Here is a 113,359-nt window from a genome sequence, read left to right on the forward strand (position 1 = left end):
TTGCCTGTCTTCTCGGGCAAGCGGCGGCCTTCAGGAGACAGGCGGCACGAGAGTGACCGCCAAAGCGGCAAGCGAGGCAAGGATCGACGCACCCCAGACATGCAGGCTGAAAGCCCGGCCGGTAAGGGCCGAGGCATAGACCGCCTTGGCGGCAATGTTGGCGAACACTGCGATGCCAATCGCCTCCACGGCCGTCTCCCGGGTAAGCGTCGGAAGCATGCCGGCGACCGCAACGGTCGCGGCATCGATATCCGCAAGCCCCGACAACCCTGCCGCAAGGATGAGGCCGGTCGCGCCGAAATAGGTTGCCGCGGCGCGCGCCAGAAAGGCGACGATCACGAGAAGCAGCGCCATCTTGGCGACCGCCGAAAGCTCGAACGGGTTCTGCGGCATGCGCGCACCGTCGCTCGGCGACGCGCGAGCGGCAAGCAGGAGTGCGTAAGCGGTCATCACGGAACCGCCCGCGGCGAGCGGCGGCAAGAGCGATGGCAGCAGCGAGGCGGCAAGCGTTCCGACGAGAAAGGCGGTACGGACAAGCGAAACCGCGCCGGCGGCAATGGCGCCGGCAGCGAGCGTGCGGCTGGATTCTTCGTCACGAGCCTGCCTGGCAAACGCGATCGTGGTGCCCGTCGACGAGACGAGACCACCGATGGCGCCGGCCAGCAGATCGCCGCGCGAGGGACCGAGAATGCGCACCGCCACGTAGCCGACGAAGGAAATCGAGGCGAGCATGATGGCGACCAGGACGAGACTTGCCGGAGAGACGCCGCCGAACGGCCCGATCGGCTCTTCCGGAATGACCGGCAGGAGAACGAAGGTCATCGCAAGCAGGATCACCGCGGAACGCAATTCGACCCATTGCAGGCGCTGGATCGCCTGGTGGAGAAACTGCTTGGCGGCGAGGATCGCAAGCAGCGCGACTCCGCCGGCCGAGGCGAGCGTCATGTCGCCGAGGACGGCGACGACGCCGAGGCCGAAGGTGAGCATGGCCGCGACAACCGAGGTGACGCTGAAGGACTTCGAGGCGATCGCCTCGCGCAGTTCGAAGACGGCAACCACGAGCGTCATCGCAACCAGGAAGCCCGTGACGGCGATTCCCGATCCGGCAACACCCGGGGAAAGGTACTTCTCGACGAGGCCGGCGACGCCGCCGGTCATGCCGATCATCGTGAAGGTGCGGATGCCGGCTGCCCGGGCACCTTCCGGCTCGTCCTTGGCGCGCCAGTGGCGCTCGACGCCGACCGCCGCCCCGATCGCGATCGCCAGTCCAAGCCGCTGATAGAGTTCGATCTCGTCCATCCACTCCCCCCGGCAGCGATGACGCGCCCGTCCGATTCGGAATGTTCGCATTCCGCCGCGGAGACCGCCAGAGAAAATGTCCGAATCCGCGCCCGCAGAGTGGGCTCGACCGGACGCTCAGCCGCGCCGGAACTTGTTCGCCGCCTCGATCGCCTTCTTCTGCTGCTCGTCGGTGAGGCCGAGATAGAAGTCCTCGAGCGCAGGGTCCTTGAGCCCGGCGCGGCGCGACAGCACGTACCACTTCGCCGCCTCGACCGGGTCGGGACGTGTGCCGAGCGCGTTGACGTAAAGATGGGCGAGACGGTTCTGTGCGACCACGTTGCCGCGCTTCGCGGCGAGACTCAGCCAGCGGAAGCCCTCGTCGTAGTTGCGCTCGCCGCCGATGCCGTTCACCAGCCAGATCCCCATGTCGAGCTGGGCGGTGTCGAAGCCGGCGCGCGCCGCCCTCAGCAGCCAGTAACGGGCCTTCGACTTCTTTTCCTCTGGAACATCCCTGAGGGCGTTGTACACCTGCGCGACAGCGTATTGCGCGTCGGCGATCCCCTGTTCGGCGGATTTTTCGTAGAAGGGCAGCGCAAGCTTGAGCCCCTTCTCTCCGGGATTGTCTGAGACGAGCGTCTGCGCCCAGTTGAACTGTGCGGAGGCGTTGCCGGCCTCGGCGGCCTTGCGCATGTATTCGTCGGCCTTGGCCTTGTCGCGCGGGACATCGCGGCCCTCCATGAGGAGCAGCGCATACTTGAACATCGCCGCAGGATCACCGCCTGCCGCCGCCTGCCCGTACCAGAAGGCAGCGGCCTTCTCGTCGCGCTTCACCCCGAAACCGCGCGAGGTCATCTCGGCGATCAGTGTCTGCGCCGCCGGATCGCCGAGCTGCGCCCGCGGCAGTGCCTTGTCGATCGCTGTGAGATAGAGCCCGCGCTGGAAAGCGCCGTAGGCGTCGTCGACCGGTCCCTTGTATTCCGGTTCGGGCGGCAGGTCGGGAAGCGGCGCTCCCATGCGCTCGAAAAGGGTAAGCCCCCTGGCGGAGGAGCCCGCCCCGTCCTTGCCCGCACCGTTGCCGGAGGTCGGGCGGTCGCCGCGCTCCAGCGTGCCTGCGTCCGCGGGCAGCGGGCGGGTGAGCGCCTCATCCTTGCCCTGCGCCCGCACGGGCGCGGCATGGCCGCTCCAGAGCGCAATGGAGACGGACGAAAACAGGATGCCGAGAGAATATCGAATGAACCGCATGACGAGGTTCAATCTTCAAACCGTGGCGCTTTTTCGTCAAGGACCGCATTGACCGACGCGACCACGCTCGCAGCCTGGGCGGGATCGGCAAACACCGCCCTGCCGAGAGCGACGAATTCCACGCCGGTTTCGGCGACGGCGAGCGCCGAGGCGGGATCGTTGCCACCCATGACCAGCACGGGAATTTCCACCATGGCCGCCCACCATTCGCCGAGGGCCAGGTTCTTCGAATGCGCCTCCGGCTTGATGTCGCCGTCGAGCCGACCGAAGAAGATGTAATCCGGCTGCACCTCGCCGATCTCGAGCGCGTGATGGCGATCCATCGCATTGCCGCCACCGACGATCAGCTTCGGCGCGTGCTTCTCCACCGCTTCGGCGAGCGCGGCCGCATTGCCGGTGATGTGCAGGCCGTCGGCCTTGACGCGACCGGCGACCCGGCTGTTGTCGACAATGAGCGCAGCAGCACCCGCCGCCTGGATGACGGGCACCAGCTTCTCCGCATGCTTCTGGAATGCCGTATCGTCGAGGTCGTATTGCGGCACGATGACGGAGGCGACGTCCCCGCCCCTCAGCGCGTCACCGACGATGCGGGCCTTTTCCTCCGCATCGGCGATGTCGGGCACGATCAGCACAAGGCGGCAGCGGTCTTCAGGTCCGGTCATCGGTCAATCCATTTTCGGCGAAATCTGTAGGGGGTGTCGAATTCCACCCTCGTCTTGTTCAAGTGAATCCGATAGACCGGTCTGGCCCAAGGATCAATGGAAACAAATGCTGCCCGACATACAGTTCTTCGCCGCCGCGATACCGGCCGTCGCCCTCGTCGGTCTTTCCAAGGGAGGCCTCGGCGGTGCGCTCGCCCTGATCGGCGTCCCGATGATGGCGCTCGTGGTGCCGCCGCTCCAGGCAGCGGCGATCTTCCTGCCGATCCTGCTCGTCATGGATGCGGTGGCGCTCTGGGCCTGGCGCAAGCACAACAACCGGCCGACGCTCTTTGCCATGCTGCCGGGCGCGGTCCTCGGCATCGCCGTCGCCTGGGCGACCTCGGCCTATGTCTCGGCGAACGCCATGCGCCTCATCCTCGGCGGCATCGCCCTTCTCTTCGCCGTTCGCTACTTCGTCGAAACTTTCGGTCCGCGACGGCACGAGGAGCGGCCGGCCGCGCCCGAACGCCCCGTCGCCGGCACCATCTGGGGCAGCCTGTCCGGCTATGCGAGCTTCGTCGCCCATGCCGGCGGCCCGCCCTTCCAGATCTACGTACTGCCCTTGAAACTCGACCCGCTGACCTATACCGGCACCAGCACGCGCTTCTTCGCGATCGTCAACGCCATCAAGGTCATCCCGTATTTTGCGCTCGGCAACCTCGACAGCACCAACCTCACCCTGTCGGCCACACTACTGCCGGTCGCCCTCGTCTCGACGCTGATCGGCGCCCGCATCGTCCGCTACCTGAAGCCCGCGGTGTTCTACCCGCTGATGTATGGGATGGTGCTGGTCGCGGCAGGCAAACTCATCTGGGACGGACTGCAGTTCTAGGCCACCGAGAGCGAGCGCAAGGTTTGCTGCACTGCACATCTTGTCTTGCCCGACGGCCCCACTTGCCGTAGGTTGACGCCATGTCGAACTCGGATCCTTTTGCAGCGATTGCCGACCCGAACCGGCGCCATCTCCTGGAGGAGCTTCGCCGAGCCCCCAGGACCGTCAACGATCTTGCCAAGGGCCTGCCGATCAGCCGGCCGGCCGTCTCCCAGCACCTGAAGGCCCTGCTGGACTGTGACCTCGTGACCGTCACCGCATCCGGCACCAGGCGTATCTACTCGGTGAACATTCCGGGCTTCAACCGGATGAACCTCTGGCTCGACCAGTTCTGGAACTGACACCCGGTCCCCGTCCTTCGCAGTCGTTTGCCCTCGCCTCGCGCGTGTCGCCTTCCGGCAATACCTCTGACAACGAAAAGCCCCGAAAACCGCTCTGGTTTCCGGGGCATATAAGGATGATCGGAGAATTGTCTCTCAGCCGGGGCGGGTCCGACGGCCCACCCGGCGGGAACGAGAAATGTCAGTGTCGGGTGGACGACCTCAGACGTTCGATCTCGTCCTTGATGCGCAGCTTGTGCCGCTTGATCTCTGCGATTTCCTTGTCATCGACGGAGGGAGATGTAAGAGCAGTATGAAGCCTCTCCTCAAGGGCTCCGTGCTTCTTTTCGAGCGATTCAAGATGAGCCTGAATGGTCATTTGATGCGTCCTTCCTTTCGCCTGCCTCCAGCCGTCCACCGCTGGGGCCTCAGGCATTACGACAGCAGTGTGACACGAAGAATGTGTTTTGTCGAAGGCCAAAGCAGCGACTCCTCGCCGCAATTTCCGGATTAAGGATAACTTCCCGTTACCTGCATTTGGTGATAGGAGCTTGCGCGAATCTTCGGCGCAATCGACAAAGATACGAAGACGACATGGGGACACGAACATGCCCGATCAGGAACAGGCGGACATCAGGCTTCAGCTGGCAAGACTCCGCCAGGAGCATGAGGACTACGACGTTGCGATCAACGCGATGACGGCGACCGGATGCGACGTCCTGCGCATCCAGCGCATGAAGAAGAAGAAGCTTGTGATCAAGGACCGGATGAGCAAGCTCGAAGACCAGATCATTCCCAATATCATCGCCTGAGAGAAAGGGCCACGACGATGACCGAGGAGCGCCCTCCCGTCGCCATCATCATGGGAAGCCAATCCGACTGGGAAACCATGAAGAATGCCGCCGACACGCTGGACGCGCTCGGCGTCAGTTACGAGGCCCGCATCATCTCCGCTCACCGAACGCCGGACCGGCTGGTCGCCTTCGCCAAGGGTGCGCGTGACGAAGGGTTCAAGGTCATCATTGCAGGTGCCGGCGGCGCAGCACACCTGCCCGGCATGGCCGCGGCGATGACGCCGCTGCCCGTCTTCGGGGTTCCGGTCCAGTCGCGAGCCCTTTCCGGACAGGACAGCCTGCTGTCGATCGTCCAGATGCCGGCGGGCATCCCCGTCGGCACGCTCGCGATCGGCAGGGCCGGCGCGGTGAACGCCGCGCTGCTCGCCGCCGCCGTGCTGGCGCTCTTTGACGAAGATCTCGCCGACCGGCTCGACGAATGGCGCGAACGCCAGACCGCCACGGTCGCCGAATACCCCATGGACGAAGCATGAGCGCCCGCACCATCGGCATCATCGGCGGCGGCCAGCTCGGCCGGATGCTGGCCATTGCCGCCTCCCGCCTGAATTTCCGCACGATCATCCTCGAACCGCAGGCGGACTGTCCGGCCGCGCAGCTGGCAAACCGCCAGATCACGGCCGCCTATGCCGATCCGGTGGCGCTCGCCGAGCTTGCGGCCGATTGCGACATCGTCACCTACGAATTCGAGAACGTTCCGGTCGAGGCCGCCGAGATGCTGGCCCGCAACGTTCCGGTCTATCCGCCGCCGAAGGCGCTCGAAGTGGCGCAGGACCGGCTGACGGAGAAGCGGTTCCTGAACGGCTGCGGTATCCCGACCGCGCGGTTCCATGCCGTCGACGATCAGGCGCAGCTCGAGGCGGCGCTTGCCGATTTCGGCGGATGCGGCGTCCTGAAGACCCGCCGCCTCGGCTATGACGGCAAGGGCCAGCGCGTCTTCCGTTCGGCGGACGAAAGCCCCGCCGGCGCCTTCGAAGCCTTGGGCGGCGTGCCGCTGATCCTCGAAAGCTTCGTTCCCTTCGAGCGCGAAATCTCGATCATCGCCGCCCGCGGGACTGACGGTGCGGTCGCCTGCTACGATCCGGCGGAGAACGTCCATCGTGACGGCATTCTCGACACCTCGACGCTGCCCGCCCGTATTTCCGACGCTACGGCGCAGGCCGCCCGCGACGCCGCGAAGAAGCTCCTCGATGCGCTGAACTATGTCGGCGTTGTCGGAATCGAGTTCTTCGTCCTGCCGGACGGCAGCCTCGTCGCCAACGAGATCGCGCCGAGGGTGCACAATTCCGGCCACTGGACGGAGGCGGCCTGCGTCGTCTCGCAGTTCGAGCAGCATATCCGGGCGATCGCCTCCCTGCCGCTCGGCGATCCTCGCCGCCACTCGGACTGCGTGATGACCAACCTCATCGGCGACGACATCCTGCAGGTACCCGACTGGCTTTCGCGCCCCGACGTGCTCGTCCATCTCTACGGAAAGACCGAGTCGCGGCCCGGCCGGAAGATGGGACACGTCACCGAATTGACGGCCGGACGCCGCTGATAAGGCAGGAAAATCCGGCGCGGAGCGCTGGAAAACCGGTCCAACCGGTTGACACGAAGGGCTTTGTCGGGCTATTGGCCACCAACCCTAAAGGAGCGCGCCCCGCGGCGCGCTTTTGATTGTTGAAGACAACGGGCGAATCGAAAGTTCCCCGGCAACCGTTGCGGATCAGGAAAATGAAGATCAAGAATTCGCTGAAAGCGCTCAAGGCCCGTCATCGCGATAACCGTCTGGTTCGCCGCAAGGGTCGCGTCTACATCATCAACAAGCAGAACCCGCGCTTCAAGGCCCGCCAGGGCTGATCTGCGGGACGCGTCGCCGTCGCATGCCATCACCCGGGTTTGCCGGGTTGGATGGAGAGAAGCGACGACTGCGGCCTTCTCTTGATTTTGATTTGAAACATAGCGCAGGCGGTCTATCATAACCGCATGCGCTATTTTCGTTGCACGCTCATGATTGTGGGCCTCCTTGTCGCCTGCGGTCCGGCCCTCTCCCAGGACATCGGCCCCACCTCCACGGAGAACGCGGCGACCGAGGCGCAGACGCTCGGTGACGAGTCGGTGAAGGACATCCAGTCGCTCCTGACCGACCTCAAGAGAGAGCGTGACCCGGAAGCGGCGAGCGAAATCGCCGCGGAGATCACCACCCACTGGAACACCTCCGGCAGCCCGACCATCGACCTCCTGATGCAGTGGGCGTCCGAAGCAATCAAGGAGAAGCGCAATCCGGCCGCGCTCGACTTCCTCGACCAGGCGATCACGCTGAAGCCGGACTTCGTCGGCGCATGGAACCAGCGCGCCACGCTCCACTACACCATGAACAACTACAGCAAGGCGATGTCCGACATCGAGCATGTACTGGCGATCGAGCCGCGCCACTTCGGAGCGCTCGCCGGCATGGCCGCGATCCTTGCCGAGCGTGGCCGGGAGGAAATGTCGCTGAAGGCGTGGGAACGTTACCTCGAGATCTATCCGACCGACCGCGAAGCGCAGGACCTGGTAACGAAGCTCTCGGAGAAGCTCGCCGGCAGCCGAACGTGAGTGTGCCTGCGTCGATCCGCATGCCCGGCGCCCCCCTGCCGAACCCCCTTTCCTCGATCCACAGCCTCTGACCCGGCCCCGAACCTTCCGGATTCGAATCATGCTCCTTTCCGCCCTCGCCTCCCTTGTCGGTCTCGCATCGCTCTCTGCCGCCGGCACCGCGCTGCGGGCCCGCGCGATCGAAGAGAACGCCCCCAATATCGGCGAGAAGACTGATCTCGGCGGTTTCGCCGTCAACGCACTGCACGTCCCGGCCGGACGGAATCCGGACCTTCCGCCCATTGTCTTCATTCATGGTGCCAGTGGCAATCTGCGCGACCAGGCAACGACGTTCCTGAAACCTCTCCGAGACCGCGCCGAATTGCTCTTCGTAGACCGCCCGGGCCACGGCTATTCCGAACGCGGCGGTCCGGAAAACGCCTATCCGGACGGCCAGGCGGCGGCCATCGCGCTGCTCATGGAAAAGCGCGGCATCGAGCGGGCGATCATCGTCGGCCATTCCTTCGGCGGCGCGATCGCGGCGAGCTTCGGCGTTCTGTACCCCGACAAGACCGTGGGCCTGCTGTTCCTTGCGCCAGCGACGCATCCCTGGCCGGGTGGCGTGGACTGGTACTATCGCCTGGCCTCCACGCCGGTCCTCGGCCCCCTTTTCTGCCATACGGTGGCGCTGCATGCCGGCATGGCACGGCTGGAAGCCGCCACCCGCAACGTCTTCGCCCCCAATCCACGTCCCGACACCTATGTCGCAGATACCGCCCCTGCTCTGGTTCTGCGCCCCGCCACCTTCCGCGCCAATGCGAAAGATGTCGCCAATCTGCACGGCTATGTGTCGCAGTTCTCGCCCCGCTATCGCGAGATCAGGGCGCCGACGGTGATCGTCACGGGTGACAGCGACGACATCGTTCTGGCGCAAATCCATTCGCGCGGGCTTGCCCGCGACATCGAGGGATCCGAACTCGTCTGGATCAAGGGCCTCGGCCACAAGCCGGACTATGCCGCACGCCATCTCGCAATTTCGGCGATGGAGAAGATCGCGGGCCGCAAACACGACCTGCAGGCCATGGCGCAGCGGCTGGAGCCGGAGCGTTGAAGCGGGCGGTGTTGCCGCACCGGCTTCCGCCATGCGGCTGCATGACCGGCAGCCCCACACGAACATCCTTCAATCACGCATGAAAAAGCCGCCCTGAAGGCGGCTTTTCGTTCGGCGTTCGTAGCAGAGATCGTCAGACGCCGCTCAGGCCGTCCGACCCGATATAGGCGATCCTCAGCATGTTCGTCGAACCCGGCGTGCCGAGCGGAACGCCGGCGGAGATGATAACCCGGTCGCCCGGCTTGCCGAAGCCTTCCTGCACGACGATCCGGCAGGCGCGGTTGACCATGTCGTCGAGGTCGGTCGGCTCTTCCGAGACGACGCAGTGCAGGCCCCATACGACCGAGAGACGGCGTGCCGTCTGGATGACCGGAGAGAGCGCGATGATCGGCACCTCGGGACGCTCGCGCGAGGCACGCAGGCCGGTGGTGCCGGACGACGTGTAGCAGACGATAGCCGAAAGCTTCAGCGTCTCGGCGATCTGGCGGGCGGCGAGCGAGATGGCGTCCGCCCCCGTCGCTTCCGGCTGGGCACGCTGGGCATAGATGATGCCCGGATAGTGCGGTTCGCGCTCCACGGTGAAGGCGATCGACGCCATGGTCGAGACGGCTTCCACCGGATACTGGCCGGACGCCGATTCGGCCGACAGCATGATCGCGTCCGCACCTTCGAAAACGGCGGTCGCGACATCGGAGACTTCCGCACGGGTCGGAACCGGGGCGGAGATCATCGATTCCAGCATCTGGGTCGCGACGACGACCGGCTTGCCGGCCTTGCGGCAGGCGCGGATCAGCTGCTTCTGCAGGCCCGGAACCGCTTCGAGCGGCATTTCGACACCGAGGTCGCCGCGGGCCACCATCAGCGCGTCGGAGAGCTCGATGATCTCGTCGATGCGCTCGATCGCCTGCGGCTTCTCGATCTTGGACATGAGGCCGACGCGGCCGCGTGCCACCTTGCGGACATCCGCGAGATCTTCCGGACGCTGAATGAAGGAGAGCGCGACCCAATCGACCTCACCGGTCGCGAGCACCGCATCGAGGTCGGAGCGGTCCTTGTCCGTCAGGGCGCCGACGCCGAGCAGCGTGTCGGGCAGGCTCACGCCCTTGCGGTCGGAGATCTTGGTGCCGGAGACGACCGTCGTGACGATGCTCTTGCCGTCGCATTTTTCCGCACGCAGGTGCAGCTTGCCGTCGTCGATCAAGAGCCGGTGGCCGGGCTTCACCGCTTCCAGGATTTCCGGATGCGGCAGGTAGACCCGGGTGTTGTCGCCGGGCTCGTCGCGGTTGTCGAGCGTGAAGGTCTGGCCCGGAACGAGCTCGACGGTGGTCGCCGCGAACTTGCCGACGCGAAGCTTCGGCCCCTGCAGGTCGGCGAGGATGCCGATCGGCCGGCCGCAGGCCGCCTCGACGCTGCGGATCCGCGCAATCAGGGTGCGCATCACATCATGGCTCGCATGACTCATGTTGATGCGGAAGAGATCTGCACCCGCCTCGTGCAGCTTTCGGATCATGGATTCTTCGGAGGATGCAGGTCCGAGGGTGGCGAGGATCTTGACCTTGCGGTTACGCTTCATCAATTCTGGCTTTCTTGCGTGCCGGGCGTATCGGAAAGCTGGACCATCCAGCTGCCCTGGCGGCCGGTGTCATATTCCTTGAAGCCCATCTGCTGATAGCCGCGTGCATAGCAATCCTGTACGCCGACGATCTTGAACTCGTTCTCGGCGACGCACATTTTGATGTCGCCGGCCCAGCGGCCGCCGCGTGCAGCGTCTTCAGCATAGAGATAATAATAACGTGATTTGAGCTCGCCCTCGATCAGGGTCGCGCACGTCGCGGCCGGCACTTGCCACCAGCCCTCCGTGACCCACCCTTCCGCGGCGCGATATCCGATGGCGACGCCGACCAGGTTCTGTGTACCGTTGCAAACCCTGAATTCGGCATGTGCTGCACCAGCCGTCACCAGGGGAGCAAGGAAGGCTCCGGCAATGATCAGGCACTTCGTGTTGCGCACGCTTCCGCGAGCGCTCTTGGTCGAATTTCGCTTCGGCACGATTTCCGATCGAACTCCATTTTGGTGCATCGGTTGCTTTCTTGCGATGATGAGGCGGGAATGTCAACTTAAGTCTAATCGATTAAATTTCAGACCTGAAGCATCGACCGCGATCTTGGCACAAACGTGACGTATGGGAAAGCTTGCGCTCCGCTTTCCCCCATGTCATCAAACCGCAAAGCCAAACGGGCACCCCCTCATCCATGCAAGACTTCTCCGCATTCGAAATCATACCCGGCCACTATGACAATGGCATGGTGCTGCTGGCCGACCATGCGATGAACCGCCTTCCCGACGAGTACGGCCGGCTCGGACTGCCCGAGGAAGCCTTCCACCGTCACATCGCCTACGACATCGGGATCGAAGGCCTGACGCGCCGGCTTGCAGACCGGCTCGGCGTGCCGGCGGTGCTCGGCTGCTTTTCGCGCCTGCTGATCGATCCCAACCGGGGCGAGGACGACCCCACACTGATCATGAAGATCTCTGACGGAGCGGTCATACCCGGCAACCATCCGATCACGGCGGAGGAATGGCAGAACCGCATAGAGCGATTCCACCGGCCGTATCACCGCGCGGTCTCCGAGACGATCGAGGCCGTCGCCGCGGGCTCGGGCAAGGCACCGCTCGTGCTCTCGCTGCACTCCTTCACGCCGGCCTGGAAGGGCGTTCCCCGCCCCTGGCATGCCGCGGTCCTGTGGGATACCGACGACCGTGTCGTGCACCCGCTCCTCGACGGCCTGTGCGCCTCCGGCGACCTGGTAATCGGCGACAACGAGCCCTATGACGGCGCCCTCAAGGGCGACACGATGTATCGCCACTGCATGACGAAGGGCATACCCCACGCGTTGCTCGAGGTGCGGCAGGACCTGATCGGAAGCGAATCGGGCATGGACGCCTGGGCCGACCGGCTGGCACCGATCTTCGCCGCGCTCAACGCCGATCCGGCGCTGCATGCCTACCGGCGCTTCGCCTCGCGCACCGGCGCCTACGAGACCTGAGGAGGAGGAAAACCGTGACGGATATGACACCCGAACAGCAGAGAGATTTCGAAGCCGCAGCCTTCCGCCGGCTGGTCGCCCATCTGAACAAGCGTACCGATGTGCAGAACATCGACCTCATGAACTTTGCGGGCTTCTGCCGCAACTGTCTCGCCAACTGGTATCACGACGCCGCCCGCGAGGCGGGTGCCGACCTCTCCAAGGACGAGGCCCGCGAACACGTCTACGGCATGCCCTACGAGGAGTGGAAAGCGCTTCACCAGAGCGAGGCGAGCGAGGAACAGAAGGCGGCGTTCGAGCGCAACAGGCCGAAGGAATGAGGGCACAGCCGTCGAACCGGTCTTGACGCGGGCCGCGCTTCGCGGCAGGTCAGCACCCATCCGAATTCGTTTCCAGAGATACAGGAGAACTTCATGTCTGATGCCCACGGCGTCGCCCGCGACCAGCTTCGCGCCTTTGTCGAAAGGATCGAGCGGCTGGAAGAAGAAAAGAAGACCATCGCCGACGACATCAAGGATGTCTACGGCGAAGCCAAGGGCATGGGCTTCGACACCAAGATCCTGAAGAAGGTCATTGCGTTGCGCAAGAAGGACGAACAGGAACGGATGGAAGAGGACCTGATCCTCGACACCTACCTGCATGCACTCGGCATGATCGAAAGCCCGCCGGACGAGCAGTAAAAGTGCGGACGTAAAGCAGCGTCACCGACGAAGAACGAGAAAGCCCGCCGGCGATGCCGGCGGGCTTTCTCTTTGGGTCACGTTCCTGCTGAAAGCCCCGAATCCCGTCAGCGGGTTACCGGGCCGAAGCGGCCGGAATCGACCGGCTGGGCATCACCCTTGAAGCCGACGGGGTAGATCTTCGCCGGCTCGGCGCTGAGCGCGCGGCTGACGACCCGCGGCGCCTTGACCGGCTTCGCAACAGTCTCGAACTTGTTCTGGCTGATCGCCCACTGTGACAGCATGGTCTGGGTGAGCGCCGTACCGCCGCTCAGGGCGACGCGTGCAGCCTCGGCGTCGGCGCGGCTCGGGCGTCCGCCCTTGGCCGGCAGGCCCGCCTCGATACCGGACTTCGCGGATTTCGCAGCGTCCGGAGCATCGAAGACATCACCGAAGTCGACGCTGTGGGCCGAAGGCTCAGGCTGCGGATGAAGGGCAGCAACCTCGACCGGCGCTTCCATCGCCTGCGCAGCGGCCGCATCGGCCTGGCGGCTTTCCTCGAGCGCCGCGGCGGCTTCGGGCGACAGGATCGCCTGCTCGATCTCGTCCGCTTCCGCCTCTTCCTGGCCATCGGCCTGCGCAAGCAGGGCCTCTGCGACAGCCGGACGGCCGATCGGAACGGGAACGGCAAAATCTGCGGCTTCCGCGCCGACCTGGGCGGGATCGACCGACGCCGTCATGATCTCGCCTTCGGCGTCGCCCTTCATGCCGCGCGGGCCGAGCAGGGTCGGGACGGGGATCTTGTAGGTCTGGAGATCGGCGAAAGTCTCGTTGCCTTGCGGCGTTGCGGAGGCAACCTGCGACAGTGCCTCCTCCGCCGGATTGCGGGCCGGAGAGTAAAGGGCCACGGCCAGACTGGTGTCGCCGACCTGCGGCCTGAGCGACGGACGCGACAGCGGCACCGGCGCATTGTCGACCATCGTCGGCGCTGCCGCGGCGGGCGCGGCTTCGACGGCAGGCGGAGCGGCGGTTTCCACGCCCGGAGGCGGTGCTGCCGAGGCCATCATGACCGGCGGCGAATTCGTCAGCACGGGCTGCTGCCGCGTGGCCGGACGTTCGCTGGGCACGACGATATCTTCTTCCTCGTCCTCGTCGCCGGTTCCGAACAGGAAGGCGAGAAGGTTCTTGCGCTTGCTCGGCGCCTTGTTGTCGGCGACGACGATATCGTTGGAATTCAGACGCTGCTTGTATTCGGCCATCGCCTGCTGGTAGCCGGGCAGCGGCCTGCCATCGCTCGGAATGTGCAGCGTCTTGCCGTTCGGGAAGAGCCGGACGAGTTCGTTGCGCGACATGCGCGGCCAGGAGCGAACGCCGGCGACATCCATGTGGACGAAGGGAGAACCGGAGTTCGGGTAATAGCCGACGCCGCCCGCCTGCATCTTCATGCCGACCTCGCGCAACGTCTTCAGCGAGACACCGGGAATGTAGAAGTCCATCGCCGTGCCGCGCATGTGCTGGCTTTCCTTGGCGACACCCTTGGAGCGCCTGCGCAGCATCGAGTTCGTCTCGGGCGAGCGATAGCCGGACACGACGTTGATGTAGCCGCTCGCGCCCGCCTGTTGATAGACCTGCCAGACGAGATCGAAGAGACGCGGGTTCATCTTCGTCGGCTCGTTGCGGCGCCAGTCGCGGAGAATGTAGTTGAGCTGCTTCAGGCCGCTCGCATCGTAGCGGCCGTTGCGCTTGAAGGTGATGGACGCCTTTTCGCCCGTATGGACGAAATGAATCTTCAACGTGCGGGTCTCCGCCGCGGCCTCGGAGGCCGAACCGGCGAATGCGGCAAGCGAAAGAGCAATGAACAAGAGGGTCAGGAAGAGATGCCTGACGGCAGAAATCGCGTTTGCAGCGTTTCCGTTACGCCCGGCAAAGCCGCAAGGCGCGATCGTTGCATCCGTAATCGGCAATTCAATCCCCGTCCGAAAGACTGCGTCCCACATTATCCAGATGAATGCCAAATGCGGTAACACCATGGCAAAACTGCCACAGATTTGCACTCAATGCATATATAGTGAACGCTTGTCTAACAAGTGATTTACTGCTGGTAACGGAATATATTTACCCGAGCGTTAACGGAGCTGCCTTGACCTTGCTCAAGCCGCGTGCTTTTGCGGGTCGTCCGGATCGATTCCGTAGTCCTTGAGCTTGCGGTAAAGGGTCGAACGCCCGATTCCGAGCTTCCGCGCCACCTGGCTCATCTGTCCACGGTAGAATTTGAGCGCGAAACGAATCAGTTCCTCCTCGACCTCCGCAAGCTTGCGGACATTGCCGCTTTCGTCCGTACTGACGATCACATTCGCGCTCGCTGCCACATTTGCCGGCGCAGCGGCCGGGGCCCGCCCTGATTCGGCTATGAACGGGGCGCCTGCGACCGTGCTCACCTGCTCTGCTGCAGGAGACGACGGGGCGCCAGGCAGGGCGGTCGCGAAGGGTCCGGCGCGGCCTGGAAGCTGTGCCGCCACTTGCGGGAAATCCCGCTCGGTCAGTTCATTGCCTTCCGCAAGAATAACGGCGCGGAAAACGGCATTTTCGAGCTGGCGGACATTGCCCGGCCAATCATAGGCCGTCAGCAGTGCAAGCGCGCCCGAGCCGAGGCTCAAAGGCCGCTGGAGACGCTGCTCGGCGGAAAACCGTTCGGCGAAGGCGCGCGCCAGGTGGACGATGTCCTCCTTCCGGCGACGCAGTGCCGGCACGGTGATCGGGAAGACACTGAGGCGGTAGTAGAGGTCCTCGCGGAAACGGCTCGCCTTGACCTCCTCGATGAGGTCCTTGCTGGTCGAGGCGATGATCCTGACGTCGACCTTGTGGGGACTGCGGCCACCGGCGGCAACGATCTCTCCCTTCTGCACCGCCTCCAGAAGCTTTGCCTGGGCGTGCAGCGGCAGATCGCCGATCTCTTCGAGAAACAGGGTGCCGCCGTCGGCTTCCTTGAACTTTCCGAGGTGACCTTCGTCCGTTCCGTCCTGGTCGTTTCGCCCGAAGAGGACGGCTTCGATGGTCGCGTGCGGTATCGCCGCACAATTGACGGCGATGAACGGCCGGCCGGACCTTTCGCTTGCGGAATGGATGGCGCGGGCGAGCATCTCCTTGCCGACGCCTGCCTCACCCTCGACCATGATCGGGAGATGCGACTGGACCGCACGACGCCCGAGCTCCAGCACGCGCGCCATGCCCGCACTCGCCGCAATGATGTCACTGAAGGCGACCGAGGCGGAACGACCCCGCTTCAACGGACGACCGGAGGGATCGTTTTCATGCAGTTTCAGGGCGTTGGACACGGCAGTGGCTATCCGTTCGAGCGAGGTCGGCTTGACCACGAAGTCGAATGCACCGGCGCGCATCGCCTCGACGGCCAGATCCGTGCCGCTTTCGGCTGTCTGGACGATGACGGGCACATCGGCCCGCAGGCGATCGAGAAAGGACAGCACCGAGAGGCCGTTGCCTTCCCCCGACTTGAGATCGAGCAGCACAGCGTCGATCTCGCCGCGCATTTTCCTGAGCAATTCGAGGCCCGCCTGATCGTTCTCGGCCACATGCACGGCATGGCCGCGGCTTTCGATCACGGCCTTCAGCGAGCGACGCTCCTGCGGGTCGTCGTCAATAACGAGAATGTGTGCTGTCACTTTTCGAGCTCCCCGGAATCATTCCGACGCATCATGCGTTTGTGAACCTTCGAGCCCCGAGGCTGCCGGACAGGCCTGAAAATCCGGTTTTAAAAAACTCTCGCATTTTAGCGAATCGCGTTTTTGCACAGTCCGCCTCCTCCCGAAGGAGATCGGGTGAATGCCGCCGCAGGCAACTTTCCGTCGCGATGCACGGTTTTCATCGGTCGTCGACTGCTCTAAACCTGACCGCCAATTGCCTTTGAAACGGAAGGACTGCCCCATGCGCTCATCCCGGACCCCTGCCATCGCGCTCGCCACCGAAGCCGCCGCGGCCGCCGAAAGCGCCCCGGCTCTCGGGTCGCTGCCGGTCTGGAAGCTCGAGGATCTCTATGCCTCGCCGACCGCCGCGGAATTCACCCGCGATCTCGAAAGGGCGGAGAAGGACACGCTGGCCTTCGAGGCGAAATGGAAGGGCAAGCTTTCGGACGCGGCCGCTACCACCGGCGATGCGGGGATCGGTGCGGCGCTTGGCGAATACGAGGCGCTCGACGACCTGCTCGGCAGGCTCGCCTCCTATGCCGGTCTCACTTACTACTCGGACATGACGAACACCGCGAACGGCAAGTTCTTCGGCGACGTGCAGGCGAAGCTGACCGACCTTTCCGCGCATCTCCTGTTCTTCACGCTCGAACTCAACCGGGTCGACGATGCCGTCATGAACGCCTGCATGGACCGCGATCCGGCCGCCGGACACTACCGTCCGTGGATCGTCGACCTGCGCAAGGACAAGCCCTTCCAGCTCGAGGACCGGATCGAACAGCTCTTCCTCGAGAAGTCGATGACCGGGGCCGGCGCCTTCAACCGGCTCTTCGACGAGACGCTCGCAAGCCTCCGCTTCGCCATCGACGGAGAGGCGCTCCCGCTCGAAGCAACGCTGAACCTGCTGCAGGAGGCCGACCCGGAACGCCGCAGGGCAGCGGCACTCGCGCTCTCGGCAACCTTCAAGGAGAACATCCGCATCTTCGTTCTGGTGACGAACACGCTCGCCAAGGACAAGGAGATTTCCGACCGCTGGCGCGGGTTCGAGGACATCGCCGACAGCCGCCATCTTTCGAACCGCGTCGAGCGTGAAGTGGTCGATGCGCTCGCAAGCGCGGTCAAGGCCGCCTACCCCCGGCTCTCGCACCGCTACTACGCCATGAAGGCGAAGTGGCTCGGCATGGAAAAACTCAACTTCTGGGACCGCAACGCGCCGCTTCCCGAAAGCCCCGACCACATCATCCCGTGGGACGAGGCGAAGGAGACCGTGCTGTCCGCCTATGGCCGCTTCGCGCCGGAGATGGCGGCAATCGCCGGGCGTTTCTTCGACGGTGGGTGGATTGATGCGCCGGCACGTCCCGGCAAGGCGCCCGGCGCCTTCGCCCATCCGACGGTGCCCTCCGCCCACCCCTATGTTTTGGTCAACTACCTCGGCAAGCCGCGGGACGTCATGACGCTCGCCCACGAGCTCGGCCACGGCGTCCACCAGGTGCTGGCCGGCGCGCAGGGCGCGCTGATGTGCCAGACGCCGCTGACGCTCGCCGAGACCGCCTCCGTCTTCGGAGAAATGCTGACCTTCCGCGCGCTTCTCGACCAGACGAAGGACCGGCGTGAGCGCAAGGCGATGCTGGCCCAGAAGGTCGAGGACATGATCAACACGGTCGTCCGCCAGATCGCCTTCTACGAGTTCGAACGCAAGGTGCACACGGCCCGCAAGGAAGGCGAACTGACGGCCGAGACGATCGGCGAACTCTGGCTGTCGGTGCAGGCGGAAAGCCTCGGACCTGCGATCGGCATCTCGGAAGGCTACGAGACCTGGTGGGCTTATATCCCCCACTTCATCCATTCGCCCTTCTACGTCTATGCCTACGCCTTCGGCGATTGCCTGGTGAATTCGCTCTACGCGGTCTACCGGCAGGCGGAGGCGGGCTTCCAGGACAAGTATTTCGAGCTCCTGAAGGCCGGCGGCACCAAGCACCATTCCGAACTCCTGAAGCCTTTCGGCCTTGACGCCACGGACCCGTCCTTCTGGGCCAAGGGCCTGTCGATGATCGAAAGCCTCATCGATGAACTGGAAGCGCTCGACGAGACTCCATGACGACGCCCGCCGCATCGCCGGCGGATGCCGGCCGCTACGTTCTCTTCCGCGACGACACGCGCGGCGAATGCAAGGTTTTTGCCTCGCCGTCGGAGATCATCGTCGCCTACGAGGCCGACGGCTTCTTCCCGGCGCTCGCGCGCCTCGATGAGGCCCACCGGGCCGGCAAGTGGCTCGCCGGCTTCTTCTCCTACGAGGCCGGCTATCTCTTCGAGAAGAAGCTCGCGCCGCTCGCCGCCGAGAATCGCGAAACGCCGCTCGTCTGCTTCGGCGTCTTCGACGCACCGGCCGGAGACGACCATCCGCTCGCAACACCGCGGCAGCGCAAGGAGAACGCGCCCTTCATCACCGAACCGCGCGCGGCCTGGGATTTTCCGGCCTATCAACGCCGCTTCGACCGGCTGCACCGGCATCTGCGCGAGGGCGACTGCTACCAGGCGAACCTGACCATGCCGATCCATGCCCGCTGGGACGGCGACCCGCTCGCCGCCTTCTGGTCGCTGATCGAGCGCCAGCCGGTGCGCTACGGCGCCCTCGTCGATCTGGCGGGACCGGTCATCCTCTCCCGCTCACCGGAACTCTTCTTCGCCGTCGACAAGGACGGCTTCATCGAGACCCATCCGATGAAGGGCACGGCCGCCCGCGGGCAGACGCCCGCCGAGGACCGTGAGATCATCGCAGGTATGCTCGCCGACGAGAAGACACAGGCCGAGAACCGGATGATCGTCGATCTGCTGCGCAACGACATCTCCCGCATCAGCGAGGTCGGAACGCTCTCGGTGCCGAAGCTCTTCGAAATCGAGACCTATCCGACGCTGCACCAGATGGTAAGCCATGTGCGCGCGAAGCTCTCGCCCGGTATCACCATCGCCGACATTTTCGCCGCGCTCTTCCCCTGCGGTTCGATCACCGGCGCCCCGAAGATGCGCGCGATGGAAATCCTGCACGACCTGGAAGTCGGGCCGCGCGACGTCTATTGCGGCGCGATCGGCTATATCGACCCGGAGGGCCCGATGCGTTTTTCGGTTGCCATCCGCACGCTTTCGCTTTTCAAGAACGGAGAGGCCGTCTTCAATGTCGGCGGCGGCATCGTCTTCGATTCGAACGCCGGGGCGGAATACGAGGAATGCCTGCTGAAGGCGCGGTTTGCGGTAGGAGACCAATGGATTTCTCGCTGATCGAAACGATGCGTTGGCAGCCGGGAGAGGGTTTTCTCCGGCTGGAGCAGCACCTGCGGCGGCTCGCGCGCTCCGCCGACGCGCTCGGGTTTCGCCAGCCGCAGAACGTCGAGGCCAAACTCAAGGCGCTGAAGACCGCCGACGCGCCGCTGCGCGTCCGGCTCACCATGAATTTCCGCGGACAGGTCGAGGTGACCGGGACGCCCTTCGAGCCGCAGGCACCCGACACCGTGTGGAAGGTGCGCATCGCCAGGACCCGGATGGATTCCGAGGATGCCCTCTTCCGCCACAAGACCACGCGACGGGAGCCCTACGAAGCCGCGAGAGCCGAGTTCACGCCCGAAGAGGCCGACGAGGTTCTCCTGCTCAACGAGCGGGGCGAGGTCTGCGAAGGCACGATCACCAATGTCTTCGTTGAGGATCTCGGCGGGCAGTTCATCACGCCGCCACTGTCGAGCGGGCTGCTGCCCGGCATCCTGAGGGCGGAACTGATCCGTGAGCGCAAGGCCCGCAGCTCGATCGTGCGCCCGCAGGATCTCAAGGACCAGCCGTTCTTCGTCGGTAATTCCCTGCGTGGCCTGATCCGGGCCGAACTCATCGAAAGCGACACCTGAATGCTGATACTCTCCCTCACCTACAAGAAGAGCCTCGAAGAAGCGGACCGCTTCATGGACCAGCATCTCGCCTGGCTCCGGCAAGGCTACGAACGCGGTTGGTTTCTCGCCTCCGGACGCAAGGTGCCGCGAACGGGCGGCGTCATTCTTGCTGCTGGCGACCGCGCCGAGATCGAGGCCTTTGCCGTGACTGACCCCTTCGTGGTGAACGGCATCGCCGATTGCGAGGTCACCGAAACCCTGCTGACGACGGTGGCACCCGGCTTCGAAAGCCTGAAGTCCTGAGGAGAGGCGGCCATGGACGTGACCACGACGACACCTGCCAGGCCGCCCCGCACCCCTTACGACGGCTCATCGGCACCCTTCACCATCGGCTTGCGCCCGCTCGAACTCCGCCGCTGGCTCGAGCCGGACGAGGAACTCGCCGGCGAGCTTGCCGAGAAGCGACGTCTCTTCGGCCTCTATGGCGACGACATCTTCATGGAGGCGCCGGACAGCCGGCCGGGTCAACAGGAATGCCTCGACCTCCTCTCCGACTACCTTCAACGTGAGCAGGCACATCTCTATCGTCGCTCCGGTAATGTCATGCACATGGCCGGCCATTCAACCGACCTTTCCGACGCGGCGATGCCGCCGCTCCTGCGGGCGGGGTTCATGGTCCAGGATGACCTCGTCCTGATGCGCCGGCGCGAGAACGGCTGGCAGATCGCCGCCGCCCATCTTTCGTTCCCCTCCTCGTGGTCGCTCAAGGAGAAGTTCGCCCGCCCGATGGAAGAGGTCCACGCCGCCGTCCCCGGCTTCCAGGCCGGCACGCGCAATGCCACGCTCGTCAACCGTATCTTCGACAGTCTCCATCCGGACCAGCCGGCCGAGCGGTTCAACTGGTCGATCAACTGGCGCCACGCCCTTTTCCATCCGCAGACGGCGAAGCTTCCCGTCGAACCGTCGTCGGCCTCGGTCGCGGCGGACAGGGCGATCGTCAGGGTCGAGCGTCAGACCTTGCGCAAGCTGCCGGTCTCCGGCGACATCGTCTTCACGATCCGCATCTATCTCGATCCCATCCACGCCTTCGCCGTCCACCCGGCCGGTGCCGAGCTCGCCGCAAAGCTGGCCGGACAGCTGGAAGCGCTGACGGAGGCACAGGTGAATTACAAGGGGCTCGCCGAAAAGCGCAACGAACTCGTCTCCTGCCTGCGGAGCGGTCTCTTCGCCGGAAATCCGGGCGACGAAGGCGCCGCCTGAGGCCCCCTTTATTGTGTCAGGAATTTATGATCTAGAGCGTTCCGAGAACCGGAAAGGCCGTTGCAGCGACGTTGTGCACAGGCCCGCGCGGTGGGCTGCGCATCTGAAGGAGAGTGGAATGAGCAAACAAGATTATCCGGTTCATGCAGAGATCACCGGCCCGATCGTGATGATCGGCTTCGGCTCCATCGGCCGCGGCACGTTGCCGCTGATCGAGCGGCATTTCAAGTTCGACAAGAGCCGGATGGTCGTCATCGACCCGCGCAACGACGAAGCCCCCCTGCTTGCCGAGCACGGCATCCGCCACATCCAGGCGCACGTCACCAAGGACAACTACAAGACCCTGCTGACGCCGCTGCTGACCGACGGTTCCGGCCAGGGCTTCTGTGTCAACCTTTCCGTCGACACCGGCTCGCTCGACCTCATGAAGCTCTGCCGCAAGCTCGGCGTCCTCTATATCGACACCGTCGTCGAGCCCTGGCTCGGCTTCTATTTCGACGAGAGCCTCGGCAATGCCGACCGCACCAACTATGCGCTGCGCGAGACCGTCCGCCAGGAAAAGAAGAAGAATCCGGGCGGCACGACGGCCGTCTCCACCTGCGGCGCCAATCCGGGCATGGTCTCCTGGTTCGTCAAGCAGGCGCTGATCAACCTCGCCAACGAGATCGGCCTCAAGTTCGACGAGCCGGACCAGGACGACCGCGAAGGCTGGGCCCGCCTGATGAAGAAAGTCGGCGTCAAGGGCGTCCACATCGCCGAACGCGACACCCAGCGCACCAAGCATCCGAAACCGCTCGACGTCTTCTGGAACACCTGGTCGGTCGAGGGCTTCATCTCGGAAGGCCTGCAGCCGGCCGAGCTCGGCTGGGGCACCCATGAAAAGTGGATGCCGAAGAACGCCAAGAAGCACAAGAAGGGCTGCAAGGCGGCGATCTACCTCGAACAGCCGGGCGCCAACACCCGCGTGCGGAGCTGGTGCCCCACGCCGGGGGCGCAATACGGCTTCCTGGTCACGCACAACGAGTCGATCTCGATCGCCGACTATTTCACGGTGCGCGACAAGGACGGCGAAGTGACCTTCCGCCCGACCTGCCATTACGCCTATCACCCCGCCAATGACGCGGTGCTTTCGCTCCACGAGATGTTCGGCAACGGCGGCAATCCGCAGCCGGTGCTGCACGTGCTCGACGAGGACGAACTGGTCGACGGCATCGACGAACTCGGCGTGCTGCTCTACGGCCACGAGAAGAACGCCTACTGGTACGGTTCGCGCCTCTCGGTCGAAGAGACCCGCCGCATCGCCCCCTACCAGAACGCCACCGGCCTGCAGGTAACTTCCGCCGTTCTCGCCGGCATGGTCTGGGCGCTCGAAAATCCGGAAGCCGGCATCGTCGAGGCCGACGAGATGGACTACAAGCGCTGCCTGGAAGTCCAGTCGCCGTATCTCGGGCCGGTCGAGGGACACTATACAGACTGGACGCCGCTTACCAACCGTTCGAGCCTCTTCCCGGAAGACCTCGACGCCAAGGACCCGTGGCAGTTCCGGAACATCCTCGTTCGCTGATCGAGGCACCCCGGGACACCCCGCTCCTTCGCCCGCCGCCTCGTGCGGCGGGTTTTCTTTTGGCAATGGTCAACCACGTGCGCTCGTCGTTGGAAAACCGCGCAAAGGCGGATACTTGGCCTTGCTTTCACCATTTGTTGGCGGCATGGTTCCGGGTCACAGGCTGGCCCGGACTATGTGGGGAATGAGGAATGAAAATCAGGAATCTCGGCGTTCTGCTGGTATGCGCCTCGGCGCTGTCGGCATGTTACTCCAGTGGTCCGCGACCGATGCCACCGGTTCGTCAGGCGCCGACCGTTGAAGGCACGTGGGTCGATGCTAACGGACTTCTGTCGACATTCTCGAATGGAAGATTCGAGACAAGGACTGCTGACGGAACAAATACGTTGATGGCATCGGGCACGTACGTCGCACAAGCTGACGGCGTCTACCAACTGAACATGTTCTCGAACTACAGCAAGACTAGCTCACTGGTTAATTGCAGAGTGGGCGTCGGTAGTCAGCTTAATTGTACTACCCAAGACGGAAAGCAGTTCTCGCTCGCCCGCCGGTCCTGATCGCGTTCCATTCCCGCAGATGATGCGCCCGGGCCGCCGGCCCGGCAGCGTTGTCGTGCGCCGGCCACCGCACCGCGGAGCCGAAGACGGACATCCTTCGCGCAACTGTCGCCTTGCTGGTTTACCACGTCTGCGCTGAGCGGCGGGGACGAAGCGTATTTGCTCTTGCGGTCGCAGGCACTTGGTGGAAACATCTCCACCAAGTGTAGTCTTTGAATACCGAGCAGAAATACGAACGACGGCTGAAGAAAAAGGCCGTAGATACCAGGAGAAAACCGATGTTGAAACAATTTCGATTGGGACTGTTGAGTGTCTCTGTGCTCGCTCTCTCGACGAGCGCGGCCTTTGCGGATTTCGAACTGAACATCCTGCACATCAACGACTTCCACTCGCGCATCGAGGCGATCAACAAGTACGATTCGACCTGCTCGGCGGAAGAGGCCGGCAAGAACGAGTGCTTCGGCGGCATCGCCCGTGTGAAGACGGCGATCGACACCCGTCGTGGCGAACTCTCGGGCGGCAACGTGCTGGTTCTCGACGCCGGTGACCAGTTCCAGGGCTCCCTCTTCTATACGACCTACAAGAGCGCACCGATCGCCGAGTTCATGAACGGCATCGGCTTCGACGCCATGGCGATCGGCAACCACGAATTCGACGACGGCCCGGAAGAGCTCGCCCGTTTCATCGCGGCGCTCAAGTTCCCGATGATCTCCGGCAACACGCTCGCCGGCCTCAACACGCCGATCGCCGACAAGTACAAGCCCTACATCGTCAAGGAGTTCGGCGGCGAGAAGGTCGCGATCGTCTCCGTGCTTGCGAGCGACACCGACGAAACCTCGTCGCCCGGCAAGGACGTGCTGTTCGCCGACGAGATCGGCTATCTGAAGGATGCGGTGAAGGAGATCCAGGCCGCCGGCGTCAACAAGATCGTGCTGCTCTCGCATGTCGGCTACGTCAAGGACCAGGAGATCGCCAAAGCCGTCGACGGCATCGACGTGATCGTCGGCGGGCACAGCCACACGCTGCTGTCGAGCACCGACGAGAAGGCGGCCGGCCCCTACCCGACGCTGGTCAAGTCGCCGTCGGGCGTCGACGTTCCGATCGTGACCGCCTACGCCTATTCGAAGTATCTCGGCGACCTGAAGGTCGTCTTCGACGATGCCGGCGTGGTCAAGTCGGCCGAAGGCGCGCCGAAGCTGCTCGATGCCTCCGTCAAGCCGGATGAAGGCTACACCGCCAAGGTGGCGGAACTGGCCGGCCCGATCGAGGAACTGAAGAAGAAGGAAATCGGCCAGTCCGCCGACGTCATCGACGGCTCGCGTGAGGTCTGCCGCGTCAAGGAATGCTCGATGGGCAACCTCGTCGCCGACTCCATGGTCGACCGCGTCAAGGATCAGGGTATCACGATCGCCATCCAGAACGGCGGCGGCCTGCGCGCCTCGATCGACGGCGGCGTCGTCACCATGGGCGAAGTGCTGACCGTGCTGCCGTTCCAGAACACGCTTGCCACCTTCCAGCTGAAGGGTGCCGACATCGTCGCGGCACTCGAGAACGGCCTCAGCCAGATCGAGGAAGGCGCCGGCCGCTTCCCGCAGGTCTCCGGCCTGAAATACAGCTTCGACAAGTCGAAGCCGCCGGGCAGCCGCGTGATCTCCGTCGAGGTCAAGGAGGGCGACGCTTTCGTGCCGCTCGACCCGGCGAAGGTCTATGGCGTGGCGACCAACAACTACATGCGCGCAGGCGGCGACGGCTACAAGATCTTCGCGAGCGCCGGCACGAACGCCTACGACTACGGTCCGGGCCTCGAAACGGTGGTGGCCGACTACGTCGCCAAGAACAGCCCGTACAAGCCCTATACCGACGGCCGCATTGCCGAAGTCGCAGCCGCTGCGCAGGCCCCGGCAGCAACAGCACCCGCGACAGAAACCCCGGCACCGGCGGCAGCCGATGCGGCGGTCGCGACCGTCAAGACCTACTCCGTGGCAGCCGGCGACAACCTCTGGAAGATCGCCAAGGAACTCTTCGGCGACGGCATGATGTGGTCGAAGATCGCCGAGGCCAACAAGCTGAAGAACCCCAACTTCCTGATGGTCGGCCAGGAACTCGAGGTTCCTGCGAAATAACGTCGCTTTGCCGCAGGCATCAGGCCGGTCCGGGCTTCCCCGGACCGGCTTTTCTTTTTAGAAAAGACTTACGCGCGCCGCGCTCACCAATCTGCCAGACGGCGATACAGGATCAGGACAAGCACAGACAATGACAGCCGATCTCACCCACCTGCCCGCCGACCACCCGCCCGTTCGCTTCGGAAAGGTCGGCGTCCTTCTGGTCAACCTCGGCACGCCGGACGGCACCGACTACACCTCGATGCGGCGCTACCTGAAGGAATTCCTGACCGACAAGCGCGTGATCGAATGGTCTCCGTGGAAATGGTACCCGATCCTCTTCGGCATCGTGCTCAACACCCGCCCGCAGAAGGTCGGCAAGGCCTATGCGGAGATCTGGAACAAGGAGAAGGACGAGAGCTACCTGCGCACCTATACCCGCAGCCAGTCGGACCTGCTGACCGAGGCGCTCAGTGATCTTCCGGACGTCGTCGTCGACTGGGCGATGCGCTACGGCCAGCCGTCGATCGCCACGAAGATCGACGCGCTGCAGGCGGCGGGCTGCGACAAGATCCTTCTCTTCCCGCTCTATCCGCAATATGCCGCCTCGACGACGGCGACCGTCAACGACAAGGCCTTCGAGAAGCTGATGGCGATGCGCTGGCAGCCGGCGCTGCGCACCGTGCCGCAATACCACGACGACCCGGAATACATCGATGCGCTGGCGGTCTCGGTGGAAAAGACGCTGGCCGGCCTCGACTGGCAGCCGGAAATGCTGCTCGCCTCCTTCCACGGCATCCCGCAGTCCTATTTCAAACAGGGCGACCCCTATCACTGTTTCTGCCAGAAGACGGGACGGCTGTTGCGCGAGCGCCTCGGCCTGCCGAAGGACAGGTTCATGGTGACCTTCCAGTCGCGGTTCGGGCCCGAGGAGTGGCTGCAGCCCTATACGGACAAGACCGTCGAGAAGCTTGCGAGGGAAGGCGTGAAGCGAATCGCCGTCATCAATCCGGGCTTCGTCTCCGACTGTCTGGAGACGCTGGAAGAAATCGCCGGCGAGGCCGCGGAGAGCTTCCACGAGCACGGCGGCGAAAAGTTCGTCCACATCCCCTGCCTCAACGACAGTCCCGAAGGCATGCGCGTGCTCGAAAAGGTTGTGCGCCGCGAGCTGCAGGGCTGGGTCTGACCGCCCCACGCCGGCGAAAACCCGCTGTTGTTTCTTGCGCTTAACGTGGCGAAGTGATCAACTGCCACGACACCGTGTAGAGGAGGGCAGAAATGGGTCTCGCCGGTTCGGATATCGTCGTCATCGCACTCGTGGCACTCGTCATCCTGGTCTTGTTCGCCGGGATCAAGACGGTGCCGCAGGGTTTCCGCTACACCATCGAGCGCTTCGGCCGCTACACCCGGACGCTGGAGCCGGGCCTCAACCTGATCGTGCCGTTCATCGAGCGGATCGGCGCCAAGCTGAATGTCATGGAACAGGTGCTGGACGTTCCGACCCAGGAAGTCATCACCAAGGACAATGCCAGCGTCTCGGCCGACGCCGTCGCCTTCTACCAGGTGCTGAACGCCGCCCAGGCGGCCTACCAGGTCGCCAACCTCGAAAACGCGATCCTCAACCTCACGATGACCAACATCCGTTCGGTCATGGGCTCGATGGACCTCGACGAGTTGCTCTCCAATCGCGAGCAGATCAACGAGCGGCTGCTCAGGGTCGTCGACGAGGCGGTCGGCCCATGGGGCATCAAGGTCACGCGCGTCGAGATCAAGGACATCCGCCCGCCGGCCGATCTCGTCGACGCGATGGCGCGACAGATGAAGGCCGAACGCGAGAAGCGTGCGCAGGTGCTCGAAGCCGAAGGCTACCGCAACGCGCAGATCCTGCGGGCGGAGGGCGCCAAGCAGTCGGCCATCCTCGAAGCAGAAGGCCAGCGTGAGGCCGCCTACCGCGAGGCGGAAGCCCGTGAACGTCTGGCGGAGGCCGAAGCCAAGGCGACGCAGATGGTGTCGCAGGCGATCGCCGCCGGCGACATCAACGCGATCAACTACTTCGTGGCGCAGAAATACACCGAGGCGATGACCTCGATCGGCACGGCGTCCAATTCGAAGGTGGTGCTGATGCCGATGGAGGCCTCGAGCCTCATCGGCACGCTCGGCGGGATCGGCGCCATCGCCCGTGAGGTCTTCGGCGATGCGCCCGCCCAGCCACCCCGCCCGCGCATGGCCCCTGCCCGCTCGACGCCCGCTGTGAACCCCTTCGCCACGAGCGCGCCGAGCGAGGAGAGCTAAGCCATGCTGATGCGCCTGATTAGCGAACTCGGCCCCTGGAGCTGGTGGCTTCTCGGCCTCGTCCTGCTCGCCGCAGAACTGGCGCTGCCCGGCGTCTTCCTTGTCTGGATCGGAATCGGCGCGCTGCTGACGGGACTTTTGTCCATCCTGCTGTGGACGATGGGCTTCTGGGTCTGGCAGCTGCAGTTTCTCGTCTTTGCCACCCTTGCGGTGGCCGCGACCTTTGCCGGCCGTCGCTTCCTGTCGGGCGGCGAGCAGGTGACCGACGAGCCGCTGCTCAACCAACGGGGCGCGAGCCTCGTCGGGCGAACGGCGACCCTCCCGGAACCGATCGTCAATGGTCGGGGGCGCATCCGTCTCGACGACACCTATTGGCCGGTCATGGGACCGGACCTGCCGACGGGCACCAAGGTGAAGGTGGTCTCAGGGACAGGACGGGATCTGGTGGTAGAGGCGGCCTGATCGGCGATCAGGCGACGCCGATCCGCAGCAGGTCGTGGAAATGCACGATGCCGAGCGGTGTGCGATCCTCGTCGGCGACGAAGAGCGCCGAGATGTTGTGCTGGTTGAGCAGGCCCATCGCACTCGTCGCGAGCGTTGCCGGCGCGACGATCTTCGGATTGCGCGTCATGACGTCGTCAACCGTCAGTTCCGCGAGGTTGCGCGCAAGATGACGGGCGATGTCGCCGTCGGTGACAATGCCGCACAGCGTGCCCTCACCATCCACGACGCCGACGCAGCCGAAGCGCTTCATCGACAGCATGGTGATCGCATCTGGCATCGAGGTGCCGAGCGGCACCAGCGGAATGCTCTCGCCGGTGTGCATGATGTCAGTCACATGCGTCAGCATCGCACCGAGCTTGCCGCCCGGATGGAAGGTGCGGAAATCGAGCGCCGTGAAGCCGCGTGCCTCGAGCAGCGAGACCGCGAGCGCGTCGCCCATGGCGAGCTGCATCATCGTCGAGGTCGTCGGAGCGAGGCCGTGCGGGCAGGCTTCCTGCTCCTTGGGCAGCAGCAGCACGATGTCGGCCTCGCGCGCCAGCGTCGATGTTTCGCCGGCCGTCATCGCGATCAGCGGAATGGAGAAGCGCCGCGAATAGGAGAGGATACCGTGCAGTTCGGTGCTCTCGCCGCTCCAGGACATCGCCAGGATCACGTCGTCGCGGGCGATCATGCCGAGATCGCCGTGATTGGCCTCCACCGGATGGACGAAGAAGGATGGCGTGCCGGTCGACGCGAAGGTCGCGGCGATCTTCGAGCCAATGTGGCCGCTCTTGCCGACGCCGCTGACGACGACGCGACCGGAAATGCTGCCGATCACCTTGATCGCGTTGCAGAAGGGACTTGCGAGATACCCGGTCAGGGCATCCTGCAGGGCGTCCAGACCACTCTTTTCGGTTGCAACGGTGCGCAGGGCGGATTCGATAGCCCCGGCTTCGACAAGTTTAACAGCGCGCTTGATCATGGGCGATCCATACTGCTTTTGCTTTTTCTTGTCCACATTTCGATGCTTGCTGCGGCTTTCGGTCCACATTTCTTGCACAACCCAGTGGCGTTGCAGTCACAGCAGGCGGTCGCAAGCAACGGGACGGCAGGAGCAGTCGCAACCAAACGTTAACCACATGGCTTTACGTTTGGGTAAGCATTTTCAAGCGATCGCCGAGCCTGAACCCCATGAATTCAATTGCAAGAAGCGGAGCCGGAGGAAAGCGCCCGCAGGCGCCACGCCTGCTGGCCGCCTGCGTCACCGCCGGCAGTCTCGTCGGCGCCGTCTCGCCGGCGTCCGCGCAGGCCGTCTGGCAGCCGCTGCCGGCGCCCGCTGCCGATCAGGGTCAGGATGGTGCGGCGGCCGCCAGCGGGACGGAGACGGCCGCAACGCCGGCCAGGAGGGCGATCCAGCCAACGGAACCGGACGCTCCCGCCAACCCGGTGACCGGCTCGGTCCCTGCGGAAGATCCCGAAGCCTCCGATTTCGGCCGGACGAACACTCGTGAGGCCCCTGCCCAGGACGCCCCGACGCGTGCGCTGGCAGGCGACACCGAAGCGCCCGGCATCCGCCTCGGCACGATGACGTTGCGCCCTGCCTTGATGCAGAGACTCGGCGTCGAATCGAACCGGACCGGAGGCGACAAGCAGCAGCGGACCTTCTGGGAGACGGGTCTCAAGGGATCGCTCACATCCGACTGGTCCCGCCATCAGCTGACCATCACCGGTGAAGGCTACTGGCAACGCAATCTTTCCGGCGACGGCGCGACCGATCCGCGCGCCAATATCGATGCCGATCTGCGGCTCGATCTCTCCGACAGCACGACTGCGCATCTGCGCGCCGGCTACGGTTTCAGCCGCGAGGACACCAACGACCCGAACGCGATTTCCGGTGCGTCGGTACAGTCCGGCATCCACCACTTCACGGGCGGCGCCTCCGTCGAGCACGACTTCGGACGGCTGCGGGGAACGCTCGGAGCGGACGTCGAACGCTGGCTGTATTCGGATGTCGAACTTTCCGACGGCACGCAGGTATCGCTTTCCGATCGCAACCGGACGGCGGGCACCCTTCGTGCCCGGCTCGGCTACGAAATCTCCCCGGCGCTCATTCCCTTCGTGGAAGCGTCGATCGGGCGTGTCCTCTACGACGAGAAGACGGATTCGAGCGGCTATGCCCGTTCGGCGGATGTCTATGCAGCAAAAGCCGGCATCAGCTCGGATTTCGGCGAAAAGCTGAGAGGCGAGTTGTCGCTCGGCTACCGTATCCAGGATTTCGACGACAGCCGCCTCGAAGACATCGCGGCCGTGACGGTCGACGGCAACATCGCATGGTCACCGCATCGCGGCACCGATGTCGATCTCCGGCTTTCCACCACCATCGACCCGTCGACGACGGCGGGCGTCAGCGGCGCCGTCATCTATGCGCTGAACGCCGCCGTCACCCACCAGTTGCGCAGCAATCTGGTCGCCCGCCTCACCGGCGGCGCGACCTGGACCGACTACCCGTCGGATGCCGGAGTCTCGGACAGCGTCAAGTACACGGCAGGTGCCGGCCTGACCTACAGCCTCAACCGCTACCTCGATCTGACCGCGGATGTCGGTTACGAATACACCGACCGGCGATCCGCAACCGACTCCGAAACCTGGAATGCGATGGTCGGCCTGACGGCCAAGCGCTGAGCCGCCCTACTTGAGGGCGGCGAGCAGGGCCTTGAGCGGCTCCTCGATCATCGGGCGGATATCGGCACGCTCAATGGCGAAACTGACATTGGCGAGAATGAAACCGTCCTTGGCGCCACAGTCGAAGGTCTGTCCCTTAAAGTGGTAGCCGGCGAAGGCTTGCGTCTTGGCGAGCTTCAGCATGCCGTCGGTCAGCTGGATCTCGTTTCCGGCGCCGCGCTCCTGGGTCTCGAGGATCGCGAAAATCTCCGGCTGCAGGATGTAGCGGCCGTTGATGAAGAAGTTCGACGGCGCGGTGCCCCTGGCCGGCTTCTCAACCATTTCTGTGATCCGGAAACCGCCTTCGAGCTGCTCGCCAACGCCGACGATGCCGTATTTGTGGGCCTGGTCGGGAGCGCACTCCTCGACGGCGATGACGTTGCCGCCAGTCTTCCCGTAAAGCTCGACCATGCCCTTGAGGCAGCCCTTCTCGGCCCGCATGATCATGTCCGGCAACAACAGTGCAAAGGGCTCGCCGCCGACGATATCGCGGGCGCACCAGACGGCATGGCCCAGTCCGAGCGGTTCCTGCTGACGGGTGAAGCTCGCCGAGCCGGCCTTCGGCAGCAGGCCCGAGAGCAAGGTCAGCTCGGCGTTCTTGTTTCTGGCCTTGAGGGTCTGCTCCAGCTCGAACTGGATGTCGAAATAGTCCTCGATGACGCCCTTGCCGCGCCCCGTGACGAAAACGAAATGCTCGATCCCGGCTTCCGCCGCCTCGTCGACCACGTACTGGATGACGGGCTTGTCGACGACCGTAAGCATCTCCTTCGGAACCGCCTTGGTGGCGGGAAGGAAGCGCGTGCCGAGGCCCGCGACGGGAAAAACAGCTTTACGGAGCTTGTTATGTTGAACCACTCGTCCCTCCTTGAGGACATTCCGGCAGGCGTCCTCATCTCACGCCTGTGAACTCTTATATATTTGCCTCCATTTCGCAAAGGCCTGTGCTGGTCCGAAGCGTCATGGTAAAGAATTTGTTGACGCAATTGCCTTAACCTGAGGTGAACAGCCCTCACAAAGGCTGGAAAATGAACCGTACGATAGCGGGGAAATTCCAATGACCAGACAGAACCGCAAGCTTCTCGGAGCCCTTGGCATTTCGCTGGCCACCCTCATGCTGCCAGGCGCCGCAATGGCCGATGCCGGCTTCAAGAAATGGGTCAACGGCTTCTATGCCACCGCGGCCAAGAACGGCATCAGCGAGCGCACCTACAATGCCGCCTTCGCAGGCGTCTCCTCGCCCGATCCGGACGTCCTGGAGAAGGCTCGCTATCAACCGGAATTCAGGTCGCAGATCTGGGACTATATCGATTCGCGCGTCAATCCGTACACGGTGAAGATCGGCCGCGAGATGGCCGCCAAATACGGCTCGACGCTCGCCGCTCTGGAACGGCATTTCGGCGTCGACCGGAACATCCTGCTCGCCATCTGGTCGATGGAATCGAACTACGGCGCCGCACTCGAGACGCCGGAGCGACTGCACCACGTGCCGACCGCTTTGGCGACGCTCGCCTATGCCGACCCCAAGCGCTCGAAATACGCCAAGAAGCAGCTGATCGCCGCGCTCCGGATGCTGCAGAACGGTGATGTCGCCTCGAAGAACCTGATGGGCTCCTGGGCCGGGGCCATGGGTCATACCCAGTTCATCCCGTCGAGCTACCTGCTCTACGCGGTCGACGCGGACGGCAACGGCCGCAAGGACATCTGGCATTCGGTCGGCGACGCGCTCGCGACCTCCGCCAACCTGCTCGACAAGAACGGCTGGCAGGCGGGCAAGACCTGGGGCTACGAGATCGCCGTGCCGAAGGGCGGCGCCGCCTACGAGGGCAAGACCAAGACTCTCGCCGAATGGGTGAAGCTCGGCTTCGTCCGGCCGAACGGCAAGGGCTTCAGGAATGGCGGCGACCGCGCCGTGCTGAAGATGCCGGCAGGTCCCGGCGGACCGGGCTTCCTGATGACCAAGAACTTCTTCGTCATCAAGCGCTACAATGCGGCTGACAGCTACGCGTTGGCGGTCGGCCTGCTCGCCGACGAAATCGCCGGTTACGGCGGGATGCGGCAGACCTGGCCACGGCCGAACGGAACACTCGACATCAAGGAGAAGTTCGAGTTGCAGACGCGCATGCAGGCACTCGGCTATTATGAAGGCGAGATCGACGGCAATTTCGGCTCCGGATCGAAGGCGGCCATCACGGCGCTGCAATCACGGCTCGGGATGGAGGTTGACGGCGAACCTTCCCGCCGCCTTCTCGAGGCCCTGCGTAACTGACCTTGCCCGAGCGCCGGCGTCCGGAATAGTGTGACCCCGCAAGACGAGACGGAAACCGACCAGACGGTGGAACGTGATGCGGCAAAAGAGCGGATATAGGCATTGGCGCGGCAGCCTCTGGCTCGCCGTGCTTGCGCTCGTTCTGCCGCTGCTCGCCACTCCGGACGCCGTGCAGGCGCAGTACCGCGAACGGAGAACGCTGCTCGACCTGCTCTTCGGCGGGCCGCGCTACATCGAACCGATCGAGCCGGTCCCGACCCGGCGCAAGATCACCACACCGCGTGCGCCGAAGAAGACACCGAAAACCGCGGCGAGCCCGGCCGCGCCGCCACCGCCACCGCCGACCGTCAAGCTGGAGAACGCACGCAAGGTCCTCGTCGTCGGCGACTTCATCGCCGGCGGCCTTGCGGAGGGACTCGACGAAGCCTTTGCCAATTCGGCGGGCGTCACCGTCATAGAGAAGAGCAACGGTTCGTCGGGCCTCGTCCGCGAAGACTACTACAACTGGCAGACGGAACTTCCGACGATTCTGGACGAAGTGAAGCCCGACCTGGTGGTGATCGAGATCGGCGCCAACGACCGCCAGCAGATGGTGACGGCAGCCGGCAGGCAAGACTTCCGGACCGACGACTGGCACAAGGAGTACGAGCGCAGGATCATCGCGCTCGCGAAGACCGTCACCGACCGCAAGCTTCCGCTGCTCTGGGTCGGCATGCCGCCGTTCCGCCCGCAGAACATGACCTCCGATGCCCTGATGCTGAACGGTATCTACCAGAAGACTGTCGAGGCGCACGGCGGCGAGTTCATCGACATATGGGAAGGGTTCGTCGATGCGGACGGACGCTTCATCCTCACCGGCTCGGACATCAACGGCCAGCAGGTCCGCCTGCGCGGATCGGACGGCATCAATCTCACCGCCGCCGGCAAGCGCAAGATGGCCTTTTACGTCGAGAAACCCGCACGCCGGCACCTCGGTGAAATGGCAAGCCCCGAATTCATGACGCTCGACGGAGGCAATCTCCCCGAGTTGAGGAGCCTTCCGCCGTCGCAGATGCAGAACATCGTCTCGACCCAGCCGATCAATATGACCGACCCCGACCTCGACGGCGGGACAAAGCTGCTCGGCGACGAACCGCCGCCGGCGGCGGCATTCCCCTCCCCGCGCGAAAACCTCGTGCAGAGAGGACAGCTGCCACCGCCGCCACGCGGTCGGGTCGACGATTACGCCCTGCCGCAGGCGAACACTGTCCTCCAATAGGAAACGGGCCGCGTCGCCGCGGCCCGTCCGTATTTCCGTTGCCTTACTGCTCAACGCGGCAGGACACTTTCCCCCATCAGAGCTTCGTCAATGGCACGCGCCGCCTGCCGGCCTTCGCGGATCGCCCAGACCACCAGAGACTGGCCACGACGCACGTCGCCGGCCGCCCAGAGCTTCGGAACCGAGGTCTTGTAGTCCTTATCGTCGGCGACGACGTTGGTTGAGCCGCGACGGTCGGTGTTGAGCGTCAGCTTGCCGTCGAGCTCCTTCAGCACGCCTTCGGCGAAGGGGCCGCGGAAGCCGATTGCGATGAAGGCGAGATCGGCCTTGATGATGAACTCCGAACCGGCGATCGGCTTGCGGCGATCGTCGACCTGGCAGCACTTGACGCCGGTCAGGACGCCATCCTCACCGACGAAGGCGAGCGTGCCGACCTGGAACTCCCGCACCGCGCCTTCGGCCTGGCTGGAGGAGGTGCGCATCTTCGTTGCCCAGAAAGGCCAGACCGCGAGCTTGTCCTCGACTTCCGGCGGGCGCGGACGAATGTCGAGCTGGGTCACCTTGACGGCACCCTGGCGGAATGCCGTTCCGACGCAGTCCGACGCGGTGTCGCCACCGCCGACGACGACGACGTGCTTGCCACCGGCGAGGATCGGATCGGACGGCCAGCCGACGCTGTCGATGTTCTCCCGGCCGACGCGGCGGTTCTGCTGGACGAGATAGGGCATCGCATCGTGAACACCGTGCAGGTCCGCACCGGGAATGCCGGCCTCGCGCGGCATTTCGGAGCCGCCGCAATAGAGAACCGCGTCATAGTCGGCGAGAAGCTTCTCGACGGCCACGTCGACGCCGACATTGACGCCGCAATGGAAGGTGACGTTCTCGCCCATCATCTGCTCGACGCGGCGGTCGATGAAGTTCTTCTCCATCTTGAAGTCCGGAATGCCGTAGCGGAGCAGGCCGCCGGGCTTCGTCTCGCGCTCGTAGACATGCACCTCGTGACCGGCGCGGCCGAGCTGCTGGGCGGCGGCAAGGCCGGACGGGCCGGACCCGATGATCGCAACCTTCTTGCCGGTATGGACGGTCGACGGCTGCGGCACGATGAAGCCGAGTTCATAGGCCTTGTCGGCCAGCGCCTGCTCGACGGTCTTGATGGCGACCGGCGTGTCTTCGAGATTGAGCGTACAGGCCTCTTCGCACGGCGCCGGGCAGACACGGCCGGTGAATTCCGGGAAGTTGTTGGTCGAATGCAGGTTGCGGATCGCCTCTTCCCACTTGCCGTTGTAGACGAGGTCGTTCCAGTCCGGGATCTGGTTGTGTACCGGACACCCTGTCGGGCCGTGGCAATAAGGAATGCCACAGTCCATGCAGCGCGCCGCCTGCTTGGTGACTTCGGCATCCGACATGGGAATCGTGAATTCGCGGAAGTGGCGGATACGGTCGGAGGCCGGCTGATACTTCGCCACCTGCCGGTCGATCTCCATGAAACCAGTTACCTTGCCCATTGCTGTCTCCCTTACCGTACCACGACGGCAGTTCCCGACACGGACACCATCAGCATCGAGCCGCTGGAACCGGTGGAAACATTCTCATAATCAATATCGACGCCGACGACCGCATTCGCGCCGAGACGCCGTGCTTCCTGTTCGACTTCGCGAAGTGCGGTTTCGCGGGCTTCCCGCAAGACCTGTTCGTAGGACGCCGAACGACCACCAACGAGATCGCGGATGCCGGCAAAGATGTCGCGGAAGATATTCGTGCCGAGGATCGCTTCGCCGGTCACGATACCCTTGTACTCGACGATCGATCGGCCTTCGATCGTCGGCGTGGTGGTGATGATCATCGCGCTCATTCGGCGGCGACCCCCATGCGCATCCGCTCCATCTCTTCCAGCGCGCGGCGGTACTCGACCGGCATCACCTTGCGGAATTTCGGACGGAACTCGGCCCAGCGGTCGAGAATATCCTTTGCCCGCGCCGACCCCGTGTAGTGCAGGTGGTTGGAGATCAGCTGGTAGAGACGCTCCTCGTCATGGCGGGTCATGTCGCCCGAGACGTCGACGCGGCCCTTGTGCATGAGGTCTCCACCGTGGTGGTGCAGCTTCTCCAGCATGTCGTCCTCTTCCGGCACCGGCTCCAGCTCGACCATTGCCATGTTGCAGCGCGACGCGAAGTCGCCCTCCTCGTCGAGAACGTAGGCGACGCCGCCGGACATGCCGGCCGCGAAGTTGCGGCCCGTCTGTCCGAGCACGACGACGACGCCACCGGTCATGTACTCGCAACCATGGTCGCCCACGCCTTCGACGACGGCCACCGCACCGGAGTTGCGCACGGCGAAGCGTTCGCCGGCCACACCGCGGAAGTAGCACTCGCCCTCGATGGCGCCGTAGAGAACGGTGTTGCCGACGATGATCGAGTTCTCGGCGACGATCCGAGCGTTTTCCGGCGGCCGGACGATGATGCGTCCGCCGGAGAGGCCCTTGCCGACGTAGTCGTTGCCGTCACCGACGAGATCGAAGGTGATGCCGCGGGCGAGGAAGGCGCCGAAGGACTGGCCCGCCGTGCCGCGCAGGGTGACGTGGATGGTGTCGTCCTTGAGGCCCTTGTGGCCGTGGCGCCTGGCGACTTCGCCCGAGAGCATGGCACCGGCGGAGCGATCGACGTTCTTGATGTCGACGTCGAAGACCACCGGCTGCTTGCTTTCGAGAGCCGGCATCGCCTTCTCGATCAGCTTGCGGTCGAGCACGTCGTCGATCGGGTGCTTCTGGCGGGTCGTCCAGCAGGTCGCTTCCTTCGGCGCCTCCACCTTGTGGAAGATCTTCGTGAAATCGAGCCCCTTGGCCTTCCAGTGGGCGAGCATCTCTTCCTTCTCGAGATATTCCGAGGCACCGATGATCTCGTCGAGCTTGCGCACGCCGAGCGAGGCGAGGATTTCGCGAACCTCTTCGGCCACGAAGAAGAAGTAGTTGACGACGTGTTCCGGCGTCCCCTTGAAGCGCTTCCGGAGAACCGGATCCTGGGTCGCGACGCCGACCGGACAGGTGTTCAGATGGCACTTGCGCATCATCACGCAGCCAGCCGCGATCAGCGGAGCAGTGGCGAAGCCGAACTCGTCGGCGCCGAGCATCGCCCCGATGATGACGTCACGGCCGGTCTTGAGGCCGCCATCGACCTGCAGGGCGACGCGCGAGCGAAGCCCGTTGAGTACGAGCGTCTGCTGGGTTTCGGCGAGGCCGATTTCCCACGGAGAGCCGGCATGCTTCAGCGAGGTGAGTGGCGAAGCGCCGGTCCCGCCATCGAAGCCGGAGATGGTGATATGGTCGGCACGCGCCTTGGCGACACCGGCCGCAACCGTGCCGACGCCCACTTCCGACACCAGCTTGACCGAGATGTCGGCGGCCGGGTTGACGTTCTTCAGGTCGAAGATCAGCTGTGCCAGATCCTCGATCGAATAGATGTCGTGGTGCGGCGGCGGCGAGATGAGGCCGACGCCCGGGGTCGAATGACGGGTCTTGGCAATCGTTGCATCGACCTTGTGACCGGGCAGCTGGCCGCCTTCGCCGGGCTTCGCACCCTGCGCGACCTTGATCTGCAGCACGTCGGCATTGACGAGATATTCGGTCGTCACGCCGAAACGGCCGGAGGCCACCTGCTTGATCGCCGAGCGTTCGGGATTGGCCGATCCGTCGAGGAGCGGCATGTAGCGGTCGGCTTCCTCGCCGCCCTCACCGGTGTTCGACTTGCCGCCGATCTTGTTCATCGCGATCGCGAGCGTCGTATGCGCCTCGCGGCTGATCGAGCCGAAGGACATCGCACCCGTCGAGAAGCGCTTGACGATCTCGACGGCCGGTTCGACTTCCTCGAGCGCTACCGGCTTGCGGCCGAGCTCGTTCGCCGACTTGATGGTGAACAGCCCGCGGATCGAGTTCAGCCTGAGCGAGGTGTCGTTCACCATCTGGGCAAACTCGCGGTAGCGGTCGCGCGAATTGCCGCGCACCGCATGCTGGAGAGCAGCAATCGAATCCGGGCTCCAGGCGTGGTTTTCACCGCGCATGCGGAAGGCGTACTCGCCGCCGATGTCGAGCGTGTTGGCAAGAACCGGGTCCTTGCCGAAGGCGGCGTGGTGACGGTTAACGGTCTCCTCGGCGATTTCCTTGAGCCCGATGCCTTCGATGGTCGTGGCGGTGCCGAAGAAGTACTGGTTGACCAGCTCCGACGACAGGCCGACGGCATCGAAGATCTGCGCGCCGCAATAGGACTGGTAGGTCGAGATGCCCATTTTGGACATGACCTTGAGAATGCCCTTACCGACCGCCTTGATGTAGCGGTAGACGACTTCGTTGGCGTCGACTTCCTTCGGGAACTCGCCGTGCTTGTGCATGTCGGTGAGCGTATCGAAGGCGAGATAAGGATTGATCGCCTCGGCACCGTAGCCAGCAAGACAGCAGAAGTGATGCACTTCGCGCGGCTCGCCGGACTCGACGACGATGCCGACCGAGGTCCGGAGCCCCTTGCGGATCAGGTGGTGGTGCACGGCCGCGGTGGCGAGCAGCGCGGGAATAGCGATCCGGTCCGGCCCGATCTGGCGGTCGGAGAGAACGATGATGTTGTAACCGCCGCGAACGGCAGCCTCCGCCCGCTCGCAGAGGCGGTCGAGCATTTCCGGCATGCCTTCGGCGCCGCGCTCGGCGTCATAGGTGAAGTCCAGCGTCTTGGTGTCGAACCGGTCCTCGGTGTGGCCGATCGAGCGGATCTTCTCGAGGTCACCGTTGGTGAGGATCGGCTGGCGCACTTCGAGCCGCTTCGCCCGTGCCGCGCCTTCGTGGTCGAGCAGGTTCGGCCGCGGTCCGATGAAGGAGACGAGGCTCATGACCAACTCTTCGCGGATCGGATCGATCGGCGGGTTGGTGACCTGCGCGAAGTTCTGCTTGAAATAGGTGTAGAGCAGCTTCGACTTCTGCGACATCGCCGAGATCGGCGTGTCCGTGCCCATCGAGCCGATCGCTTCCTGGCCGGTGGTGGCCATCGGCGACATCAGAAGCTTGGTGTCCTCGACCGTGTAGCCGAAGGCCTGCTGGCGGTCGAGCAGCGACACGTCGCGGCGCAGCGCCCGCGGTTCGACCGGCTTCAGGTCTTCGAGGATCAGCTGCGTGCGGTCGAGCCACTCGCGATAGGGATGGGTCTTGGCGAGCTCGGACTTCACCTCCTCGTCGGAGATGATGCGGCCCTTCTCCATGTCGATGAGCAGCATCTTGCCCGGTTGCAGGCGCCACTTCTTGACGATCCGCTCCTCCGGAACCGGCAGCGTGCCCGCTTCAGAGGCCATGATGACCCGGTCGTCGCTGGTGACGATGTAGCGAGCCGGACGCAGGCCGTTGCGGTCGAGCGTCGCGCCGATTTGCTTGCCGTCCGTGAAGGCGACCGCCGCCGGGCCGTCCCACGGCTCCATCAGCGCCGCATGGTACTCGTAAAAGGCCTTCCGTTCGGCCGACATCAACTGGTTGCCGGCCCAGGCTTCCGGGATCAGCATCATCACCGCCTGCGCCATCGGGTAGCCGCCGCGCATCAGGAATTCGAGCGCGTTGTCGAAGCAGGCGGTGTCCGACTGCCCCTCGTAGGAGATCGGCCAGAGCTTGGAAATGTCGGCGCCGAAGAGCGGCGACGAGACGGAGGCCTGACGTGCGGCCATCCAGTTGACGTTGCCGCGCAGCGTGTTGATCTCGCCGTTGTGGGCGACCATACGATACGGATGCGCGAGCTTCCACGACGGGAAGGTGTTGGTCGAGAAGCGCTGGTGGACGAGCGCCACGGCCGAGACGAAACGCGGATCGCGCAGGTCCTGGTAATAGGCGCCGACCTGGTAGGCGAGGAACATGCCCTTGTAGACGATGGTCGAGGACGACAGCGAAACCGGGTAGAAGCCGGTCTCGTGGCCGCCGTACTGGTCGTAGATGCGGTTGGAGATCACCTTGCGCAGCAGGAACAGCCGGCGTTCGAACGTTTCCTGGGTCGCGGCGTCCCGGCCGGCCCCGATGAATACCTGGATGTGACGCGGCTCGGTCGCGGCGATATCCGGCGCCTTCGAGAGCGACGAATTGTCGACCGGAACGTCGCGATAGCCGAGCAGGTGCTGCCCCTCGTCCTGGCAGACCTCGGCGATGACCTCCTTGAAATGGGCGATCTGCTCTTCGTCCTGCGGGAAGAAGAAATGTCCGACGGCGTACTCGCCCGCCTTCGGCAGGGTGACGCCCTGCTTGGCCATTTCCTCGCGGAAGAAGCGGTCCGGGATCTGAACGAGAATGCCGGCACCGTCGCCCATCAGCGGATCGGCACCGACGGCGCCGCGATGGGTCATGTTCTCGAGGATGAACAGGCCGTCCTTGATGATCTGGTGCGACTTCTCGCCCTTCATGTGGGCGATGAAGCCGACGCCGCAGGCATCATGCTCGTTGGACGGATCATAGAGCCCCTGTTTGGCGGGAAGGCCGGCACGCTTGGTCGCGGCCCCGGCGCGCGTCTCGTCCGCGCGCGCATGCGCCATCATCGATCCTTCAGACGGAGCCATCTTCGTCATCGCCTTCCCTCCTGTTGTATCGCGCGCGCCTGCCCGGCAACCCGGAACCGGCCCGCGAGACAAGTCCGCCTGCATGGCAAGCGGCCAATCTATCGCAAATCTAGTCCGAGGTCATGACAGACACATGGTGTCGCGTCCGCCAAAAGCCTCAAATTAGGTCAACTCATCTGACCTAATTCCTGCGCCTCTATGCCAGAAACCCCGCCGCACTTCAAGAGTGAACCGGAAAATTCCGGCAGGGGACGGACCGATGATTGCCGGATCGACACTTGCGAGGAAATTTTCTTTCTTTGCATCGACGGATCGGTTGCGTTTCTTGCAACCCACCATCCTTGCGATCGGTCCGACTTTGAGACCATTGATCGCGGCCGGGAAATCCCTAATCTCCGGCAGTGAACCACTCCTTCATCCAACCACAGGACGATCCATGTTCTTCGCCTCCGACAACTGGGCCGGTGCCCACCCGCTGATTGCCGAAAGTCTCGTGAAGGAGGCATCGGGTGCTGCGGCTGCCTATGGCACCAGCGAACTCGACAGGCAGATCGAGGAACGTTTCAATCAGATCTTTCAGCGCGAGGTGGCGGTCTTCTTCGTCGGCACCGGCACGGCGGCGAACTCGCTGGCGCTTGCGAGCGTCGCCCGCCCCGGCGGCGTGACCTTCTGCCATTCCGAGGCGCATGTGACGGCGGACGAATGCGGGGCACCGGAATTCCTGACCGGCGGCTGCCGACTCGTGCCCGTCGAGGGACCGGGCGGCAAGCTCGATCCGGCAGCCCTCGCCGCCGCGATCGACCGCTATCCGCCGGGCGCCGTGCACCAGGGCCGCCCGATGGCCATCACCCTGACCCAAGCGACCGAGAGCGGCACCGTCTACTCGCTCGCGGAAATCGAGGCGATCGGCGAGGTCGCGCGCACCAACAGCCTGCCGCTGCACATGGACGGCGCCCGCTTCGCCAATGCGCTCGTGGCGCTCGATGCGACCCCCGCCGACATGACATGGAAGCGCGGCGTCGACATTCTCTCCTTCGGCGGCACCAAGAATGGCTGCTGGTGCGCGGAGGCCGTCGTCTTCATGAAGCCGGAAATGGCCCTGGACATGCCGTTCATCCGCAAGCGCTCGGCACAGCTCTTCTCGAAGACGCGGTTCATCGCCGCGCAGCTCGAGGCCTATTTCGAGGGTGGGCTGTGGCTCGAACTCGCCCGCCACGCCAACGCCATGGCGACGCGGCTCCGGACCGGCATCGCCGCGTCGAACCGCGGCCGACTGGCCTGGAGCACCGAAACCAACGAAGTCTTCGCGGTTCTTTCGAAGGATGCGGCCGCGCTCGCCGAAAGCCGCGGCGCCCGCTTCTATGACTGGCCGGTGCCGCAGGAACTGCCGAACCTGCTCGGCGAGAGCGACAAGCTGATCCGGCTGGTGACGAGCTTCGCCACGACCGAAGACGAGGTCGATCGCTTCGTCGAAGCACTGGGCTGAGCCGCGGCTTTCGGCAGACACCGGATATGAAAAAGGCGGCTTCCTCGCGAAAGCCGCCTTTCTTACAAGAATATCGCAGGATTAGTTGACGTGGGCCTCGATCGACTTCGGCGCGTTCACGGCTTCCGCTGCGATCGCGATCTTGCGCGGCTTCATGGCTTCCGGAATGTTGCGCAGAAGGTCGATGTGCAGCAGGCCGTTCTTCAGGGAAGCGCTCGTCACTTCCACGTGGTCGGCAAGCTGGAAGCGGCGCTCGAAGGCGCGCTTGGCAATGCCGCGATAGAGATATTCGGTCTGCTGGGTCTTCTCGTCTTCGGACTTCTCGCCCTTGACCGTCAGGACATGGGCGTGGGCCTCGATCGTCAGCTCGGTTTCGTCGAAACCGGCGACGGCCATGGTGATCCGGTAGGTGTTCTCGCCCGTGCGCTCGATGTTGTAGGGCGGATAGGCCTGGGCCTGCTCGGGCTGGCCGAGGCCGTCGAGCATGGTGAACAGCCGGTCGAAACCGACCGTGGAACGATAGAGCGGGGAAAAATCAACGTGACGCATGATGTCCTCCTGGTGAAGCGACGGATTGCGATAACCGGTTCCAGCGCCCCTTTCAGGCGGTGCCGAAACCACTCGACGGCCCCTTCTGGCGACCGCATCAACAACATGGGAAGACGGCCCGGCGAATTCAAGGGAGGCCGCAGAACCGGATGAACGCCCGATGAACGGCCGGTTCAAACCCGGTTCAGTGGCCACTCGCTAGAACGCAATCATCGGGGGTCACCCCCGACGGCCGAAGCAGTCGTCCCTTCGTCTTCGGTCCAGATTGGCCGGAACCGCCAACCTCTTCCCGTGCGCGGCGGTTCCGGCTTTTTTCTTTGACCTCCCCCGGGCTTCATCCTATCCCGATTACGTTCGGGCAATCCCGCTCGGGGGCATGATTCGGGGCGGCAGCATGGAAGTTGTCCTTCACGAGACACCCGGAAATCCGGTTCCGGAAAATCATATTGCCGGCTTTTTCCAGGGCCATCGCGGCGCAAAACTGCGCTACGCCATATTCCGGGCACCCCAGCCGGTCGCCAAGGGCACCGTCGTCCTGCTGCACGGACGCAACGAGTCGATCGAGAAATACTACGAGACGATCAACGACCTGACCGCCCGCGGGCTCTGGGTCGCGACCTTCGATTTTCGCGGACAGGGCGGCTCGCAACGATTGCTCAAGAACCCGCGCCTCGGACACGTCACACGGTTTTCCGACTATGTGCGGGATCTCGAACTCTTCCTCGAGCACATCGTGCTTCCGGATACCCGCCTTCCCTTCTTTCTCGTCGCCCATTCGACCGGCGGGCTGATCGCGCTTTCCGCGGCACCGAGGCTTGCAAACCGCATCGACCGGATGGTGCTGTTGTCCCCCTTCGTCGGCCTCGGCGGCCAGAAGCTCTCCGCCGGCAAGATCTATCTCTTGTCGGCGCTCTTGCGCTGGACCGGACTCGGCCGGCTGCGGCTGACCTCCGACTCACCGCTCGCCCCCTTCGAAGGCAATCCGCTCACCTCGGACCCTGAACGCTACAGCCGCAACCAGGGCATCCTGCGCGCCCATCCGGAACTCGCCCTCGGGCCGCCGACGGCACGCTGGCTCTACGAGGCGCAGAGCACGATGCGGAAGGTCTCGAACCCCGCCCATCTCGCCTCGATCATGGTGCCGACGGTGATGATTTCTCCGGGCAACGACGTGCTGGTGCCCTTCGCCGACCAGGAGCGGCTATCCCACTATTTCCGCGCGGCCCAGCTGGTGCCCGTGCCCGGAGGCCGGCACGAACTCCTGCAGGAGCGCGACCGCTACCGCGCCCAGGCGCTGGCGGCGATCGAGGCCTTTATTCCCGGCAGCGACGACGGTCCGGCCGTTCCCTGAGGTCCGGCCGGAGGCTTCATTTGCCGGAAAGGATGGCGAGCGCCTGCGCGTGCAGCGCCTCGCTGCCGGCGGCGACGATCGCCCCGCCCGCTTCCGGACGTTCGCCGGTCCAGGTGGTGATCTTCCCGCCGGCCTGCTCGATGATCGGGATGAGGGCTCCGACGTCATAGGGCTTCAGCACCGTCTCGATGACGAGGTCGACGTGGCCGGCGGCGAGAAGCACATAGGCGTAGCAGTCGATGCCGTAGCGGAACAGCCGGACTTTCTCCTGTACGGCCTCGAAGCGCTTGGCTTCCACTCCCTTGAAGAGATGCGGGGACGTGGTGAAGAGGATCGCATCCTCGAGACGGTCGCACTCGCGGGTATTGATCCGCTGCTCGCCGTCCGGCCCGCTGTACCAGGCATGCTCGCCGTCGGCGAAGTAGCGTTCGCCGGTAAACGGCTGGTCCATCATGCCCATGACGGCCCGCCCCTTCTCCTGGAAGCCGATCAGCGTCCCCCAGACCGGAACGCCGGAAATGAAGGCGCGCGTTCCGTCGATCGGATCGATGACCCAGACCTGGTCCCGGTCGACGCCGACATTGTCGTGCTCTTCGCCCAGAATGCCGTGTTCGGGATATTCCGACGCGATGATGGCGCGGATTGCCGCTTCCGCGGCGCGGTCGCCTTCCGTTACCGGGTCGAAGCCGAGCGCCTCCTTGTTCACCACGTTGAGGGGCGAGCGGAAGCGCGGCAGGGTTTCCGCCCTGGCGGCCTCGGCGAGGCGGTCGAAGAAAGCGCGGTCGGGACGCATGGGGATTTTCCGTTTCTGGGACGTAACTGACGGACTGTCTTATCCGACCTGTTCCATTTTGCAATGTGCGAGCAAGGCCCAAGGGATGCCTAAAAATTCGCCATGCACAAAAACATGCCAGAATCCACTTGACTCTTGTGCGGCGCAATATTAGCGTGAGCCTACGGTCTTCGGACCGTAAATACCCTCCTTGGGTGTTTCCTCCCTAGATTTAGCCGCGCCCATGGCGCGGTTTTTTTTGCTTTTTCTATCGGGGTTATTCGGCCGCGAGCGCGCTGTCGCCCGTGTAGCCGGCGACGAATTCCGCCATCCCTTCCATGAAGACGGAGAGCGACCCGGCGAGCGCGGCGAAATCAGGCCGCTTGGCAAGGCTGACCTCGTCGACGTAGAGCGCCCGGTTCACCTCGATCTGCAGGGCGTGCAGCCCCTTCACCGGGCGGCCGTAATGCTCGGTGATGAAGCCGCCGGCATAGGGCTTGTTACGGACGGCGTTGAAGCCGAGATCCTCGAGGAGCGCGATCGCGGCATTGGAGAGGTCCGCCGAGGCGCTGGTTCCGTACCTGTCGCCGACGATGAAGTCCGGACGGATGCCGGTGCCGGCGATCCGGATGTTGCCCGGCATGGAATGGCAGTCGATCAGCACGCCGAAGCCGAAGCGCGCATGGGTGCGGGCAATCAGCTTGCGCAGGCAGGCGTGATACGGCTTGTAGATCGTCTCGATCCGCGAGAGCGCTTCAGCGACCGGAAAGCGCCGCTGATAGATCTCGACGTTTTCGGCGACGATGCGCGGAATGGTTCCGAGCCCGCCTGAGACGCGAATGGAATTGCTGTTGGCATAGGGCGGAACGGCGTCGACGAACATGCGCGGGTCGAGTTCGTAGGGCTCGCGATTGACGTCGACATAGGCGCGCGGGAAATGGGCGAGCAGCAAGGGCGCACCGAGATCGGGAGCGGAGGCGAACAGCTCGTCGACGAAGTGGTCTTCCGAGCGGCGAATGCCGAGCGCATCGAGTCGCGAGCTTTCGAGAAAGGCCCGGCTGTACCGGCGGCCGCTGTGGGGCGAATTGTAGACGAAGGGGATTGTTTGCGTCTCGGGCTCGCACACCTCGAACAGCTCCGGATCCCAGTACGTCTCGTCCATCGCGCCCCTTCTTTACCAAATCAACAACTTGCAACAATGAGCATGTTGCCAGCTGGCCCTGGTGAAGTCCATAGTATAGCAAGCGGCAGGACGGCCCGAACGCGCGAGTTCACCGGATGTTTACCCCGGTGGCGTTAGCGTGAACGGCCGGAATCCATCCTTCTATCAGTACGAGTAGCGGTCCATACATGACTCAGAAAATTCTCCTCGCCGAAGACGACAACGACATGCGCCGGTTCCTGGTCAAGGCGCTGGAAAAGGCAGGCTACAAGGTCGCCTCCTACGACAACGGCGCCAGCGCCTACGATCATCTTCGCGAGGAGCCGTTCTCCCTGCTGCTGACCGACATCGTCATGCCCGAGATGGACGGCATCGAACTGGCGCGCCGCGCGACCGAGCTCGACCCCGACCTCAAGGTGATGTTCATCACCGGTTTCGCCGCCGTCGCGCTGAATGCCGATTCGAAGGCCCCGAAGGACGCGAAGGTGCTCTCCAAGCCCTTCCACCTGCGTGATCTCGTCAACGAGGTCAACAAACTCCTTGCGGCGTAAGGGGTTTGAAAAAACTCGTCACAAAACCGAAAAAACCCTATTGACGGGACAGAGGGTTTTGTGGTCTTAAGCCGCCATCGGATGGGCGTGTAGCTCAGCGGGAGAGCACTACGTTGACATCGTAGGGGTCACAAGTTCGATCCTTGTCACGCCCACCATCCCTATTCAGATCAAGGGCTTGCCGAAATACCGGCGAGCCCTTTTTCGTTTCTCCGGGTGCCGCGGAAGCGGCGCGAATCACTCGTTCTCGCTACCTCACTCCACCTCCGGAAGCAGCTCCAGAAACTTGAGTGGGGCAGCACCGCCCGCACCGTCGCAGGACTTCGCCGGCGAGGCGACGACCAGTTCCCAGCAAATTTCCGCATCCGCGATCTCCGCGACATGGATATCCCCCTGCCATGCGGCGGCGACGGTCTCCGGCACCAGGGCGATACCGAGCCCGTGGCCGACGAGTTCCATGAGGCTGTCGAGGTCGCTGACCTCGAAGGCAGTGCGCCGTTCGAGCCGGCGGGCCGAGAATGCGTCGTCGATCAGGCGCCGCGTGCCGCGGTCGGCCTCGAAATCGACGAAGGCGTGGCCGGCGATGTCGGCGAGCTCGATCGAGTTCAGCCGGGCGAGCGGATGGCCGGGCGCACAGACGACCACAAGATCCTCGCAAGCGATCATGCGGGTGACGATGTCGGGCGGCGTATCGACGACCGGCAGGAAGGCGAGATCGATGAGACCATTCCTCAGCTTGTCGATCAAGTGCGCCAGTCCGCCCTGGCAGAGCCTGACCTCGACCTCCGGGTGGCGCTGATGAAACTCGGCGAGCAGCGCGGGCAGGTCGAGGAACGGCGACAGCCCCTGAACGGTGCCGATGCCGATCTTGCCACGGCGCGCATCCTGCACCGCTTTCACACTGTCGCGCGCCTCCTGCGCGGCATCGAGCACGATCTGCGCCTTTTCCAGGAGCGTGCGCCCCGCCGGCGTCAGCCGGACCTGGCGGGTGCTGCGGACGAAGAGCTTGGCATCGAGTTCGTCTTCAAGTGCCTTGATCGCACTCGACAGCGCCGATTGCACGATGTTGAGCTGACGCGCCGCCACCGTGAAATGCTCGACCTTCGCCGCCGTGACGAAATAGTGCAACTGCCGAAGTTCCATGGCGACGTCCTTGATTGTGCAATTCTGGAGAATAATCGCATCTATATCTTCTATTGGACGGATCAAACAGGAATCTGCATGGTCGCGCTGATCCGTTCGTCGAGCCCCCCTCGGCGAGCGGCATCGACAATTGCGGGCGGGACGGAGGCTTTCCGTCCCGCCTGGCACCGGAGGCAAACACCATGACCGCGCCCACCCTCGTCATTCCCGATCTCGCCGGCAAGGCCGTTCTCATCACCGGAGCATCGACCGGCATCGGCGCGGCGCTCGCTCGCGCCTTTGCGGCCCAGGGCGCCATGGTCGGGCTCCATTACCATGCGAGCATCGACGCGGCAGAAGAGCTCGCCGAGGAGATCGCCGGGTCTGGCGGCAAGGTGAAGCTGCTGCAGGCCGACGCCACCCGCTCGGGCGAGATGGCGCGTATCGTCGGGGAAGCCGCCGACGCTTTCGGGCGGCTGGACGGTCTCGTCAACAATGCCGGCGGCATGGTCGCGCGCCTCAGCTACGAGGCGATGACCGACGCCCATTACGACGCGGTGATGGACCTCAACGCCCGCTCCGTGCTCGCCGCCTCTACGGCCGCCATTCCGCACCTGAAGAAGCAGGGCGGCGGCTTCATCATCAACACGACCTCGATTGCCGCCCGCAACGGCGCGAGCGGCGGCGCCGGCATCTACGGCTCGGCCAAGGCCTTCGTCGCCAACGTCACCCGCGGCATGGCAAAGGAACTGATCGCCTACGACATCCGCGTGAATGCCGTGGCGCCGGGCGTCATCCTCACACCCTTCCACGAGCGCTACTCGACCGCGCAGCAGCTGGAAGCCCAGCTCGCCACCGTCCCGCAGAAGCGCTTCGGCACGCCGGAAGACTGCGTCGGCGCCTACCTGTTCCTCGCCTCGAAGACCCTGTCCGGCTACATGATCGGCCAGACGCTCGAGGTGAACGGCGGACAACTGATGCCCTGACGGGCACCTCATATTTCGAACTCATTCCGGGAGGAAAACCCATGACGAAACGCATCGTCTTCACCGGCGGCAGCGGCAAGGCCGGCCGACACGTCGTCCCCTATCTCATCGACAAGGGCCACGAGGTGCTGAACCTCGACCTGGTGCCGCTCGACCATCCGGGCGTCAACACCCTCATCACCGACGTCAACGACGGCAGCCAGGTGTTCAACGCGCTCTCCATGCATTTCGGCTTCGAAGGCCTTGAGACCGGCAAGGGGCCGGCGCCCGTCGATGCGGTGATACACTTCGCAGCGGTACCGCGCATTCTGATGCGACCCGACAACACGACGTTCCTGGTCAACGTCGCCTCCACCTACAACGTCATCGAGGCGGCGGTGAAACTCGGCATCCGCAAGATCATCATCGCCTCCAGCGAAACCACCTACGGGGTCTGCTTCGCCGAGGGCGACAAGGATTTCCACCAGTTTCCGCTCGAGGAAGACTACGACGTCGATCCGATGGACAGCTACGGCCTCTCCAAGGTGGTCAACGAGAAGACTGCCCGCGCCTTCGCGATGCGTTCCGGCGCCGACATCTACGCACTGCGAATCGGCAACGTCATCGAACCGCACGAATACGACCGGTTCCCGGCCTTCATCGCCGATCCGCCGTCGCGCAAGCGCAATGCCTGGAGCTATATCGACGCCCGCGACCTCGGCCAGATCGTGCATCTGTGCGTGGAAAAGGACGGGCTCGGCTACCAGGTCTTCAACGCGGTCAACGACACGATCACCGCAAACGAGCCGACCGCCGAGTTCCTGAAGCGCTGGGCGCCCGGCACGCCCCATACCCGCAAGATCGAGGGCTTCGAAGCACCGATCTCCAATCGCAAGATCCGCGAGGTGCTCGGCTTCAGGGAAGAGCACGACTGGCGGAAATACGTCTCCGCCTGACGATGTCGCCGGCCGGTCCCGCCACCGAGAGCGGAACCGGCCGTTGCATTACTCGGCCGGCCCGATCGACAGTTCGATTGGTTCGAGCCCGTCGATGCCGCCGGTGATCCTGTCGCCGGCGACCACCGGACCGACTCCCGCGGGCGTACCCGTATAGAGGAGATCTCCCTGCCTGAGGTGGTAGTACCACGACAGGTGGCTGATCAGCTCCGGAACAGACCAGGCGAGCTCCGAAAGCCGCGCGTCCTGGCGCAGCTCCTCGCCGACCTTCAACCAAATGCGCTGGTCGCCGATGCCGGCAAACGTCGCCGCCTTGGTGATCCTTCCGATCACCGCCGAATTCTCGAAGGCCTTGCCGAGGTCCCACGGCCGCTGCTTGACGCGGGCTGCCTGCTGCAGGTCGCGCCGGGTCATGTCGAGGCCGCAAGCAAAGCCATAGACCGCCTTCGCCGCCTCTTCTGTGCCCGCCCTGAACAGCGGCGCGCCGATCGCGACCACCAGTTCCATCTCGTGGTGCAGGTTGCTCGTTCCCGGCGGATAGGGAATTTCAGTGCCGGAAAGCACGATCGCGCTCGCCGGCTTGGTGAAGTAGAACGGCTCCTCCCGGTCGACCTCGGCGCCCATCTCGGCAGCGTGCGCCGCATAATTGCGGCCGACGCAGAAAATCCGGTGGACGGGGTAACCGGCCTCCTCCCCCTCGACCGGCACGAGCGGCGATGCCGGGATCTCGAACAATGCCTTCATCTGTCTTCGCTTGCTCCTCGAACATGGATCCGCCACCGGCGGATGCGCATAGAGGTATGCACCAGCGACGCCTCCGGCGCAAAAGCAAACTCGAATGGAGAAAGAGACGGGCCGCACAAGCCCCAGCCGGCTGGCCCACCTTCGACAATCAAGAGAAGCGCGACAGGCAATAATCAACTACAACTTGCAATAAAATTGATAAACATCAAGTCTTGCGAAAGGGCGAACACGTCCTATCGTCAACTCTCACGGGCAGGTCTTTTTTGTTCTCCCAAATGACGGTAGACGAAAGGAATCGAACTGTGGGGGGCACAATTTCGAGATGCTTGAAATCTATGAAATGCCGGGGCACCTGATTCGACGCTTGAATCAGGTTACTGTATCGTTGTTTGTCGAAGAAACGTCCAAGGAAGGCTTTGATCTGACGCCGGTGCAATATGCCGCGCTGATCGCCATCAACTCCATGCCGGGCCTCGACCAGGCGTCTGTCGCAAGCCACATCGCCTATGATCGGGTGACAATCGGCGGCGTCATCGACCGCCTGGTGCAGAAGGAGCTGGTTCGTCGCGAAACGAATCCGAACGACCGGCGCGCGCGCAGGCTCTATCTGACGGAAGGCGGAACGGAAACGTTACAGAAGATCCGACCGATCGTCTGGCGGCTTCAGGAGGAACTGCTGGCAGGTCTCGAACATGCCGAGCGCGAGCAGTTCGTCTCTCTGCTGCGCAAGGTGGCCGAACATGCGAACGAGAAGAGTCGCGCGCCGCTGCGGGTGGACTGGCAGCAATAGACCCGCAGCCTCGGATCTACGGCACGAGAACGGCCGCGCCCTGGAACCGCCCGGCGCGCAGGTCGTCGAGCGCCTCGTTGGCGCGCTCGAGAGGATAGACCGTCGTCGTCGTCCTGACGCCCGCCCGCGGCGCCAGGTCGAGGAACTCGACGGCATCCCGGCGCGTGAGATTGGCGACCGAAAGGATCTGCCGCTCGCCCCAGAGGATCTCGTAGGGAAACTGCGGGATGTCGCTCATGTGGATACCGCCGCAGACCACCCGTCCACCCTTAGCGACCGCCCTGAGCGCAGCCGGCACCAGGTCGCCGACCGGAGCAAAGATGATCGCAGCGTCGAGAGGATGGGGCGGAGCCTCGTCCGACCCGCCGGCCCAGACGGCACCGAGCGACAGCGCCATCTGTTGGGCGGGCATGTCGCCGCCGCGCGTAAACGCATAGACCTCGCGCCCCTGATGGCGGCAGACCTGCGCAATGATGTGGGCGGCGGCGCCGAAGCCGTAGATGCCGATACGCTTCCCCTCGCCCGCCATCTTCAGCGAACGCCAGCCGATGAGCCCGGCGCACATCAGTGGTGCGGCAGCGACCGGATCGTCGAACCCGGCAAGCGGAAAGCAGTAATCCGCGTCCGCCCTGATCTCGGTCGCAAAGCCTCCGTCGCGGGTGTAGCCAGTGAAACCGGGGGAGTCGCAGAGGTTTTCGCGACCATCCCGGCAATAGGAACAGCAGCCGCAGGTGTGCCCGAGCCAGGGAATGCCGATCCGCATGCCGACCGAGAGGTTTCGGACGCCCGGGCCGACCTTCGAGACGATGCCGACCACCTCGTGGCCCGGAACCACGGGAAGCTTCGGCCGGGTAAGATCGCCGTCGACGACGTGCAAATCCGTCCGGCAGACGGCGCACGCCTCAACGCTTGCGACGATCTCGCCCTCGCCGGGTTCGAGATCCGGTCGCTCTTCGAGCCGCAGCCGCTCACCCGGCGCATGAAGCACCATCGCTCTCATCCTGCGACTCCTTTGTCTCGAGGGCGCGCGGCCGGTCGCCGCGGAACGGAACAAACCCTATCCCGAAGACCTTTCCCCACCCGTCGGCGAGGATCAAGCCGCGTTCGAAAGAAAGCGCAAAAGAACCGTTCACCTTTTGGAGGTATAGCTCTCCCGCCTCCCCGGTCTTGGATCGGCCGGGAAAAAATGCGACAAACCGGAAGTCGCCGGATCGGCGCGCATGGTCCCGCTCGGCGGCGAGATCGCGTCGGCGCCCGGCCGATGACGAGCCTGTCCGGCAGAATCGTTCGACGTCCGCCCAACGAAAGGCAATGCAGCAATGACCCACAAGATCGTTCCCGTCGTGATGGCCGGTGGCAAGGGAACCCGCCTCTGGCCGTTGTCCCGGGCGACCGCCGCAAAGCAGTTCATTCGGCTGATCGGCGACAAGACCTTGTTCCAGGGAACTCTGGACCGTGTCGCCAACACGCAGACCTATGAGCCACCCCTGGTCATCGCCAACGACGAATTCCGTTTCCTCGTCGCCGAGCAGGCCCGCGAGCTCGGCGTGCCGCTCTCCGGCATCGTCCTCGAGCCGGAGGCGCGCAACACGGCGGCGGCCATCGCGGTTGCGGCCGTCATCATCGGTCGCGATTTCGGCGATCACGCGGTGATGCAGATCCTGCCGTCCGACCACGAAATCCTTGCCGACGAAACCTACACGCGCTGCGTCGAGACGGCGGCGGAAGCGGCACGCCAGGGCAAGATCGTCACCTTCGGCATCGCGCCGACCGAACCCGCAACGGGCTACGGCTATATCGAGATGGGCAAGGCGTTGCCGGGCGGCGCCCACACGGTGAAGCGCTTCGTCGAAAAGCCGAAGCTCGAAGACGCCCAAAAGATGCTGGAGGCGGGCGGCCACTTCTGGAACTCCGGCATGTTCATGTGCACGGCCGGACAGATGCTCGCCCAGCTCCGCGAACACGCCCCCGAAGTTCTGGCCGCAGCCGAGGAAGCCGTCACCGAGGCGACGACCGACCTCGATTTCGTCCGTCTCGGTGCAGCCGGGTTCGCCAAGAGCCCCAGCATATCGATCGATTATGCCGTCATGGAAAAGGCGCCGAACGTCGCGGTCGTACCCTCGCCGATCACCTGGTCGGACCTCGGCAGCTGGGATGCGATCTGGAAGATCGGCAATCCCGATACGGACGGCAATGTCGTCGCCGGTAACGCCACCCTGGTCAACACCCGCAACTCGCTGGTGATGTCGCGCCACGCCCATCTGGCGGTCCAGGGGATGGACGGCGTCGCCGTGATCGCGAGTGAGGACGCAGTCTATGTCGGACGACTCGACGAAAGCCAGGAGGTCGGCAATCTGGTCAAGACGCTTGCCGCGAAGAAGCAGACAGCGTACCTGACCGAGAGCCACCCGACGTCGCTGCGCCCCTGGGGCGGCTACACCTCCGTCCTCAACGGCGAGCGCTTCCAGGTCAAGCGGCTCTTCGTGCATCCCGGCAAGAAGCTCTCGCTGCAGAAGCACTATCACCGCTCCGAGCACTGGATCTGCGTCAAGGGCACGGCCGAGGTGACGATCGACGACAAGGTGACGATCCTGCACGAAAACGAGTCGATCTATATCCCGCAGGGCGCTGTCCACCGGCTCGGAAACCCCGGCAAGATCCTGCTCGAGATGATCGAGATCCAGACCGGCTCCTATCTCGGCGAAGACGACATCATCCGCATCGTCGACGAATTCGGTCGCAGCTGAGGCCGGTCCCGAGACCGGTGACCGTCTCCGGGAGGCTTGCATCGGGCTTTTCCGGCAGGCACTGTCTGCCGGATTGTCGGCGATGACCGTCTCGGCTATAGCCGAGGCACGGACAAGGAGCGTCTGAGCGCCCGGGGACCTTGGAAAACACATGACCAGCCTTCCGGCCGCGGACGACGCTGCGGCAGACGACACCAGAGCAGGACGAACGGCAGGATACAGCTCACTGCCGGGCGTCGCCGACGAAATGGTCGACCCCTCGGGCAATGTCCGTCCTGTCTGGCGCTCCTTCGTCGCGGCGATCGACGCGATGCCGGATCATGAACTGCACGAACGCTTCGCCCGCGCCGACCGCTACCTGCGGGATGCCGGGGTCTTCTACCGGGCCTATGGCGCGACCGGCAGCAGCGACCGCGCCTGGCCCTTCTCGCATATCCCGGTGCTGATCGACGAGAAGGAATGGCAGTCGATCGCCGCGGGACTGGTGCAGCGGGCCGACCTGCTCGAGACGATCACCGCCGACATCTACGGCGAGAACAGGCTCGTGCAGGAAGGCTTCCTGCCACCGGCGTTGATTGCCGGCAATGCGGAATTCCTGCGCCCGCTCGTCGGCGTGCGGCCGACCAGCGGCCATTTCCTGCACTTCTGCTCCTTCGAGATCGGCCGCGGCCCGGACGGCAACTGGTGGGTGCTCGCCGACCGCACCCAGGCCCCCTCCGGCGCCGGTTTCGCCCTGGAAAACCGCGTCGCGGCGAGCCGCGCCTTCGCCGAACTCTACGGCGAAACCCGCGTGCATCGCCTCGCTTCCTTCTTCGGCGCCTTCCGCGAGGCCCTGATGGAGCAACGGCGGGGCTCCGAGGATCGCGTCGCGGTGCTCACCCCCGGACCGGCGAACGAGACCTATTTCGAACACGCCTTCATCGCCCGCTATCTCGGCATCATGCTCCTCGAAGGCGAGGACCTCGCCATCGTCGACGGACGCGTGATGGTGCGGACCGTCGCGGGACTGAAGCCGGTCAGCGTGCTCTGGCGTCGGCTTGACGCAGCCTATGCCGACCCGCTGGAGCTCGACCAGGATTCCCGCATCGGCACGCCGGGGATGGTACAGGCTGTGCGCAACGGTTCGGTGTCCTTCGTCAACGCGCTCGGCTCCGGGATCCTCGAAACCCGCGCCCTGCTCGCCTTCATCCCCGGCATCTGCCGCCGGCTCCTGGGCGAGGATCTCGCCCTGCCCTCCATCGCGACGTGGTGGTGCGGCCAGACGGCGGAGCGCGCCCATGTCGTCGCCAATATCGACCGGATGGTGATCGGCCCGGCCTTCTCGCGGCTTCCGTTCTTCGACGACAACGGCCAGTCGGTGCTCGGCTCGACGCTGCGCAACAGCGCCCGCCACTCGATCACGGAATGGCTCTCCTTCGACGGCGCCCGGCTGGTCGGCCAGGAAGCCGTCACGCTTTCGACCACGCCCGCCATGGTCGCGGGACAACTCACCCCGCGGCCGATGAGTCTGCGCGTCTTTGCCGCCCGCACACGGGACGGCTGGCAGATCATGCCGGGCGGCTTCGCCCGCATCGGCAACGGCAGCGATGCCGCGGCGATCGCCATGCAGTCGGGCGGCGGCGCCGCCGACGTCTGGATCGTCAGCGCAAAGCCGGTCGCCCGAACAACGCTGCTTCCGACGGAGACGGAAGTCCCGCGCAACGCGCCGGGCAGCCTGCCGAGCCGCGCGGCCGATAACCTCTATTGGCTCGGCCGCTACATCGAGCGGGCCGAAGGCGCATTGCGCATTCTCCGCGCCTGGCATGCCCGTTTCGCCGAGTCCGCCGATCCCGGTCAGCCGCTGCTCGCCTATGTGGCGCGCTATCTCGCAACGCTCGACATCGCCATGGACCGCGGCGTCCCGGAAAGCCTCGTCGGCAACGTCGACAGCGCCGTCTATTCCGCAAGCAACATCCGCGACCGCTTTTCCCCGGACGGCTGGCTGGCGCTCAACGATCTGGCGAAGACGGCGCGGCGCTTCCGTGAGAATGTAAAGGCCGGCGACGACGCGACGCACGCCATGACCATCCTGCTGCGCAAGCTCGCGGGCTTCGCCGGCCTCGTACATGAGAACATGTACCGCTTCACCGGCTGGCGTTTCCTCGCGATCGGCCGCTACCTGGAGCGCGGCCTGCACATGACTCGCCTGCTCGGACACATGACCGGCGACGACGCGCCGGACGGCGCCTTCGACATGCTGCTCGAGATCGGCGACAACGTCATGACCCATCGCCGCCGCTACAATGTCAGCACCACACGCCTGACCGTCACCGACCTCCTGGCGCTGGACCCGTTGAATCCGCGCTCGATCCTCTTCCAGCTGAACGAAATCCGTGTCGAGATGGAACAGCTCCCCGGCGCACGCGTGAACGGCCAGATGTCGCCGCTGCTGCGCGAGGCGACGCGTCTGCAGTCGAGCCTCTCCGTCATGACCGCGGACATGATGGGCAGTAACGTCTATCACGATTTCGAGCGGGATCTGGAGAGGCTGTCGGACATGCTCGCCCAAACCTATCTCGGATAGCCCATGCAATACGATCTCTCGCTGCACATGGGCTATCGCTATGACGTTCCGGCCTCCGGATCGCATCACATCCTGCGGGTCGTACCGCTTTCGCTTCCGGGCCGCCAGCGGCTTGTCGCCGGCGCCGTGACGATCGAGCCGGTGCCGGACGAAACCACACGTTTCGTCGACTTCTTCGGCCATCCGGCGACGGCGATCGCACTGCGCTCCCCCCATCCGCGGCTCGACATCCGCATGCAGGCAAGAGTGATTGTCGACGCCCAGCCGATCCAGGCCGATTTCTCCCCGACCCTCGACGGCCTCGCCGAGGAACTGACGACACTGTGGTCGCTCGATGCGAATTCTCCGCACCATTTCCTGGGGCCGAGTCCGCGACTGCCCGAAGTGGCGGTGATTGCCGGCTATGCCCGGACGGACCTCGATGCGAACCGGACGGTGAGGCAGATTGCCGAAGCCCTCTGCTCCAGGATCCACGCCGACTTCCACTACGACCCGGATGCCACGACCGTGGATACGCAGCCGAAGGACGCCTTTGCGCTGAAAAGGGGCGTGTGCCAGGACTTCGCCCACGTGATGATCATCGCACTCAGGAGCCTCGGTATTCCCGCCGGCTACGTCAGCGGCTTCCTGCGGACGATACCGCCACCGGGCCAGGAACGGCTGGAAGGTGCAGACGCCATGCATGCCTGGGTTCGCGTCTGGTGCGGCAAGGCCACCGGATGGATCGAACTCGATCCGACCAACGACATCGCCGCCGGGACCGATCACGTCGTGGTCGCCTACGGACGCGACTACGCCGACGTCGCGCCCGTCATCGGCGTTCTGAAGAGTTACGGCGGACAGCAGACGATCCAGGCGGTGGACGTCGTTCCGACGAGTTAAACCAACATTTTCTTGCACTGGCGCGCCGGCGGTGCCCCCGCTTCACCCTCGTTTGCGAAAAGTCCAGCCGGATCATCGGCTTGGCGTTGACCGCTTACCCGGCGCCCGCGTCTGAGCGTTCCGCGGACGTGTGAAAGCCCCGTAATCCGACCGTTTGAACAATCGCCTAAAGGAGCATTCGCTAAAATTTTACCGTTTCGTTTAAGTCGAAGAGAAGGTCTTCCGTCTATTAGCTTTCCATCACCCTTCGATGATGGAAGAACATGATGATCGGCCTCGGTGAGAATGAGCGTACTTTCCTGCGTTTCCTGAAGGACCGCAGTGGCAATTTCGGCGTGATGACCGCGCTGCTCCTTCCAGTTTCACTCGCTGCGGCGGGTGTGGCGATGGATCTGACGAAGCTCGTCCAGGTCAAGAGCGCCCTGCAGGACGCGGCGGATTCCGCGGCCCTCGCCGCGGCGGCGGCGATGTCGGGCAAAGGCCTCACGGACGCCGAGGCGATCGCACTCGCCAAGAAGTTCATAGCGGCGCAGTCGGCCAACAGCATCGCGCCGAGTGCAGACGAACTCGGTTTGACGGAAGAGGAGATGCAGGCGAAGCTCGAGGAAGCCGCCGTCGGCACGGTCGAGCGCACGCCGAACGGCTCGGGCGAAATCTATGACGTTACGGTGAACAGCTACTACGACGTGCCGATGACCCCGCTCACCCGCCTCCTCGGTTACGAGACGGTTCGTGTGAGCGTCACGAGTTCGGCCCAGAGCGCCACGGCCAATACCAAGAACCCGCTTTCAATGTATATGGTCCTCGACCGCTCCGGTTCGATGGCTTGGGACACGAGCGAGACCTATGACACGACGTGCTATACGCGGTATGGCTGGGCCTATTCATGCACGAAATACTATACCAAGATTGAAGCGCTGAAACTGGCTGTCAAGGATCTCGCCAACCAGCTCGACACGGCCGACCCGGACGCCAAATATGTCCGTACGGCCGCCGTCTCCTACAACAGTTCGATGCAGACGCCGACCTCGTTCGCCTGGGGCACGACAAGCGTGGTCAAATATGTCGACGCGCTGACGGCCACGGGGGGCACCGATTCGTCCTCGGCCGTGGCGACGGCCTACAAGGCGCTCGCCGGCAGTACCGAGAATACGGCCCATCAGAAGATGAACGGCGAGACGAGCCCGAGCAAGTTCATCGTCTTCATGACTGACGGCGACAACAACTATACCAGCGCAGACACCGCGACGAAGAAGACCTGCGACTCGGCGAAGACTGCGGGCATCGAGATCTACACGATCGCCTTCATGGCACCCGAACGTGGCCAGGCCCTCTTGCAGTATTGCGCGACGGACACCTCGCATTACTTCGATGCCCAGAATGCCGCCGACCTGGTCGCCGCATTCAAGGAGATCGGCGAGAAGGCGACCGAGTCAATGACGCGACTGACCAACTAGACCGCGGCCGGAAAGCCGGCACATCCGTGGAACCGCGCCGGAAACGACGCGGTTCTTGTCTTTTGTCAGATTGAAAAACCGTCATCTGCTCACGGACAGATGCGGCGGCCATTTTCGCACCTGCGGAATTCGTCTGTTGCACGTGCTTGAGAACGATGCGTAAACTGGCATCGGCAACCAGATGTGGTCGCCGCCCCGTGCAACGTTCCCATGCAACGAAAGAAGTGCTGGCGAAGACATGACGAAGCCCAAAGGCAATGCCGATCTGCTGCAACCGAAACCCCGCATTTCCAGCCCCGACGTTCTTGCCGCGGAAATCATCGAGCACCTGACTTACGGAATCGGCAAGGACGCCAAGGTTGCCACGCCGCACGACTGGCTGACCGCGACCATTCTGGCGATCCGCGGGCGCATCATCGACAAGTGGATGGACTCCACGCGGGAGGCCTACAGGACGAACGGCAAGCGGGTCTACTATCTCTCGCTGGAGTTCCTGATCGGTCGCCTGATGCGCGATGCGGTCTCGAATCTCGGACTGATGGACGAGGTCCGCCAGGCGCTCGTCTCGCTCGGCGTCAATCTCGACGTCATCGCCGAACTGGAGCCGGATGCGGCGCTCGGCAACGGCGGCCTCGGTCGGCTCGCCGCCTGCTTCATGGAATCCATGGCGACCGTCGGCATTCCGGCCTACGGCTACGGCATCCGCTACGTCCACGGTCTCTTCCGCCAGCAGATGGCCGACGGCTGGCAGGTCGAGCTTCCCGAGACCTGGCTCGCCCACGGCAACCCGTGGGAATTCGAACGTCGCGAAAGCTCCTACGAAATCGGATTCGGCGGTGCGGTCGACACAAACGGCGGCCCCGACGAGCCGCGCCGCTATGTCTGGAAACCCGCCGAGCGGGTTATTGCGACCGGCTACGACACGCCGGTCGTCGGCTGGCGCGGCGCCCGCGTCAACACGCTGCGCCTCTGGTCCGCCCAGCCGATCGACCCGATCCTTCTCGACGCCTTCAACGCCGGCGACCACATCGGCGCGCTGCGCGAGAGCAACAAGGCCGAAACGCTGACCCGCGTGCTCTATCCCGCCGACGCAACGCCGGCCGGGCAGGAACTGCGCCTGCGCCAGGAATACTTCTTCTGCTCCGCCTCCCTGCAGGACATCCTGCGGCGGCACCTGCAGCAGGGCAATGCCCTCGCCTCGCTGCCGGACAAGGTGGCAATCCAGCTGAACGACACCCACCCGGCGGTATCGGTCGTCGAACTGATGCGCCTTCTCTGCGACATGCACGGGCTGGACTTCGACCAGGCCTGGGACATCACCTGGCGCACCTTCTCCTATACCAACCACACGCTGCTGCCCGAGGCGCTGGAAAGCTGGCCCGTGCCGCTCTTCGAGCGCCTCTTGCCGCGCCACATGCAGCTCGTCTACGAGATCAACGCCAAGGTACTGCTCGATGCCCGCCGCAGCCGGCATTTCAGCGACCAGGAGATTGCCCACATCTCGCTGATCGAAGAGAGCGGCAGCCGTCGCGTGCGGATGGGCAATCTCGCCTTCATGGGCTCACACAGCGTCAACGGCGTCTCCGCACTTCACACCGACCTCATGAAGCAGACGGTGTTTGCCGACCTTCACAAGCTCTATCCGGACCGCATCAACAACAAGACGAACGGCATCACGCCGCGCCGCTGGCTGATGCAGTGCAATCCCGGGCTGACCGACCTCGTCACGGAAGCGATCGGCCCCGATTTCAAGGACGATGTCGAGAAGCTCCGCCCGCTCGACAACTTCGCCGACGACCCGGCCTTCCAGGAGAAGTTCGCGGCAATCAAGCGCGCCAACAAGGAGCGGCTTTCCAATCTGGTGCTGAGCCGCATGGGCGTGCGCATCGACCCCTCGGCCCTCTTCGACATCCAGATCAAGCGCATCCACGAATACAAGCGGCAGCTCCTCAACATCATCGAGGCGATCTCGCTCTACGACCAGATCCGCTCCCATCCCGAGCGGGACTGGGTGCCGCGGGTGAAGCTGCTCGCCGGCAAGGCGGCACCGAGCTATCACAACGCCAAGCTGATCATCAAGCTCGCCAACGACGTGGCGCGGGTGATCAACAACGACCCTTCGGTACGCGGCCTCCTGAAGGTGGTCTTCATCCCGAACTACAACGTCTCGCTGGCGGAGATCATGGTGCCGGCCGCAGACCTCTCCGAGCAGATCTCGACCGCCGGCATGGAGGCCTCGGGAACCGGAAACATGAAGTTCGCGTTGAACGGGGCGCTGACAATCGGCACGCTCGACGGCGCCAATGTCGAGATGCTCGAACATGTCGGGGAGGAGAATATCGTGATCTTCGGAATGACCGCCGAGGAAGTTGCGGCCGCCCGCTCCGACGGACACAATCCGCGGGCGATCATCGAATCCTCGCCCGAACTGGCCCAAGCGCTCTCGGCGATTTCGGCGGGCGTCTTCTCGCCCGATGACCGTGACCGCTTCTCGGGCCTCGTGGACGGCCTCTTCCAGCACGACTGGTTCATGGTGGCTGCCGACTTTGACGCCTACGCGAAGGCGCAGCGCCAGGTCGACTCGATCTGGACCGATGCGTCCTCCTGGTATTCCAAGACGATCCGCAACACCGCCCGGATGGGCTGGTTCTCCTCAGACCGCACGATCAGACAGTACACCGCGGACATTTGGAGAGCCTGATGACGAAAGCGCCGAAGAAGGCCGGGAAGACCGGCCAGACGGAGCAGCCATCCGCCGCTGACATCGCGGCCATCGTCAACGGGCAACACATGGATCCTTTCGCCGTTCTCGGCGTACACGACGCCGGTTCCGGCTTCCGGGCCCGCTGCTTTGTGCCGGGGGCGGAGACGATCGAGGCTTTCGCGCTCGACGGTACACCGATCGGAACTCTCGCCTGCCTTCATCCGGCGGGCTTTTTTGACGGCCCCGTTTCGATCGCCACGTTCCAGCCCATTCGCTATCGTGCCACCCGCGGCGATGCCGAATGGATGGTCACCGATCCCTACAGCTTCTGGCCGGTGCTCGGCCCCATGGACGACTACTTCCTGCGAGAGGGGTCGCATCTGCGCCTGTTCGACAAGATGGGTGCCCACCCGATGCGCCATCAGGGGGTCGACGGTTTCCACTTTGCCGTCTGGGCGCCGAATGCGCGACGGGTTTCCGTGGTCGGGGATTTCAACGACTGGGACGGCCGCCGGCACGTGATGCGGTTGCGCCGCGACACCGGGATATGGGAGATATTCGCGCCGGACGTCCGGCCCGGATCGGCCTACAAGTTCGAGATCATCGGCAAGAACGACGAACTTCTGCCGCTCAAAGCCGACCCTTACGCCCGAAAGGCGGAACTGCGCCCGAAGAACGCCTCGATCACGGCCGCCGAACTCGACCAGACCTGGGAGGACGAGCCGCACCGCAAGCATTGGGCATCCGTCGACAAGCGACGCCAGCCGATGAGCATCTACGAAGTGCATGCGGGCTCCTGGCAACGGCGCGACGACGGCGGCCTGCTGAGCTGGGATGAGCTCGCCGACCGCCTCATCCCCTACTGCGTCGACATGGGCTTCACCCACATCGAGTTCCTGCCAGTCACGGAACATCCCTACGACCCTTCCTGGGGATACCAGACGACGGGGCTTTACGCGCCGACCGCACGGTTCGGGGAACCGGAGGGCTTCGCCCGCTTCGTCAACGGCTGCCACAAGGTGGGGCTCGGCGTCATCCTCGACTGGGTGCCCGCCCATTTCCCCACCGACGAACACGGACTTCGCTGGTTCGACGGCACCGCGCTCTACGAGCACGAGGACCCGCGCAAGGGTTTCCACCCCGACTGGAACACCGCGATCTACAATTTCGGCCGTATCGAGGTGCTGTCCTATCTCATCAACAACGCCCTCTACTGGGCGGAGAAATTCCATCTCGACGGACTTCGCGTCGATGCCGTCGCCTCGATGCTCTATCTCGACTACTCCCGCAAGGAAGGCGAGTGGATCCCGAACGAATACGGCGGCCGCGAGAACCTGGAGGCGGTGCGCTTCCTCCAGAAGATGAACACACATCTCTACGGCAGCCATCCGGAAGTGATGACGATCGCGGAAGAGTCCACATCCTGGCCGAAGGTCTCGCAGCCGGTGCATGAAGGCGGGCTCGGCTTCGGCTTCAAGTGGAACATGGGCTTCATGCACGACACGCTGAGCTATTTCTCGCGTGATCCGGTGCATCGCAGGTTCCACCATCAGGAAATCACCTTCGGCCTGCTCTACGCCTTCTCGGAAAACTTCGTGCTGCCCATCTCGCACGACGAGGTGGTGCACGGCAAAGGCTCGATGATCGCCAAGATGCCGGGTGACGACTGGCAGAAATTCGCCAACCTGCGCGCCTACTACGCCTTCATGTGGGGCTATCCCGGCAAGAAGCTCCTCTTCATGGGCCAGGAATTCGCCCAGTGGAGCGAATGGAGCGAGGCGCGCGCCCTCGACTGGAACCTGCTGCAATATGCCCTCCACGAGGGCATGCGCCGGCTCATACGCGACCTCAACCTGAGCTATCGTTCCAAGCCGGCGCTGCATGCGCGCGACTGCGAGGGCGACGGCTTCGAATGGCTGATCGCCGACGATCAGGACCGCTCCGTCTTCGCCTGGCTGCGCAAAGCGCCGGGCGAGAAGCCGGTCGCCGTCGTCTCGAACCTGACGCCGGTCTATCACGAACGTTTTTCCGTGCCGCTGCCGATCGCCGGAAGGTGGCGCGAGATCGTGAATACGGACGCCGAGATCTACGGCGGCAGCGGCAAGGGGAACGGCGGCAGGGTGATCGCCGAGCGCGGACCGGATGGGCGGATCGCGGCCTCGCTGTCTCTGCCGCCGCTCGCCGTCATCATGCTCGAACCAGAAAACTGACGCGGGAGGGGAACCATGCAGGAAAGAAGAATACAGCCTCTGGCACGCGACGCGATGGCCTATGTCCTTGCCGGCGGACGGGGGAGCCGCCTCAAGGAACTGACCGATCGGCGCGCGAAGCCAGCCGTCTATTTCGGGGGGAAGACCCGCATCATCGACTTCGCGCTCTCCAACGCGCTGAATTCCGGTATCCGCCGCATCGGGGTCGCCACCCAGTACAAGGCGCATTCGCTAATCCGCCATCTGCAGCGGGGCTGGAACTTCTTCCGCCCGGAACGAAACGAGAGCTTCGACATCCTCCCGGCGAGCCAGCGCGTCTCCGAGACGCAGTGGTATGAAGGGACGGCCGACGCGGTCTACCAGAACATCGACATCATCGAGCCCTACGGCCCGGAATACATGGTGATCCTTGCCGGCGACCACATCTACAAGATGGACTACGAGCTGATGCTGCAGCAGCACGTCGATTCCGGGGCCGACGTCACGATCGGCTGCCTCGAAGTGCCGCGCTCGGAGGCAAGCGCCTTCGGGGTCATGCACGTCAACGAGAAAGACGAGATCATCGCCTTCATCGAGAAGCCGGCCGACCCGCCGGGCATTCCCGGCAAGGAGGATTTCTCGCTCGCCTCGATGGGCATCTACGTCTTCCACACCCGCTTCCTGATGGAATGCCTGCGGCGAGACGCCGAGGACCCAAAATCGAGCCGCGACTTCGGCAAGGACATCATTCCCTACATCGTCGAGAACGGTAAGGCCGTCGCCCATCGCTTCGCGCGCTCCTGCGTGCGCTCGGAAGGCGAGCATACGCCCTACTGGCGCGATGTCGGAACGATCGACGCCTACTGGCAGGCGAATATCGACCTCACCGACGTGGTTCCGGAACTCGACATCTACGACAAGTCCTGGCCGATCTGGAGCTATGCCGAGGTGACGCCGCCCGCCAAGTTCGTGCACGACGACGAGGGACGCCGCGGCTCCGCCATCTCGTCTCTGGTTTCGGGCGACTGCATCATTTCCGGCTCCTCGCTCCACAAGAGCCTTCTCTTCACCGGTGTGCGCGCCAATTCCTATTCGCGCCTCGAAGGTGCGATCATATTGCCGCGGGTGGTAATCGGTCGCCATGCGCGGCTCACCAACGTCATCATCGATCATGGGGTCGTTATTCCCGAGGGCCTCGTGGTCGGCGAGGACCCGGAGCTTGACGCACGACGCTTCCGCCGCTCCGAAAACGGCGTCTGCCTGATCACCCAGACCATGCTGGACAAACTCGAAGCGGGAGCCTGATGAGAATTCTTTCGGTTACCTCCGAGATTTACCCGCTGGTCAAGACCGGCGGGCTCGCCGACGTTGCCGGCGCCCTGCCGCTGGCGCTGAAGGCCCACGACATCGAGGTGAAGACGCTGGTGCCGGGATATCCGGCAGTCATGCGGGTCATCGGCAAGGCCGAGGAACGCCTACACCTGCCGGACGTCTTCGGCGTCGAGGCGCGCGTTCTGGAGGTCGAGCACGAAGGCCTCGATCTCCTCGTGCTCGACGCCCCTGCCCTGTTCGATCGCATGGGCGGGCCTTACATCGACCAGAACGGCGCGGACTACGGCGACAACTGGAAACGCTTTGCCCTCCTCTCGAAGATCGGCGCCGAGATCGCCGCCGGTGCAATCGAGGGCTGGCAGCCGGATCTCGTGCATGCGCACGACTGGCAGGCGGCACTGACGCCGCTCTACATGCGCCATTCGACGACTGCCGGGACACCGTCGGTGATCACCATTCACAACATGGCGTTCCAGGGCCAGTTCTCCTCCGAGCTCTTCGCCCAACTCGGTCTTCCCGACCGCGCCTACATGGAATCGCTCGAATATTACGGGCGCGTGAGCTACCTGAAGGGCGGCCTGACCTCGGCCACCGCAATCACCACGGTCAGCCCCTCCTATGCCGAGGAGATCCTCACCCCGGAATACGGCATGGGCCTCGAAGGCGTGATCGCGAGCCGCGCCGAGGATGTCTACGGCATCGTCAACGGCATAGACGCCGCCGTCTGGAACCCGGCCAGCGATCCGCTGCTCGTCGAAAACTACACCGCGGCGGCCCTGCGCAAACGGATGGCGAACCGCGCCGCGGTCGCAAGCCATTTCGGCCTGGACGACGATGAAGGCCCGATCTTCTGTGTGATCTCCCGGCTGACCTGGCAGAAGGGCATGGACCTCCTCGCGGAAGTCGTCGACGACATCGTCGCCGCCGGAGGAAAGCTCGCCGTGCTCGGCACGGGGGACGCAGCACTCGAAGGAGCCATGCGCGCCGCGGCCGGTCGCCACAACCGGCGCGTCGGAGTCATCATCGGCTATGACGAGCAGCTGTCCCATCTGCTGCAGGGCGGCGCCGACGCGATCCTCGTTCCCTCCCGCTTCGAGCCCTGCGGGCTCACCCAGCTCTACGCCCTGCGCTACGGCTGCGTGCCCGTCGTCGCCCGCACCGGCGGGCTCGCCGACACGATCGTCGATGCCAACGAGGCAGCCCTCGGCGCGCGGGCTGCCACAGGCGTGCAATTCTCGCCGGTCACTGCCGACGGGCTGCGGCACGGCCTGCGCCGTGCCATCCGGCTTTACGGCGACGCCAAACTTTGGACGCAGATTCAAAAGCAGGGTATGAAAGCCGACGTATCCTGGGGCAAGAGCGCCGAGCGGTATGCGGACCTCTATCAACGCCTCGTTTCGAAAGGCCATTGATTACATGATCAAAACCATTGCAACCAAACCTTACGACGACCAGAAGCCCGGCACGTCCGGCCTGCGCAAGAAGGTTCCGGTTTTCCAGCAGGAGAACTACGCGCAGAACTTCATCCAGTCGATCTTCGACTCGCTCGAAGACTTCGCGGGCAGGACGCTGGTCATCGGCGGCGACGGGCGCTACTTCAACCGTGAGGTCATCCAGATCGCGATCAAGATGGCGGCCGCCAATGGCTTCGGCAAGGTGATGGTCGGCAAAGGCGGGATCCTTTCGACGCCGGCGGCCTCGAACCTCATCCGCAAGTACAAGGCCTTCGGTGGCATCATCCTCTCGGCCAGCCACAATCCCGGCGGCCCGACCGAGGATTTCGGCATCAAGTACAACACGAGCAACGGCGGGCCGGCGCCGGAAAAGATAACCGACGCGATCTATGCCCGCTCCAAAGTCATCGACAGCTACAAGATCTTCGACGCCCCGGATCTGGACCTCGACGCCATCGCCACGCTTACACTCGGCGACATGATCGTCGAGATCATCGATCCGGTTGCCGACTATGCGGAACTGATGGAAGAACTCTTCGACTTCCCGGCGATCCGCAACCTCTTCGGCCTCGGTTTCCAGATGGTCTTCGACGCCATGAGCGCGGTCACCGGCCCCTACGCCAAGGAGATCATCGAGCGGCGGCTCGGCGCGCCCGAGGGCACGGTGCGCAACTTCACGCCACTGCCGGACTTCGGCGGCCACCACCCCGATCCGAATCTCGTCCATGCCAAGGAACTCTACGACGAGATGATGAGCGGCGGCGACGCCCCGGATTTCGGCGCCGCCTCCGACGGCGACGGCGACCGCAACCTGATCATCGGCCGCGGCATCTTCGTCACACCTTCCGACAGCCTCGCGGTGCTCGCCGCCAATGCTCAGCTCGCCCCCGGCTATTCCAAAGGCATCGCCGGCATCGCCCGCTCGATGCCGACGAGCACTGCGGCCGACAAGGTCGCCGAGAAACGCGGCATCGGCATGTACGAGACGCCGACCGGCTGGAAGTTCTTCGGCAATCTGCTCGACGCGGGCAAGGTGACGATCTGCGGCGAGGAGAGCGCCGGAACCGGCTCGGATCACGTGCGTGAGAAGGACGGCCTCTGGGCCGTGCTGCTTTGGCTCAACATCCTCGCGGTGCGCGGCGAGAGCGTCGAGGACATCGTCACGCAGCACTGGGCGACCTACGGCCGCAACTACTATTCCCGCCATGACTACGAAGGCGTCGATTCCGACGCTGCCAACGGGTTGATAGCGGCGCTACGCGAGAAACTGCCCTCGCTTCCCGGAACGAAGATCGGCGATCTCACCGTCGCGACAGCCGACGACTTCGCCTATCACGATCCGGTCGACAATTCCGTTTCGAGGAACCAGGGCATTCGCGTGCTGTTCGCGGGCGGCTCGCGCGTCGTCTTCCGCCTCTCGGGAACCGGCACCTCGGGCGCCACCCTGCGCGTCTACATCGAACGCTACGAGCCAGACGCCAATCGCCACAATCTTGAAACCCAGGCGGCTCTCGCCGACCTGATCGCTGCGGCCGAGACCCTTGCCGACATCCGGGCACGCACCGGACGCGACGCCCCGACCGTCATCACCTGAGGCGAAGACCGATGACCAGCTTTCCGACCGGTGGCGTCGCACTGACGGCGAAGGGATGCGATTTCGCCGTGTGGTCGCACCATGCGGAACTCGTGGAACTGTGCCTTTTCGACTCGGCGGGCGACATGGAAATCTGTCGCCTGCCGATGACGCGCGACCAGAACGGGCATCATCGCCTGCACGTGGAGGGCGTCCGGCCGGGCGTCCGCTACGGCTACCGTGCCCACGGACGCTATACTCCCGACCAGGGCTACTGGTTCGACCCGTCGAAGCTCCTGGTCGACCCTTATGCAAAAGAGATCGACCGGCCATTCAGGCAGGATCCCCGCCTCGGCATCTTCGGTGAGAACACCGATTCACTGGTCCCGAAGGCGATCGTAACCGAGGACGTGGCAACCACTCGCAAGCCGCCGCTCTTCGCGCCCGGTGGCCTGATCTACGAGGTTCCGGTCAAGGCCTTCACGATGCTTCACCCGGACGTGCCGGAGCACCAGCGCGGGACGATTGCCGCACTTGCGCATCCCGCCGTCCTCTCACATCTGAAAGAGCTGAAAGTCGACGCGGTTGAGCTGATGCCGATCGTCGCCTGGCTCGACGAGCGTCATCTCGGCCCTCTCGGCCTCGTCAACGGCTGGGGCTACAATCCCGTTGCCCTGATGGCGATCGATCCGCGGCTCGCCCCGGGCGGCGTCGCCGAGCTCCGCGACACCGTCGCCGCGCTCCATGCAGAAGGGATCGACGTCATCCTCGACGTCGTCTTCAACCATACGGGAGAAGGCGACCGGCACGGCGGCACGCTCTCGCTGCGCGGCCTCGACAATCTCTCCTGCTATCGTCACCTGCCGGACAATCCGGGCGTTCTCGTCAACGACACCGGCTGCGGCAACACGCTTGCCTGCGACCATGTCTACATCCGCCGGCTGATCCTCGACAGCCTCCGGCACTTCGTGCTGCATGCCGGCGTCGACGGCTTCCGGTTCGACCTCGCCCCCATCCTCGGCCGCACCGCGCGCGGTTTCCACACCACGGCCCGCACGCTGCACGCTATCGCCTGCGACGACGTGCTTGCCGACCGGGTTCTGATCGCCGAACCGTGGGATGTTGGCCCGGGCGGCTACCAGCTCGGCAATTTTCCGCAGCCCTTCCTCGAGTGGAACGACCGGGCGCGCGATACCGTCCGGCGCTTCTGGCGGGGAGACGACCATATGCGCGGCGCCTTTGCGACGGCACTCGCCGGCTCGCAGGACGTCCTCGCCCGCCATGGCGAGACGATGTCCCGCACCGTCAACTTCGTCGTCGCCCATGACGGCTTCACGCTCTTCGATCTCGTCTCCCACACGCACAAGCGCAACGGCCGCAACGGCGAGAACAACCACGACGGCCACGACGAGAACTTTTCCTGGAACAATGGTGCCGAGGGCGCGACCGACGATCCCGAGATCGCGCAGCGCCGCCGCCACGATGTGGCCGCGCTCATCTCGACGCTGTTCTCCATGCGCGGCACGATCATGCTGACGGCCGGCGACGAGGGTGGGAGAAGCCAGCGCGGCAACAACAATGCCTATTGCCAGGACAACGAGCTCACCTGGATCGACTGGCAGGCGATGGATCGCAGCCTGGTCAATCATACCGCCGTCGCCTCCGCGCTGCGCAAGCGCTTCGACGTCTTTTCCCGCACAGGCTTCTTCACCGGCGAGAACGGCGACGTCGAGTGGATGAATGCCGCCGGCGAGCCGAATACCATCCCGGACTGGGAGGAGGCGGAGGGTGCGACGCTCACCATGATTCTGAAGACCCGCGACCGGGAGACCGGTCGCGACGTCCGCATCGCCATTCTCTTCAACCGGGCGCAACGGCCGCGCCATTTCGTGCTGCCGCAGACGTCCGGCCTTGCCTGGCACAACCCCTTCTCGGGCGAAAAGCTCGCCTCTATCATGCTGCAACCACGAACAGTGGCGTTGTTCATCGAATACTAGCGTATATCCGGCGTTGGTTTGATGCCGGCCGCACGCTATGAAATTGCAGAACAGGAATACTGACGACTCAGGGCTGCGCAGCACGCCCCCGCATTCAAACGACAAAGGCATTTCAGACAATGGAAAATTCAGCGAGGACCCATGCCACGTGAGATTTCGCTTTCGGATGTTGCGGGACTCGTCGGCCAGGAAATCGGCCTGTCGGACTGGATCGCCGTCGACCAGTCGATGATCGACGCCTTTGCGGGTGCGACGAACGACCACCAGTTCATCCACGTGGACCCGGTGCGCGCCGCCGCCGAATCGCCCTTCGGCGGCACCATCGCCCACGGCTTCCTGACGCTGTCGCTGCTCTCGACCATGAATTACAACTGCCTGCCGGTCATCCGTGAGCAGACCATGGGCATCAACTACGGCTTCGACCGCATCCGCTTCATGTCTCCGGTCAAGTGCGGCAAGCGGATCCGTGGCCATTTCGTCCTGACCGAGGCGCGTTTCCGCGGCGCCGGCATGATGATGACGACCTATGACATCAGCATCGAGATCGAGAACGAACGCAAACCGGCGCTGACCGCCACCTGGATCACCATTGTACAGTTCGATCCGAAGGACCGGCCTCAGGGAGTATGACGATGGAAAAGTCCGAGATCGTGAGACACGCCTTCCTGCGGCAGGCGCAATCCTGCGACGACCTCGGTTCGCCCTTCACCGCACGACTTTGCAAACTCGCCGCCGCGCGGTTGGAGGATGACACTGCAGTCGGAAGGCACGTCCTCAGATGGACAGGAGATCCGGCCAGCACCGGCGATGCACTCGCATTGCGTCTTGCCGGTTCCCTGCACGCGCTGGTGCTCTCCGGTCTGGCTCCCTCTCTCGCTGCAGCTTACCCGCCCAACGCTGTCGATGATGATTCGTTCTGGCAGGCCTGTAGAGCGGCCTTCCGCGAACACGAAGCGTTCATTCTGGAGCGGCTGAAATCTGCCCCGCAGACCAACGAGGTTCGCCGCTCGGCCGCGCTGCTGCCGGGCTTCCTGACCATCGCCGCCCTGACGCACAAACCACTCGTCCTCTCCGAGGTCGGGGCGAGCGCCGGGCTGAACCTGCAATGGGACCGTTATCACTACCGTCTCGGCGGTTCCGTCTGGGGGCCGGACTCGACGGCCGTGCTCGAACCGGACTGGCAGGGTCCGCCGCCGCCATCGGCCGATCTTTCCGTCCTCGACCGCGCGGGCTGTGATCTCAACCCGCTCGATCCCTCCTCCGCCGAGGACTGCCTGCGGCTATCCTCCTACATCTGGGCGGACCAGACCGATCGGCTGGAACGCACGCGCAACGCCCTCGAGATCGCCCGCAGCGACGACCTCACGGTCGAGCGCGCCGACGCCATCGACTGGCTGCGACGACGGCTCGCCATCCCGCACCGGGGCGCCGCGCATGTGATCTATCACACCATTGCCTGGCAGTACCTGCCCGACGCATTGAGGGAAGAAGGCGAGGCACTGATCCGGCACGCGGGACAGGAAGCCTCGGCCGAGGCCCCGCTCGCCCGCCTGCAGCTCGAAGCCGACGGCAAGCCGGACGGAGCGGCTCTGACGCTCGAAATCTGGCCCTCAGGCGAGCGCCAGGAGATCGGGCGTGCCGATTTCCACGGCCGCTGGATAAGATGGCAGGGCTGGGCAGGCCTCTGAACGGCCTGCCCCGTTTTCGTCAGGCGGCAGCGTCTTCAGCTGCTTCGGCGAGAAGCCCGAAGGCATAGTCAGCGAAAGACCGCCAGCATTCGACGCGGAAGGTCTCCTCGTCGACACGATAGAGCACGATCTCGATCTTGCCGAGCACCGTGCGTGCGGCAGCACCCACCGGGAACGCCCCGAGCGACAGGTCGAGCGGGCAGCCGGCATTCACCGTGTTCTCCGCGCCCGGCCCGGAAACGATGATTGCCGTGTTGCGATGGGAGACGTCGGTCGAGGCATGCACCACGCCCGCGCCGGCGCAGGACGCCATCAGGTCACCGCCCTGCTCGTCGATCACCAGCCATTCGTCCGGCCCGAGCCAGAGCGCCGTGCGACCCTTGGCCGAGGCCGAGGTCTTCGGCTTGACCGGCAACTTGACGCCGAGCGCCTTCGACAGGCCGGCCACGGCATCCGCTCCCGCCCGCAGCGAGATGCGTTCTGCCGGCGCCGCCGGTGTCAGCCGCACGACCGTCGAGCCGCCATGGGCGCCGTCCAGCACCGATTTCCGAGATGCCGCCATGAGATCAGCCATGGATGCGTACCCCTTCCTTGTCAAAGAACACCATGTCCGTCACTTCGACGGCGATGGTCTTGTCCGCCATCGGGACATAGAGCGTTTCACCCATGCGGTTGCGCCCGCCCGCCACCATCGCGATCGCGATCGACCGGCCGGCATTCGGCGACCAGTAGGAGGAGGTGACATGGCCGAGCATGGTCATCGGCTTCGGCTGGTTCGGATCGGCGACGATCTGGGCACCCTCCTCCAGCACGGTGTTCGGGTCCTTCGTCAGAAGGCCGACAAGCTGCTTGCGGCCTTCCTTGACGAGGTCCGGACGCTTGAGGCCGCGGATGCCGACGAAATCCGTCTTCTTCTTGGAGACGGCCCAGGCGAGACCGGCATCGTCCGGGGTGAGCGTCCCGTCGGTGTCCTGACCGACGATGATGTAGCCCTTCTCGGCGCGCAGGACGTGCATGGTCTCGGTACCGTAGAGGCAAGCCCCCATGCTTTCCGCCCGGTTCCAGACGGCTTCCAGGACTGACGCGCCGTAATCGGCCGGCACGTTGATTTCGAAGCCGAGTTCGCCCGTGAAGGAGACGCGGAAGAGGCGGGTGGGCACGCCGCAGAACTTGCCTTCGGCGACGCTCATGTGCGGGAAGGCTTCGTTCGAGATGTCGATGCCCTCGACGAACGGCGCGATGATGTCGCGCGCCTTCGGCCCCTGCACCGCGATCACCGCCCACTGCTCGGTGGTCGAGGTGAGCCAGACCTTGAGGTGCGGGAACTCCGTCTGCAGATAGTCTTCCATGTGCTGGAGGACGCGCGGCGCACCGCCGGTCGTCGTCGTGACGTGGAAGCGATCCTCGGCCATGCGGCCGACGACGCCGTCGTCATAAACGAAGCCGTCCTCGCGGGTCATGATGCCGTAGCGGGCCTTGCCCGGTTTCAGCGTGTCCCAGGCATTCGTGTAGAGAAGGTTGAGGAAGGTCGCGGCATCGGGGCCGACGACCTCGATCTTGCCGAGCGTGGACGCATCGAAGACGCCCGCGACATCGCGAACCGTCTTGCACTCGCGATTGACCGCCTGGTGCATGTCCTCGCCCGCCCGGGGATAGTACCAGGCGCGCTTCCAGTTGCCGACGTCCTCGAACTCGGCGCCTTGTGCCGCTTCGAAGAAATGCATCGGCGCCTTGCGGGTCGGATCGAAGAGATCGCCGCGGGAGTGGTTGATCAGCGTGCCGAAGGTCACCGGCGTATAGGGCGCGCGGAAGGTGGTGAGGCCCACCTGTGGGATCGGCCGGCCGAGCATTTCGGCAGCGATCGCCAGGCCGTGCATGTTGGAAAGCTTGCCCTGGTCGGACGCCATGCCGTTGGTGGTGAAGCGCTTGATGTGCTCGATCGAATGCATGCCCTCGCGCACCGCAAGGCGGATGTCCTTGGCACAGACGTCGTGCTGGAAGTCGATGAAGGCCTTGACGGTGGTGTCCGGCCCTGCCCCTTCCGCAGCGCCGATCATGCCGCCGGTCCAGTCGAAGGCGTTGCTGCCGGAAAGCTGCACCGGCGCCCCACCGGCGGCACCTGCCGCCGCGGCCATCGCCGCACCGGCCGCGGACGCCTCGTCGAGGATCGCCTGCAGGTCGTCGGTGCCGTTGCAGGTGCCGACGCTGACACATTCCTGCGCGTAGACATCCGGCAGGAAACGGTCGTTCACGGCGTCGAACCTGAGCTTGCCGCGTGACTGCGAGAACAGATGCACCGACGGCGTCCAGCCGGCCGAAACGAGAAGCGCATCGACCTCGATCTTGCGCGACGCGCCGCCGCCGTTGCGGCGAACGGTCATCGACTTGATCCGCAGGCGGCCGGCGGTATCCACGACGCCGTGGCCGAGCAGCACGTCGATGCCGAGCGAGCGGGCTTCCGCCAGAACCTTTTCGCCGGGCTTTTCGCGGCAGTCGACGATCGCGACGACGGAAACGCCGGCCCGCTTCAGGTCGAATGCGGCCTCGTAGGCGGAATCATGGGCGGTATAGACGCCGACCTTGGCACCGACGGAAACGCCGAAGTGGTTCAGATAGGTGCGCCCTGCGGCCGCCAGCATGATGCCCGGGCGGTCGTTGTTGGCGAACACCATGTGCCGTTCGATCGAGCCGGTCGCAAGCACCACGCGCTTGGCGCGGACCTGCCACAGACGCTCGCGCGGCAGACCCTTGGCGGGCTTCGCGAGGTGGTCGGTCACGCGCTCGGCCAGTGCCACGAAATTGTGGTTGTAGTAACCGAAGGCGGTGGTGCGGGTGAGAAGGCGCACGTTCGGCATCGAGGCGAGCTTCGCCGCGACGGACTGCGCCCAGTCGTAGCCGTTCTGCCCGTCGACGGTTGCGGCGGTGTCGTAGTGGAAGGCACCGCCGACTTCCGGCTGTTCGTCGCAGACGATCACCTTGGCCCCTGCCTCGGCAGCCGAAAGGGCTGCGGCAAGACCGGCCGCCCCGCCGCCGACGACGAGAACGTCGCAGTGCGCATAACGGCTGGAATAATGATCCGGATCGGCCTCCTTCGGCGCAACCCCGAGACCGGCGGCACGGCGGATGAAGGGCTCATAGACCGAATGCCAGAAGCTCTTCGGCCACATGAACGTCTTGTAGTAGAAGCCGGCGGCGAAGAACGGCGAGGCAAAGTCGTTGAGTTCGCCGATGTCGAAGGCAAGGCTCGGCCAGCGGTTCTGGGTACCGATCTTCATGCCGTCGAAGACTTCCTGCACCGTCGCGCGCACGTTCGGCTGGCGGCGCGCCGCGTCACGGCTGACATCGAGCAACGCGTTCGGCTCTTCCGGGCCGGCGGTCAGGATGCCGCGCGGGCGGTGATACTTGAACGACCGGCCGGCGAGATGCATGCCGTTGGCGAGCATCGCCGAGGCGACGGTGTCGCCTTCGATCGCCGTCAGGCTTCGGCCGTCGATGGTGAAGCGCGCGGTTCTGGCCGGCGTGAGACGGCCCTTGCCGGGAATACGGTTGGCGCCGCTCATTTGGCAGCTCCCTTGTCTTGGCTGTTGAGAACGGCGGCGACGTCGGGCTTCGGCTCGCCGGCCTTGTAGGTCATGAGGAACTTGTCGCTCACAGTATCGCGCACCGCGTTGAAGAAGCGGCCGCAGCCGTGGATGTGGCGCCAGCGTTCGAAGATGAGGCCCTTCGGGTTGTCACGCAGGAAGAAGTAGTCCGCGAATTCCTCGTCGGAGATCTCGGCGATGTTGGCGGGGCGCACGATATGGGCCTCGCCGGCGCCGCGGAATTCGAGCTCGGAGCGCTCTTCTTCACAATAGGGGCATTTGATCAGCAGCATGATGAGCGGTCCTCGGTATCAGTGCGCCACGGCAGCGGCAGCCGCCTCGTCGATCAGGCGGCCGGTGCGGAACCGGTCGAGCGTCAGGCTGGCGGCGAGACGGTGCGGTTCGCCGCGCGCGATCAGGTGCGCGAAGAGATTGGCCGAGCCCGGCGTCGCCTTGAAGCCGCCCGTGCCCCAGCCGGCATTGACGAAGAGGTTCGGCACCGGCGTCACGCTCTGGATCGGCGAGCGGTCGGCGGTGTTGTCGGTGATACCGCCCCACTGACGCATCATCTTGACCCGGCGGAACATCGGGAAGAGCTCGCAGATGGCGTCGAGCGTGTGGGTGATGATCTGCAGGCCACCCGTCTGGGAGTAGGAGTTGTACTGGTCGGTGCCGGCGCCGATGACGAACTCGCCCTTGTCCGACTGCGAGATATAGGCATGCACGCTGTTCGACATGACGACGCAGGGGAAGATCGGCTTCATCGGCTCGGAGACGAGCGCCTGCAGCGGCGTCGAGTGGACCGGAAGCTTGATGCCGGCCATCGCCATGACGACCGAGGAATGGCCCGCGGCGGAAACGCCGATCTTCTTGGCGCCGATGAAGCCGCGGCTCGTGTCGACCCCGGTCACCTCACCGTTCGGGCCGCGCCGGATGTCGGTCACTTCGCAGTTCTGGATGATGTGGACGCCACGGTCGGACGCCGCACGTGCAAAGCCCCAGGCGACAGCGTCGTGGCGGGCTGTGCCGCCGCGGCGCTGCAAGGCGGCGCCGTTGATCGGGTAGCGTGCGGTCTTCGAGATGTCGAGCGGCGGGCAATAGGCCTTCGCCTGCTCCGGCGTCAGCCACTCGTTGTCGATGCCGTAGAGATTGTTGGCATGCACATGGCGCTTGAAGGATTGCATGTCGTGGATGTTGTGCGACAGCATCATCACGCCGCGCGGCGAGTACATGACGTTGTAGTTGAGATCCTGGCTCAACGCTTCCCAGAGCTTCAGCGAATGCTCGTAGATGTCCATGCTCTCTTCATAGAGATAGTTGGACCGGATGATCGTGGTGTTGCGCCCGGTATTGCCGCCACCGATCCAGCCGCGCTCGAGCACGGCGACATTGGTGATTCCATGTTCCTTGGCGAGATAGTAGGCGGCTCCCAGACCATGACCGCCGCCGCCGATGATGATCACATCGTAGGACGACCGGGGCTCCGGAGAGGTCCACTGGGCGTCCCAGCCCTTGTGACCGCGCAGCGCCTCGCGTGCCACGGCAAAAACCGAATATTTGCGCATTTCGCCTCAAACTCCTGTGGGTCAGGCAATTGGGTAGGGCCTTACCAGTCGCAAATCAATATGCCTTGCGAGCGCCCTTTTGCGACGCATTGCCCTCCGGCTTTCGACATGGACGGCAAAGATGGCGTTTCGCGGGATTTTTCTGCCCCTCGCACCTTCCCCATCTGGACTTTCCAAGCCCGATCTGTTATTCGACCGCCAAATCGTCAGGCCTGCGCCTCACGAAGCGATAGTTTCTTAGCCGGCGATCTGCTCCGGCGAGACGACAACTCTAAACCAAAGGAACGGGATAAACGTGCAGGTACTAGTCCGCGACAACAATGTTGACCAAGCGCTTCGCGCTCTGAAGAAGAAGATGCAGCGCGAGGGTATCTTCCGTGAAATGAAGATGCGCGACTATTATGAAAAGCCGTCGCAGAAGCGCGCGCGCGAAAAGGCCGAAGCCGTACGCCGCGTCCGCAAGCTGGCCCGCAAGCGTATGCAGCGCGAAGGCCTGATCTCCGCTGGCCGTTCGGGCCGCTGATCCGTCGTTTTTTCGACGTTTTCCGATGTTCTAAGGGCGGGGGCGACGGGTCGCCACCGCTCTTTTCATTTGTGAAGCCAAATACCTGCCCTCGTTACGGAAAGCATACCGGAAAATGGTCGTCACTTCTGTTTCCCCTCATGCCCTGGCACACAAGGTCGAGGAGCATCACCGTACGCGTTTCGGTTTCATGCTGGGCACAGCGGCCATGGTTGCAGCTCTCGGGCTTTCGGGCTGCCAGTCGACTTCGACGACGAGCGACATGATCCGCATCGACCGGGCGCAGGGGTCGGAAGAGAACATCGCCTCGCTTTCGGCCGTTATCGCCGCCAATCCGCAAGATCCCGAAGGCTATAACGTCCGCGGCTCCGCCTATGGCCGCGCCGGCGAATTCCGCAGGGCCGTCGACGACTTCAACACCGCGCTGAAACTCAACCCGAATTTCTACCAGGCCTATGCCAACCGCGCGCTCGTGCTGCGTAACATGGGCAAGCCGGTGGAAGCGGCGAACGACTACAGTGCGGCACTGCGCATCAACCCGAGCTACGACGTCGCCTATATCGGCCGCGGCAACATCTATCGGCAGGCAGGCCGAATCGACGAGGCCTTCAGCGATTTCAACCGCGCCATCGAACTCGACACCACCGACGGGCGCGCCTACCACAATCGCGGCCTGATCTACCAGCTCCGTGGTCAGCACGACAAGGCGATCGACGACTTCTCCAAGGCCATCTCGCTGTCGCCCAATTCGCCCGAGCCGCACAACGGTCGGGGCATCTCCTATCTGGCATTGAACAACGACGACAACGCTTTCGCCGACTTCAACCATGCGATCGAGCTCAATCCGAAGCTCGCAGAATCCTGGGCCAACCAGGCGCTGGTCTACGAGCGGCGGGGCGACAAGGCCCGCGCGGCGAAATCCTTCGCGCACGCGCTGTCCCTCGACCCGAAGTACAAGCCGGCCGCCGACGGCCTCGCCCGCACGCGCGGCGCGTCGAGCTGACCTGCAGGGGCCGCCGAGCCCCTCCCCCATTTTCGATCACAAAAGCGCCGGCCGCCGGCGAGTTCGGCTTCGCCGTGATGTCGGCGGAGACGACCGCCTCGACAAAAAGAGAAGGCCCCACAGAGCGGAGCCTTGCAAGCTGTGGCAGAAGGCCGGTCCGGCCTCAGCGCAACAGGTAGATGCCGGCGATCGTGAGAACGACGAAAAGGACCAGGCCGCCGAAGAAGCCGGCCGCAGTGAAGAAGCCCGCGGCCATCGCGATCATCAGCGCTACGAGCACGACGGTGCCGTATTTCGCGCCGGCGATGAAGAGACCATAGGTCTTCTCGTGTTCGGCATAGTTCATCGATGCGCCGGTTTCGACGGGTCCGGTGTGGTGTTCGCTCATGATCTGTCTCCCCTTGAGGCGGCCGCGATTGCTGGTCGATGACACCGCCCGGCGGCGACGCTATTGCCGCGGCGCGATCCATCGCTCTTCCCTTCCGTCCGACTTATACCAAGCCCGCGGGAAGTGCAATCGGCTCGCAACTGGCGTTCAGGTCAAAAGTGGACGCCGCTGACCGCTCCCTGAATGTGTCCCTCCGCCACCAGCCGCGCCGACGGGCGGATGGTGAGCGGCGGCAGGCAGGCCCCGCTGTGCCGCGCGAACATCAGCCGCCGCTCGTGCTCGCCGGAATCGAAGAAGGGATAGCGCGTGAGCAGCTTTGCGCCCGTCTTGTGCGTGTCGGTCGCGAGAAGGTTCAGTTCGAGCCCGTAGATCTCGGTCATGCGCCGCTCGATGATGGTATCCGCATAGAACACCCGCTTGTAGAAAGCCGAATGCGCGGGGCGCACGTGCTGCAGCACTCGATCGGCCTTGAAATAGGCGGCAGCGACGATGCTTGGCCGCAACGTGATGTAGGGAATGACGGGGAGTTCCGCAGCCACCTGCGGATCGGCGGCGAAGCGCGCCGGGTCGATGAGCGTCAGTCCCGCATCGAGAAAATCGTCGATCGCATCCGGAAAGACGCCCGAGGACTGGCAGACCGGATGATCGGGCGTGACGTAGTGCAGCCGGATCGTGCTCACCAGTTCCTCGAAGTAGTAGACGCCGAAGACGTAGGCATGATCATCGAAGTCGATGTCGTCGAGCAGCCTGGCGCCACCGACGGGCAAGACATCGGCCGCCTTGTAGGCGCGGTAGCGCAGGCGTTCGATGTCCCTGAAATCCTCCGCGCATTCGATCCGCCGGTATTCGACATGGTCGAGAAGCTGCATCAGTCGTCCGGAAAAGCTGTCCTCGACGGAGACATGTACATTCATCTGGAAAACTCTCGGTTAACGTTTCATTAACCAAAGAATAGCAGTCGACTGCGATTTTCACAGTCTCACCCGCAAAAGCGCGTAATTTAACGGAAATTATGGTTAACGGCACACAAGAAGGCGCCGACCATGCCCCAGGTCAGGTCAAAAACCCATAAATTTATACTGGATTATACTTTATAACTTACTTTTCGACGTAGGCAGTACCGAGACCCGGCGTCGCCCTGGCGGTCATCTCGGCGCGTTCCGCCAGCAGGCCGACGGTTTCCGCAGCGACCGGCATCGAGTAGACATAGCCCTGGATCAGATCGGCACACTCGTATTTCCGCAGCAGCGCGAGCTGCTCCTCCGTCTCGACGCCCTCTATGACGATCTGGAGGCCGAGCTGACGGGACATCGTCACGATGCCGCGAAGCAGGCGGAAACGGCGGGCATCCTCGGAAATGTCGAGGACGAAGGAGCGATCGATCTTCACGACATCGACCGGCAGCGTATCGAGATAGCTGAGGCTCGAGAAACCAGTGCCGAAATCGTCGATGGCGATCGTGATTCCTTGCGTGCGCAACTGCTCGAGGATGAGCCGCACATTGGCCACTTCCTCGACGAGGCTTCCTTCCGTGACTTCGAGATGAAGCCTCTCGGGCGCGAGACCGGTCTCCTTCAGCGCCTCCATGACGATCTGGATGATCGCTTCGTTGCGCAGGTCGTGCTCGGAAAGATTGACGGATACGCTGATGTAGGATGGCCATGCCACACAATCGCGACAAGCCTGGACGATCATGAAGCGGGTAATGTCGGAGACGATCCCCATCTCCTCGGCGATATGGATGAAGACGTCGGGCGGAATTGCTCCGCGTTCCGGATGGGTCCAGCGCGACAGCGCCTCGCAACAGTCGATACGGGAGCCGTCGAGCCTGTACATGGGCTGGTAGACGACACCGAGGGAGCCAGCCGCCACGGCCGCCGCGAGATCAGTCTTCAGGCGTTGTCTTTCCACGTAACGCGCATCCATCTCCTGCTCAAAGACGGTGAACACTCCCTTGCCGCGGGATTTCGACTCGTAAAGCGCCAGGTCGGCCTTGATCTGCCATTCCTCCATCCGAAGGTCGGAACTGTCCACGATCACACAGCCGGCACTGAACGACACCGGCATCGTCGTGCCCTCGACCTCGTAATCGGCGCTCGCCGCGGCATGGAGGTTGCGCATTCGCGCCTCGAGGTCCGTATCCCTCGCGACGTTCGGGAAGAACAGGGCAAAGTGATCCCCGACGAGATGACCGACGAGCGCCTCCCGACCGGCAAGCGCCAGCAGACGGTTCGCGATCGCCACCAGCAGCCTGTCGCCTGCGAGATGTCCGCGCATGTCGTTGACGTGCTTCAGCTCTGCCACGTCGAGGACCATGAAGCCTACTTCGCCCGGCTGGCGACGCCTGGCGAGCTCGTCCTTCACCAGTTCGGAGAAGTAGTTGCGATGGGGAAGTCCCGTCAGGGCGTCGAAGCGAACCATGTGCAGGATCTTCCGGTCGGCACGCACCCTTGCGGTGACGTCCTCGAAGATCAGCACGACGCCGCCTTCCGGCCGGCGCGTGGCGGAGAATTCGAGGATCATGTCCTCGGAAAACTGCATGACGGCGCGCGAGATCGTCCCGTCCGTCAGTTGTGAAAGCTGCTTCTGGATCAGCCCGGGCATGGAGCCGTCGACGAAGGCGTGGCGCGTGCCGTAGCGCAGGACGACGTCGAGATCGCAATTCTTGAGCTGGGTCAGGTCTCCGAGGTGAAGGAGTTCGCAGGCCTTGCGGTTGATGACCTCGATACGGTTGTCCGGATCCAGCATCAGGAGCCCGTGCGTCATGTTGTTCAGTGCCGTGTCGAAACTGCCGGCGATCTTCTTCATCTCCTGCGAGGCGACCACGTTCTCGTAGAGAAACTCACGCACGCCGGTCGCCATCGACTGCGTCGTGAGCATGAAGGGGATCAGCATGATCGACAGCAGCAGCTTGTAAGGGTCGTCGGCGAACAGCGCCGCGACGATGATCGGCAGGCAGGCGGCCATGGTCTGGAGGCTAACAGCGAGGCGCGATCCGTAGTTGCGTCCTACCACTGAAACCATGGAAGCCATGGTGACGGCCACGCAGGCCAGTTCCACGAAGGTGTCCTCGAAGAAGAGTATGGCATAGCCGCAGCCGATGCCCAGGATCGCTGCCGTCGACGCCGCTCCAATGACATACCGATGCTCCCAGCGGGCGATCTCCTGACGGCTCCACAGGGACTTGTCGGCCTTGCTGAAGCGGGCGAAGAGCCTGATCCGGTGGGCGAAGACGAGGAGGAAGGCGAGCGACAGGCCGATATAAAAGAAGTCCCTCGTCTTATGATAGACGGCCATATAGGTGAGGATGTGAGCGACCATGCCGACGAAGAGCGTCCGGCGGTTGCCGAACAGGGACTCGACGAAGGACAGATAGACGTCCGTCGGCACAGCTGCACTTCGAGCCTTCATCCAGGGAGCCTCCTCCGCGACGGGCACGGTATAAAGAAGAAATTAAGATTTGATTGCGCAAGTACGAACGAATCTCCGCAATCCGGTACCCGTCGAGCACTGCCCCCTGGCAAATCCGGCCGCCGGCCGACGACATGCGGCAAGACCCCGGGAAAGGCCGCCAAGCCGCGGCTACCCCTCGAATATTATAGAAACCACTTTAGCCTTTAGTCTAAATTTCAGACGGCGGATCAAACCGCGTCCGCATTATATCAACAGTCACTAATCAATGACCAAATTCCCTGATCCACGGATCGAACTGTGCCATATCGGCCCGAGACTGTATAGATCGCCAGAATTCCGGACGATTTGACGAGGATCAACGCCGTTGCCGGGCGAGGACCGCGCCACGGGTGCGGCTGCGGACGAGTCACGCCCCGGGCCGTTGACTTGCCGGCACCGCCAGCGGGCACCTGCCCTTCTTCGCCGAGGCCTAATGATGCCGCGGTTGCGCCATCCTCACCCTTGCTCTATGGGAAACTACGGGTTTTAGGGAGAAAAACCGATATGTCATTACTATTGGCGATCAGCCGTTTGATCGACGCGATCAACGGTGCAATCGGACGCTGGGTGTCGTGGCTGTTGCTCGCCGCCGTCCTCATCAGTGCAGGCAACGCAGTCGTCCGCAAGATGTTCGACATCTCGTCGAACGCCTGGCTCGAGCTGCAGTGGTATCTCTACGGAACGGTGTTCATGCTCGCAGCCGCCTATGCCCTGCTCAAGAACGAGCATATCCGCATCGACATCATTTCCGGCGGGTGGAGCAGACGGACACGCAACTGGATCGACCTGATCCTACACACCATCTTCCTCGTTCCCTTCTCCTTCCTGATGACATGGCTCGCCTGGCCGTGGTTCTGGAACTCCTACAAAATCGGGGAGATATCCTCGAGCGCAGGAGGCCTGATCGTCTGGCCGGCGAAAGCCGCCATTCTCGTCGGCTTTCTCCTCCTGAGCGCCCAGGCAGTGTCCGAGATCATCAAGCGCGCGGCGATCGTGTTCGGCTACCTCAAGGACCCGTCCGAAGACAGCCTCGAAGTGACGGGACACTGACATGATCGATTTCATCGCACACAATCTCGCCCCGATCATGTTCACCTCGGTGATGCTGCTGCTGCTGCTCGGCTATCCCGTGGCCTTCACCCTTGCAGCCGGCGGCCTGATCTACTTCGCGGTCGGCGTCGAACTCTCGGCAATCTCGCCGGAGATCCGACTGTTCTGGCCGCTCCTGCAGTCCCACCCGGACCGCATTTACGGCGTGATGTACAACGACACGCTGCTGGCCATCCCGTTCTTCACCTTCATGGGCCTGATCCTCGAACGGTCGAGGATGGCCGAAGACCTGCTCGATACCATCGGCCAGTTGTTCGGACCGATCCGCGGCGGCCTCGCCTACGCTGTCATCCTCGTCGGTGCCCTGCTCGGAGCCACCACCGGCGTCGTCGCTGCCTCTGTCATGGCGATGGGCCTGATCTCCCTGCCGATCATGCTGCGCTACAACTACAATCGCCCGCTGGTCGCCGGCACCATCGCCGCATCGGGCACGCTGGCACAGATCGTTCCGCCCTCGCTTGTCCTGATCGTGATGGCCGACCAGCTCGGCCGTTCGGTGGGCGACATGTATGTCGGCGCACTCTATCCGGCTATCCTGATCGTCGGCGCTTACTGCGCCTACATATTCTTGATCTCGCTGATCCGCCCCAAATGGGCCCCCGCCCTGCCGCTCGAGGCCCGCACCCTCGGCGGCGGTGTCACTTCGCTGGCGGCGATGATCGCCGTGGCGGCGGCCCTCTATTTCATCGGGCACAAATACCTGTTCACCGGCATCGCAAGCCCTGAATGGCGCCTCGTTGCAGCCCTCGCCTTCGGCGTGTTTGCCGCCTATCTCGTCGCACTCGCCAACCGGCAGTTCAGCCTCAATATCATCTCCCGGCTCGCACAGCAGGTCATCATCGTCCTCATCCCGCCGCTGGCGCTGATCTTCCTGGTGCTCGGCACGATCTTCCTCGGCATCGCGACACCGACCGAAGGCGGCGCCATGGGCGCGACAGGCGCACTCATCATGGCCGCCCTCAAGGGACGCCTCTCGCTCGCGACGCTCAAGCACTCTCTCGATGCCACGACGAAGCTCTCCGCCTTCGTGATGATGATCCTCATCGGCGCCCGCGTCTTCGGCCTCACCTTCTACGGCATCAACGGCAATGTCTGGATCGAGGAACTGCTGACGGCACTTCCGGGCGGCGAATACGGCTTCCTGGTCGTCGTCACGATCATCGTGTTCATCCTCGGCTGTTTCATCGACTTCTTCGAGATCGCTTTCATCATGGTGCCGCTCTTGGCGCCGGTCGCGGAGAAGCTCGGCATCGACCTCGTCTGGTTCGGCGTCATCCTCGGCATCAACCTGCAGACATCCTTCCTCACGCCGCCGTTCGGCTTCTCGCTCTTCTACCTGCGCTCCATCGCGCCGGCGGGACGCTGGAAGGACGAGGTGACCGGAAAGGTGATGGATGGCATGAAGACGCTCGACATCTACAAGGGCGTCCTGCCGTACATCGTGATCCAGTTCGTGATGATCATCGTGGTGATCGCCTTCCCCGGCTTGGTCATGCGCTACAAGGCGGGTGTGGAAACGATCAACCCTGCGGACGTCAAGATCGAGGTTCCGGGCTTTGGCCAGGGCGGGGGCATGTCCCTGCCGCCGCTCGGCCAGGACGGCGGAACCGGTGCGCCGAACTTCGGCCTGCCGCCACTCGGCGGCACGGGTTCACAAGCACCTTCGATGGGTCTGCCGCCGCTCAATCTCGGTGGTGAGCAGCCGGCACCCGCTCCGGCTCCGGCACCGGGCGCTGGCAGCCCCGGCATGGACCTGAGCCAGCCTCCGGTCATCAAGTAAGCCAACGAGCAACGGCGCCCGCGAGGCGCCGTTTCTTTTGACACATCTCCGGCCTCGCTTATCCTCACGACAAAAAGAAGAGCCCCGGGATCGCTCCCGGGGCCCGACCTGTGACCGTGCTGACCGAAGCTCAGAGCTTGCCGGCGCGCTGCTGGATCATCATGAAGGTATCGAAGGTGTACTCGCCGAGCTGAGCCCAGAGGTAGGCATCCTTCTTGAACGCCAGCTGATCGTCGTAGACCTTCTTGAAGTGCGGGCTCTGGGCCGACAGGTCCGCATAGATCCCGACGGCGGCCTGGTAGCAGGCTTCCAGGATTTCCTGGCTGAAGGGGCGCAGCACCGTGCCCTCGGCGACGAGCTGCTTCAGGGCCGGCGGATTCTTGGTATCGTACTTCGCCATCATGTTGGTGTTGGCGAAGGAGCAGGCATCCTGAAGGATCGCCTGATAGTTCTTCGGCAGGTTGTTGAACTTCTCGAGATTGAAGAAGCCGTGAACGACCGGGCCTGCTTCCCAGAAACCCGGATAGTAGTAGTACTTGGCAACCTTGTGGAAGCCGAGCTTGGAATCATCATACGGACCGACGAATTCCGCAGCGTCGATCGTGCCCTTTTCGAGCGCCGGATAGATGTCGCCGCCGGCGAGCTGCTGCGGCACGACACCAACCTTTTCCAGCACCTTGCCGGCAAGACCGGCGATGCGCATCTTCAGGCCCTTGAGGTCGTCGACGGTGTTGATTTCCTTGCGGAACCAGCCGCCCATCTGAACGCCCGTATTGCCAGCCGGAAGACCGTAGAGACCCTGGGTGGCATAGAACTCGTTCATCAGCGTGTTGCCGTTGCCCTGGTAGAACCAGGCGTTCGACATGCGCGCGTTGAGACCGAAGGGAATGGCGGTACCGAAGGCGAAGGTCGGTTCCTTGCCCCAGAAGTAATAGGACGTGGTATGCGCAGCTTCGACCGTGCCCGCGGCAACGGCATCGACAGCCTGCAGGCCGGGTACGATTTCGCCGGCGGCAAAGACCTGAATGTTGAAGTTACCGTCAGTCGCAGCAGCGACGCGTTCGGCGATATCGGTCGCACCGCCAAAGATGGTGTCGAGCGACTTCGGGAACGAAGACGTCAGGCGCCAGGTGATCTTCGGATTTTCCTGGGCGATGGCCGGTGCAGCCAGAACGGTGGAAGCAGCAACGCCTGCGCCCGTTACTCCGGCCTTTTTGATGAATGAACGACGATCCATAAAAGTAAAACCTCCCTTTAGACCTGCCCCGACAGGAAAGCTCCCTCACCCGCCCAGCAGCAGTCCCAGCGAGATAACCATTTTGGGTGAACCCTTTCAAGCGCTTGGGCAATATTCTTTCGGCCTATAACGATTGCCTGTTCCGACAATCTCGCCCCAGCTCGGAAATGCTGGGCATTTCCTGCCTCCACCCATCTCTTTTGGCGGGTTCCTGCCCCGCAACGGCTGTGGAAAGACTATTGACTTCCGCAGCCGGAGCACGGCAGAAATCGCACATCCCGCCGCATCTTCCGGAGCCCATGATGCCGAAGCCGATCATCGCCATTCCCGCCGACATCCGGGAGTTCGACGGCACCCTCTGGCATGCGGCACAGAATCAGTATGTCCGCGCGGCACTCAAGGTCGCCGACGTGATGTCGTTCATCATTCCCGCCTTCGAGGAAGGCAACGACACGGACGCGCTGCTCGACCGTGTGGACGGCCTGCTCGTCTCCGGCTCGGCGACGAATGTGCATCCCTCCCTCTACGGTGCCGAGGCGAAAGAGAGCGACGGGCCTTTCGACCCGGCACGCGACGCGACGACACTGCCGCTCATTCGCCGGGCGCTCGAGCGCGGCATTCCGCTTCTGGCGATCTGCCGCGGCATACAGGAGCTCAACGTGGCACTCGGCGGCACGCTCGCAACCGAGATCCACGAGCAGCCCGGCATCTGGGACCATCGCAAGCCGGCGGACGTGGAGCGGGATGTCGCGTTCTCGATCCGTCAGGATGTGATCGTTGCGGAAGGGTCCTGCATTGCCCGCTATCTCGGCGCCGGCAAGGTCAAGGTCAACTCGCTGCATCGCCAGGCGATCTCGAAGACGGCCCCGGGACTGCAGGTGGAAGCCGTGGCGGAAGACGGCACGATCGAGGCCGTTTCCGTGATCGGCGCGCGCGGATTTGCCGTCGGCGTGCAATGGCATCCGGAGTACTGGGCAGAAACCGACAAACCCTCCCGCGCCCTCTTCGAGGCATTTGGCGAGGCCGTGCGCACGTATGCGAGCGCCCGGGCGCTCACGGCGTGAGGCGATAGAGACCGCTACTCGGCGGCCTTCTGCGGCGTCTCCGGCACCGGCGTCAGGACCCGGCCAATCTCAAACCAGGCAATCAGATTGTCGACGACCAGATCGGCCATGGCGTTGCGCGTCGGCACCGAGGCCGAGGCCACGTGCGGCAGCAGCGAGACGTTCGGAAAGGCGAGCAGCTCCTGCGGCACATGCGGCTCGTCCTGAAAGACGTCGAGGCCGGCCGCGGCGATGGTGCCGTCGCGAAGGGCATCAATCAGCGCCTCCTCATCAACCGTCCATCCGCGGCCGACATTGATCAGGACGCCGTTCGGCCCGAGGGCCGAGAGCACTTCCGCATTGATCGCCTTGAAGGTTTCCGGCGTCTTCGGAACGATCGAGATCAGCGTGTCGACAGCCTCGGCAAGTGCCGTCAAAGACGGAAAATAGGCGTAGCCGAGGTCGGTTCGCGGTCGACGCGTGTGATAGCTGATCCTGACCTTGAAGGGTTCGAGCCTGCGCGCGATTTCGAGGCCGATACGGCCGAGCCCATGAATGCCGACATGCCGGCCCTTGAGCGAAAGCGGCGAGAGGGGAAACGGCCCTTCACGTTCCCATCGGCCCTGGCGCAGCCATGTTTCCGCCTGAGGCAACTGACGGACGGTGTTGATGAGCAGCGCGACCGCGGTGTCGGCGACCTCGTCGTTCAGCACGTCCGGCGTATTTGTGACGATGATCCCGCGCCCCGCGGCCTCTGCGACGTCGACGGCGTCATAGCCGACGCCGAAGCTCGAAATCACTTCGAGATTGGGAAGCCGGGCAATCCAGTGCCCCGGCAGGGCGCCGGAGACGGCGACACCGCGAACACGTGCCGCTTCGGCCTCACCGAGTTCCAGTTCCGGCCCGTGCGGCACGTGCAGGACCTCGAAGCGGTCTGCGAGCCGTTCGGTGACCCTCGGATTGATACGGCCGGGCACGAGGATGGTCGGGCGCGGCTGTATCGCCATGGTCTGCTCCTTATCGCTTGATGGGGCCAGTCGACTGGCGGATGCGCATTTCCGGCTTGATGAGGTGGATACCGTCCGGCTCGTGACTGCCCGCCAGTTTATCGAGAAGCGCGCGGGCTGCAAGCCTTCCGACCTCCGCCTGCCCGTTCCAGACCGTCGTCAATGCCGGTGTCGCAATCGACGCCTCCTCGAGGTCGTCGTAGCCGGTGACCGAAATATCCTTGCCGGGAACGAGGCCGGCACGGGCGATGCCGTTCATCAGGCCGATCGCCACGAGGTCGTTCCAGCAGACCGCCGCCGTCGGCTTCTGCGGCAATGACAGGAAATGCACCGCCGCCTCGAAACCGCCCTGCTTGGTGCGCGGTCCCGGAATGCGCAGCGCCGGATCGACCTCGATGCCGGCCTTGCGCAACGCATTGACGTAACCCTGATAGCGGTCGCGCCCCGTCGACGTCTGGTCCGTGCCGCCGATCATCGCGATCGTCCGGTGGCCGAGGCCGATCAGGTGGTTGGTGGCGAGCGAGATACCGTAGCTGTCGTCGCCGCGATAGGTCGGCAGGTCGAGGCCCTCCATCGAGCGGGCAATCAGGATCGCCGGCATGCCGTTTTCCTCTGCCAGCATGACGTCCTCTTCCGGCGTGCCGATCGCCGGGGACATGATCACTCCGTCGCCGCCGAGCTGCAGCAGCGTCTCGATGAACGTCCGCTGTTTTTCGACGGAATCATAGTGATTGGAGAGGATGAAGGTATGGCGGCTGCGGTCGAGCTCGCTTTCGATGGCTTTGAGGATTTCGCCGTAGAACGGGTTCATGATGTCGTGCACGACGACGCCGATGATGCCGGAGCGCGAGGTCCTGAGGCTGGCTGCACGGCGATTGTAGATATAGCCCAGATGACGGGCCTGTTCCTTGATCTTCTCTCGCGTATCAACCGCGACCAGCGGGCTATCGCGCAGGGCCAGCGATACGGTGGCGGTCGACAGACCGAGAGACTCGGCTATCGTGGAAAGCTTCACTTTTTGAGCCACGTGTCCTCCCGGGGCAATCGCGTTCGCTCGCGGAGGAAAGTCTTCTCCTCCTCCGCGATTAAACGTTTTAATTAAACAATTTAATTGAAGATTTCAATTGCTGTTTTCGGCTGTAAAACGGTGCCACCCTCGGCGACCTTCAACGCTTGCCGATCGCCGACTGCAGGTTCTCCTCGACTGTAAGAAGCAGCCGCAGCAGTGTCTTGACCTCCTTGCCGGAAAGGCCGTGCAGCGCCTCTCGTTCGCACGCCTCCGCTGCGGCGGCGATGCGCTCAAGGCTGGCGCGACCGCCGTCGGTGAGAAAGACCTTGGTAAGACGGTGGTCGAGCGTATCCGCCCGCCGCTCGACGAAGCCCTGGGCTTCCATCCGTCCGATCGTGCGCGTCATGGTCGGTGCCTTGACGCCGAGCTTCTGGGCGAGCGCGCCCGGCGTAAGGCCGTCCTCCCCGGCGAGAGCCTGGATGACCCCGTCCTGCCCCGCATAGAGGCCGCAATCGGCAAGATCGCGGGAGAGAAGCGTCCGGAGCGACCGGGCCGTCTGCGTGACGAGCGGCGCGAAGACGCCGTTCACGACCTCCCGCTCGGCATCCTTCTTCCGCGCGGCCTTGTCTTTCTTGCCGCCCTTCTTGTCTGCCTTGTCTTTCTTCGCCATCTCTATGCTCCGACAGTGATCGCTGATTGTCGCCATGATAAGCCGGCTAACCTTTACAACGCATTGAAACGCCGTCCGCAGATCGGATAAAGTCCAAGAATGTCCCCACCGCACCGCAATTTTGCCGACAACGACCCAAATCTCTCTCCGAAGGAGCACCGCGACTGGATCGTCGTCCTGCCGCTCGGTGCGCACGAGCAGCACGGTCCGCATCTGCCCTTCGAGACGGATCGCCTGATCGTCGAGGGGATCGTCGAAAGACTGACCGCCGCCCTCCCTGCCGATCTGCCCGTCACCTTTCTCCCGGCGGAACCGGTCGGCTATTCCATCGAACACCTGGACGTTCCGGGAACGCGAAGCCTCGGCTACGGGGAGGCCGTCGAGCGCTGGCTTTCGATTGCGGGCGATCTGGCGCGGCAGGGCATCCGCAAGCTGGTGATGCTCAATGCCCACGGCGGCAATTCCCCGCTGATGACGATCGTCTCCACCGAGGCGCGCGTGCGCTTCGGCATGTTGGCGGTGGCCACGAGCTGGACCCGGTTCGGCGTGCCGGAGGGCGTCGTGACGCCGCAGGAGAAGGCCCTCGGTATCCATGGCGGTGATATCGAGACTTCCGTCATGCTGGCACTTCATCCGGACAAGGTCGACATGACGCGGGCCGCGGACTTTCCCTCCCGCCAGGCCGACTATGCCCGGCGCTTTACCCATCTGCGCGCCTACGGCCCCCATGCCTTCGGCTGGAAGATGGCGGATCTCAACCCGCAAGGGGTGACCGGCAACGCCGCGGCCGCCACGGCGGAAAAGGGCGAACGACTGATCGCTCACGCCGTCCATGGCCTCGTCGAACTCCTCGAGGACGTTCACGCCTTCGACGTCGACGAACTGCGTTAGAGACGCAAGGGCAGGCTCCACCAACAAAGCCTTTGAACTGTCGCACGCCGCGGCCTATATGAACGTCAACCGCACCGGGGGCACCTGTCCGCCCAGTTCACCCATCGAGGTTCCTATGTCCGAAGTTGCAGCGAAACCCATTCCCGTCACCGTGCTCACCGGCTACCTCGGCGCCGGCAAGACGACCTTGCTCAACCGCATCCTCTCGGAAAATCACGGCAAGAAATACGCCGTCATCGTCAACGAGTTCGGCGAGATCGGCATCGACAACGACCTGATCGTCGAGTCCGACGAGGAAATCTACGAGATGAACAACGGCTGCGTCTGCTGCACGGTGCGCGGCGACCTGATCCGCGTCGTCGAGGGACTGATGCGCCGCCCCGGCCGCTTCGACGGCATCATCGTCGAAACGACCGGCCTTGCCGATCCGGTGCCGGTCGCCCAGACCTTCTTCATGGACGACGACGTTCGCTCGAAGACCGAACTCGACGCGGTCGTCACCCTCGTCGACGCCAAGCACCTGCCGCTCCGGCTGAAGGACAGCCGCGAGGCCGAGGACCAGATCGCCTTTGCCGACGTCGTCGTCATCAACAAGGCCGATCTCGTGAGCCACGACGAGCTTCATCGCATCGAGGACATCGTCCATGCGATCAACCCGTCCGCCCGCGTCTACACGACCACCCGCTCGGGCGTCGACCTCGCAAAGGTCCTGAACCAGGGCGCCTTCAATCTCGAGCGCGCGCTGGAGAACGATCCGAGCTTCCTCGACCACGATGATCCCGACCATGTCTGTGGTCCCGGCTGCGATCACGACCATGGCCACCACCATCATCATGACCACGATCACGACCATCACCACCACGGGCACGATCATCACCATCATGACCACGGCCCATCGGCCATCCACGATGTGACCGTCACCTCGATTTCGCTGCGCGGCAGCGAGATGAACCCGGACCGCTTCTTCCCGTGGATCCAGAAGGTCACCCAGACCGACGGTCCGAACATTCTCCGTCTCAAGGGCATCATCGCCTTCAAGGGCGACGAGGAGCGCTATGTCGTTCAGGGCGTGCACATGATCATCGAAGGCGACCACCAGCGCCCATGGAAGGACGGCGAGAAGCGCGAGACGCGCCTCGTCTTCATCGGCCGCAATCTCGACCGCGAGAAGCTGGAAAAGAGCTTCCACGCCTGCGAGGCCGCGGCATGAGCCTGAAGACGGCAAAGCGTTTTTTGGACCTGGTCGTGAAAACGGGAAAGAAAGCCTGATGCCGACGGTTGCCCCTCTTGATATCGAAGGCCACGTCGTCGCTGCCGCCTTTCTCGGAGACATCCCCTTCTTCGCCGCCGCGTCCGGCGCCATCCACCGGCTGGACGGCGGCGACAAGGTGACGGAGGCCCATCAGGGGCTTCTCACCTGCGTCAAGGACCACGCCAGCCAGACGCTGGTAACCGGCGGCGAGGACGGCAAGGTCCTGAGGGTTGCCCACGACGGCAGCGTCAGCACGCTTGCCGAAGTGCCGCGCAAATGGATTTCCGTCGTCGCAGCGGGGCCGCAGGGTGCGGTCGCCTATGCACACGGCAAGTCCGCCTTCGTGCGGCTCGCCGACGGTACGGTGAAGGAGTTCACCGAACAGCGCACGGTGGAAGGCATCGACTTCGCACCGAAGGGACTGAGGATCGCGCTTGCCCGCTACAACGGTGTAACGCTTCACTGGATCGGCACCGCCGGCACGCCGGTCAACCTTGACTGGAAGGGCGCCCACACCGGCGTCACCTTCTCGCCGGACGGCCGCTTCGTCGTCACCACGATGCAGGAGAGCGCACTGCACGGCTGGAAGCTCGACGGCAAGCCCGGCGAGAGCCGCCACATGCGCATGACCGGCTATCCCGCCAAGGTCAAGTCGCTCTCCTGGTCGCCAAAGGGCAAATGGCTCGCCTCCTCCGGTGCACCTGCGGCGATCGTCTGGCCCTTCGCCGGCAAGGACGGTCCGATGGGCAAGGCGCCGCTCGAACTCGGCACGCGCGCCAACATCCTGGTGACCAACGTCGCTTTCCATCCCGCAGACGAGGTTCTCGCCATCGGTTTCATCGACGGCATGATCCTCGCGGTCCGCGTCGCCGACGGCAAGGAGGCACTGCTGCGCCGGCCGGGCAAGGGTGCCATCACTTCGATGGCCTGGAGCGCGAACGGCAAGCTGCTCGCGTTCGGCTCCGAGGCCGGCGACTGCGGCGTGGTGGACATCTCGGGCTGAGCCCAACGGGCAGGCACAAAAAAGCGGCCACGGAACTGGTTCCGCGGCCGCCTTCGATGGCATGACTTAGAAGCGGTAAGTCACACCACCGCCGATGAGCCACGGATCCAGCTTGGCGTTGCCGGTCAGGTTTGCACCGCCAACCGTGACGTCGAAGTCGGGACGCAGGAAGATCTTCTTGACGTCGAAGTTGACGCCCCAGTGCTCGTTGATCATGTAGTCGAAGCCAGCCTGCAGGGCGAAACCGAAGCTGTCCTTAACGTGCAGGGCAGTAGCGCTGTCAGTATCCTGGTTGTAGAAGATCGTATAGTTCACGCCGGCGCCGACATAGGGTTTGAAGGCGCCGAAGTCCGTGAAGTGATATTGCAGGGTGAGCGTCGGGGGCAGAACCCACGTGCTGCCGATGCGCCCCAAGCCGGCGAGCGAGCCCTCGCCGTAGATGCCGGCCCAGGTCGTGCCGAGGATGAGTTCGGCGGCCAGATTGTCCGTGAAGTAATAGGTGATGTCGAGCTCGGGGATGACCGAGTCGCTGTAGGAGAGATCCGAGCCGGCGACGCCGTCGACCGAACCTTCGTCATTGGTGATGACGCCAAGGCCGCGTACGCGGATCTGCCACGGGCTGACGGCGCCGATGGCCTCGGCGGTCGGGGTGGGCTCGACCGCGGGCATCAGGTCCGCCGCGCCGGCCGCCTGGGCGAACAACAGGATTGCAGTGGTTGCGGCAAGAGCGCTGATCCGCCTTGTGCAAGTGGTGGTCATGGGGTCTCTCCTTGGTCGGTCGTTTGGCCTGAAGCCATGGCGCCGACTATCCCCCACGCACACCGTCACCGGTTGCGCTAGATCAATATTTCATATGTTAATTAAAAGCGGAAAATCAATCATCGAAAACTGTGACTTTTTTGCAATGCGAAACTTGACGAAAGATATTTCACATAGAAAAATCTGCGACTTAACGACACATCGCCCCGCGTCGCCGAACTGTGGCGTCCATAGCCATCCGCCTTTTGCGACTCGGAGGTCTGCACGCAGAAGGCGAATCGACCTCCGGAAAGAACGCAGATGAAACTCCGTACGGGATGCCGTATCAGCGCTTCTGCCGCCGTCCTGCTCGCGACAGCTTGCGGCCGCTGCCGACGATCATGCCGACGGCGTCATCAAGCCACCCGGATTTCAGCTCCAGCGCCAGGAAACGCTCGCGTGCGAACGGCCCCGGCATGACGAGATGCCTGGTCTTTTCGGCAACAAAGCCGAAGCGCTGGTAGTAGGGCGCGTCGCCGACCAGCAGGATCGCGCCGTGGCCGCGGGCCTTCGCTTCCGCGATCGCTGCCCGCATCAGTGCCGAGCCGACACCCTTGCCTTCGTGGGCACCGTCGACCGCGAGCGGCCCGAGCAGGAGCGCGTCCACCGGTCGGCTATTGCTGTCGACGCCGGCCTCAACGTTCCACAGCCGCACGGTGCCGATCACGTGACCGTCGGCATCGCGGGCGACGAGTGCGAGGCCTTCGGCCGGAACGCGGCCTCGGCGGATCTTCTCCGAAGATTTCTTGCGCCGGTCGGCACCCATCGCCCGGTCGAGCAGGATTTCGCGCGCGACCACGTCGGCGGGCGTTTCGTTTTCGATGACGAAGGTCGGTGCAGGCGCGAAGAACGCGCGCACCGTATCAAGAACAGTGGCCATGTCGACCTCCCATCCCCAAAGCGTTTCCGGTGATTTCTTGTGATTGCCGCGCCGGATATGCCGGCGCGGTCGGGCGTCAGATGACGTAGGCCTTGAGCGGCTCGAAGCCGTTGAAGGCCACCGCGGAGTAGGTCGTGGTGTACGCACCCGTGCCTTCGATCAGAACCTCATCGCCGATCGTCAACGAGACCGGCAGTGGATACATGTTCTTCTCGTAGAGGACGTCGGCCGAATCGCAGGTCGGGCCGGCGAGCACGCAGGGCTCCATCTCGTCCGCGTCGCGCTCCGTGCGGATCGGGTAACGGATCGCCTCGTCCATGGTTTCGGCGAGACCGCCGAACTTGCCGATGTCGAGGAAGACCCAGCGGTGCGCGTCGTTGTCCGATTTCTTCGAGACGAGCACGACCTCGGCCTTGATCACGCCGGCATTGCCGACCATGCCGCGACCCGGCTCGATGATGGTCTTCGGGATGTGATTGCCGAAGTGCTTCCTCAGCGCACCGGTGATCGCCAGGCCATAGGCCTCCGCCGACGGGATGTCGCGCAGGTACTTGGTCGGGAAACCACCGCCCATGTTGACCATCTGCAGGTGGATGCCCTGCTTGGCGAGCGAGGCGAACACGCGCTTGGCGTCGGCGAGAGCCGAATCCCAGGCATCGACCTTGGTCATCTGCGAACCGACATGGAAGGAAACGCCGTAGGACTCGAGACCGAGCTGGTGCGCGTAGACGAGCACGTCGACGGCCATCTGCGGAACGCAGCCGAACTTGCGGGAAAGCGGCCATTCGGCACCTTCGCCGTCCGTCAGCACGCGGCAGAAGACGCGGGCGCCGGGCGCGGCACGGGCGATCTTTTCGACTTCCTCGTGGCTGTCGACCGCAAAGAGGCCGATGCCGAGTGCGTAGGCGCGCGCTACGTCGCGTTCCTTCTTGATGGTGTTGCCGTAGGAAATGCGGTCCGCGGTCGCGCCGGCGTCGAGTGCCATCTGGATCTCGGCGACGGAGGCGCAGTCGAAGCTCGAGCCGAGCCCGGCGAGCAGCGACAGGATTTCCGGAGCCGGATTGGCCTTGACGGCATAGTAGATCGCGCTGTCCGGCAGGGCGTGACGGAAGGCGGCATAGTTGTCGCGCACGACGTCGAGGTCGACCACAAGGCAGGGACCTTCCGGTCGTCGGGACTTGATGAAGTCGAGGATGCGGGCAGTGGTCATCGGTCTATCCCTTCCATATTCCAAAGAGCCCGGAACCTGCGAAAGTTCCGGAAGGACAAAGGGCGACGAGAGAACGCGCGAAACCAGCCGGTGGAGACTCTGGTACCGTACGAACGCTCAACGCGTAAACGATGGATAGACGCACCCGCTAACCGGGCGCATAAATCCGCTTTGTCTGCCATGGATTGGAGGGGAGACCCGACCGCACTTCCGGCAATGATGGTGTGCCTCTTCAGTGACCCCGGCTGATGGAAAGCCGGAAGAGAACCAGAAAGGCCCGCACCGTCGTTGCTTCAAGATGTCCTCGCATTTCCCGGTTGGCCGGAATAGCGACTGGAGGGGTTAGTTCCAGGTACCTTACCGATGACCTCACCTTAGGGATTTCTCCCAGTTCGAGGGTCGGCGGACACCCACAGGCACGTGCGACTTTGGGCAAGCGAGGAGATAAGAACATTCGCGGTCATAATCAAGCGTTTTTTGCCCTGTTTTCCGAAAATGAGATTGAACGATCTTCCGCTTATGTTCACAATTCGGCGCAGTTCGCGAAGGAGCCCGCATCATGGATACTTTGACCCGCATGCGCGCCTTCATCGACGTCGTCGAAGCCGAAGGCTTTTCCGCCGCCGCCCGCAAGACCGGTCGCTCGAAGGCCCTGCTTTCCAAGTACGTCCGCGAGCTGGAGGACGAACTCGGCGCGCTTCTTCTCAACCGCACGACGCGCCAGTTCTCCCTGACCGGGGCCGGCCACACCTACTACCGGACGGCCTCCGACATCCTGAAAGAGATCGACAACCTCGCCGACCTGGTGCGCGAGAACAATGCCGACATCCGCGGCAAACTGAAGGTCTCGCTGCCGCGCACCTTCATCGACGCCGATGTAGGGCAGTCGCTGATCGACTTCGTCAAGGAACACCCCGATCTGTCGCTGGAGATCGTCGCCGAGGACCGATTCGTCGATCTCATCGAGGAGGGCTTCGACCTCGCGATCCGCATTACCAAGCTCGATGATTCCGGCCTGATCGCCAGGAAGCTCTCCGATTTCCGCGTCTATGCCTGCGCCACGCCCGCCTTCGTCGAGAAGCACGGGCCACTCACCCAGCCGCAGGACCTGTCGCGAGTGCCATTCCTGATCGACACGAATTCGCGGACCCACAACACGCTTCGCTTCCATGACCCGAAGGACGGCAGCTTTTCCGTGAGCGTCAGCGGCCCGATCGAGGTCAACAGCCCGCAGGCGACGCTCCGGGCTGCGCGCGCAGGGCTCGGCGTCGCGATGATCCCCGACTTCATCGCGAGACCCTACCTGCAATCCGGAGAGCTCGTTTCGCTCTTCGACGACTACCTGCCGTCCGACCGGGGCATCTACGCCGTCTATCCCCATCGTCGCTACCTGCCGGCAAAGGTCCGCGCCTTCGTCGACTATCTCCACGGCTGGTTCCGCAAGAACGCCTAAGGGTTGCGAGGCGGCACAGGACAGGCAGTCCAACTTCCGTCCCAATTCTGGTAAAGGGAACGATGACGGATCGCCGAATCCCGTGACGCGAGCACAACGACAGGGCACCATGAAGAAAACTCTCACGCCGGCGGCCGCAGCGATCGCCCTCGCCCTGCAGCCGCTGCCCGCTCTTGCCCATCCGCATATCTTCGCCGAGGCACGGCTGGAGGTCGTCGCCGACGCCGGAAAGATCACGGAAATCCGCAATGTCTGGCGCTTCGACGACGTGTTCTCCTCGAGTGTACTGCTCGATTTCGACAAGAACACCAATCTGAAGCTCGACCCGGACGAGTTGAAGGAAATCGCCGACACGATCCGCACCTCGACGGGTGACTACGATTACTTCACCTTCATCACCGACAACGGCAATCCGGTGAAGCTTGCGACGCCGGAGGTGTTCAACGTCGACTTCAAGGACAACCAGCTCATCGTCTTCTTCATCGTGAAGCCGCAGACCGCCGTGCCACTCAAGGGCAAGCTCTCCTTCGGCATCTACGACCCGACCTTCTACACCTCGATCGATTTCGCCAAGGACGGCGATCTCGCAACCGAAGGTCAGGGCTTCGACGCCTGCAAGCGAGAGGTCATCCGCCCCGATCCGGACGCGGTGATGGCGCAGAACCAGAACATGATGACGGAAGCCTTCTTCAACAATCCCGGCGGCTCGGACATGGGCAAGCTGTTCGCAACCCGCCTCGAAGTGTCATGCTGAACGCCCGCCTCGGCAAATATGCCGCGCTCGCGGCCCTCCTGGTCGCCATTGCGGCGCCGGCCGCTTTCGCGGGATCGCCGCTCGGCATCGGCACGGCCGAACCGTCGTTCCCCACCACCGGCATGTTCGGCGGATTTCTCGGCTGGGTGAATGAGCACCAGCAGGCCTTCTACCGTGCGCTGACCGAATCGCTGAAGGCAATGCGGGAGGACCCGAGCCGACTTGCAACGCTCGTCGGGCTTTCCTTTGCCTATGGCGTGTTCCATGCCGCCGGCCCAGGACACGGCAAGGCCGTGATCTCCTCCTACATGATTGCCAACGAAACGGAGTTGAAACGCGGCGTCGGCATTTCCTTCGTCTCCTCAGCGGTACAGGCGCTGGTCGCGATCGCCGTGGTCGGAACCGCCTATCTCGTCCTGCGGGGCACGGGAATCACGCTGACGAACGCGACGGACGCGATGGAGCTTGCAAGCTACGGGCTCATCATCGCTTTCGGCCTCTGGCTTCTCGTCCGCAAGCTGCGGTCGGTCTTCGCCATGCAGGCAGCAAGCGCCACGCTCTTCGCCGCTCCCGTGTCGACCTCCGTCCCGCGCACGACGACAGGCCTTCGTTTCGAAGCCATCGCCGCCGAACACAGCCATGCGGGCCTTGCGCCGGACGCCGTCTGCCCCGACTGCGGCATGAGCCATATCGCCGACCCGCGGCTTCTGTCGGCGAAGGAGTTCCGGCTGCGCGACGCATGGTCCGCGATCGTCGCTGTCGGCCTGCGCCCCTGTTCGGGCGCCTTGCTGGTGATGACCTTCGCGATCCTGAACGGGCTCTATCTCGGTGGCGTGCTCTCGGTATTCGCCATGGCCCTCGGGACCGCGATCACCGTCTCCCTCTTGGCGACGCTTGCCGTCTCGGCCAAAACCTTCGCCGTCCGCCTTTCCGGCCCCGGATCATCGGCAGCACGAAAGGTCGCGAACGCCATCGAGATCGGCGGCGCCATTCTGGTCATCGTGATGGGCGTGGTGCTGCTTGCGGCGGCGCTTCAGTCCTGACCGCCGCGGCGGCGCTGATAACGCGCGCGCAGCCAGAAGATCAGGAAGAAGGACAGGATCACCAGCGTGCCGAGCGCAGCCGCCAGCACCGGCGAGTAGCCGCCGACCCACAGCACGACCTTCGGCATGACGAGAAGCGCGATACCGATCCCGATAAGGATGACGAAGGCGGCGATCGCCGAGGAGCGGGAGTTCTTGTCGTCCTCTGCCATCATGCCGCCGCCCGTGCGAGCTCGGAGCGGATGTCCTCGAGCTTCCGCTTCTGCCGGCCGTCCGCATCGAAATTATCGGGATGCAGCCAGGCCTCGAACCCCGCCTTCACCAGCGGCCAGTCGCCGTCGATGATCGAAAACCAGGCGGTGTCGCGGTTCTTGCCCTTCGACAGCATGTGCTGGCGGAACACGCCCTCGAAAGTGAAGCCGTAGCGGCGCGCGGTCGTCTTGCTCGCCTCGTTGTCGTTGTGGCACTTCCACTCGTAGCGGCGATAGCCGAGATCCTCGAAGACGTGCTTCGCCATCAGGTAATGGGCCTCGGTCGCAAGCGGCGTGCGGCTCATCGCCGGGCCGTGGGCGACGCCCCCGACCTCGACGACACCGTTGGCCGGGTCGGCGCGCATGTAGTTCGCCATGCCGACGATCTTGCCGGAGGCATTGTCCCGGAAAACGTGCGTGAGCCAGCCGCCCTTGGTGCGGGCAGTATCGAGCCAGCTCTCGAAGTCGGCGATGCTGCCGAAGTCCGGCTGGGTGAAGTATGTGAGCAGCGGATTGATGCCCATGCCGCCGAGGCCGTCCCACAGGGCCTGGAGGTGCTTGTCCTTGTCGTAGGGCTCGACCGTCACAAAACGGCCCTCGAGCCTTACCGGCGTCGGCGCCGGACAGCCTTTGAATGTCGATAGATCGCGCATGCCTGCCTCACGGAATGTTCCGGCAAAGCAGTAGGCCAGCCGCCGGGCAAAGGCAACCGACCTCCTGGTGACATTACGCGCTCAGACGGTCGCACCGGCAACCGTCGCCTCGATGTGGTCGACCAGACCGTCGGCGAGGCCGAGGCGTCCGGCGAGCATGTCGAGATAGCCGCGTTCGGCGCGGCTGTCGGGATCGATTGCGAGCCGCGACGCCGTGAAGAGCTCCACCTTCTGGGCCTCCGTCTTGGCTGCCGCCACCAGGGCCTCGATATCCGTCGGCCGGGCGAGTTCCTCGGCGATGAAGGCCTCGGCCTCCGCATCAAGGGCGGAGGAGTGGATCTTGTCCAGGATGCGGGCCCGCTCGACATCATCGACGTGGCCGTCAGCCTTGGCCGCCGCGATCATCGCCCTGACCAGCGTCAGCGCGAAATCGTTCCCCGCCGCCGCAGCCTCGGAGCTGAACGGCGAATCGGCCGGCGGCGGAAGAAGGACGGGCTCGGAGGCGGCAGGTGCCGTCTGTGGGGCCTTGCCGGCCTGATAGTTCTTGTAGGCCTGATAGCCGAGGCCGGCGATCGCGGCGATGCCGCCGATGGTCGCGACATTGCCGGCGAGCTTGCGGCCGGTCTTGGTGCCGAGAACGGCGGCGAGGATCGCGCCGGTCGCGAGCGGATTGTCCTTGGCGAGCTGGGCGATGTCGCCTGCCTTCTCCTTCACCGTTCCCGTGGTTCCGGGAACCTGTGAACCGAGAAACTGATCCAGAAGCTTCTTCGCGTCGAACATCGCCATCTCCGTGTTGTGCAATCGTTCAACGCTACATAGGTAGCCGATCGTGACAATACAAAGATGGCGATACCGCCTGCCCGATCAGCCCTTGAGGACCGCCGCCTCGGAGGCGAGTTTGGTGATGCCCGCCCAGTCGCCGGCTGCGACAAGTTCTTTCGGCGCAACCCAGGAACCGCCGACGCAGACGACATTCGGCAGAGAGAGATAATCGCGCGCGTTCTTGAGCGAAATGCCGCCGGTCGGGCAGAACAGCGTGCCAGCGAGCGGCGACGACAGCGCCTTCAGGTAGGCGGCGCCACCCGCCTGTTCGGCGGGGAAGAATTTCAGGACCTGGTAGCCTTCCTCGCGCAACTGCATGACTTCGCTCGCGGTCGCCGCGCCGGGAAGCAGCGGAATGTCCGACGACCGGGCGGCGTGGATGAGTTCGCGCGTCGTGCCGGGACTGACGATGAACTGGGAACCAGCCTCGACGGCCGCCTCGAAATGCGCGGCGTTGAGGATCGTTCCGGCGCCGACGACGGCACCCTCGACTTCGGCCGCGACCCGCCGCACCGCCTCCAGCGCGTCCGGCGTGCGCATGGTGATCTCGATCGCCTTCAGTCCGCCGGCGACCAACGCACGCGCGAGCGGCACCGCCGTCCCGGCATCCTCGACGATCAGCACCGGCACGACCGGCTGCAGTTTCAGGGTCGAAAGAAGCTTTTCGGTTTTGGCGCCCATGGTCCGGCTCCCTTTCTTAAAACGATTGAAATTGACAGACGGATATAGCGACAGGCCCGCCTTGTCGAGACAAATGCACGCGTTCGCGTCGCCGCTGTTTGACGCATTCCAGACTTCCTGTACGGTAACCCCGCAGGGCGGCAACCGGAACGGGGTCGATGGCCAAGGAGATAGAGCGGAAGTTCCTCGTGGCAAACGATGATTGGCGGGCGCTCGCGACGTCTGCGACGCCGATTCGCCAGGCCTATATCGTTCTCATGCACGACCGCTCCGTTCGCGTGCGCACGAAGAACGGCACCTCGGCACAGCTGACGGTCAAGATCGGCCAGAATTCGCTCGTTCGTGACGAGTTCGAGTATTCCATTGCTCTCGATGACGCCGAGGAGATGATCGCGCTCGCGGTCGGCAACGTCATCGAGAAGGTGCGTTACACGGTCGAGCATCACGGATTCGTCTGGGAGATCGATGCCTACGAAGGCGCCTACCAGGGGCTGGTGATCGCCGAGGTGGAATTACGGAAAGAAAGCGACGCGCCGCCCCTGCCCCACTGGATCGGCCGCGAAGTGACCGGTGACCGGCGCTATTCCAACCAGGCGCTGGCGACCGAAAAGCTGCAGCAGGACGTGCTTTATGGCCTACCGAATTAGGCCCGACCGTCCCTTCTCCGGAGCGTTGCGCAAGGCGGCGGCCGGCGAACTCCAGCGGGCGATCGCCCTCGTCACGGAGCAGCCCGAGGGCCTGCACGAAGCCATCCATCAGGCCCGCCGGAAGCTGAAGCGCGTGCGCGCGCTCTATCGTCTGGTGGCAGAGGACGCGCGAGATTTCCAGAAACGGGAGAATGCGCGTCTGCGGGACATCGCCCACACGTTGTCGCTGGTGCGCGACGCGACCGCCCTGATCGAAACCGCCGCCTATCTCGAAGACCATGCGCTGAACACCGACGAACGGGAAGCGCTCGCCCATGCCCGGACGGCGCTTACGGCAAGAAGGGACACGATGGCGGCGAACGAGGTCGACCTGCCGCAAAAGGCGGAAGCCGCCATTGCGGCATGCCGGGACGCGATCCACGCGCTGGACGGGCTCTCCTTCGACGACGGCAGGCAGGCGACGGCGAAGCGCATCGCCAGGGGATGGCGGAGCAATCTTTTCCGCGCACACGAAGCGCTCGCGGCCTGCCATTCGGTCGCCCACGAAGAGGTCTTCCACGAGCTGCGCAAATGCGCGCAAGACTATTCGATGCATCTCGCCCTCCTGCGCGACCTCTGGCCTTCGGCCATGGCGGCCAAGCTCGCCGAAGCCAAGGCACTGGTCACCGTTCTCGGTCACGAGCACGATCTGGCGCTGCTGGTCGCCCTTCTCGACCGTGAGCCCGATGTCCTGAACGGCGGCGCCGAACTCGCGCACCTGTTGGGCGCCGTGATCCGCCAGCAACAGGCGCTGCGGCGCGAGGCGCTGGAGATCGCCGAACGCCTCTTCGCCGATCCACCGAAGGCCGAAGCCCGCGTCATCGAGATACTTTGGCTCGAAGCGAGCCGCTGAGTGCGATGTTTTCCTCCGAAGCCCGGACCCGCCGCCCCTACAAGGACTCAGCGCCGATCACGCCGGCGAGCGCTTTTGTCTCTTGGGTATGGCTCGCCTCAAATTTCCTCCCGCATGCAATACGTGCACAATCCGGTGTTGTCGTAGCGTAGCCCTAGGCTCGCCATGTACTCTTTGGCACTGGCAAGCGTTTCTAGTCCTGGGTTCGGATAACAAGGATACCAATAGGTTGGACCCGTTCCTTTGTCTTGGTTTTCCATTCCTTGCCCATCGCGGCAAAACTTGCATTCGCCTGTATGAACGCGTGCTCTTTTGTTAGGGGGAATAACCTTCACGAAATAGGCCAATGCTGCCTCCGTTGTATTGGTTTAAGTGTATGGAAACGAGGCAGGGATCCGATGATCTGTCAAGTTATTCAAATTTCAAACTGAGACACAGCCCAAAGTCTCGCAGCATGGGACACCGATGAGCCGTTCCGAACGCCTCCTGCAACTCCTCCAAGTCCTGCGCCAGCACCGCCGGCCGGTGAGCGGTCGCGTGCTCGCAGAGACGCTCGGCATATCGCTGCGCACGCTCTACCGCGACATCGCCTCGCTGCAGGCGCAGGGCGCAGACATCGATGGGGAGGCCGGCGTCGGCTACATGCTGCGCCCCGGCTACATGCTCCCGCCCCTGATGTTTTCCGCCGATGAGATTGAAGCACTGGTGCTCGGCATGCGGCTGGTGGCAAGCCGAGCCGATCCCCAGCTTGTATTTGCCGCCCGTGACGCGCTGTCGAAGATCGATGCCGTCCTCCCGGCAGACCTGCGCGAGACGTTGGCGTCGAGTCCGCTGCTCGCCGGCGGAAAACCGGAACTACCCGAAGATCGGGTCGACCTCACCCTTTTGCGCAAGGCGATACAAGCCGAGCGGACATTGAGGATCGTCTATCGTGACGAAAAGGGCAGCGCCACTGAACGCACTATCTGGCCCTTTGCTCTCGCCTTCTTCGATGGCGCTCGTGTCCTTCTCGCCTGGTGCACGCTCCGCAATGATTTCCGCCATTTCCGCACCGACCGGATGGACGTCATCGAGGAGGGAACCGGGCGCTATCCCCGACGCCGCACGCAATTGCTGAAGGAGTGGCGGCAGAAAAGCGGCATTCCGGAGCGGATCTTCTGACGTTGAATGATGCTGCCAATTTCTGACAGCATGTCGGTCTAGTCTCCGGTTCTCGAAAGGAGAACCCGATGACACCGAACCTCACCATCCTCTATGTCGACGAGCCGCAGAAAAGTGCCGCCTTTTACGCCGGACTTCTGGGAGCAACACCCGTCGAACAGTCTCCCACCTTCGCCATGTTCGTCTTTCCCGGCGGCATCAAGCTTGGGCTGTGGTCACGCCACACGGTCGAGCCGGCAACGACAGGCGTCCCCGGTATGATCGAAATTGCCGTTCCACTGGAGAATGCCGCAGCCGTCGACGAAGCCTATGCGACTTTCGCTCCGGCCGGGCATGTAGTCCTGCAACCGCCGACGGACATGGAGTTCGGCCGCACTTTCGTGCTCGCCGATCCCGATGGACACCGCATCCGCTTCTACAATCCGCCGGTGTGACGATAATGGCCTGGGTCATCGTCGCTTCCGCCGATCATGTCGCCCGCGGCGTTGCCGGCGGCTTCGTACAGGCCTGCCACGGAAAGGATGCGCCGCTCCGGCGCATCCGGCCTGGCGAGACGGTTATTGCCTATTCGCCATCCTCGGTTTTCGGCCAACCATCGCCGCTCAGGGCCTTCACCGCCATCGGCGCCATGCAGGGCCGTCCACCCTACCGCGTGCAGATGACGGAGGATTTCATGCCTTTCCGCCGCGATGTCGAATGGTATGCTTCTCAGCCCGCGCCGATCCTGCCATTGCTCGACCGGCTGGAGCTGACAAAGGGCAAGCGCAACTGGGGCCATGCCTTCCGTTTCGGCATCCTGAACATATCCGACGAGGATGCGGCAAGCATTGCGGCCGCAATGAATGCGGCCAGAGCGATCCGGTCTTCAGAACCGCGAGAAGTATCGCAGCTCTCGCTGCTCGGGATTTGACAAACCTCAAAGCACGGCGGAACGCGCCTCTTCCCGCACCCGGCCGTGATGTTCCTTGACGTTGTCAACCTCGTACATCAGGGCCTTGAAGGCGATGATCGCCTCCTGATCGCCGAGCGTCCGGTCGGCGACCAACGGTTCGAGCGTCTCGATGACCAGTCGCAAGGCATCCTCGATCCTGCCGAGCTGCTTGCCGTAGCTTGCGACGTCGCTGAGGATGTCCTTCTCAACCTCCGGGTTGGTCGAGGGGCCGAGGTCGATACTGAAGTTGAACAGCCCGACCTGACCACCCTCACCCGGGCTGAAGACCCAAGTCCAGGGATTGATCGTCTGCGAGACATTGCCGGAAAGCGGCAACTGCAAGCGTGCCATTCTCACCTCCATTGCAACCGATGGAGGCAGTCTCTGTTGTCGGCGCGCAAAAGGCAAGCGCCGCACTGAAACGAAAACCCCCTCCGCAAGGAGGGGGCTCTGTCGTCTGCCGATCGCGCAGAAGGATCAGAACGCCGGGATGAGGGCGCCTTTGAATTCCTCGTTGATGAAGGTCCTGATGCTGTCGTCGTGGTAGGACTCGACCAGCGTCTTGACCCAGGGCGCATCCTTGTCGGCGGTGCGCACCGCGATCACGTTGGCATAGGGCGACTTCTCGCCTTCGATGGCGATCGCATCCTTCTTCGGGTGAAGGCCCGCTTCCATCGCGTAATTGGTGTTGATCACCGCGGCGTCGACGTCATCCAGCGAGCGCGGCAGCTGGGCGGCATCGAGCTCGGCGAACTGGATGTTCTTCGGGTTCTCGGTGACGTCGGCCGGGCCGACCTTCAGACCGGCTTCGGGGTTGACCTTGATGAGGCCCTTCGATGCGAGCACGAGCAGCGCGCGGCCGCCGTTGGTCGGGTCGTTCGGGATGGCGACGGTCGCACCGTCCTGCAGCTCGTCGAGGCTCTTCACCTTCTTGGAATAGACGCCCATCGGGGTGGTGATGGTCGTGCCGACGCTGACGATGTCGAAACCGCGGTCGGCGATCTGGTTGTCGAGATACGGCTGGTGCTGGAACGAGTTGGCATTGAGATCGCCATCCGCCAGCGCCTGGTTCGGCACGACGTAGTCGGAGAACTCGACGATATCGATGTTCAGGCCCTTCTTCGCCGCGATTTCCTTGACCTTTTCCATGATCTGGGCGTGCTCGCCGGCGGTCACGCCGACCTTGATGTCCTCGGCAAGCGCCGCACCGGCGGAAAACAGGGCTGCGATAGCGGTAGCGACGATCAGTTTCCTCATTGTCTTTTCTCCTTGGGTTTCCTGAAAGGGAGGTTTCAGTTCTTTCGGCTGCGCTTGTCGAAGCGCCGGGCGAGCGCGTCACCGGCGCTCTGCACGGCCTGGACGAGCAGGATGAGCACCACGACGACGGCGAGCATCACCTCGGGCATGAAGCGCTGGTAGCCGTAACGGATGCCGAGATCGCCGAGACCGCCGCCACCGACCGCACCGACCATGGCGGAGTAGCCGATGAGGCTGACGACGGTCAGCGTCAGCGCGAGCGTGATCCCGGGCTTGGCCTCGGCCAGCAGCACCTTGACGACGATCTGGAACGGCGTCGCGCCCATTGCACGCGCCGCCTCGATGAGCCCCTTGTCGACCTCGCGGATCGCCGCCTCGATCAGGCGGGCGATGAAAGGAATGGTCGAGATCGTCAAAGGGACGATCGCCGCGATCGTGCCGATCGAGGTGCCGGTGATGAACCGCGTCAGGGGAATGATCGCAACCACGAGGATGATGAAGGGCGTCGAGCGTAGCGCATTGACGACCAGTCCGACGATGCGGTTGGTGAGCGGCGCCTCGAAGAGTTCGCCCCTGCCGCTGGTCGCGAGAAAGATCCCCATCGGCAGGCCGACGAGCGTGCCGATGAACCCGGCGGCAGCGACCATCTGCAATGTCTGCAGCAGCGCCTTGACGAGAAGGCCGATGAGCATGTCAGGCGCCATAGCCGAGCACCTCCGTGGTCAGACCGGTTTCGCGGTAGAAACGCCCTGCCCGCTCCAGCGTCGCGGCATCGGCGGGATAGGAAACGACGAGCGAGCCGAAGGGTTCGCCGGCGATCTCGTCGATCGCGCCCGCAAGGATGTTGAGGTCTGCGCCGATCTCGGCGGCGAGCCGTGCGGTCAGCGGCCGGAAGGCCGTCTCTCCGAAGAAGATCAGCCGCACGAAGGCCCGATCGCCCGCGCTCGGCGCGCTGGCGAGGTCATTGCTGATCCACTCCGGCAGTTTCACGCCGACGGCGGCCGAAAGCAGCGCACGCGTGGTCTCATGTTGCGGCCGGGTGAAGACATCGAAGGTCCGCCCCTGCTCGACGATGAGGCCCCGGTCGATCACGGCGACATCGGAGGCGATGGTCTTCACGACCTCCATCTCGTGGGTAATCAAGAGCACGGTGAGGCCAAGCTCGCGGTTGATCCGCTTCAGGAGATCGAGGATGGATTGCGTGGTTTCGGGGTCGAGCGCCGACGTCGCCTCGTCGGAGAGCAGAAGCTTGGGCTCCGTGGCGAGCGCCCGCGCGATCCCGACCCGCTGTTTCTGCCCGCCGGAGAGCTCGGCCGGATAGCGCTTTGCCTTGTCGCCGAGGCCGACGAGATCCATCAGCGGCCCAACCTTCGCCTCGATCGTTCGCGCATCGACACCGGCGATTTCGAGCGGCAGCGCGATGTTGTCGCGCACGGTCCGCGAGGAAAGCAGATTGAAGTGCTGGAAGATCATTCCGATCTCCCGGCGCAGCGATCGCAGGCCCGCTTCGTCGAGCGCGCCGACATCAACCCCGTCGACCGCCACACGGCCGGTGGAGGGTGTCTCCAATCCGTTCACCAGCCGGATCAGCGTCGACTTGCCCGCGCCGGACCGGCCGATGATGCCGGTGATCGAACCGCGCGCCACGGCAAAGTCCACCCCGGCGAGCGCGGAGAACGCCGGACGGCCTCCGCTGCCGCCGAAGCGCTTGGTGACGCCTTCGAACGTCACCATCGGCTGCGCATCGGTCTTCGGGAGATGGGCGACGATCGACATCAGGCACCCTCCGGCACGAGCGAAATCCCGTAGCTTCGTCTGTTCATGAAATTTCTCTTCGGTAGAAGGCCGCAAACGGGCCGCGGACAGGGGTTCTCTCGGTGCTTACCGCGAGCAACACATTCGACGCATGAGACGCCGCTCTACCATTTCCTGCCATTCCCTTTCAAACCCGCGGCCTGCATGGGTGTCATGCATCCGCGAACGATGGCTTCTTATCGCACCATCTTACCGGCCTGCCGAGCGAAGTTATTTCCCTCTCGGGCTTCAGGGCGCAAAATATGACCAAACATCAGAGAGGAACCGAAGGCGTTCAGGCGCGCCGCCTTGGGAGGATACGGCGCGCCTTCGTCGTTCAAGCGACGACGCTGACGAAACTGTCCTTCGGGCGGCGGACCTTCTTGAGGTTCACCAGCCAGTCACCCTCGGTCTCGCGGTAGCCGAGCGGCATGATCGTCACCGAGCGAAGGCCGCGCTCGCGCAGGCCGAGGATCTCGTCGACCTTGTCCGGCTCGAAACCTTCCATCGGCGTCGCGTCCACGCCTTCGAAGGCGGCCGCCGTCAGCGCGAGACCGAAGCCGATATAGGCCTGCCGTGCGGCGTGCTGGAAATTCACCTCCGGATCGCGCGGTACATAGGTGTTGAGCAGCATCTGCCGGTAGTTTTCCCAGCCTTCGTTGGTGAAGCCACGTTCCTTGTTCACAAGATCAAACATCATGTTGATGCGGTCGGCGGTGTAGTTGTCCCAGGCAGCGAAGACGAGCAGGTGCGAGCCGTCGGTGACCTGTGCCTGATTCCAGGCCACCTCGCGGATGCGCGCGCGCACCTCCGGATTGGTGACCACGATCACTTCATAGGGCTGCAGGCCGCTGGACGTGGGCGCCAGCCGCGCCGCTTCGAGTATCCGTTCGACTTTGTCGTCCGGGACGACCCTGGTCGGGTCCATCTTCTTGGTCGCGTAGCGCCAGTTGAGCTTGTCGAGGAGCATGAGAGAGTGCCTTTCTGGTCTGCGGTTTCCGGAGGCTGGCCGTTCAGGCAAGGTACATTCGGAAACCTTGTAACAAAACGTAACCAGACCTAAATATGTAACGCTACGCGAGACACAAGAAGGCACATGAGTTATACCAAGTCACACGGAGGTAAGCGTAATGTGTTCGAGCTATGACCCAGGCAAGTGCCCGACCGTCAGCGAAATGCTGTCACGGCTCGGCGACAAGTGGACCGTTCTCATCATCATGGTGCTCCGGAACGGGCCGCAGCGCTTCAGCGACATCAAGCGCACGGTCGTCGGCGTATCGCAGCGCATGCTGACGCTGACGCTGCGCGCGCTCGAACGCGACGGCATGGTACGGCGGACCGTCTATGCGTCCGTGCCGCCTCGGGTCGAATACGAACTGACGGAACTCGGCCAATCCTTCTCGGAACCGATCCAGGCGCTCGGCGGCTGGGTTTTTGAGAACTACAACCAGATCCACGCCGCCCGTGCAGAATTCGACGCACGCAGCGAAGCCGAACGCGGCAATGACAAGCTGATCAAGATCGGTTGAACGGAGTACGTCGCCCTGCCCTGACGCCGCCCTTTGGAAACGGCGAGCCAGGGCACCACCCTGAGGAAATGTCCGAGCTCCCTACCGTGACGCCGGGTCCTTCGCGGCAACCGCGCCCATGAAGCGCCCGAGGGCCGAGCAAATTGCGTGTTCGGTCTCCGGCGCGCCGAGGATGGCCGCGATTTCGTCCTCCGATTTGCCGAGCAACGGCACGCGCAGGAAGGTCTCGGGTCTGAGATCGGTCGCGATCGTCTTCAGCACCTCGGTCAGCGCTTCCAGCGCGAAATCGCCCCGATGGGAAGCATGCACGAGCATGACGGGCTTGCCGGGAATTTCGAACCGCGACACCAGCCAGTCGAGGGCGTTCTTCAGACCTCCCGGAATGCCGTGGGCATATTCCGGCGCGCTGACGATCAAGCCGTCCGCGGTCGCGATCTCTTGCGCAAAGGTCAGCACCGGTTCGGGCGTGAGATCGCCTTCCAGGTCGGGATTAAAGATCGGCATCAGGCCGATCAGGCCGGAGATTTCGACCTCCACGCTGTGCGGGGCAAGTCGCCGGATCGCTTCGAGCAGCGCGCGGTTGGTGGAGCGTGTCCGCAAGGAACCGCAGAGCGCGTAGAGGCGTTTGGCCGGGACCGACATGTGGGCGTGCCTTTCAGGAGAATCGGAGCGCCATCATCGCACGCCCGCCGGCCGTGTCACCCCGCCTTGAAGTTGCCCTTCGGAAACTGCGAGGCGAGCGCGCCGTACCATTTGCCGCTTTTCTTGACGATGCGTTCCTGGGTCTCGTAATCGACATAGACGAGGCCGAAGCGCATCCGGTAGCCCTCCGCCCATTCGAAATTGTCCATCAGGCTCCAGGCGAAATAACCGCGCATCGGGAAGCCTTCCTTGATCAGGTCGGCGACGACGCCGAGGTGCTCTACGTAGTAGTCGAGGCGCGGCTGGTCGTCGACCTCGCCCTTCTCCGGCCCCATGTTGTAGCAGGCGCCGTTCTCGGTGATGTAGCAGGCGGGCAGGTCGTAGCGGTCATAAAGCCCCTCGACGAGCGACTTCAACGCCGGTGCATAGACCTCCCAGCCGATATCGGTCTTCACCTTCGAGACCGGCGGCGCGCCCGCGGTCGCCGGGAACTCGGCATCGGGCGCCGGATCGGCTGCGACGCGCATCGGCACATAATAATTGAGCCCCCACCAGTCGAGACTCTGGCCGATGACCTCCATGTCGCCGTCTTCGATCGCCGGCATGCGACTGCCGAGGGCCTCCATGAACCGGTCGGGATACTTGCCCTTGAAGACCGGATCGAAGAAGACGCCGTTGTGGAACTGGAAGGCGCGCTCGGCCGCCGCCTTGTCGGCATCGCTGTCGGAAGCCGGGATCACCGCATGGGCGTTGATGACGAGGCCGGCCGGCACCTGCGGTGCCACCTGCCGGATGGCGTCGATGCCGAGGCCGTGGGCGAGATTGGTGTAGTGGAGCGCATGCAGCGCCGCATCCATGTTCCGCTCCCCCGGCGCATGCACGCCGTAGAGATGGGAGAGCCAGACCGAACACCAGGGCTCGTTGAAGGTTGCGACCGCATCGAGCCGGTCGCCGAGCCGCGCCATCACGATCTTGGCGTAGCGGTGGAAGGCATCCGCCGTCGAGCGCGCCGTCCAGCCGCCGTCACCCATCAGCGCCAGCGGCAGGTCCCAGTGGTAGAGCGTCGCGAATGCCTTGATCCCCCGCGCCTTCAGACCGTCGAGCAGCTTGTCGTAGAAATCGAGCCCCTTCTCGTTGATGCGGCCCGTACCCTCAGGGATGATCCGCGGCCAGGCGATCGAGAAGCGGTAGGCGGAGACGCCCATCTCCTGAATGAGGTCGAGATCCTGTTCCCAGCGGTGGTAGTGGTCGCAGGCAATATCGCCGTTGTGCCGTTGGTAGACGCGCCCCGGCATGTTGGAAAACGCATCCCAGATCGACGGTTTGCGGCCGTCCTCTTTCGTCGCGCCCTCGATCTGAAAAGAGGCCGTGGCAACGCCGAAAACGAAATCGCCGGGGAACCGCTCGGCAAGTTTCTTCGGATCAGTCATGGAAACACCCCGTCGCTTTGGATCGGAACAGGCGAGGCCGGAAGGGATGGTGCGCGGCCCGCGCGAGAACGTCGAAAGCGGTTTAAACCAATCCGGAATGAGGAGAAAGACCGATGGGCGAAAAAACTGCAACGTTGCAGTTGAACGGCACCCTCCCCTTGAAGGGGAGGGTCGGGCCGCAGGTCCGGGGTGGGGTGAACACGTCGACAGGGATCATCCCCACCCGCGCATTCCGCGCGACCTCCCCCCTCAAGGGGGAGGTGGGCGAACAATCACACCTTCACCCAGGCCCCGTTTTGCTTCGACGAGGCGATGCAGGCCTCGACGAAGGCAACGCCCTTCACCCCGTCGTCGATGGTCGGATAGACAACGGCGGGATCGACGGCCGTACCGGAGCGGGCAGCAGTGATGGCGGCAGCCGCTTCCGAATAGATCGTGGCGAAGGCTTCGAGATAGCCCTCCGGGTGGCCGCTCGGAATGCGGGTGACACGCGCGGCGGATGCACCGGCGCCGGCGCCCGCACGGGTGATGAGCTGCTTCGGCTCGCCGAGCCGTGTGAACCAGAGATAGTTCGGATCGGCCTGCGTCCACTCGATGCCGCCCCGGCTGCCGTAGACGCGCAGTTTCAGCCCGTTCTCGTGGCCGGTCGCCACCTGGCTGCACCAGAGCATGCCCTTGGCGCCACCCTTGAAACGCAGCATGACATGGGCGTTGTCGTCAAGCTTGCGCCCGGCGACGA

The 113,359-nt window shown here is 63.9% G+C and carries 104 protein-coding genes, 1 tRNA gene and 1 pseudogene (1 of these 106 only partly in view); 61 read left to right on the top strand and 45 right to left on the bottom strand.

The window, feature by feature from the left end; genetic code table 11:
• Positions 1–30: 30 nt before the first annotated feature.
• From DFR48_RS16005 to DFR48_RS16015, 3 genes are all read right to left on the bottom strand, one after another.
• Positions 31–1,299: an MgtC/SapB family protein gene (locus tag DFR48_RS16005; protein ID WP_114364218.1), complete on the bottom strand. Its 1,269-nt coding sequence runs from the start codon at positions 1,297–1,299 to the stop codon at positions 31–33.
• 117 nt (positions 1,300–1,416) lie between these two features.
• Positions 1,417–2,523, bottom strand: a complete 1,107-nt coding sequence (locus tag DFR48_RS16010; RefSeq protein ID WP_114364363.1) for a tetratricopeptide repeat protein — start codon at positions 2,521–2,523, stop codon at positions 1,417–1,419.
• Between the two features lie 8 nt (positions 2,524–2,531).
• Entirely contained in the window at positions 2,532–3,185 is a 654-nt protein-coding gene (locus DFR48_RS16015) for a thiamine phosphate synthase (RefSeq protein WP_114364219.1), read from the bottom strand.
• Positions 3,186–3,291: 106 nt separating this feature from the next.
• Between DFR48_RS16015 and DFR48_RS16020 the strand changes: the two genes are divergently transcribed.
• Positions 3,292–4,056 (top strand): sulfite exporter TauE/SafE family protein, encoded by a 765-nt coding sequence (locus tag DFR48_RS16020; RefSeq protein WP_114364220.1) that lies wholly within the window; start codon positions 3,292–3,294, stop codon positions 4,054–4,056.
• Between the two features lie 80 nt (positions 4,057–4,136).
• Positions 4,137–4,397 carry an ArsR/SmtB family transcription factor gene (locus DFR48_RS16025; protein ID WP_114364221.1) on the top strand — a complete coding sequence of 87 codons (261 nt, stop codon included), beginning with the start codon at positions 4,137–4,139 and terminating at the stop codon, positions 4,395–4,397.
• Between the two features lie 181 nt (positions 4,398–4,578).
• Here DFR48_RS16025 and DFR48_RS16030 read toward each other — a convergent pair whose 3' ends face one another.
• A complete protein-coding gene (locus tag DFR48_RS16030) occupies positions 4,579–4,755 on the bottom strand; it encodes a YdcH family protein (RefSeq protein WP_112689862.1) in 177 nt (58 codons plus the stop codon).
• A 229-nt stretch (positions 4,756–4,984) separates the two neighbouring features.
• Between DFR48_RS16030 and DFR48_RS16035 the strand changes: the two genes are divergently transcribed.
• From DFR48_RS16035 to DFR48_RS16060, 6 genes are all read left to right on the top strand, one after another.
• Positions 4,985–5,188: a YdcH family protein gene (locus tag DFR48_RS16035; protein WP_114364222.1), complete on the top strand. Its 204-nt coding sequence runs from the start codon at positions 4,985–4,987 to the stop codon at positions 5,186–5,188.
• A 17-nt stretch (positions 5,189–5,205) separates the two neighbouring features.
• Entirely contained in the window at positions 5,206–5,703 is a 498-nt protein-coding gene (gene purE, locus DFR48_RS16040; protein WP_112689864.1) for a 5-(carboxyamino)imidazole ribonucleotide mutase, read from the top strand.
• Positions 5,700–6,767 carry a 5-(carboxyamino)imidazole ribonucleotide synthase gene (locus tag DFR48_RS16045; RefSeq protein WP_170141907.1) on the top strand — a complete coding sequence of 356 codons (1,068 nt, stop codon included), beginning with the start codon at positions 5,700–5,702 and terminating at the stop codon, positions 6,765–6,767. The genes purE and DFR48_RS16045 overlap by 4 nt, the downstream gene beginning before the upstream one ends.
• 176 nt (positions 6,768–6,943) lie before the next feature.
• Positions 6,944–7,069 (top strand): type B 50S ribosomal protein L36, encoded by a 126-nt coding sequence (gene ykgO, locus DFR48_RS16050; RefSeq protein ID WP_003497670.1) that lies wholly within the window; start codon positions 6,944–6,946, stop codon positions 7,067–7,069.
• A gap of 126 nt (positions 7,070–7,195) precedes the next feature.
• Complete coding sequence (locus DFR48_RS16055) at positions 7,196–7,807, top strand: tetratricopeptide repeat protein (protein ID WP_114364224.1); 612 nt, start codon at positions 7,196–7,198, stop codon at positions 7,805–7,807.
• Positions 7,808–7,907: 100 nt separating this feature from the next.
• Positions 7,908–8,897 carry an alpha/beta fold hydrolase gene (locus DFR48_RS16060; protein WP_114364225.1) on the top strand — a complete coding sequence of 330 codons (990 nt, stop codon included), beginning with the start codon at positions 7,908–7,910 and terminating at the stop codon, positions 8,895–8,897.
• A gap of 133 nt (positions 8,898–9,030) precedes the next feature.
• Here DFR48_RS16060 and pyk read toward each other — a convergent pair whose 3' ends face one another.
• Complete coding sequence (gene pyk, locus DFR48_RS16065; RefSeq protein ID WP_114364226.1) at positions 9,031–10,470, bottom strand: pyruvate kinase; 1,440 nt, start codon at positions 10,468–10,470, stop codon at positions 9,031–9,033.
• Positions 10,470–10,853, bottom strand: a pseudogene (locus DFR48_RS16070) (DUF1036 domain-containing protein); the annotation flags it as partial. The pseudogene DFR48_RS16070 and the gene pyk, both read right to left, overlap by 1 nt.
• A gap of 296 nt (positions 10,854–11,149) precedes the next feature.
• Between DFR48_RS16070 and DFR48_RS16075 the strand changes: the two are divergent.
• The 3 genes from DFR48_RS16075 (at position 11,150) to DFR48_RS16085 (ending at position 12,624) form a co-directional block, all read left to right on the top strand.
• Positions 11,150–11,944 carry an N-formylglutamate amidohydrolase gene (locus DFR48_RS16075; protein WP_114364227.1) on the top strand — a complete coding sequence of 265 codons (795 nt, stop codon included), beginning with the start codon at positions 11,150–11,152 and terminating at the stop codon, positions 11,942–11,944.
• 23 nt (positions 11,945–11,967) lie between these two features.
• A complete protein-coding gene (locus tag DFR48_RS16080; protein WP_114364228.1) occupies positions 11,968–12,264 on the top strand; it encodes a DUF1244 domain-containing protein in 297 nt (98 codons plus the stop codon).
• Positions 12,265–12,357: 93 nt separating this feature from the next.
• Positions 12,358–12,624 (top strand): DUF2312 domain-containing protein, encoded by a 267-nt coding sequence (locus DFR48_RS16085; protein WP_114364229.1) that lies wholly within the window; start codon positions 12,358–12,360, stop codon positions 12,622–12,624.
• A 107-nt stretch (positions 12,625–12,731) separates the two neighbouring features.
• Here the strand turns inward: DFR48_RS16085 and mepK are convergent, their stop codons facing one another.
• A complete protein-coding gene (mepK, locus tag DFR48_RS16090; RefSeq protein ID WP_245415634.1) occupies positions 12,732–14,567 on the bottom strand; it encodes a peptidoglycan L,D-endopeptidase MepK in 1,836 nt (611 codons plus the stop codon).
• 186 nt (positions 14,568–14,753) lie between these two features.
• Complete coding sequence (locus DFR48_RS16095; RefSeq protein WP_114364231.1) at positions 14,754–16,283, bottom strand: sigma-54-dependent transcriptional regulator; 1,530 nt, start codon at positions 16,281–16,283, stop codon at positions 14,754–14,756.
• Between the two features lie 262 nt (positions 16,284–16,545).
• Here DFR48_RS16095 and DFR48_RS16100 point away from each other — a divergent pair, with 262 nt between their 5' ends.
• From DFR48_RS16100 to DFR48_RS16150, 11 genes are all read left to right on the top strand, one after another.
• A complete protein-coding gene (locus DFR48_RS16100) occupies positions 16,546–18,402 on the top strand; it encodes a M3 family oligoendopeptidase (protein ID WP_114364232.1) in 1,857 nt (618 codons plus the stop codon).
• A complete protein-coding gene (locus tag DFR48_RS16105) occupies positions 18,399–19,580 on the top strand; it encodes an aminodeoxychorismate synthase component I (RefSeq protein ID WP_114364233.1) in 1,182 nt (393 codons plus the stop codon). Before DFR48_RS16100 ends, DFR48_RS16105 begins: the two co-directional genes overlap by 4 nt.
• Positions 19,565–20,194, top strand: coding sequence for an aminotransferase class IV family protein (locus DFR48_RS16110; protein ID WP_114364234.1), 630 nt, complete (start codon positions 19,565–19,567; stop codon positions 20,192–20,194). Before DFR48_RS16105 ends, DFR48_RS16110 begins: the two co-directional genes overlap by 16 nt.
• Positions 20,195–20,479 (top strand): YciI family protein, encoded by a 285-nt coding sequence (locus DFR48_RS16115; RefSeq protein ID WP_114364235.1) that lies wholly within the window; start codon positions 20,195–20,197, stop codon positions 20,477–20,479. It abuts the gene before it with no gap.
• Between the two features lie 12 nt (positions 20,480–20,491).
• Positions 20,492–21,436, top strand: a complete 945-nt coding sequence (locus DFR48_RS16120) for a heme-dependent oxidative N-demethylase family protein (protein WP_114364236.1) — start codon at positions 20,492–20,494, stop codon at positions 21,434–21,436.
• 118 nt (positions 21,437–21,554) lie between these two features.
• Positions 21,555–23,000, top strand: a complete 1,446-nt coding sequence (locus DFR48_RS16125; protein WP_114364237.1) for a homospermidine synthase — start codon at positions 21,555–21,557, stop codon at positions 22,998–23,000.
• Between the two features lie 191 nt (positions 23,001–23,191).
• Positions 23,192–23,557, top strand: coding sequence for an outer membrane lipoprotein Omp10 (gene omp10, locus DFR48_RS22420; protein WP_114364238.1), 366 nt, complete (start codon positions 23,192–23,194; stop codon positions 23,555–23,557).
• A 278-nt stretch (positions 23,558–23,835) separates the two neighbouring features.
• Entirely contained in the window at positions 23,836–25,680 is a 1,845-nt protein-coding gene (locus DFR48_RS16135; RefSeq protein WP_114364239.1) for a 5'-nucleotidase C-terminal domain-containing protein, read from the top strand.
• Positions 25,681–25,810: 130 nt separating this feature from the next.
• Positions 25,811–26,845 carry a ferrochelatase gene (gene hemH, locus DFR48_RS16140; RefSeq protein WP_114364240.1) on the top strand — a complete coding sequence of 345 codons (1,035 nt, stop codon included), beginning with the start codon at positions 25,811–25,813 and terminating at the stop codon, positions 26,843–26,845.
• Positions 26,846–26,937: 92 nt separating this feature from the next.
• Positions 26,938–27,951 carry an SPFH domain-containing protein gene (locus DFR48_RS16145; protein WP_114364241.1) on the top strand — a complete coding sequence of 338 codons (1,014 nt, stop codon included), beginning with the start codon at positions 26,938–26,940 and terminating at the stop codon, positions 27,949–27,951.
• A gap of 3 nt (positions 27,952–27,954) precedes the next feature.
• Positions 27,955–28,413, top strand: coding sequence for an NfeD family protein (locus DFR48_RS16150; protein WP_114364242.1), 459 nt, complete (start codon positions 27,955–27,957; stop codon positions 28,411–28,413).
• Positions 28,414–28,420: 7 nt separating this feature from the next.
• On the opposite strand, the gene DFR48_RS16155 is transcribed toward DFR48_RS16150, so the two are convergent.
• Complete coding sequence (locus DFR48_RS16155) at positions 28,421–29,416, bottom strand: KpsF/GutQ family sugar-phosphate isomerase (protein WP_114364365.1); 996 nt, start codon at positions 29,414–29,416, stop codon at positions 28,421–28,423.
• A 209-nt stretch (positions 29,417–29,625) separates the two neighbouring features.
• On the opposite strand from DFR48_RS16155, the gene DFR48_RS16160 reads away from it, so the two are divergent.
• Entirely contained in the window at positions 29,626–31,116 is a 1,491-nt protein-coding gene (locus tag DFR48_RS16160; RefSeq protein WP_114364243.1) for an outer membrane beta-barrel protein, read from the top strand.
• A 6-nt stretch (positions 31,117–31,122) separates the two neighbouring features.
• Here the strand turns inward: DFR48_RS16160 and galU are convergent, their stop codons facing one another.
• Positions 31,123–32,010, bottom strand: a complete 888-nt coding sequence (gene galU / locus DFR48_RS16165) for a UTP--glucose-1-phosphate uridylyltransferase GalU (RefSeq protein ID WP_114364244.1) — start codon at positions 32,008–32,010, stop codon at positions 31,123–31,125.
• Positions 32,011–32,209: 199 nt separating this feature from the next.
• Here galU and DFR48_RS16170 point away from each other — a divergent pair, with 199 nt between their 5' ends.
• Complete coding sequence (locus DFR48_RS16170) at positions 32,210–33,421, top strand: lytic murein transglycosylase (protein ID WP_114364245.1); 1,212 nt, start codon at positions 32,210–32,212, stop codon at positions 33,419–33,421.
• 76 nt (positions 33,422–33,497) lie between these two features.
• On the top strand, positions 33,498–34,679 hold the full coding sequence (locus DFR48_RS16175; RefSeq protein WP_114364246.1) for an SGNH/GDSL hydrolase family protein: 1,182 nt from the start codon (positions 33,498–33,500) through the stop codon (positions 34,677–34,679).
• A 50-nt stretch (positions 34,680–34,729) separates the two neighbouring features.
• Here DFR48_RS16175 and DFR48_RS16180 read toward each other — a convergent pair whose 3' ends face one another.
• The 3 genes from DFR48_RS16180 to gltB are packed head-to-tail and all read right to left on the bottom strand — an operon-like array spanning position 34,730 to position 41,222.
• Complete coding sequence (locus DFR48_RS16180; RefSeq protein ID WP_114364247.1) at positions 34,730–36,184, bottom strand: glutamate synthase subunit beta; 1,455 nt, start codon at positions 36,182–36,184, stop codon at positions 34,730–34,732.
• An 11-nt stretch (positions 36,185–36,195) separates the two neighbouring features.
• Positions 36,196–36,522, bottom strand: a complete 327-nt coding sequence (locus DFR48_RS16185; protein ID WP_114364366.1) for a heavy metal-binding domain-containing protein — start codon at positions 36,520–36,522, stop codon at positions 36,196–36,198.
• A gap of 5 nt (positions 36,523–36,527) precedes the next feature.
• Positions 36,528–41,222, bottom strand: coding sequence for a glutamate synthase large subunit (gltB, locus tag DFR48_RS16190; RefSeq protein ID WP_245415638.1), 4,695 nt, complete (start codon positions 41,220–41,222; stop codon positions 36,528–36,530).
• A gap of 457 nt (positions 41,223–41,679) precedes the next feature.
• Between gltB and DFR48_RS16195 the strand changes: the two genes are divergently transcribed.
• A complete protein-coding gene (locus DFR48_RS16195; protein ID WP_114364249.1) occupies positions 41,680–42,729 on the top strand; it encodes a threonine aldolase family protein in 1,050 nt (349 codons plus the stop codon).
• An 81-nt stretch (positions 42,730–42,810) separates the two neighbouring features.
• Here DFR48_RS16195 and DFR48_RS16200 read toward each other — a convergent pair whose 3' ends face one another.
• A complete protein-coding gene (locus DFR48_RS16200; protein WP_114364250.1) occupies positions 42,811–43,278 on the bottom strand; it encodes an Hsp20 family protein in 468 nt (155 codons plus the stop codon).
• A 394-nt stretch (positions 43,279–43,672) separates the two neighbouring features.
• Between DFR48_RS16200 and DFR48_RS16205 the strand changes: the two genes are divergently transcribed.
• On the top strand, positions 43,673–44,629 hold the full coding sequence (locus DFR48_RS16205; protein ID WP_114364367.1) for an alpha/beta fold hydrolase: 957 nt from the start codon (positions 43,673–43,675) through the stop codon (positions 44,627–44,629).
• 16 nt (positions 44,630–44,645) lie between these two features.
• Here DFR48_RS16205 and hisN read toward each other — a convergent pair whose 3' ends face one another.
• Entirely contained in the window at positions 44,646–45,422 is a 777-nt protein-coding gene (gene hisN / locus DFR48_RS16210) for a histidinol-phosphatase (RefSeq protein ID WP_114364251.1), read from the bottom strand.
• A 256-nt stretch (positions 45,423–45,678) separates the two neighbouring features.
• Positions 45,679–46,563 (bottom strand): N-formylglutamate amidohydrolase, encoded by an 885-nt coding sequence (locus tag DFR48_RS16215; protein WP_114364252.1) that lies wholly within the window; start codon positions 46,561–46,563, stop codon positions 45,679–45,681.
• Positions 46,564–46,751: 188 nt separating this feature from the next.
• Here DFR48_RS16215 and cpdR1 point away from each other — a divergent pair, with 188 nt between their 5' ends.
• Both cpdR1 and DFR48_RS16225 read left to right on the top strand, forming a co-directional pair.
• Positions 46,752–47,114, top strand: a complete 363-nt coding sequence (gene cpdR1, locus DFR48_RS16220; protein WP_114364253.1) for a response regulator CpdR1 — start codon at positions 46,752–46,754, stop codon at positions 47,112–47,114.
• Positions 47,115–47,197: 83 nt separating this feature from the next.
• A tRNA-Val gene (locus DFR48_RS16225) sits at positions 47,198–47,272 on the top strand.
• 97 nt (positions 47,273–47,369) lie between these two features.
• On the opposite strand, the gene DFR48_RS16230 is transcribed toward DFR48_RS16225, so the two are convergent.
• Positions 47,370–48,257 (bottom strand): LysR family transcriptional regulator, encoded by an 888-nt coding sequence (locus DFR48_RS16230; RefSeq protein WP_114364254.1) that lies wholly within the window; start codon positions 48,255–48,257, stop codon positions 47,370–47,372.
• 182 nt (positions 48,258–48,439) lie between these two features.
• On the opposite strand from DFR48_RS16230, the gene DFR48_RS16235 reads away from it, so the two are divergent.
• The gene (locus DFR48_RS16235) at positions 48,440–49,222 is read left to right on the top strand and encodes an SDR family NAD(P)-dependent oxidoreductase (protein WP_114364368.1); all 783 of its coding nucleotides are present in this window, start codon (positions 48,440–48,442) and stop codon (positions 49,220–49,222) included.
• Positions 49,223–49,263: 41 nt separating this feature from the next.
• Positions 49,264–50,157, top strand: a complete 894-nt coding sequence (locus tag DFR48_RS16240; protein WP_114364255.1) for an NAD-dependent epimerase/dehydratase family protein — start codon at positions 49,264–49,266, stop codon at positions 50,155–50,157.
• Positions 50,158–50,205: 48 nt separating this feature from the next.
• On the opposite strand, the gene DFR48_RS16245 is transcribed toward DFR48_RS16240, so the two are convergent.
• The gene (locus tag DFR48_RS16245) at positions 50,206–50,901 is read right to left on the bottom strand and encodes a fumarylacetoacetate hydrolase family protein (RefSeq protein ID WP_114364256.1); all 696 of its coding nucleotides are present in this window, start codon (positions 50,899–50,901) and stop codon (positions 50,206–50,208) included.
• 385 nt (positions 50,902–51,286) lie between these two features.
• On the opposite strand from DFR48_RS16245, the gene DFR48_RS16250 reads away from it, so the two are divergent.
• Complete coding sequence (locus tag DFR48_RS16250; RefSeq protein ID WP_342634920.1) at positions 51,287–51,691, top strand: MarR family winged helix-turn-helix transcriptional regulator; 405 nt, start codon at positions 51,287–51,289, stop codon at positions 51,689–51,691.
• Between the two features lie 16 nt (positions 51,692–51,707).
• On the opposite strand, the gene DFR48_RS16255 is transcribed toward DFR48_RS16250, so the two are convergent.
• Positions 51,708–52,691: a zinc-dependent alcohol dehydrogenase family protein gene (locus DFR48_RS16255; protein ID WP_114364258.1), complete on the bottom strand. Its 984-nt coding sequence runs from the start codon at positions 52,689–52,691 to the stop codon at positions 51,708–51,710.
• A 319-nt stretch (positions 52,692–53,010) separates the two neighbouring features.
• Between DFR48_RS16255 and DFR48_RS16260 the strand changes: the two genes are divergently transcribed.
• From DFR48_RS16260 to DFR48_RS16315, 12 genes are all read left to right on the top strand, one after another.
• Positions 53,011–54,438 carry a mannose-1-phosphate guanylyltransferase/mannose-6-phosphate isomerase gene (locus DFR48_RS16260; protein ID WP_114364259.1) on the top strand — a complete coding sequence of 476 codons (1,428 nt, stop codon included), beginning with the start codon at positions 53,011–53,013 and terminating at the stop codon, positions 54,436–54,438.
• Between the two features lie 151 nt (positions 54,439–54,589).
• On the top strand, positions 54,590–57,001 hold the full coding sequence (locus DFR48_RS16265) for a circularly permuted type 2 ATP-grasp protein (protein WP_114364260.1): 2,412 nt from the start codon (positions 54,590–54,592) through the stop codon (positions 56,999–57,001).
• A 3-nt stretch (positions 57,002–57,004) separates the two neighbouring features.
• Positions 57,005–57,883, top strand: coding sequence for a transglutaminase family protein (locus tag DFR48_RS16270; protein ID WP_114364261.1), 879 nt, complete (start codon positions 57,005–57,007; stop codon positions 57,881–57,883).
• A gap of 266 nt (positions 57,884–58,149) precedes the next feature.
• The gene (locus DFR48_RS16275) at positions 58,150–59,340 is read left to right on the top strand and encodes a vWA domain-containing protein (protein WP_114364262.1); all 1,191 of its coding nucleotides are present in this window, start codon (positions 58,150–58,152) and stop codon (positions 59,338–59,340) included.
• 238 nt (positions 59,341–59,578) lie between these two features.
• Positions 59,579–62,041, top strand: coding sequence for a glycogen/starch/alpha-glucan phosphorylase (locus DFR48_RS16280; protein WP_114364263.1), 2,463 nt, complete (start codon positions 59,579–59,581; stop codon positions 62,039–62,041).
• Positions 62,041–64,254 carry a 1,4-alpha-glucan branching protein GlgB gene (gene glgB, locus DFR48_RS16285; RefSeq protein WP_114364264.1) on the top strand — a complete coding sequence of 738 codons (2,214 nt, stop codon included), beginning with the start codon at positions 62,041–62,043 and terminating at the stop codon, positions 64,252–64,254. The genes DFR48_RS16280 and glgB overlap by 1 nt, the downstream gene beginning before the upstream one ends.
• A gap of 15 nt (positions 64,255–64,269) precedes the next feature.
• On the top strand, positions 64,270–65,538 hold the full coding sequence (gene glgC / locus DFR48_RS16290; protein ID WP_114364265.1) for a glucose-1-phosphate adenylyltransferase: 1,269 nt from the start codon (positions 64,270–64,272) through the stop codon (positions 65,536–65,538).
• Positions 65,538–66,977, top strand: coding sequence for a glycogen synthase GlgA (glgA, locus tag DFR48_RS16295; RefSeq protein WP_114364266.1), 1,440 nt, complete (start codon positions 65,538–65,540; stop codon positions 66,975–66,977). The genes glgC and glgA overlap by 1 nt, the downstream gene beginning before the upstream one ends.
• Before the next feature lie 4 nt (positions 66,978–66,981).
• Positions 66,982–68,613 (top strand): alpha-D-glucose phosphate-specific phosphoglucomutase, encoded by a 1,632-nt coding sequence (locus DFR48_RS16300; protein ID WP_114364267.1) that lies wholly within the window; start codon positions 66,982–66,984, stop codon positions 68,611–68,613.
• An 11-nt stretch (positions 68,614–68,624) separates the two neighbouring features.
• Positions 68,625–70,589: a glycogen debranching protein GlgX gene (gene glgX, locus DFR48_RS16305; protein ID WP_114364268.1), complete on the top strand. Its 1,965-nt coding sequence runs from the start codon at positions 68,625–68,627 to the stop codon at positions 70,587–70,589.
• A 141-nt stretch (positions 70,590–70,730) separates the two neighbouring features.
• Complete coding sequence (locus DFR48_RS16310) at positions 70,731–71,219, top strand: MaoC family dehydratase (protein ID WP_114364269.1); 489 nt, start codon at positions 70,731–70,733, stop codon at positions 71,217–71,219.
• Positions 71,216–72,277, top strand: a complete 1,062-nt coding sequence (locus tag DFR48_RS16315; protein WP_114364270.1) for a DUF2332 domain-containing protein — start codon at positions 71,216–71,218, stop codon at positions 72,275–72,277. The genes DFR48_RS16310 and DFR48_RS16315 overlap by 4 nt, the downstream gene beginning before the upstream one ends.
• A gap of 19 nt (positions 72,278–72,296) precedes the next feature.
• On the opposite strand, the gene DFR48_RS16320 is transcribed toward DFR48_RS16315, so the two are convergent.
• The 4 genes from DFR48_RS16320 to DFR48_RS16335 are packed head-to-tail and all read right to left on the bottom strand — an operon-like array spanning position 72,297 to position 77,423.
• Positions 72,297–72,851, bottom strand: coding sequence for a sarcosine oxidase subunit gamma (locus DFR48_RS16320; RefSeq protein WP_114364271.1), 555 nt, complete (start codon positions 72,849–72,851; stop codon positions 72,297–72,299).
• A complete protein-coding gene (locus tag DFR48_RS16325) occupies positions 72,844–75,837 on the bottom strand; it encodes a sarcosine oxidase subunit alpha (protein ID WP_114364272.1) in 2,994 nt (997 codons plus the stop codon). Before DFR48_RS16325 ends, DFR48_RS16320 begins: the two co-directional genes overlap by 8 nt.
• Positions 75,834–76,151 (bottom strand): sarcosine oxidase subunit delta, encoded by a 318-nt coding sequence (locus DFR48_RS16330; protein WP_112689915.1) that lies wholly within the window; start codon positions 76,149–76,151, stop codon positions 75,834–75,836. Before DFR48_RS16330 ends, DFR48_RS16325 begins: the two co-directional genes overlap by 4 nt.
• Positions 76,152–76,169: 18 nt before the next feature.
• The gene (locus DFR48_RS16335) at positions 76,170–77,423 is read right to left on the bottom strand and encodes a sarcosine oxidase subunit beta family protein (RefSeq protein ID WP_114364273.1); all 1,254 of its coding nucleotides are present in this window, start codon (positions 77,421–77,423) and stop codon (positions 76,170–76,172) included.
• Positions 77,424–77,718: 295 nt separating this feature from the next.
• On the opposite strand from DFR48_RS16335, the gene rpsU reads away from it, so the two are divergent.
• Together rpsU and DFR48_RS16345 are read left to right on the top strand one after the other, a co-directional pair.
• The gene (rpsU, locus tag DFR48_RS16340) at positions 77,719–77,946 is read left to right on the top strand and encodes a 30S ribosomal protein S21 (RefSeq protein WP_114364274.1); all 228 of its coding nucleotides are present in this window, start codon (positions 77,719–77,721) and stop codon (positions 77,944–77,946) included.
• A gap of 190 nt (positions 77,947–78,136) precedes the next feature.
• Positions 78,137–78,949 carry a tetratricopeptide repeat protein gene (locus DFR48_RS16345; RefSeq protein WP_425359263.1) on the top strand — a complete coding sequence of 271 codons (813 nt, stop codon included), beginning with the start codon at positions 78,137–78,139 and terminating at the stop codon, positions 78,947–78,949.
• A gap of 163 nt (positions 78,950–79,112) precedes the next feature.
• Here the strand turns inward: DFR48_RS16345 and DFR48_RS16350 are convergent, their stop codons facing one another.
• The 3 genes from DFR48_RS16350 to DFR48_RS16360 form a co-directional block, all read right to left on the bottom strand.
• Complete coding sequence (locus DFR48_RS16350; RefSeq protein ID WP_114364276.1) at positions 79,113–79,337, bottom strand: aa3-type cytochrome c oxidase subunit IV; 225 nt, start codon at positions 79,335–79,337, stop codon at positions 79,113–79,115.
• Between the two features lie 152 nt (positions 79,338–79,489).
• Positions 79,490–80,251, bottom strand: a complete 762-nt coding sequence (locus tag DFR48_RS16355) for an N-acyl amino acid synthase FeeM domain-containing protein (protein ID WP_114364277.1) — start codon at positions 80,249–80,251, stop codon at positions 79,490–79,492.
• Positions 80,252–80,435: 184 nt separating this feature from the next.
• Positions 80,436–82,748 carry a putative bifunctional diguanylate cyclase/phosphodiesterase gene (locus DFR48_RS16360; RefSeq protein WP_114364278.1) on the bottom strand — a complete coding sequence of 771 codons (2,313 nt, stop codon included), beginning with the start codon at positions 82,746–82,748 and terminating at the stop codon, positions 80,436–80,438.
• 546 nt (positions 82,749–83,294) lie between these two features.
• Between DFR48_RS16360 and DFR48_RS16365 the strand changes: the two genes are divergently transcribed.
• Together DFR48_RS16365 and DFR48_RS16370 are read left to right on the top strand one after the other, a co-directional pair.
• Positions 83,295–83,840 carry a TRAP transporter small permease subunit gene (locus DFR48_RS16365; RefSeq protein WP_114364279.1) on the top strand — a complete coding sequence of 182 codons (546 nt, stop codon included), beginning with the start codon at positions 83,295–83,297 and terminating at the stop codon, positions 83,838–83,840.
• Between the two features lies 1 nt (position 83,841).
• A complete protein-coding gene (locus DFR48_RS16370) occupies positions 83,842–85,680 on the top strand; it encodes a TRAP transporter large permease (RefSeq protein WP_114364280.1) in 1,839 nt (612 codons plus the stop codon).
• 130 nt (positions 85,681–85,810) lie between these two features.
• On the opposite strand, the gene DFR48_RS16375 is transcribed toward DFR48_RS16370, so the two are convergent.
• Positions 85,811–86,917 carry a TRAP transporter substrate-binding protein gene (locus tag DFR48_RS16375; RefSeq protein ID WP_114364281.1) on the bottom strand — a complete coding sequence of 369 codons (1,107 nt, stop codon included), beginning with the start codon at positions 86,915–86,917 and terminating at the stop codon, positions 85,811–85,813.
• A gap of 302 nt (positions 86,918–87,219) precedes the next feature.
• On the opposite strand from DFR48_RS16375, the gene DFR48_RS16380 reads away from it, so the two are divergent.
• Complete coding sequence (locus DFR48_RS16380) at positions 87,220–87,981, top strand: gamma-glutamyl-gamma-aminobutyrate hydrolase family protein (protein WP_114364369.1); 762 nt, start codon at positions 87,220–87,222, stop codon at positions 87,979–87,981.
• Between the two features lie 14 nt (positions 87,982–87,995).
• Here DFR48_RS16380 and DFR48_RS16385 read toward each other — a convergent pair whose 3' ends face one another.
• From DFR48_RS16385 to DFR48_RS16395, 3 genes are all read right to left on the bottom strand, one after another.
• Complete coding sequence (locus DFR48_RS16385) at positions 87,996–88,967, bottom strand: 2-hydroxyacid dehydrogenase (RefSeq protein WP_114364282.1); 972 nt, start codon at positions 88,965–88,967, stop codon at positions 87,996–87,998.
• A 10-nt stretch (positions 88,968–88,977) separates the two neighbouring features.
• Entirely contained in the window at positions 88,978–89,994 is a 1,017-nt protein-coding gene (locus DFR48_RS16390) for a LacI family DNA-binding transcriptional regulator (protein WP_114364283.1), read from the bottom strand.
• Between the two features lie 139 nt (positions 89,995–90,133).
• Positions 90,134–90,646 (bottom strand): MarR family winged helix-turn-helix transcriptional regulator, encoded by a 513-nt coding sequence (locus tag DFR48_RS16395; RefSeq protein ID WP_114364284.1) that lies wholly within the window; start codon positions 90,644–90,646, stop codon positions 90,134–90,136.
• A 99-nt stretch (positions 90,647–90,745) separates the two neighbouring features.
• Between DFR48_RS16395 and DFR48_RS16400 the strand changes: the two genes are divergently transcribed.
• The 3 genes from DFR48_RS16400 to DFR48_RS16410 all read left to right on the top strand — a co-directional run bounded on the left by DFR48_RS16400 (position 90,746) and on the right by DFR48_RS16410 (position 93,792).
• Positions 90,746–91,537, top strand: a complete 792-nt coding sequence (locus tag DFR48_RS16400) for a creatininase family protein (RefSeq protein WP_114364285.1) — start codon at positions 90,746–90,748, stop codon at positions 91,535–91,537.
• Positions 91,538–91,652: 115 nt separating this feature from the next.
• On the top strand, positions 91,653–92,747 hold the full coding sequence (locus tag DFR48_RS16405) for a CobW family GTP-binding protein (RefSeq protein ID WP_114364286.1): 1,095 nt from the start codon (positions 91,653–91,655) through the stop codon (positions 92,745–92,747).
• Positions 92,748–92,805: 58 nt separating this feature from the next.
• On the top strand, positions 92,806–93,792 hold the full coding sequence (locus tag DFR48_RS16410; protein WP_114364287.1) for a WD40 repeat domain-containing protein: 987 nt from the start codon (positions 92,806–92,808) through the stop codon (positions 93,790–93,792).
• Between the two features lie 66 nt (positions 93,793–93,858).
• Here the strand turns inward: DFR48_RS16410 and DFR48_RS16415 are convergent, their stop codons facing one another.
• The 3 genes from DFR48_RS16415 to odc2 form a co-directional block, all read right to left on the bottom strand.
• On the bottom strand, positions 93,859–94,551 hold the full coding sequence (locus DFR48_RS16415) for an OmpW/AlkL family protein (protein WP_114364288.1): 693 nt from the start codon (positions 94,549–94,551) through the stop codon (positions 93,859–93,861).
• Between the two features lie 325 nt (positions 94,552–94,876).
• On the bottom strand, positions 94,877–95,470 hold the full coding sequence (locus tag DFR48_RS16420; RefSeq protein ID WP_114364289.1) for a GNAT family N-acetyltransferase: 594 nt from the start codon (positions 95,468–95,470) through the stop codon (positions 94,877–94,879).
• Between the two features lie 76 nt (positions 95,471–95,546).
• Positions 95,547–96,680 carry an ornithine/lysine decarboxylase gene (gene odc2 / locus DFR48_RS16425; RefSeq protein ID WP_114364290.1) on the bottom strand — a complete coding sequence of 378 codons (1,134 nt, stop codon included), beginning with the start codon at positions 96,678–96,680 and terminating at the stop codon, positions 95,547–95,549.
• Positions 96,681–97,239: 559 nt separating this feature from the next.
• Between odc2 and DFR48_RS16430 the strand changes: the two genes are divergently transcribed.
• The 3 genes from DFR48_RS16430 (at position 97,240) to DFR48_RS16440 (ending at position 99,930) form a co-directional block, all read left to right on the top strand.
• Positions 97,240–98,133, top strand: coding sequence for a LysR family transcriptional regulator (locus tag DFR48_RS16430; RefSeq protein WP_114364291.1), 894 nt, complete (start codon positions 97,240–97,242; stop codon positions 98,131–98,133).
• Positions 98,134–98,242: 109 nt separating this feature from the next.
• Entirely contained in the window at positions 98,243–98,887 is a 645-nt protein-coding gene (locus DFR48_RS16435; protein WP_114364292.1) for a DUF1007 family protein, read from the top strand.
• A complete protein-coding gene (locus tag DFR48_RS16440) occupies positions 98,881–99,930 on the top strand; it encodes a nickel/cobalt transporter (protein ID WP_114364293.1) in 1,050 nt (349 codons plus the stop codon). Before DFR48_RS16435 ends, DFR48_RS16440 begins: the two co-directional genes overlap by 7 nt.
• On the opposite strand, the gene DFR48_RS16445 is transcribed toward DFR48_RS16440, so the two are convergent.
• The 4 genes from DFR48_RS16445 to DFR48_RS16460 form a co-directional block, all read right to left on the bottom strand.
• Positions 99,921–100,142 (bottom strand): hypothetical protein, encoded by a 222-nt coding sequence (locus DFR48_RS16445; RefSeq protein ID WP_114364294.1) that lies wholly within the window; start codon positions 100,140–100,142, stop codon positions 99,921–99,923. The two genes, DFR48_RS16440 and DFR48_RS16445, sit on opposite strands and share 10 nt — an antisense overlap.
• Positions 100,142–100,834 (bottom strand): GNAT family N-acetyltransferase, encoded by a 693-nt coding sequence (locus DFR48_RS16450; RefSeq protein WP_114364295.1) that lies wholly within the window; start codon positions 100,832–100,834, stop codon positions 100,142–100,144. The genes DFR48_RS16445 and DFR48_RS16450 overlap by 1 nt, the downstream gene beginning before the upstream one ends.
• Positions 100,835–100,915: 81 nt before the next feature.
• Positions 100,916–101,614, bottom strand: a complete 699-nt coding sequence (locus DFR48_RS16455; protein ID WP_114364296.1) for a tellurite resistance TerB family protein — start codon at positions 101,612–101,614, stop codon at positions 100,916–100,918.
• Positions 101,615–101,698: 84 nt separating this feature from the next.
• Positions 101,699–102,337, bottom strand: a complete 639-nt coding sequence (locus tag DFR48_RS16460; protein ID WP_114364297.1) for a 2-dehydro-3-deoxy-phosphogluconate aldolase — start codon at positions 102,335–102,337, stop codon at positions 101,699–101,701.
• A gap of 158 nt (positions 102,338–102,495) precedes the next feature.
• Between DFR48_RS16460 and DFR48_RS16465 the strand changes: the two genes are divergently transcribed.
• The 5 genes from DFR48_RS16465 (at position 102,496) to DFR48_RS16485 (ending at position 105,947) form a co-directional block, all read left to right on the top strand.
• Positions 102,496–102,984 (top strand): CYTH domain-containing protein, encoded by a 489-nt coding sequence (locus tag DFR48_RS16465; protein ID WP_114364298.1) that lies wholly within the window; start codon positions 102,496–102,498, stop codon positions 102,982–102,984.
• Complete coding sequence (locus DFR48_RS16470; protein ID WP_114364299.1) at positions 102,968–103,876, top strand: CHAD domain-containing protein; 909 nt, start codon at positions 102,968–102,970, stop codon at positions 103,874–103,876. Before DFR48_RS16465 ends, DFR48_RS16470 begins: the two co-directional genes overlap by 17 nt.
• Before the next feature lie 465 nt (positions 103,877–104,341).
• Positions 104,342–105,037, top strand: a complete 696-nt coding sequence (locus DFR48_RS16475) for a helix-turn-helix transcriptional regulator (protein ID WP_114364300.1) — start codon at positions 104,342–104,344, stop codon at positions 105,035–105,037.
• Positions 105,038–105,105: 68 nt separating this feature from the next.
• A complete protein-coding gene (locus tag DFR48_RS16480; RefSeq protein WP_114364301.1) occupies positions 105,106–105,471 on the top strand; it encodes a VOC family protein in 366 nt (121 codons plus the stop codon).
• A gap of 5 nt (positions 105,472–105,476) precedes the next feature.
• Positions 105,477–105,947, top strand: coding sequence for an EVE domain-containing protein (locus tag DFR48_RS16485; protein ID WP_114364302.1), 471 nt, complete (start codon positions 105,477–105,479; stop codon positions 105,945–105,947).
• A 6-nt stretch (positions 105,948–105,953) separates the two neighbouring features.
• Here the strand turns inward: DFR48_RS16485 and DFR48_RS16490 are convergent, their stop codons facing one another.
• The 5 genes from DFR48_RS16490 to DFR48_RS16510 form a co-directional block, all read right to left on the bottom strand.
• Positions 105,954–106,319 carry a hypothetical protein gene (locus DFR48_RS16490; protein ID WP_114364303.1) on the bottom strand — a complete coding sequence of 122 codons (366 nt, stop codon included), beginning with the start codon at positions 106,317–106,319 and terminating at the stop codon, positions 105,954–105,956.
• Positions 106,320–106,445: 126 nt separating this feature from the next.
• Positions 106,446–107,225 (bottom strand): MetQ/NlpA family ABC transporter substrate-binding protein, encoded by a 780-nt coding sequence (locus tag DFR48_RS16495; RefSeq protein ID WP_114364304.1) that lies wholly within the window; start codon positions 107,223–107,225, stop codon positions 106,446–106,448.
• A 35-nt stretch (positions 107,226–107,260) separates the two neighbouring features.
• A complete protein-coding gene (locus DFR48_RS16500; RefSeq protein ID WP_114364305.1) occupies positions 107,261–107,929 on the bottom strand; it encodes a methionine ABC transporter permease in 669 nt (222 codons plus the stop codon).
• Positions 107,919–108,959, bottom strand: a complete 1,041-nt coding sequence (locus DFR48_RS16505) for a methionine ABC transporter ATP-binding protein (RefSeq protein ID WP_114364370.1) — start codon at positions 108,957–108,959, stop codon at positions 107,919–107,921. The genes DFR48_RS16500 and DFR48_RS16505 overlap by 11 nt, the downstream gene beginning before the upstream one ends.
• A gap of 397 nt (positions 108,960–109,356) precedes the next feature.
• On the bottom strand, positions 109,357–109,989 hold the full coding sequence (locus DFR48_RS16510) for an NAD(P)H-dependent oxidoreductase (RefSeq protein ID WP_114364306.1): 633 nt from the start codon (positions 109,987–109,989) through the stop codon (positions 109,357–109,359).
• Positions 109,990–110,149: 160 nt separating this feature from the next.
• On the opposite strand from DFR48_RS16510, the gene DFR48_RS16515 reads away from it, so the two are divergent.
• Positions 110,150–110,548 carry a winged helix-turn-helix transcriptional regulator gene (locus tag DFR48_RS16515; protein ID WP_114364307.1) on the top strand — a complete coding sequence of 133 codons (399 nt, stop codon included), beginning with the start codon at positions 110,150–110,152 and terminating at the stop codon, positions 110,546–110,548.
• An 81-nt stretch (positions 110,549–110,629) separates the two neighbouring features.
• Here the strand turns inward: DFR48_RS16515 and DFR48_RS16520 are convergent, their stop codons facing one another.
• The 3 genes from DFR48_RS16520 to DFR48_RS16530 all read right to left on the bottom strand — a co-directional run.
• Positions 110,630–111,190: an NADPH-dependent FMN reductase gene (locus tag DFR48_RS16520; RefSeq protein WP_114364308.1), complete on the bottom strand. Its 561-nt coding sequence runs from the start codon at positions 111,188–111,190 to the stop codon at positions 110,630–110,632.
• 56 nt (positions 111,191–111,246) lie between these two features.
• Positions 111,247–112,620, bottom strand: a complete 1,374-nt coding sequence (locus DFR48_RS16525; protein ID WP_114364309.1) for a GH1 family beta-glucosidase — start codon at positions 112,618–112,620, stop codon at positions 111,247–111,249.
• Positions 112,621–112,892: 272 nt separating this feature from the next.
• Positions 112,893–113,359: the 3' end of a Gfo/Idh/MocA family protein gene (locus DFR48_RS16530; RefSeq protein WP_114364310.1), read on the bottom strand. The gene runs 706 nt beyond the window's last position; 467 of the gene's 1,173 nt are visible here — the last part of the coding sequence; its start codon lies beyond the right edge, outside the window — the gene reads right to left on this strand; the stop codon is at positions 112,893–112,895.

The sequence above is a fragment of the Ciceribacter lividus genome (genome assembly GCF_003337715.1).
GTDB classification, from domain to species: Bacteria; Pseudomonadota; Alphaproteobacteria; order Rhizobiales; family Rhizobiaceae; genus Allorhizobium; species Allorhizobium lividum.

Excerpts from the sequence above, each read along its gene's own strand:
- DFR48_RS16005 (WP_114364218.1), bottom strand. The coding sequence starts at position 1,299 with ATGGACGAGATCGAACTCTATCAGCGGCTTGGACTGGCGATCGCGATC.
- DFR48_RS16010 (WP_114364363.1), bottom strand. The coding sequence starts at position 2,523 with ATGCGGTTCATTCGATATTCTCTCGGCATCCTGTTTTCGTCCGTCTCC.
- DFR48_RS16015 (WP_114364219.1), bottom strand. The coding sequence starts at position 3,185 with ATGACCGGACCTGAAGACCGCTGCCGCCTTGTGCTGATCGTGCCCGAC.
- DFR48_RS16020 (WP_114364220.1), top strand. The coding sequence starts at position 3,292 with ATGCTGCCCGACATACAGTTCTTCGCCGCCGCGATACCGGCCGTCGCC.
- DFR48_RS16025 (WP_114364221.1), top strand. The coding sequence starts at position 4,137 with ATGTCGAACTCGGATCCTTTTGCAGCGATTGCCGACCCGAACCGGCGC.
- DFR48_RS16030 (WP_112689862.1), bottom strand. The coding sequence starts at position 4,755 with ATGACCATTCAGGCTCATCTTGAATCGCTCGAAAAGAAGCACGGAGCC.
- DFR48_RS16035 (WP_114364222.1), top strand. The coding sequence starts at position 4,985 with ATGCCCGATCAGGAACAGGCGGACATCAGGCTTCAGCTGGCAAGACTC.
- purE (WP_112689864.1), top strand. The coding sequence starts at position 5,206 with ATGACCGAGGAGCGCCCTCCCGTCGCCATCATCATGGGAAGCCAATCC.
- DFR48_RS16045 (WP_170141907.1), top strand. The coding sequence starts at position 5,700 with ATGAGCGCCCGCACCATCGGCATCATCGGCGGCGGCCAGCTCGGCCGG.
- ykgO (WP_003497670.1), top strand. The coding sequence starts at position 6,944 with ATGAAGATCAAGAATTCGCTGAAAGCGCTCAAGGCCCGTCATCGCGAT.
- DFR48_RS16055 (WP_114364224.1), top strand. The coding sequence starts at position 7,196 with ATGCGCTATTTTCGTTGCACGCTCATGATTGTGGGCCTCCTTGTCGCC.
- DFR48_RS16060 (WP_114364225.1), top strand. The coding sequence starts at position 7,908 with ATGCTCCTTTCCGCCCTCGCCTCCCTTGTCGGTCTCGCATCGCTCTCT.
- pyk (WP_114364226.1), bottom strand. The coding sequence starts at position 10,470 with ATGAAGCGTAACCGCAAGGTCAAGATCCTCGCCACCCTCGGACCTGCA.
- DFR48_RS16075 (WP_114364227.1), top strand. The coding sequence starts at position 11,150 with ATGCAAGACTTCTCCGCATTCGAAATCATACCCGGCCACTATGACAAT.
- DFR48_RS16080 (WP_114364228.1), top strand. The coding sequence starts at position 11,968 with ATGACACCCGAACAGCAGAGAGATTTCGAAGCCGCAGCCTTCCGCCGG.
- DFR48_RS16085 (WP_114364229.1), top strand. The coding sequence starts at position 12,358 with ATGTCTGATGCCCACGGCGTCGCCCGCGACCAGCTTCGCGCCTTTGTC.
- DFR48_RS16100 (WP_114364232.1), top strand. The coding sequence starts at position 16,546 with ATGCGCTCATCCCGGACCCCTGCCATCGCGCTCGCCACCGAAGCCGCC.
- DFR48_RS16105 (WP_114364233.1), top strand. The coding sequence starts at position 18,399 with ATGACGACGCCCGCCGCATCGCCGGCGGATGCCGGCCGCTACGTTCTC.
- DFR48_RS16110 (WP_114364234.1), top strand. The coding sequence starts at position 19,565 with ATGGATTTCTCGCTGATCGAAACGATGCGTTGGCAGCCGGGAGAGGGT.
- DFR48_RS16115 (WP_114364235.1), top strand. The coding sequence starts at position 20,195 with ATGCTGATACTCTCCCTCACCTACAAGAAGAGCCTCGAAGAAGCGGAC.
- DFR48_RS16120 (WP_114364236.1), top strand. The coding sequence starts at position 20,492 with ATGGACGTGACCACGACGACACCTGCCAGGCCGCCCCGCACCCCTTAC.
- DFR48_RS16125 (WP_114364237.1), top strand. The coding sequence starts at position 21,555 with ATGAGCAAACAAGATTATCCGGTTCATGCAGAGATCACCGGCCCGATC.
- omp10 (WP_114364238.1), top strand. The coding sequence starts at position 23,192 with ATGAAAATCAGGAATCTCGGCGTTCTGCTGGTATGCGCCTCGGCGCTG.
- DFR48_RS16135 (WP_114364239.1), top strand. The coding sequence starts at position 23,836 with ATGTTGAAACAATTTCGATTGGGACTGTTGAGTGTCTCTGTGCTCGCT.
- hemH (WP_114364240.1), top strand. The coding sequence starts at position 25,811 with ATGACAGCCGATCTCACCCACCTGCCCGCCGACCACCCGCCCGTTCGC.
- DFR48_RS16145 (WP_114364241.1), top strand. The coding sequence starts at position 26,938 with ATGGGTCTCGCCGGTTCGGATATCGTCGTCATCGCACTCGTGGCACTC.
- DFR48_RS16150 (WP_114364242.1), top strand. The coding sequence starts at position 27,955 with ATGCTGATGCGCCTGATTAGCGAACTCGGCCCCTGGAGCTGGTGGCTT.
- DFR48_RS16155 (WP_114364365.1), bottom strand. The coding sequence starts at position 29,416 with ATGATCAAGCGCGCTGTTAAACTTGTCGAAGCCGGGGCTATCGAATCC.
- DFR48_RS16160 (WP_114364243.1), top strand. The coding sequence starts at position 29,626 with ATGAATTCAATTGCAAGAAGCGGAGCCGGAGGAAAGCGCCCGCAGGCG.
- DFR48_RS16170 (WP_114364245.1), top strand. The coding sequence starts at position 32,210 with ATGACCAGACAGAACCGCAAGCTTCTCGGAGCCCTTGGCATTTCGCTG.
- DFR48_RS16175 (WP_114364246.1), top strand. The coding sequence starts at position 33,498 with ATGCGGCAAAAGAGCGGATATAGGCATTGGCGCGGCAGCCTCTGGCTC.
- DFR48_RS16180 (WP_114364247.1), bottom strand. The coding sequence starts at position 36,184 with ATGGGCAAGGTAACTGGTTTCATGGAGATCGACCGGCAGGTGGCGAAG.
- DFR48_RS16185 (WP_114364366.1), bottom strand. The coding sequence starts at position 36,522 with ATGATCATCACCACCACGCCGACGATCGAAGGCCGATCGATCGTCGAG.
- gltB (WP_245415638.1), bottom strand. The coding sequence starts at position 41,222 with ATGATGGCGCATGCGCGCGCGGACGAGACGCGCGCCGGGGCCGCGACC.
- DFR48_RS16195 (WP_114364249.1), top strand. The coding sequence starts at position 41,680 with ATGTTCTTCGCCTCCGACAACTGGGCCGGTGCCCACCCGCTGATTGCC.
- DFR48_RS16200 (WP_114364250.1), bottom strand. The coding sequence starts at position 43,278 with ATGCGTCACGTTGATTTTTCCCCGCTCTATCGTTCCACGGTCGGTTTC.
- DFR48_RS16205 (WP_114364367.1), top strand. The coding sequence starts at position 43,673 with ATGGAAGTTGTCCTTCACGAGACACCCGGAAATCCGGTTCCGGAAAAT.
- hisN (WP_114364251.1), bottom strand. The coding sequence starts at position 45,422 with ATGCGTCCCGACCGCGCTTTCTTCGACCGCCTCGCCGAGGCCGCCAGG.
- DFR48_RS16215 (WP_114364252.1), bottom strand. The coding sequence starts at position 46,563 with ATGGACGAGACGTACTGGGATCCGGAGCTGTTCGAGGTGTGCGAGCCC.
- cpdR1 (WP_114364253.1), top strand. The coding sequence starts at position 46,752 with ATGACTCAGAAAATTCTCCTCGCCGAAGACGACAACGACATGCGCCGG.
- DFR48_RS16230 (WP_114364254.1), bottom strand. The coding sequence starts at position 48,257 with ATGGAACTTCGGCAGTTGCACTATTTCGTCACGGCGGCGAAGGTCGAG.
- DFR48_RS16235 (WP_114364368.1), top strand. The coding sequence starts at position 48,440 with ATGACCGCGCCCACCCTCGTCATTCCCGATCTCGCCGGCAAGGCCGTT.
- DFR48_RS16240 (WP_114364255.1), top strand. The coding sequence starts at position 49,264 with ATGACGAAACGCATCGTCTTCACCGGCGGCAGCGGCAAGGCCGGCCGA.
- DFR48_RS16245 (WP_114364256.1), bottom strand. The coding sequence starts at position 50,901 with ATGAAGGCATTGTTCGAGATCCCGGCATCGCCGCTCGTGCCGGTCGAG.
- DFR48_RS16255 (WP_114364258.1), bottom strand. The coding sequence starts at position 52,691 with ATGAGAGCGATGGTGCTTCATGCGCCGGGTGAGCGGCTGCGGCTCGAA.
- DFR48_RS16260 (WP_114364259.1), top strand. The coding sequence starts at position 53,011 with ATGACCCACAAGATCGTTCCCGTCGTGATGGCCGGTGGCAAGGGAACC.
- DFR48_RS16265 (WP_114364260.1), top strand. The coding sequence starts at position 54,590 with ATGACCAGCCTTCCGGCCGCGGACGACGCTGCGGCAGACGACACCAGA.
- DFR48_RS16270 (WP_114364261.1), top strand. The coding sequence starts at position 57,005 with ATGCAATACGATCTCTCGCTGCACATGGGCTATCGCTATGACGTTCCG.
- DFR48_RS16275 (WP_114364262.1), top strand. The coding sequence starts at position 58,150 with ATGATCGGCCTCGGTGAGAATGAGCGTACTTTCCTGCGTTTCCTGAAG.
- DFR48_RS16280 (WP_114364263.1), top strand. The coding sequence starts at position 59,579 with ATGACGAAGCCCAAAGGCAATGCCGATCTGCTGCAACCGAAACCCCGC.
- glgB (WP_114364264.1), top strand. The coding sequence starts at position 62,041 with ATGACGAAAGCGCCGAAGAAGGCCGGGAAGACCGGCCAGACGGAGCAG.
- glgC (WP_114364265.1), top strand. The coding sequence starts at position 64,270 with ATGCAGGAAAGAAGAATACAGCCTCTGGCACGCGACGCGATGGCCTAT.
- glgA (WP_114364266.1), top strand. The coding sequence starts at position 65,538 with ATGAGAATTCTTTCGGTTACCTCCGAGATTTACCCGCTGGTCAAGACC.
- DFR48_RS16300 (WP_114364267.1), top strand. The coding sequence starts at position 66,982 with ATGATCAAAACCATTGCAACCAAACCTTACGACGACCAGAAGCCCGGC.
- glgX (WP_114364268.1), top strand. The coding sequence starts at position 68,625 with ATGACCAGCTTTCCGACCGGTGGCGTCGCACTGACGGCGAAGGGATGC.
- DFR48_RS16310 (WP_114364269.1), top strand. The coding sequence starts at position 70,731 with ATGCCACGTGAGATTTCGCTTTCGGATGTTGCGGGACTCGTCGGCCAG.
- DFR48_RS16315 (WP_114364270.1), top strand. The coding sequence starts at position 71,216 with ATGACGATGGAAAAGTCCGAGATCGTGAGACACGCCTTCCTGCGGCAG.
- DFR48_RS16320 (WP_114364271.1), bottom strand. The coding sequence starts at position 72,851 with ATGGCTGATCTCATGGCGGCATCTCGGAAATCGGTGCTGGACGGCGCC.
- DFR48_RS16325 (WP_114364272.1), bottom strand. The coding sequence starts at position 75,837 with ATGAGCGGCGCCAACCGTATTCCCGGCAAGGGCCGTCTCACGCCGGCC.
- DFR48_RS16330 (WP_112689915.1), bottom strand. The coding sequence starts at position 76,151 with ATGCTGCTGATCAAATGCCCCTATTGTGAAGAAGAGCGCTCCGAGCTC.
- DFR48_RS16335 (WP_114364273.1), bottom strand. The coding sequence starts at position 77,423 with ATGCGCAAATATTCGGTTTTTGCCGTGGCACGCGAGGCGCTGCGCGGT.
- DFR48_RS16345 (WP_425359263.1), top strand. The coding sequence starts at position 78,137 with ATGCTGGGCACAGCGGCCATGGTTGCAGCTCTCGGGCTTTCGGGCTGC.
- DFR48_RS16350 (WP_114364276.1), bottom strand. The coding sequence starts at position 79,337 with ATGAGCGAACACCACACCGGACCCGTCGAAACCGGCGCATCGATGAAC.
- DFR48_RS16355 (WP_114364277.1), bottom strand. The coding sequence starts at position 80,251 with ATGAATGTACATGTCTCCGTCGAGGACAGCTTTTCCGGACGACTGATG.
- DFR48_RS16360 (WP_114364278.1), bottom strand. The coding sequence starts at position 82,748 with ATGAAGGCTCGAAGTGCAGCTGTGCCGACGGACGTCTATCTGTCCTTC.
- DFR48_RS16365 (WP_114364279.1), top strand. The coding sequence starts at position 83,295 with ATGTCATTACTATTGGCGATCAGCCGTTTGATCGACGCGATCAACGGT.
- DFR48_RS16370 (WP_114364280.1), top strand. The coding sequence starts at position 83,842 with ATGATCGATTTCATCGCACACAATCTCGCCCCGATCATGTTCACCTCG.
- DFR48_RS16375 (WP_114364281.1), bottom strand. The coding sequence starts at position 86,917 with ATGGATCGTCGTTCATTCATCAAAAAGGCCGGAGTAACGGGCGCAGGC.
- DFR48_RS16380 (WP_114364369.1), top strand. The coding sequence starts at position 87,220 with ATGCCGAAGCCGATCATCGCCATTCCCGCCGACATCCGGGAGTTCGAC.
- DFR48_RS16385 (WP_114364282.1), bottom strand. The coding sequence starts at position 88,967 with ATGGCGATACAGCCGCGCCCGACCATCCTCGTGCCCGGCCGTATCAAT.
- DFR48_RS16395 (WP_114364284.1), bottom strand. The coding sequence starts at position 90,646 with ATGGCGAAGAAAGACAAGGCAGACAAGAAGGGCGGCAAGAAAGACAAG.
- DFR48_RS16400 (WP_114364285.1), top strand. The coding sequence starts at position 90,746 with ATGTCCCCACCGCACCGCAATTTTGCCGACAACGACCCAAATCTCTCT.
- DFR48_RS16405 (WP_114364286.1), top strand. The coding sequence starts at position 91,653 with ATGTCCGAAGTTGCAGCGAAACCCATTCCCGTCACCGTGCTCACCGGC.
- DFR48_RS16410 (WP_114364287.1), top strand. The coding sequence starts at position 92,806 with ATGCCGACGGTTGCCCCTCTTGATATCGAAGGCCACGTCGTCGCTGCC.
- DFR48_RS16415 (WP_114364288.1), bottom strand. The coding sequence starts at position 94,551 with ATGACCACCACTTGCACAAGGCGGATCAGCGCTCTTGCCGCAACCACT.
- DFR48_RS16420 (WP_114364289.1), bottom strand. The coding sequence starts at position 95,470 with ATGGCCACTGTTCTTGATACGGTGCGCGCGTTCTTCGCGCCTGCACCG.
- odc2 (WP_114364290.1), bottom strand. The coding sequence starts at position 96,680 with ATGACCACTGCCCGCATCCTCGACTTCATCAAGTCCCGACGACCGGAA.
- DFR48_RS16430 (WP_114364291.1), top strand. The coding sequence starts at position 97,240 with ATGGATACTTTGACCCGCATGCGCGCCTTCATCGACGTCGTCGAAGCC.
- DFR48_RS16435 (WP_114364292.1), top strand. The coding sequence starts at position 98,243 with ATGAAGAAAACTCTCACGCCGGCGGCCGCAGCGATCGCCCTCGCCCTG.
- DFR48_RS16440 (WP_114364293.1), top strand. The coding sequence starts at position 98,881 with ATGCTGAACGCCCGCCTCGGCAAATATGCCGCGCTCGCGGCCCTCCTG.
- DFR48_RS16445 (WP_114364294.1), bottom strand. The coding sequence starts at position 100,142 with ATGGCAGAGGACGACAAGAACTCCCGCTCCTCGGCGATCGCCGCCTTC.
- DFR48_RS16450 (WP_114364295.1), bottom strand. The coding sequence starts at position 100,834 with ATGCGCGATCTATCGACATTCAAAGGCTGTCCGGCGCCGACGCCGGTA.
- DFR48_RS16455 (WP_114364296.1), bottom strand. The coding sequence starts at position 101,614 with ATGTTCGACGCGAAGAAGCTTCTGGATCAGTTTCTCGGTTCACAGGTT.
- DFR48_RS16460 (WP_114364297.1), bottom strand. The coding sequence starts at position 102,337 with ATGGGCGCCAAAACCGAAAAGCTTCTTTCGACCCTGAAACTGCAGCCG.
- DFR48_RS16465 (WP_114364298.1), top strand. The coding sequence starts at position 102,496 with ATGGCCAAGGAGATAGAGCGGAAGTTCCTCGTGGCAAACGATGATTGG.
- DFR48_RS16470 (WP_114364299.1), top strand. The coding sequence starts at position 102,968 with ATGGCCTACCGAATTAGGCCCGACCGTCCCTTCTCCGGAGCGTTGCGC.
- DFR48_RS16475 (WP_114364300.1), top strand. The coding sequence starts at position 104,342 with ATGAGCCGTTCCGAACGCCTCCTGCAACTCCTCCAAGTCCTGCGCCAG.
- DFR48_RS16480 (WP_114364301.1), top strand. The coding sequence starts at position 105,106 with ATGACACCGAACCTCACCATCCTCTATGTCGACGAGCCGCAGAAAAGT.
- DFR48_RS16485 (WP_114364302.1), top strand. The coding sequence starts at position 105,477 with ATGGCCTGGGTCATCGTCGCTTCCGCCGATCATGTCGCCCGCGGCGTT.
- DFR48_RS16490 (WP_114364303.1), bottom strand. The coding sequence starts at position 106,319 with ATGGCACGCTTGCAGTTGCCGCTTTCCGGCAATGTCTCGCAGACGATC.
- DFR48_RS16495 (WP_114364304.1), bottom strand. The coding sequence starts at position 107,225 with ATGAGGAAACTGATCGTCGCTACCGCTATCGCAGCCCTGTTTTCCGCC.
- DFR48_RS16500 (WP_114364305.1), bottom strand. The coding sequence starts at position 107,929 with ATGGCGCCTGACATGCTCATCGGCCTTCTCGTCAAGGCGCTGCTGCAG.
- DFR48_RS16505 (WP_114364370.1), bottom strand. The coding sequence starts at position 108,959 with ATGGTGACGTTCGAAGGCGTCACCAAGCGCTTCGGCGGCAGCGGAGGC.
- DFR48_RS16510 (WP_114364306.1), bottom strand. The coding sequence starts at position 109,989 with ATGCTCCTCGACAAGCTCAACTGGCGCTACGCGACCAAGAAGATGGAC.
- DFR48_RS16515 (WP_114364307.1), top strand. The coding sequence starts at position 110,150 with ATGTGTTCGAGCTATGACCCAGGCAAGTGCCCGACCGTCAGCGAAATG.
- DFR48_RS16520 (WP_114364308.1), bottom strand. The coding sequence starts at position 111,190 with ATGTCGGTCCCGGCCAAACGCCTCTACGCGCTCTGCGGTTCCTTGCGG.
- DFR48_RS16525 (WP_114364309.1), bottom strand. The coding sequence starts at position 112,620 with ATGACTGATCCGAAGAAACTTGCCGAGCGGTTCCCCGGCGATTTCGTT.